The organism is Ruegeria sp. BHSA163 (genome assembly GCF_059613365.1).
This window is the reverse complement of sequence record NZ_JBXWSJ010000008.1, coordinates 1-111,845: the sequence shown is the minus strand read 5'-3', so window position 1 is coordinate 111,845 and position 111,845 is coordinate 1. Positions and strand designations below refer to the sequence as shown.

General features: G+C 53.5%; 102 protein-coding genes, 1 tRNA gene and 2 pseudogenes. 69 read left to right on the top strand and 36 right to left on the bottom strand.

The window, feature by feature from the left end; translation table 11 throughout:
• Both AC2FNV_RS06260 and secA read right to left on the bottom strand, forming a co-directional pair.
• Positions 1-331, bottom strand: a pseudogene (locus AC2FNV_RS06260) (hypothetical protein); the annotation flags it as partial.
• 100 nt (positions 332-431) lie between these two features.
• Entirely contained in the window at positions 432-3,149 is a 2,718-nt protein-coding gene (gene secA / locus AC2FNV_RS06255) for a preprotein translocase subunit SecA (protein ID WP_170606429.1), read from the bottom strand.
• Between the two features lie 176 nt (positions 3,150-3,325).
• Between secA and AC2FNV_RS06250 the strand changes: the two genes are divergently transcribed.
• The 13 genes from AC2FNV_RS06250 to AC2FNV_RS06190 all read left to right on the top strand — a co-directional run bounded on the left by AC2FNV_RS06250 (position 3,326) and on the right by AC2FNV_RS06190 (position 16,930).
• Positions 3,326-4,174, top strand: a complete 849-nt coding sequence (locus AC2FNV_RS06250; RefSeq protein WP_170606427.1) for a peptidylprolyl isomerase — start codon at positions 3,326-3,328, stop codon at positions 4,172-4,174.
• Positions 4,175-4,181: 7 nt separating this feature from the next.
• The gene (gene argJ / locus AC2FNV_RS06245; RefSeq protein ID WP_170606425.1) at positions 4,182-5,408 is read left to right on the top strand and encodes a bifunctional glutamate N-acetyltransferase/amino-acid acetyltransferase ArgJ; all 1,227 of its coding nucleotides are present in this window, start codon (positions 4,182-4,184) and stop codon (positions 5,406-5,408) included.
• Positions 5,405-5,803 (top strand): 8-oxo-dGTP diphosphatase MutT, encoded by a 399-nt coding sequence (mutT, locus tag AC2FNV_RS06240; RefSeq protein WP_170480869.1) that lies wholly within the window; start codon positions 5,405-5,407, stop codon positions 5,801-5,803. Before argJ ends, mutT begins: the two co-directional genes overlap by 4 nt.
• Positions 5,804-6,037: 234 nt before the next feature.
• Positions 6,038-7,981: an AMP-binding protein gene (locus AC2FNV_RS06235; protein WP_170606622.1), complete on the top strand. Its 1,944-nt coding sequence runs from the start codon at positions 6,038-6,040 to the stop codon at positions 7,979-7,981.
• 60 nt (positions 7,982-8,041) lie between these two features.
• Positions 8,042-8,860: an ABC transporter ATP-binding protein gene (locus AC2FNV_RS06230; RefSeq protein ID WP_170606423.1), complete on the top strand. Its 819-nt coding sequence runs from the start codon at positions 8,042-8,044 to the stop codon at positions 8,858-8,860.
• A 29-nt stretch (positions 8,861-8,889) separates the two neighbouring features.
• A complete protein-coding gene (locus AC2FNV_RS06225) occupies positions 8,890-9,876 on the top strand; it encodes a branched-chain amino acid ABC transporter permease (RefSeq protein WP_170480863.1) in 987 nt (328 codons plus the stop codon).
• A 2-nt stretch (positions 9,877-9,878) separates the two neighbouring features.
• On the top strand, positions 9,879-10,136 hold the full coding sequence (locus AC2FNV_RS06220) for a hypothetical protein (protein ID WP_170606421.1): 258 nt from the start codon (positions 9,879-9,881) through the stop codon (positions 10,134-10,136).
• 3 nt (positions 10,137-10,139) lie between these two features.
• Entirely contained in the window at positions 10,140-11,216 is a 1,077-nt protein-coding gene (locus AC2FNV_RS06215; RefSeq protein ID WP_170480859.1) for a branched-chain amino acid ABC transporter permease, read from the top strand.
• A gap of 74 nt (positions 11,217-11,290) precedes the next feature.
• The gene (locus AC2FNV_RS06210) at positions 11,291-12,574 is read left to right on the top strand and encodes an ABC transporter substrate-binding protein (protein WP_170606419.1); all 1,284 of its coding nucleotides are present in this window, start codon (positions 11,291-11,293) and stop codon (positions 12,572-12,574) included.
• A gap of 81 nt (positions 12,575-12,655) precedes the next feature.
• On the top strand, positions 12,656-13,489 hold the full coding sequence (locus AC2FNV_RS06205; protein ID WP_170606620.1) for an ABC transporter ATP-binding protein: 834 nt from the start codon (positions 12,656-12,658) through the stop codon (positions 13,487-13,489).
• Positions 13,490-13,508: 19 nt separating this feature from the next.
• On the top strand, positions 13,509-14,729 hold the full coding sequence (locus tag AC2FNV_RS06200) for a phenylacetate--CoA ligase family protein (RefSeq protein WP_170606417.1): 1,221 nt from the start codon (positions 13,509-13,511) through the stop codon (positions 14,727-14,729).
• Between the two features lie 111 nt (positions 14,730-14,840).
• Positions 14,841-16,505: an ABC transporter permease gene (locus tag AC2FNV_RS06195; protein ID WP_170606415.1), complete on the top strand. Its 1,665-nt coding sequence runs from the start codon at positions 14,841-14,843 to the stop codon at positions 16,503-16,505.
• Positions 16,506-16,579: 74 nt separating this feature from the next.
• A complete protein-coding gene (locus AC2FNV_RS06190; RefSeq protein ID WP_170480851.1) occupies positions 16,580-16,930 on the top strand; it encodes a DUF2794 domain-containing protein in 351 nt (116 codons plus the stop codon).
• On the opposite strand, the gene AC2FNV_RS06185 is transcribed toward AC2FNV_RS06190, so the two are convergent.
• The 3 genes from AC2FNV_RS06185 to AC2FNV_RS06175 form a co-directional block, all read right to left on the bottom strand.
• Positions 16,927-17,664: an NlpC/P60 family protein gene (locus tag AC2FNV_RS06185; RefSeq protein ID WP_170606413.1), complete on the bottom strand. Its 738-nt coding sequence runs from the start codon at positions 17,662-17,664 to the stop codon at positions 16,927-16,929. The two genes, AC2FNV_RS06190 and AC2FNV_RS06185, sit on opposite strands and share 4 nt — an antisense overlap.
• Positions 17,661-19,043 carry a leucyl aminopeptidase family protein gene (locus AC2FNV_RS06180; RefSeq protein ID WP_170480847.1) on the bottom strand — a complete coding sequence of 461 codons (1,383 nt, stop codon included), beginning with the start codon at positions 19,041-19,043 and terminating at the stop codon, positions 17,661-17,663. The genes AC2FNV_RS06185 and AC2FNV_RS06180 overlap by 4 nt, the downstream gene beginning before the upstream one ends.
• 65 nt (positions 19,044-19,108) lie before the next feature.
• Positions 19,109-19,498 carry a hypothetical protein gene (locus AC2FNV_RS06175; protein ID WP_170481270.1) on the bottom strand — a complete coding sequence of 130 codons (390 nt, stop codon included), beginning with the start codon at positions 19,496-19,498 and terminating at the stop codon, positions 19,109-19,111.
• A 342-nt stretch (positions 19,499-19,840) separates the two neighbouring features.
• Between AC2FNV_RS06175 and AC2FNV_RS06170 the strand changes: the two genes are divergently transcribed.
• On the top strand, positions 19,841-20,377 hold the full coding sequence (locus AC2FNV_RS06170; RefSeq protein WP_170480845.1) for an SRPBCC family protein: 537 nt from the start codon (positions 19,841-19,843) through the stop codon (positions 20,375-20,377).
• A gap of 129 nt (positions 20,378-20,506) precedes the next feature.
• Entirely contained in the window at positions 20,507-20,980 is a 474-nt protein-coding gene (locus AC2FNV_RS06165) for a metal-independent carbonic anhydrase family protein (protein WP_496772722.1), read from the top strand.
• A 153-nt stretch (positions 20,981-21,133) separates the two neighbouring features.
• Here the strand turns inward: AC2FNV_RS06165 and AC2FNV_RS06160 are convergent, their stop codons facing one another.
• The 3 genes from AC2FNV_RS06160 to AC2FNV_RS06150 form a co-directional block, all read right to left on the bottom strand.
• On the bottom strand, positions 21,134-22,156 hold the full coding sequence (locus AC2FNV_RS06160) for an aspartate-semialdehyde dehydrogenase (RefSeq protein ID WP_170606408.1): 1,023 nt from the start codon (positions 22,154-22,156) through the stop codon (positions 21,134-21,136).
• Positions 22,157-22,267: 111 nt separating this feature from the next.
• Positions 22,268-23,305, bottom strand: a complete 1,038-nt coding sequence (locus AC2FNV_RS06155) for a glycosyltransferase family 4 protein (RefSeq protein WP_170606406.1) — start codon at positions 23,303-23,305, stop codon at positions 22,268-22,270.
• A gap of 17 nt (positions 23,306-23,322) precedes the next feature.
• Positions 23,323-24,495: an MFS transporter gene (locus AC2FNV_RS06150; protein ID WP_170606404.1), complete on the bottom strand. Its 1,173-nt coding sequence runs from the start codon at positions 24,493-24,495 to the stop codon at positions 23,323-23,325.
• Positions 24,496-24,621: 126 nt separating this feature from the next.
• Between AC2FNV_RS06150 and AC2FNV_RS06145 the strand changes: the two genes are divergently transcribed.
• The 3 genes from AC2FNV_RS06145 (at position 24,622) to AC2FNV_RS06135 (ending at position 27,387) form a co-directional block, all read left to right on the top strand.
• Positions 24,622-25,770 (top strand): DUF3095 domain-containing protein, encoded by a 1,149-nt coding sequence (locus AC2FNV_RS06145; protein WP_170606402.1) that lies wholly within the window; start codon positions 24,622-24,624, stop codon positions 25,768-25,770.
• A gap of 168 nt (positions 25,771-25,938) precedes the next feature.
• Positions 25,939-26,373: a homoprotocatechuate degradation operon regulator HpaR gene (gene hpaR, locus AC2FNV_RS06140; RefSeq protein ID WP_170480826.1), complete on the top strand. Its 435-nt coding sequence runs from the start codon at positions 25,939-25,941 to the stop codon at positions 26,371-26,373.
• Between the two features lie 96 nt (positions 26,374-26,469).
• Positions 26,470-27,387 carry a helix-turn-helix transcriptional regulator gene (locus AC2FNV_RS06135; RefSeq protein ID WP_496772719.1) on the top strand — a complete coding sequence of 306 codons (918 nt, stop codon included), beginning with the start codon at positions 26,470-26,472 and terminating at the stop codon, positions 27,385-27,387.
• 10 nt (positions 27,388-27,397) lie between these two features.
• Here the strand turns inward: AC2FNV_RS06135 and AC2FNV_RS06130 are convergent, their stop codons facing one another.
• Positions 27,398-28,609, bottom strand: coding sequence for a winged helix-turn-helix domain-containing protein (locus AC2FNV_RS06130; protein WP_170606398.1), 1,212 nt, complete (start codon positions 28,607-28,609; stop codon positions 27,398-27,400).
• A gap of 10 nt (positions 28,610-28,619) precedes the next feature.
• Complete coding sequence (locus tag AC2FNV_RS06125) at positions 28,620-29,645, bottom strand: LacI family DNA-binding transcriptional regulator (protein ID WP_170480820.1); 1,026 nt, start codon at positions 29,643-29,645, stop codon at positions 28,620-28,622.
• A 116-nt stretch (positions 29,646-29,761) separates the two neighbouring features.
• Here AC2FNV_RS06125 and AC2FNV_RS06120 point away from each other — a divergent pair.
• From AC2FNV_RS06120 to AC2FNV_RS06105, 4 genes are all read left to right on the top strand, one after another.
• Positions 29,762-29,838: transfer RNA gene (locus AC2FNV_RS06120), tRNA-Arg, on the top strand.
• 155 nt (positions 29,839-29,993) lie between these two features.
• On the top strand, positions 29,994-30,851 hold the full coding sequence (locus tag AC2FNV_RS06115) for a hypothetical protein (protein WP_496772716.1): 858 nt from the start codon (positions 29,994-29,996) through the stop codon (positions 30,849-30,851).
• Complete coding sequence (locus tag AC2FNV_RS06110) at positions 30,848-31,321, top strand: plasmid mobilization protein (RefSeq protein WP_496772714.1); 474 nt, start codon at positions 30,848-30,850, stop codon at positions 31,319-31,321. Before AC2FNV_RS06115 ends, AC2FNV_RS06110 begins: the two co-directional genes overlap by 4 nt.
• Positions 31,318-32,874, top strand: a complete 1,557-nt coding sequence (locus tag AC2FNV_RS06105) for a relaxase family protein (protein WP_496772712.1) — start codon at positions 31,318-31,320, stop codon at positions 32,872-32,874. Before AC2FNV_RS06110 ends, AC2FNV_RS06105 begins: the two co-directional genes overlap by 4 nt.
• Positions 32,875-33,131: 257 nt before the next feature.
• Here the strand turns inward: AC2FNV_RS06105 and AC2FNV_RS06100 are convergent, their stop codons facing one another.
• Positions 33,132-35,000 (bottom strand): sigma-54-dependent Fis family transcriptional regulator, encoded by a 1,869-nt coding sequence (locus tag AC2FNV_RS06100; RefSeq protein ID WP_496772710.1) that lies wholly within the window; start codon positions 34,998-35,000, stop codon positions 33,132-33,134.
• A 279-nt stretch (positions 35,001-35,279) separates the two neighbouring features.
• On the opposite strand from AC2FNV_RS06100, the gene AC2FNV_RS06095 reads away from it, so the two are divergent.
• The 8 genes from AC2FNV_RS06095 to AC2FNV_RS06060 all read left to right on the top strand — a co-directional run bounded on the left by AC2FNV_RS06095 (position 35,280) and on the right by AC2FNV_RS06060 (position 43,341).
• Entirely contained in the window at positions 35,280-36,032 is a 753-nt protein-coding gene (locus tag AC2FNV_RS06095) for an SDR family NAD(P)-dependent oxidoreductase (protein ID WP_496772708.1), read from the top strand.
• 32 nt (positions 36,033-36,064) lie between these two features.
• On the top strand, positions 36,065-37,117 hold the full coding sequence (locus AC2FNV_RS06090) for an NAD(P)-dependent alcohol dehydrogenase (RefSeq protein WP_496772706.1): 1,053 nt from the start codon (positions 36,065-36,067) through the stop codon (positions 37,115-37,117).
• Between the two features lie 85 nt (positions 37,118-37,202).
• Positions 37,203-38,735 (top strand): extracellular solute-binding protein, encoded by a 1,533-nt coding sequence (locus AC2FNV_RS06085; protein WP_496772704.1) that lies wholly within the window; start codon positions 37,203-37,205, stop codon positions 38,733-38,735.
• A 117-nt stretch (positions 38,736-38,852) separates the two neighbouring features.
• Positions 38,853-39,719 carry a carbohydrate ABC transporter permease gene (locus AC2FNV_RS06080; RefSeq protein WP_496772702.1) on the top strand — a complete coding sequence of 289 codons (867 nt, stop codon included), beginning with the start codon at positions 38,853-38,855 and terminating at the stop codon, positions 39,717-39,719.
• 1 nt (position 39,720) lies between these two features.
• A complete protein-coding gene (locus tag AC2FNV_RS06075; protein WP_496772700.1) occupies positions 39,721-40,566 on the top strand; it encodes a carbohydrate ABC transporter permease in 846 nt (281 codons plus the stop codon).
• 4 nt (positions 40,567-40,570) lie between these two features.
• On the top strand, positions 40,571-41,623 hold the full coding sequence (locus tag AC2FNV_RS06070; RefSeq protein WP_496772698.1) for an ABC transporter ATP-binding protein: 1,053 nt from the start codon (positions 40,571-40,573) through the stop codon (positions 41,621-41,623).
• Positions 41,623-42,714 carry an ABC transporter ATP-binding protein gene (locus tag AC2FNV_RS06065; protein WP_496772696.1) on the top strand — a complete coding sequence of 364 codons (1,092 nt, stop codon included), beginning with the start codon at positions 41,623-41,625 and terminating at the stop codon, positions 42,712-42,714. Before AC2FNV_RS06070 ends, AC2FNV_RS06065 begins: the two co-directional genes overlap by 1 nt.
• Before the next feature lie 468 nt (positions 42,715-43,182).
• A complete protein-coding gene (locus AC2FNV_RS06060; protein ID WP_496772694.1) occupies positions 43,183-43,341 on the top strand; it encodes a hypothetical protein in 159 nt (52 codons plus the stop codon).
• 32 nt (positions 43,342-43,373) lie between these two features.
• Here the strand turns inward: AC2FNV_RS06060 and AC2FNV_RS06055 are convergent, their stop codons facing one another.
• Genes AC2FNV_RS06055 through AC2FNV_RS06045 form a run of 3 tightly spaced genes read right to left on the bottom strand, consistent with a single transcriptional unit; the run spans position 43,374 to position 45,115 of the window.
• Positions 43,374-44,273, bottom strand: a complete 900-nt coding sequence (locus tag AC2FNV_RS06055) for an HNH endonuclease (RefSeq protein WP_496772692.1) — start codon at positions 44,271-44,273, stop codon at positions 43,374-43,376.
• A gap of 4 nt (positions 44,274-44,277) precedes the next feature.
• On the bottom strand, positions 44,278-44,574 hold the full coding sequence (locus tag AC2FNV_RS06050) for a hypothetical protein (protein WP_496772690.1): 297 nt from the start codon (positions 44,572-44,574) through the stop codon (positions 44,278-44,280).
• Between the two features lie 4 nt (positions 44,575-44,578).
• The gene (locus AC2FNV_RS06045; RefSeq protein ID WP_496772688.1) at positions 44,579-45,115 is read right to left on the bottom strand and encodes a helix-turn-helix domain-containing protein; all 537 of its coding nucleotides are present in this window, start codon (positions 45,113-45,115) and stop codon (positions 44,579-44,581) included.
• A gap of 253 nt (positions 45,116-45,368) precedes the next feature.
• On the opposite strand from AC2FNV_RS06045, the gene AC2FNV_RS06040 reads away from it, so the two are divergent.
• Positions 45,369-46,463, top strand: a complete 1,095-nt coding sequence (locus AC2FNV_RS06040; RefSeq protein ID WP_496772686.1) for a tyrosine-type recombinase/integrase — start codon at positions 45,369-45,371, stop codon at positions 46,461-46,463.
• A gap of 143 nt (positions 46,464-46,606) precedes the next feature.
• On the opposite strand, the gene AC2FNV_RS06035 is transcribed toward AC2FNV_RS06040, so the two are convergent.
• Genes AC2FNV_RS06035 through AC2FNV_RS06025 form a run of 3 tightly spaced genes read right to left on the bottom strand, consistent with a single transcriptional unit; the run spans position 46,607 to position 48,229 of the window.
• A complete protein-coding gene (locus AC2FNV_RS06035; RefSeq protein WP_170606395.1) occupies positions 46,607-47,611 on the bottom strand; it encodes a tyrosine-type recombinase/integrase in 1,005 nt (334 codons plus the stop codon).
• Positions 47,608-47,799 (bottom strand): hypothetical protein, encoded by a 192-nt coding sequence (locus tag AC2FNV_RS06030; RefSeq protein WP_170610786.1) that lies wholly within the window; start codon positions 47,797-47,799, stop codon positions 47,608-47,610. Before AC2FNV_RS06030 ends, AC2FNV_RS06035 begins: the two co-directional genes overlap by 4 nt.
• The gene (locus AC2FNV_RS06025) at positions 47,792-48,229 is read right to left on the bottom strand and encodes a hypothetical protein (protein WP_170606391.1); all 438 of its coding nucleotides are present in this window, start codon (positions 48,227-48,229) and stop codon (positions 47,792-47,794) included. The genes AC2FNV_RS06030 and AC2FNV_RS06025 overlap by 8 nt, the downstream gene beginning before the upstream one ends.
• 222 nt (positions 48,230-48,451) lie before the next feature.
• Here AC2FNV_RS06025 and AC2FNV_RS06020 point away from each other — a divergent pair, with 222 nt between their 5' ends.
• Both AC2FNV_RS06020 and AC2FNV_RS06015 read left to right on the top strand, forming a co-directional pair.
• The gene (locus AC2FNV_RS06020) at positions 48,452-48,817 is read left to right on the top strand and encodes a restriction endonuclease (RefSeq protein ID WP_170606389.1); all 366 of its coding nucleotides are present in this window, start codon (positions 48,452-48,454) and stop codon (positions 48,815-48,817) included.
• A gap of 721 nt (positions 48,818-49,538) precedes the next feature.
• A complete protein-coding gene (locus AC2FNV_RS06015; protein WP_170606618.1) occupies positions 49,539-50,099 on the top strand; it encodes a cysteine dioxygenase family protein in 561 nt (186 codons plus the stop codon).
• A gap of 744 nt (positions 50,100-50,843) precedes the next feature.
• On the opposite strand, the gene AC2FNV_RS06010 is transcribed toward AC2FNV_RS06015, so the two are convergent.
• The 3 genes from AC2FNV_RS06010 to AC2FNV_RS06000 form a co-directional block, all read right to left on the bottom strand.
• The gene (locus AC2FNV_RS06010; protein ID WP_170606387.1) at positions 50,844-52,076 is read right to left on the bottom strand and encodes a flavin-containing monooxygenase; all 1,233 of its coding nucleotides are present in this window, start codon (positions 52,074-52,076) and stop codon (positions 50,844-50,846) included.
• Between the two features lie 128 nt (positions 52,077-52,204).
• Positions 52,205-52,600, bottom strand: coding sequence for a rhodanese-like domain-containing protein (locus AC2FNV_RS06005; protein WP_170606385.1), 396 nt, complete (start codon positions 52,598-52,600; stop codon positions 52,205-52,207).
• Positions 52,601-53,056: 456 nt separating this feature from the next.
• On the bottom strand, positions 53,057-53,311 hold the full coding sequence (locus tag AC2FNV_RS06000) for a hypothetical protein (RefSeq protein ID WP_170606383.1): 255 nt from the start codon (positions 53,309-53,311) through the stop codon (positions 53,057-53,059).
• Between the two features lie 177 nt (positions 53,312-53,488).
• On the opposite strand from AC2FNV_RS06000, the gene AC2FNV_RS05995 reads away from it, so the two are divergent.
• On the top strand, positions 53,489-55,078 hold the full coding sequence (locus AC2FNV_RS05995) for a winged helix-turn-helix domain-containing tetratricopeptide repeat protein (RefSeq protein ID WP_170606381.1): 1,590 nt from the start codon (positions 53,489-53,491) through the stop codon (positions 55,076-55,078).
• 122 nt (positions 55,079-55,200) lie between these two features.
• Here the strand turns inward: AC2FNV_RS05995 and AC2FNV_RS05990 are convergent, their stop codons facing one another.
• Positions 55,201-55,356: a hypothetical protein gene (locus AC2FNV_RS05990; RefSeq protein ID WP_170606379.1), complete on the bottom strand. Its 156-nt coding sequence runs from the start codon at positions 55,354-55,356 to the stop codon at positions 55,201-55,203.
• 448 nt (positions 55,357-55,804) lie between these two features.
• Here AC2FNV_RS05990 and AC2FNV_RS05985 point away from each other — a divergent pair, with 448 nt between their 5' ends.
• Positions 55,805-56,107: a hypothetical protein gene (locus AC2FNV_RS05985; protein ID WP_170606377.1), complete on the top strand. Its 303-nt coding sequence runs from the start codon at positions 55,805-55,807 to the stop codon at positions 56,105-56,107.
• Positions 56,104-56,322, top strand: a pseudogene (locus AC2FNV_RS05980) (transposase); the annotation flags it as partial. The gene AC2FNV_RS05985 and the pseudogene AC2FNV_RS05980, both read left to right, overlap by 4 nt.
• Positions 56,323-56,692: 370 nt before the next feature.
• Here the strand turns inward: AC2FNV_RS05980 and AC2FNV_RS05975 are convergent.
• Complete coding sequence (locus tag AC2FNV_RS05975; RefSeq protein WP_170606375.1) at positions 56,693-56,995, bottom strand: hypothetical protein; 303 nt, start codon at positions 56,993-56,995, stop codon at positions 56,693-56,695.
• Positions 56,996-57,013: 18 nt separating this feature from the next.
• Between AC2FNV_RS05975 and AC2FNV_RS05970 the strand changes: the two genes are divergently transcribed.
• From AC2FNV_RS05970 to AC2FNV_RS05950, 5 genes are all read left to right on the top strand, one after another.
• Entirely contained in the window at positions 57,014-57,253 is a 240-nt protein-coding gene (locus AC2FNV_RS05970) for a hypothetical protein (RefSeq protein ID WP_170606373.1), read from the top strand.
• 253 nt (positions 57,254-57,506) lie between these two features.
• Entirely contained in the window at positions 57,507-59,945 is a 2,439-nt protein-coding gene (locus AC2FNV_RS05965) for a Lon protease family protein (RefSeq protein WP_170606369.1), read from the top strand.
• The gene (locus AC2FNV_RS05960) at positions 59,945-60,670 is read left to right on the top strand and encodes a hypothetical protein (RefSeq protein ID WP_170606367.1); all 726 of its coding nucleotides are present in this window, start codon (positions 59,945-59,947) and stop codon (positions 60,668-60,670) included. Before AC2FNV_RS05965 ends, AC2FNV_RS05960 begins: the two co-directional genes overlap by 1 nt.
• Before the next feature lie 4 nt (positions 60,671-60,674).
• Entirely contained in the window at positions 60,675-61,049 is a 375-nt protein-coding gene (locus AC2FNV_RS05955; RefSeq protein ID WP_170610783.1) for a hypothetical protein, read from the top strand.
• A 292-nt stretch (positions 61,050-61,341) separates the two neighbouring features.
• A complete protein-coding gene (locus AC2FNV_RS05950) occupies positions 61,342-62,091 on the top strand; it encodes a winged helix-turn-helix transcriptional regulator (RefSeq protein ID WP_170606363.1) in 750 nt (249 codons plus the stop codon).
• A 231-nt stretch (positions 62,092-62,322) separates the two neighbouring features.
• On the opposite strand, the gene AC2FNV_RS05945 is transcribed toward AC2FNV_RS05950, so the two are convergent.
• Positions 62,323-63,252 (bottom strand): LysR family transcriptional regulator, encoded by a 930-nt coding sequence (locus AC2FNV_RS05945; RefSeq protein ID WP_170606361.1) that lies wholly within the window; start codon positions 63,250-63,252, stop codon positions 62,323-62,325.
• Between the two features lie 111 nt (positions 63,253-63,363).
• On the opposite strand from AC2FNV_RS05945, the gene AC2FNV_RS05940 reads away from it, so the two are divergent.
• The 9 genes from AC2FNV_RS05940 (at position 63,364) to AC2FNV_RS05900 (ending at position 73,528) form a co-directional block, all read left to right on the top strand.
• Positions 63,364-63,807: a cupin domain-containing protein gene (locus AC2FNV_RS05940; protein WP_170606359.1), complete on the top strand. Its 444-nt coding sequence runs from the start codon at positions 63,364-63,366 to the stop codon at positions 63,805-63,807.
• Between the two features lie 5 nt (positions 63,808-63,812).
• Positions 63,813-64,670, top strand: a complete 858-nt coding sequence (locus AC2FNV_RS05935) for a glutathione S-transferase family protein (protein ID WP_170606357.1) — start codon at positions 63,813-63,815, stop codon at positions 64,668-64,670.
• A 358-nt stretch (positions 64,671-65,028) separates the two neighbouring features.
• The gene (locus tag AC2FNV_RS05930) at positions 65,029-66,333 is read left to right on the top strand and encodes an amidohydrolase family protein (protein WP_170606355.1); all 1,305 of its coding nucleotides are present in this window, start codon (positions 65,029-65,031) and stop codon (positions 66,331-66,333) included.
• A gap of 36 nt (positions 66,334-66,369) precedes the next feature.
• A complete protein-coding gene (locus AC2FNV_RS05925) occupies positions 66,370-67,353 on the top strand; it encodes a BMP family protein (protein ID WP_170606353.1) in 984 nt (327 codons plus the stop codon).
• Positions 67,334-68,728, top strand: coding sequence for an amidase (locus AC2FNV_RS05920; RefSeq protein ID WP_170610781.1), 1,395 nt, complete (start codon positions 67,334-67,336; stop codon positions 68,726-68,728). The genes AC2FNV_RS05925 and AC2FNV_RS05920 overlap by 20 nt, the downstream gene beginning before the upstream one ends.
• A complete protein-coding gene (locus AC2FNV_RS05915) occupies positions 68,725-70,245 on the top strand; it encodes an ABC transporter ATP-binding protein (protein WP_170606349.1) in 1,521 nt (506 codons plus the stop codon). The genes AC2FNV_RS05920 and AC2FNV_RS05915 overlap by 4 nt, the downstream gene beginning before the upstream one ends.
• Positions 70,235-71,278, top strand: a complete 1,044-nt coding sequence (locus AC2FNV_RS05910; RefSeq protein WP_170606347.1) for an ABC transporter permease — start codon at positions 70,235-70,237, stop codon at positions 71,276-71,278. Before AC2FNV_RS05915 ends, AC2FNV_RS05910 begins: the two co-directional genes overlap by 11 nt.
• The gene (locus AC2FNV_RS05905; protein ID WP_170606345.1) at positions 71,275-72,216 is read left to right on the top strand and encodes an ABC transporter permease; all 942 of its coding nucleotides are present in this window, start codon (positions 71,275-71,277) and stop codon (positions 72,214-72,216) included. Before AC2FNV_RS05910 ends, AC2FNV_RS05905 begins: the two co-directional genes overlap by 4 nt.
• A gap of 493 nt (positions 72,217-72,709) precedes the next feature.
• Positions 72,710-73,528 carry a DUF6635 family protein gene (locus AC2FNV_RS05900; protein ID WP_367648303.1) on the top strand — a complete coding sequence of 273 codons (819 nt, stop codon included), beginning with the start codon at positions 72,710-72,712 and terminating at the stop codon, positions 73,526-73,528.
• A gap of 136 nt (positions 73,529-73,664) precedes the next feature.
• Here the strand turns inward: AC2FNV_RS05900 and AC2FNV_RS05895 are convergent, their stop codons facing one another.
• From AC2FNV_RS05895 to AC2FNV_RS05885, 3 genes are all read right to left on the bottom strand, one after another.
• Entirely contained in the window at positions 73,665-74,555 is an 891-nt protein-coding gene (locus AC2FNV_RS05895; protein ID WP_170606342.1) for an alpha/beta fold hydrolase, read from the bottom strand.
• A complete protein-coding gene (locus AC2FNV_RS05890; RefSeq protein ID WP_170606340.1) occupies positions 74,556-75,635 on the bottom strand; it encodes a tartrate dehydrogenase in 1,080 nt (359 codons plus the stop codon).
• 452 nt (positions 75,636-76,087) lie between these two features.
• Positions 76,088-76,759, bottom strand: coding sequence for a deiodinase-like protein (locus AC2FNV_RS05885; protein WP_170606338.1), 672 nt, complete (start codon positions 76,757-76,759; stop codon positions 76,088-76,090).
• A 246-nt stretch (positions 76,760-77,005) separates the two neighbouring features.
• On the opposite strand from AC2FNV_RS05885, the gene AC2FNV_RS05880 reads away from it, so the two are divergent.
• Entirely contained in the window at positions 77,006-78,475 is a 1,470-nt protein-coding gene (locus AC2FNV_RS05880) for a tetratricopeptide repeat protein (protein ID WP_170606337.1), read from the top strand.
• 139 nt (positions 78,476-78,614) lie between these two features.
• Here AC2FNV_RS05880 and AC2FNV_RS05875 read toward each other — a convergent pair whose 3' ends face one another.
• The gene (locus AC2FNV_RS05875) at positions 78,615-79,247 is read right to left on the bottom strand and encodes a tyrosine-type recombinase/integrase (protein WP_170606335.1); all 633 of its coding nucleotides are present in this window, start codon (positions 79,245-79,247) and stop codon (positions 78,615-78,617) included.
• 411 nt (positions 79,248-79,658) lie between these two features.
• On the opposite strand from AC2FNV_RS05875, the gene AC2FNV_RS05870 reads away from it, so the two are divergent.
• Complete coding sequence (locus AC2FNV_RS05870) at positions 79,659-81,218, top strand: acetolactate synthase large subunit (protein ID WP_170606334.1); 1,560 nt, start codon at positions 79,659-79,661, stop codon at positions 81,216-81,218.
• Positions 81,219-81,254: 36 nt separating this feature from the next.
• Positions 81,255-81,896, top strand: coding sequence for an alpha/beta family hydrolase (locus AC2FNV_RS05865; RefSeq protein WP_170606332.1), 642 nt, complete (start codon positions 81,255-81,257; stop codon positions 81,894-81,896).
• A 242-nt stretch (positions 81,897-82,138) separates the two neighbouring features.
• On the opposite strand, the gene AC2FNV_RS05860 is transcribed toward AC2FNV_RS05865, so the two are convergent.
• The gene (locus tag AC2FNV_RS05860; protein WP_170606330.1) at positions 82,139-82,441 is read right to left on the bottom strand and encodes a bifunctional DNA primase/polymerase; all 303 of its coding nucleotides are present in this window, start codon (positions 82,439-82,441) and stop codon (positions 82,139-82,141) included.
• A gap of 519 nt (positions 82,442-82,960) precedes the next feature.
• On the opposite strand from AC2FNV_RS05860, the gene AC2FNV_RS05855 reads away from it, so the two are divergent.
• Positions 82,961-83,932 carry an NAD-dependent epimerase/dehydratase family protein gene (locus AC2FNV_RS05855; protein ID WP_170480818.1) on the top strand — a complete coding sequence of 324 codons (972 nt, stop codon included), beginning with the start codon at positions 82,961-82,963 and terminating at the stop codon, positions 83,930-83,932.
• 248 nt (positions 83,933-84,180) lie between these two features.
• Here AC2FNV_RS05855 and AC2FNV_RS05850 read toward each other — a convergent pair whose 3' ends face one another.
• Positions 84,181-85,233, bottom strand: coding sequence for a LacI family transcriptional regulator (locus AC2FNV_RS05850; RefSeq protein ID WP_170480816.1), 1,053 nt, complete (start codon positions 85,231-85,233; stop codon positions 84,181-84,183).
• Positions 85,234-85,394: 161 nt separating this feature from the next.
• Here AC2FNV_RS05850 and AC2FNV_RS05845 point away from each other — a divergent pair, with 161 nt between their 5' ends.
• From AC2FNV_RS05845 to AC2FNV_RS05805, 9 genes are all read left to right on the top strand, one after another.
• On the top strand, positions 85,395-86,621 hold the full coding sequence (locus AC2FNV_RS05845) for an ABC transporter substrate-binding protein (protein ID WP_170480813.1): 1,227 nt from the start codon (positions 85,395-85,397) through the stop codon (positions 86,619-86,621).
• A 76-nt stretch (positions 86,622-86,697) separates the two neighbouring features.
• Positions 86,698-87,591, top strand: a complete 894-nt coding sequence (locus tag AC2FNV_RS05840) for a carbohydrate ABC transporter permease (RefSeq protein WP_170480811.1) — start codon at positions 86,698-86,700, stop codon at positions 87,589-87,591.
• Positions 87,584-88,489, top strand: a complete 906-nt coding sequence (locus tag AC2FNV_RS05835) for a carbohydrate ABC transporter permease (protein WP_496772670.1) — start codon at positions 87,584-87,586, stop codon at positions 88,487-88,489. The genes AC2FNV_RS05840 and AC2FNV_RS05835 overlap by 8 nt, the downstream gene beginning before the upstream one ends.
• 6 nt (positions 88,490-88,495) lie before the next feature.
• Positions 88,496-89,575: an ABC transporter ATP-binding protein gene (locus tag AC2FNV_RS05830; protein WP_170606328.1), complete on the top strand. Its 1,080-nt coding sequence runs from the start codon at positions 88,496-88,498 to the stop codon at positions 89,573-89,575.
• Between the two features lie 43 nt (positions 89,576-89,618).
• Positions 89,619-90,359 (top strand): sugar phosphate isomerase/epimerase family protein, encoded by a 741-nt coding sequence (locus tag AC2FNV_RS05825; RefSeq protein WP_496772668.1) that lies wholly within the window; start codon positions 89,619-89,621, stop codon positions 90,357-90,359.
• 11 nt (positions 90,360-90,370) lie between these two features.
• The gene (locus tag AC2FNV_RS05820; RefSeq protein ID WP_170606324.1) at positions 90,371-91,504 is read left to right on the top strand and encodes a Gfo/Idh/MocA family protein; all 1,134 of its coding nucleotides are present in this window, start codon (positions 90,371-90,373) and stop codon (positions 91,502-91,504) included.
• Between the two features lie 244 nt (positions 91,505-91,748).
• Entirely contained in the window at positions 91,749-92,870 is a 1,122-nt protein-coding gene (locus AC2FNV_RS05815) for an adenylate/guanylate cyclase domain-containing protein (protein WP_170606322.1), read from the top strand.
• Between the two features lie 25 nt (positions 92,871-92,895).
• Entirely contained in the window at positions 92,896-94,485 is a 1,590-nt protein-coding gene (locus AC2FNV_RS05810) for a GH3 family acyl-acid amido synthetase (protein WP_170606320.1), read from the top strand.
• A complete protein-coding gene (locus AC2FNV_RS05805; protein WP_170606318.1) occupies positions 94,475-95,533 on the top strand; it encodes a hypothetical protein in 1,059 nt (352 codons plus the stop codon). The genes AC2FNV_RS05810 and AC2FNV_RS05805 overlap by 11 nt, the downstream gene beginning before the upstream one ends.
• Before the next feature lie 4 nt (positions 95,534-95,537).
• On the opposite strand, the gene AC2FNV_RS05800 is transcribed toward AC2FNV_RS05805, so the two are convergent.
• Complete coding sequence (locus AC2FNV_RS05800) at positions 95,538-96,323, bottom strand: SDR family NAD(P)-dependent oxidoreductase (RefSeq protein WP_170606317.1); 786 nt, start codon at positions 96,321-96,323, stop codon at positions 95,538-95,540.
• Positions 96,324-96,333: 10 nt separating this feature from the next.
• Entirely contained in the window at positions 96,334-97,599 is a 1,266-nt protein-coding gene (locus AC2FNV_RS05795; RefSeq protein ID WP_170606315.1) for an aminotransferase class I/II-fold pyridoxal phosphate-dependent enzyme, read from the bottom strand.
• Positions 97,600-97,730: 131 nt separating this feature from the next.
• Here AC2FNV_RS05795 and AC2FNV_RS05790 point away from each other — a divergent pair, with 131 nt between their 5' ends.
• On the top strand, positions 97,731-99,500 hold the full coding sequence (locus AC2FNV_RS05790; protein WP_170610775.1) for an AMP-dependent synthetase/ligase: 1,770 nt from the start codon (positions 97,731-97,733) through the stop codon (positions 99,498-99,500).
• Between the two features lie 81 nt (positions 99,501-99,581).
• Here the strand turns inward: AC2FNV_RS05790 and AC2FNV_RS05785 are convergent, their stop codons facing one another.
• Positions 99,582-100,925 (bottom strand): adenylate/guanylate cyclase domain-containing protein, encoded by a 1,344-nt coding sequence (locus AC2FNV_RS05785; protein ID WP_170606311.1) that lies wholly within the window; start codon positions 100,923-100,925, stop codon positions 99,582-99,584.
• A gap of 320 nt (positions 100,926-101,245) precedes the next feature.
• On the opposite strand from AC2FNV_RS05785, the gene AC2FNV_RS05780 reads away from it, so the two are divergent.
• Positions 101,246-102,136 (top strand): YegS/Rv2252/BmrU family lipid kinase, encoded by an 891-nt coding sequence (locus AC2FNV_RS05780; RefSeq protein ID WP_496772663.1) that lies wholly within the window; start codon positions 101,246-101,248, stop codon positions 102,134-102,136.
• Between the two features lie 198 nt (positions 102,137-102,334).
• Here the strand turns inward: AC2FNV_RS05780 and AC2FNV_RS05775 are convergent, their stop codons facing one another.
• Entirely contained in the window at positions 102,335-103,429 is a 1,095-nt protein-coding gene (locus AC2FNV_RS05775; protein WP_170606307.1) for an AI-2E family transporter, read from the bottom strand.
• Between the two features lie 385 nt (positions 103,430-103,814).
• On the opposite strand from AC2FNV_RS05775, the gene AC2FNV_RS05770 reads away from it, so the two are divergent.
• From AC2FNV_RS05770 to AC2FNV_RS05755, 4 genes are all read left to right on the top strand, one after another.
• A complete protein-coding gene (locus AC2FNV_RS05770) occupies positions 103,815-104,522 on the top strand; it encodes an ABC transporter ATP-binding protein (RefSeq protein ID WP_170606305.1) in 708 nt (235 codons plus the stop codon).
• Between the two features lie 7 nt (positions 104,523-104,529).
• Positions 104,530-106,893, top strand: a complete 2,364-nt coding sequence (locus AC2FNV_RS05765) for an ABC transporter permease (protein ID WP_170606303.1) — start codon at positions 104,530-104,532, stop codon at positions 106,891-106,893.
• Positions 106,894-106,898: 5 nt separating this feature from the next.
• Positions 106,899-108,140 (top strand): efflux RND transporter periplasmic adaptor subunit, encoded by a 1,242-nt coding sequence (locus tag AC2FNV_RS05760; protein WP_367648150.1) that lies wholly within the window; start codon positions 106,899-106,901, stop codon positions 108,138-108,140.
• 169 nt (positions 108,141-108,309) lie between these two features.
• The gene (locus tag AC2FNV_RS05755; protein ID WP_170606301.1) at positions 108,310-109,290 is read left to right on the top strand and encodes an adenylate/guanylate cyclase domain-containing protein; all 981 of its coding nucleotides are present in this window, start codon (positions 108,310-108,312) and stop codon (positions 109,288-109,290) included.
• 270 nt (positions 109,291-109,560) lie between these two features.
• On the opposite strand, the gene AC2FNV_RS05750 is transcribed toward AC2FNV_RS05755, so the two are convergent.
• From AC2FNV_RS05750 to AC2FNV_RS05740, 3 genes are all read right to left on the bottom strand, one after another.
• The gene (locus AC2FNV_RS05750) at positions 109,561-110,271 is read right to left on the bottom strand and encodes a phosphoribosyltransferase (RefSeq protein WP_217371825.1); all 711 of its coding nucleotides are present in this window, start codon (positions 110,269-110,271) and stop codon (positions 109,561-109,563) included.
• 167 nt (positions 110,272-110,438) lie between these two features.
• Positions 110,439-110,885 (bottom strand): universal stress protein, encoded by a 447-nt coding sequence (locus AC2FNV_RS05745; protein ID WP_170480779.1) that lies wholly within the window; start codon positions 110,883-110,885, stop codon positions 110,439-110,441.
• 155 nt (positions 110,886-111,040) lie between these two features.
• On the bottom strand, positions 111,041-111,845 hold an 805-nt coding region (locus tag AC2FNV_RS05740; protein ID WP_496772658.1), incomplete at its 5' end, for an ATP-dependent metallopeptidase FtsH/Yme1/Tma family protein.

Here is a 111,845-nt window from a genome sequence, read left to right as displayed (position 1 = left end):
ACGGAGCTTTTAACGTCAAACGTGCTGAGGCGTCAGGTGCTGCCGTCGCTCGAGCATTCAGGGAACAATTCGTTTGTGGGACAGGTTGCGCACGCTGCAAGCCCCTTTGAGGCCCGAACGCCAAAGTTGGACTATGAGACGGCGTCGGAGAAGACGTTAAAGTAATTCTTTCAAGTCCGGCCAGCACCGAAGCTTGATCAGATTCCGTTAGTTCACCAACAGCTTCGACTTGGTCGGCCCGTCCTGCAGAACCATTCTGCATCAGATAACCAATCGCCAGGGCGCATGCCACAGTGCCACCCATGGTCACGTAGTTTCTTACAACAAACAATTCACCATCCCCAATAACCGGAGCGACTCTGACTCTCTTTAACAATCACGGCTTATATGTGGCCGCGCGGCGGAGTCATTGTGTCCGGAATTGGGCCGGTTTAAGTCAGGCGACCATGGCAGTGCTTAAACTTTTTTCCAGATCCGCAGGGGCATTTGTCGTTACGCGACGGATTGCCCCAAGTTGATGGATCGTCTTCAACAAATCCCGGCAAAGCATCACCCGAAGCTTCGGCCTCTGCTACTGCTTCGGCTCGATTTGTCGCCTGATCCACCGCCTGTTGTGCCTGAGCCTGTTGCGCTGCCATCTGCGCTAGCATTTCCTTCTGTTCTTCTTCGGTCAGAGGGCGAACACGCGACAATTGCTGTGTGACGGTTTCGCGCAGGCCGTCAAGCATGCCCTCGAAAAGCTGGAAGCTCTCATTCTTGTACTCATTCAGCGGATCACGCTGGGCGTAGCCGCGGAACGCAACAACCGAACGCAGGTGCTCCAACGTCAGCAGATGCTCTCGCCATTTGGTGTCAATTGTCTGCAACAGAACCTGCTTTTCGATGTTTCGCATGTTTTCCGGACCAAAGGCGACTGCCTTCTGAGCCATCATTTCGTCGGCTGCCTTGACCAAACGCTCGCGTATTTCTTCGTCGTCCACGCCTTCTTCGGCTGCCCAGTCCTGAACCGGAGCATCGATGGTCAGCTTTTCTTTAACGGCTTCGTACAGACCGTCTACATCCCATTGGTCAGCATATGTTTTTGGCGGCATAAATTCGTCGATCAGGTCTTCGATCACCTGCTCGCGCATGTCCGAAACAATATCTGACAGGTCGTCCGAGGACATAATCTCGCGCCTTTGGCTAAATATTACCTTGCGCTGATCGTTCATGACATCGTCGAACTTGAGGACGTTTTTGCGCATGTCGAAGTTTCGCCCTTCGACCTTGGACTGAGCGCGTTCCAGTGACTTGTTTACCCACGGGTGGATAATCGCCTCACCTTCTTTCATTCCCAACGTGGTCAACACCTTGTCCAGTCTTTCCGAGCCAAAGATGCGCATCAGATCGTCTTCGAGGCTCAGGTAGAAAACAGTGCGACCCGGATCGCCCTGCCGGCCGGACCGGCCACGCAGCTGGTTGTCGATGCGGCGACTTTCATGACGCTCTGAGGCCATGACGTACAGACCCCCGGCCTCCAGTACTTTTTCTTTTTCTTCAGCATGCCGCGCTTCTTCGGCAGCGCGCAGCTCGGCCGGATCAGCTTCGGGATTTTCAGCCAAGGCCTGCAAAACCTTCAACTCGACATTTCCGCCTAGTTGAATATCTGTACCTCGACCGGCCATATTCGTGGCGATGGTAACCGCACCCAAACGGCCAGCGTCTGCCACGATTTGCGCTTCTTTCTCGTGTTGACGAGCATTCAGGACGTTGTGCTCGATACCTTCTTTGGTCAACAGCTGGCTGAGCAGTTCTGACTTTTCGATGGATGTCGTACCCAATAGAACCGGTTGGCCTTTGTCGGCGGCCTTTTTGGTTTGCTGGATCATAGCGTCGTATTTTTCCGCAGCGGTGCGATAGACTTGGTCGTCGCGATCCTCGCGTGCGATTGGCTTATTCGTGGGTACTTCAACGACGCCAAGACCGTAAATCTCGGCAAACTCTTCAGCTTCGGTCAAAGCGGTCCCGGTCATGCCGCTTAGTTTTTCATAAAGGCGGAAGTAATTTTGGAACGTCACGCTTGCAAGGGTCACGTTTTCAGGTTGAATTTGAACACCTTCCTTGGCTTCGATGGCTTGGTGCAAACCTTCCGACAGACGTCGCCCTGGCATCATGCGCCCAGTGAACTCATCAATCAAAACGACATTACCATCCCGAACGATGTAGTCCTTATCTCGCACGAACAGTTTGTGCGCACGCAGTCCCTGATTGACATGGTGCACTACAGTCGTGCTTTCTGGATCGTAGAGCGAGTGACCTTCGGGAAGCAGACCTGCAGCAATCAGCTGTTGCTCGAGAAATTCGTTGCCTTCGTCCGTGAACGTCACGTTTCTGGTCTTTTCGTCCAGTGTAAAGTGTTCTTCGTTCAGGGTCGGGATCACGGCATCGATTGCAGTGTACAAGTCCGAGCGATCCTGTGAGGGGCCTGAGATAATAAGAGGTGTTCGCGCCTCGTCGATCAGGATCGAATCAACTTCGTCCACGATCGCGAAGTTGTGGTGCTTTTGGTAAACTTGGTTCAGGTCCGCCTTCATATTGTCGCGAAGGTAGTCAAATCCCAGTTCGTTGTTGGTGGCATAGGTGACGTCGCAATTATAAGCAGCCATCTTCTCGTCGTCGGGTTGGCCGGACCAAATTACACCAGTTGTCATGCCCACGGCATTGAATACGTTGCCCATCCACTCGGCATCTCGTTTGGCCAAGTATTCGTTTACCGTAACAACGTGAACACCTTTACCCGTCAACGCGTTCAGATAAGCAGGGAAAGTAGCGACCAAAGTCTTGCCTTCACCTGTTTTCATCTCGGATATGTTGCCTTGGTGCAGAAAGGCGCCGCCCATCAACTGCACATCAAATGCACGCAGGCCCAAAGCTCGCTTCGCACCCTCCCGCACATTTGCGAACGCCTCTGGCATCAGGTCATCCAGGCTTTCGCCGCCCAGCGCGCGCTTACGCAATTCTTCGGTTTTTTCCTTCAGGCCTTCATCCGACAGTTTTTCAAACTCTGGCTCCATCGCGTTGATCTTTTCGATCAGGGGGCGGGTCGCCTTGATCTTGCGGTCGTTCGGTGTTCCGAACACCTTTTTGGCGAGCGTTCCGAGTCCCAGCATGTTCACTCCAGCGGATCAAATCTTGTCTTGGTTGCGACAGGCTTGCCCACCTTGCGCGCAACCCATAGATACGGGGGGTGAAAGGCGGCCCTGTCCAAGGCTTCAAAGCGATGTAAGCGGCAGGTTCCAGAGTGTCAACGCCGCGCCCTGTCGTGGCAAGAAAATAGGATGATTCCATGCCCAAAGGCCTCACTTTTTTGCCATCGTTGGCATTTGCTGCCGTGATGGCGCTGCCGCTTGTCGCTGAAACCAAGCCAGATGCGAAAACAGTTGTGGCCCGCGTCAATGGTGACGAGATCACATTGGGTCACGTCATTGCAACGACTGCAAACCTGCCGCAGCAGTACCAGCAGTTGGAGGATGAGGTTTTATACGACTTTATTCTCGAGCAGTTGGTTCAGCAGCAACTTCTAAGCCAGCAGCAAGAGAACCTGACCCAAAGAAATGCCCTGACGTTGGAAAACGAGTCGCGATCACTGCTTGCTGTGCAAACCGTGAATGCCATCACCGAAACAGAAGTCACCGAAGAGGCAATTCAGGCCGCTTATGATGCGCGGTTCGCAGATTTTGAAGGCGACGACGAGTTTGACGCAAGCCATATCCTTGTAGAAACCGAAGATGAGGCCAAGGCAATAAAGGCTCAGCTCGAAGATGGAGCAGACTTTGCGGAAATGGCAAAAGAGAAGTCCACGGGCCCCTCTGGTCCGAATGGCGGTGCACTTGGTTGGTTCGGCAAAGGACAGATGGTTCCTGAGTTTGAATCTGCGGTCGTCGAACTGGAAAAGGGTCAAGTTTCGGAACCGGTGCAAACCCAATTTGGCTGGCACCTTGTGATTCTGAATGACCGGCGCAAATCAAAGGCACCGGAATTCGACGCTATTCGTGAAGAATTGGCTCAAACCATTCGGCAGGACGCTATCCAGGCTCGGTTGGACGAATTGACCGAACAGTCCAAAATTGAACGCCCTGAAATTGAGGGCGCCGGTCCGGAAATTATCCGTCAGTTGGACCTAATTCAGGAGTAGACCAAACGTGGCCGCGATCACCAAAGTTTCCCCGCTGGCTCCAGCGGGCTTTCCAGAATTGCCATCGATCGATGGCGTGCGATTTGCCACGGTTGAGGCTGGAGTACGCTACCGGGGTCGCACAGACGTCATGTTGGCAGTTTTGGACCCCGGCACTTCGATTGCCGGAGTTTTTACGCGTTCAGCAACCCGTGCAGCACCAGTTCTCGACTGTCAGGAAAAAATTGGCGGCGCCAACGATAAGCCGGCAGCAATTCTTGTGAACTCAGGCAACGCAAACGCGTTTACGGGTCAATACGGTCAGACTTCGGTGACGGAGTTGACACAGGCCGTCGCCAAAGCCACCGGCGTGCCAATTGAAAGGGTATTCACATCGTCGACAGGCGTCATTGGCGAGCCATTACCCCACGATAGAATTGTCTCACAGCTTGAAGCGCTTAAATCTCGGCTCAGTCGCCACGCGATTGAAGATGCCGCCCGGGCAATTATGACCACCGACACATTTCCCAAGGGGGCCAGTACAAAGGTCGAAATCGGTGGAAAAACAGTCTCTATTGCAGGGATAGCCAAGGGGTCGGGAATGATCGCGCCAGATATGGCGACGATGCTGGTATACATATTCACGGATGCGGTGGTGAAACAATCAGAGTTGCAAAGCCTGTTGAGCACTCAAACAGATCGAACTTTTAACTGTATAACCGTCGATAGTGACACGTCGACATCTGACACGTTACTGCTGTGTGCAACCGGCGCTTCCGGCGTGGACGTAACCGGGAGCGCGGAATTTGCCCAAGCGCTGGAAACCGTAATGCTGGACTTGGCTCAGCAAGTCGTCCGCGACGGAGAAGGTGCAACGAAGTTCGTGGAGGTCCGCGTTACAGGAGCCGTTTCGGACGGCGATGCCAAGGTCCACGGATCGGCAATTGCCAACTCACCGCTTGTGAAAACTGCAATAGCAGGCGAAGACCCGAATTGGGGCCGTGTTGTAATGGCGATCGGAAAATCAGGAGCGGCAGCAGACCGCGACAAGTTGAGTATTTCCTTTGGTGATATTCTGGTGGCTGAAAACGGCTGGGTCAGCCCGGGTTACCGTGAGGAAGACGCCGCAGATTATATGAAAGGTCAGGACCTGGTTATTGCCGTCGATCTTGGGCTAGGCGATGGAGCATCCACTGTTTGGACCTGTGACCTGACCCACGGCTACATCGAGATAAACGCGGATTATCGCTCGTGAAGACCATATTAGTCTCTGCAGTTGCCCTGATTGATATCGAAGGAAGGGTGTTGTTGGCGCAGCGCCCCGAAGGTAAATCCATGGCTGGCTTGTGGGAATTTCCCGGAGGCAAGATCGAACATGGCGAAACGCCGGAATCCGCGCTGATCCGCGAATTGCACGAGGAACTTGGCATCGATACTTGGGCCTCGTGCCTGGCGCCGCTCACTTTTGCCAGCCACAGTTATGATGACTTCCATCTGCTGATGCCACTCTTTGCCTGCCGCAAATGGGAAGGTATACCGCAGTCCAAGGAAGGTCAGGCACTGAAATGGGTCCGTGCGCAAGATTTACGCAATTATCCGATGCCTGCAGCAGACGTGCCATTGATTCCGATTTTGCGGGATTGGTTGTAAATTCGGGGCAACTTAGAGTCGGCTTCAGTTCGGCGCATAACAACACAACGGGCACCCTGTTACAATTCGTAAGAATTGAGAAAACATCAGGAAAAAGTTGACGCTGATCGTTCTTGTGTTCCTAATCGGGACGCAGGTGGCCGGGGTATGGTCCGGACCCGCCATTTCCGACCCTGGGAGGGGTTGGACAGGGAGGAAAAAAGATTGGCTCAGACGCTGTCGGGCGCCGAAGGGATGTATTCTCTTCCGGCGCTGCTTCATCGCAATGCGACTCAATTTGGCGATGCCCCGGCCTATCGGGAAAAAGAGTTTGGAATCTGGCAATGCTGGTCCTGGGCTGAAACAGCCAAAGAGGTTCGGTCGATTGCATTGGGTTTTCTTGAAATTGGCGTCGAAAAAGGGGACCACATTGCCGTGATCGGACGCAACCGTCCGGCACATTATTGGTCTATGGTAGCGGCGCAAATGGTGGGCGCCGTGCCAGTGCCGCTTTATCAGGAATCCGTCGCTGAAGAGATGGCTTATGTGATGGAGCACTGCGGCGCAAAGTACGTAGTATGTGGCGATCAGGAGCAGGTCGACAAAGTTATCGAGATCCAGCAAAACCTGCATCAGGTCAAACATATCCTCTACACCGACAAGCGGGGGATGCGGAAATACGACCACAGCCAGATGAATGCTTTGTCCGACATCATGGCCGAGGGAAGCGCCGGGCACGCGAGATTTGATGCCGAACTGGACAAACGTATCTCTGAAATCACTTACGACGACACTTGTGTAATGCTTTATACGTCGGGCACCACGGGCAAGCCCAAGGGCGTAGTATTGTCGAACCGGAACGTTATCGAAAGCGCTAAGAATTCGTCGGACTTTGATCACCTGAACCAGAAAGAGGATATACTTTCCTATTTACCAATGGCTTGGGTCGGGGATTTCATTTTTTCGATCGGACAGGCCTATTGGTGCGGGTTCTGCGTAAATTGCCCCGAAAGTGCCGATACGATGATGACCGATCTGCGTGAGATCGGGCCGACATATTTCTTTGCTCCGCCGCGTGTATTCGAAACTCAGCTAACAAACGTCATGATTAGGATGGAGGATGCGAGCAATCTGAAGCAGCGGATGTTCCGTTATTTTATGGCGCACGCGAAGAAAGTGGGTGGCCGTCTGCTTGACGGTGGTCAAGTAGGACTTGCCGATCGCATGAAATATGCATTGGGCAATTTGCTGGTATACGGACCGCTGAAAGACACCTTGGGATACGGTCGATTCAGGGTCGGCTATACGGCAGGCGAAGCGATCGGGCCTGAAATTTTCGACTTTTATCGCTCACTGGGAATAAATCTAAAACAGCTATACGGCCAGACCGAAGCAACTGTATTTATTACTATTCAGCCGGACGGCGAGGTCCGAGCTGACACTGTGGGTGTGCCAGCGCCGGACGTCGAACTGAAAATCGACGATACAGGTGAGATTCACTATCGCTCGCCCGGGGTGTTTGTCGAATATTTCAAGAACCCCGAGTCTACTGCATCAACAAAGGATGCTGAAGGATGGGTTGCCACAGGCGATGCCGGATTTATCGAAGAAGAATCCGGCCATCTGCGTATTATCGACCGCGCTAAAGATGTCGGCAAAATGGCTGACGGATCGATGTTTGCCCCCAAGTATGTTGAAAACAAACTAAAGTTTTATCCTGACATCCTTGAGGTCGTTCTGTTCGGCAATGGAAAAGACCGTTGCGTAGCTTTTGTCAATATTGACCTGACGGCCGTGAGCAATTGGGCGGAACGGAACAACGTAGCTTATGCCTCCTATCAGGAATTAACCGGCCACCCCCGAGTATTAGAGACCATACGCAGCCATGTTAAAGAAGTGAACAAGTCAGTTGCAGCAGACGAGATGCTATCGGGCTGTCAGGTGCACCGCTTTGTGGTTCTGCACAAAGAACTGGATGCCGATGATGGCGAAATGACCAGAACCCGAAAAGTGCGCCGCCGCTTTGTCGAAGAAAAGTTTCAGGACATCATAGATGCGCTCTATGACGGTTCAAAAACCGTATCTACGACCACTGAAGTCACATACGAAGACGGTCGCAAGGGTTCGATCAGTGCAACCTTAGAAATTGTCGATGCGCCAGTTGTAAAGTCTACTGAACACAGGGTGGCCGCAGAATGATTGCCCACAGTGCGCCGCCTCATTCGGTTTCCCGTTTTTGCGTAAGTCAAGGAGCCACGGATGCTGGATAACTCCGAAGGATATATCACCGAAGATGGCCGAAAGATCGGTGGCGTGGTGATGGAGATGAAAAACATCACCCTGCGTTTTGGTGGAGTGGTGGCGATCAAGGATATTTCGTTTGATATCCGCGAAGGCGAAATCCGCGCCATCATTGGCCCCAACGGAGCCGGCAAGTCTTCGATGTTGAACGTGATCTCGGGGTTTTACTTACCGCAAGAAGGTGAGGTTTGGTTTCATGGCGCAAAGCGCCCCCAGATGCGCCCTTACGAGGTTGCGCGGCAAGGCATCGCTCGAACGTTCCAGAACATTGCATTGTTCGAAGGAATGAGCGTGTTGGATAATGTGATGACGGGACGCCTTAACTACATGAAAACAAATATCTTCCAGCAGGCATTGTGGAAGGGAAAGGCCGAGGCAGAAGAAGTCGAAAATCGTGAAGCGGTCGAAAAAATTATCGACTTTCTCGAAATTCAGCACATTCGCAAAACGCCAGTTTCGCGGCTGCCTTATGGCTTGAAAAAGCGTGTGGAACTGGCCCGTGCTTTGGCGGCCGAGCCAAAGCTGTTGTTATTGGACGAGCCGATGGCTGGAATGAATGTTGAAGAGAAAGAGGACATGAGCCGTTTTGTCCTCGATGTGAATGATGAATTCGGCACCACCATTGCTTTGATCGAACATGACATGGGCGTTGTGATGGACCTGAGCGACCGTGTGGTCGTGATGGATTACGGGCGCAAAATTGGTGACGGCACACCTGATGAGGTGCGCAACAACCAAGAAGTTATCGACGCCTATTTGGGAGTCAGCCATGACTAATTTCCGGTCTGACATTTGGGGGGGTAATAATGCCTGAGCAACTGGTATTTGCGATGGAGGTCATCCTCAACGGTTTGATGGCCGGTGTACTGTATGCGCTGGTCGCGCTAGGCTTTGTTCTGATCTACAAAGCGTCAGGAATTTTCAATTATGCGCAAGGTGTTATGGCCTTGTTTGCAGCTATGACACTGGTGGGCATAATGAACGGTCAGGTGCCGTTTGCACATCTGATCAACGCCGTTTTTGGAACACATATTCATAAGTTTGGCTGGAATATACCGGCGTTCGTGGCCATCCTTTTGACTATGGCCGTCATGGTCTTTCTGGCATGGGCGGTGCAAAGGTTCGTAATGCGGCATCTGGTCGGCCAGGAACCTATTATCCTGTTTATGGCCACGATAGGATTGGCCTACTTCCTGGAGGGTGTTGCGGATCTGATGTGGGGGTCCGAGATCAAGACACTGGATGTTGGTTTGCCGCAAGGCATCAACCTGTGGATTGACGAGGCAACGTTCAACATATTCGGGTACGGCTTCTTCATCGATAATCTGGATATTGTGGCCACGGTCATCGCAGCTTTGTTGGTGGCAGCTCTGGTTGCATTCAGCCAGTATACCAAACAGGGCCGGGCGATGCGTGCGGTTGCGGACGATCACCAAGCTGCGTTGTCAGTCGGAATTTCGCTGAATTTCATATGGGTGATGGTGTGGTCAGTCGCCGGTTTTGTCGCGCTGGTCGCGGGCATAATGTGGGGAACCAAGTCCGGAGTGCAGTTTTCATTATCGCTGATCGCTCTTAAGGCATTGCCAGTCCTCATGCTGGGTGGGTTCACATCGATCCCGGGCGCGATTGTGGGCGGGTTGATCATTGGGGTCGGCGAGAAGCTGTTCGAGTTTACCATAGGTCCCATGGTTGGCGGTGCCACGGAGAATTGGTTTGCCTACGTCTTGGCCCTGATCTTTCTTGTGTTCCGGCCACAAGGTCTGTTCGGCGAGAAAATCATCGAGAGGGTGTAGCGATGCAAAAGCTGATCGCCATCGTCAATGTCATTGCTTGGGCTGGCTTCTGGGCATTTGGTTATATCGCTGTCACCTCTGACAGTCTTAGTCAAAGCCAGATGGTTGTCGCCGCCTTGCTCGCATTTGCCGGGCTGGTCACAGGAGTTCTGGCTTACATGAAACTAGTGCGCGCCTCAGAATCGAGCGGATATGCAAAAAGGTCCAATCAATTGGACGCCGCCACTCGAAACCGGGCACAAGAAGAATGGGGAAAGTAAGACATGTTCTATCGTGAAGCAGGGGACTTCAAAGTCTCCTACGTTGATGACAGCCAGACTTTCCCAATCAAGTTTGACAGATATCGGTATTACTTTGTTTTAGCGGTGGCGTTCGGCATTATTCCATTTGTCATCAATGATTATTGGGCAAACGCCCTTCTGCTGCCATTCCTGATCTATGCGATCGCCGCAATTGGGTTGAATATTCTGGTTGGATATTGCGGGCAAGTCAGCCTTGGTACAGGCGGATTTATGGCGGTCGGTGCATACGCCTGTTACAAACTGATGACTGCCTTTCCCGATGTCAGCATGTTCATTCACGTTTTGCTAGCGGGCGGCATCACAGCTCTTGTCGGCGTGTTATTCGGGTTGCCTTCGCTGCGAATAAAAGGTTTTTACTTGGCCGTTGCCACGCTTGCAGCCCAGTTTTTTCTGGTCTGGCTTTTTAACCGAGTGCCGTGGTTCTACAACTACTCTGCATCAGGCCAGATCAACGCACCTGAACGCGATGTATTCGGCATTATCATCACGGGGCCAAACGCTCCGGCGTGGGCGACGTATCTGTTCTGCCTGATCTTCCTGACTGTTTGCGCCATTATTGCTCGCAACCTTACACGCGGCACAACCGGGCGCACGTGGATGGCAATCCGCGATATGGATATCGCCGCCGAGATAATCGGAGTTAACCCTCTAAAAGCGAAACTTACCGCGTTTGCAGTCAGCTCGTTCTTTGTAGGAGTATCCGGTGCACTGTTTTTTGCGGTATATCTCGGCGCTGTCGAAGTTGGCGAAGTGTTCGGCATTCAGAAATCATTTCTGGTGTTGTTCATGGTCATTATCGGCGGGTTAGGCTCGATTTTCGGATCCTTTGCGGGCGCTGCATTCCTAGTGCTGTTACCGGTGGTTCTAAAAGTTGTCGGAGCCGATTGGTTGGGTTGGCCGACAGATATCGTTGCCCACCTGCAATTGGTGATCGTAGGTGCGTTGATCATCATTTTCCTGATCCTTGAGCCACACGGCTTGGCGCAGCTTTGGCGCGTCGCGAAAGAGAAACTCAGACTATGGCCGTTCCCGCACTGAGCGGGGCTGGCCCAAAGAAAAGACGGGCATTAAGCCCGGACCAACATCGGATCAAAAAAGGGAGGAAACACCCGATGAAAAAGAAACTGGCAACCATTGCGCTGGGCGCACTGATGGCCGCGGGCCCGGCTATGGCCGATCTTGTGTTCCCATCGCTTAGCTATAGGACCGGACCGTACGCAGCGGGCGGCATTCCATTTGCCGATGGCTATGCTGACTATTTCACGCTGTTGAACGAACGTGACGGCGGAATTGGCGGTATTCCAGCCAAGGTGATTGAATGTGAAACAGGCTACAACACCGAGAAAGGTGTTGAATGCTATGAATCGACCAAGGGCGAAGGCGCGCTTGTGTACCAGCCGTTGTCGACCGGGATTACTTATCAGCTGATCCCGAAAACAATGGCAGACGGAATTCCGATGCACACGATGGGGTACGGCAGAACGTCGGCAAAGAACGGCGACGTGTTCAGCCATACGTTTAACTATCCGGCTAACTATTGGGATGGTGCCTCGGGCGCGATAAATTACCTGCTGGATGAAAACGGCGGCGACCTGAATGGCAAGAAGATTGCTTTGGTCTATCACAACTCGGCATACGGAAAAGAACCAATCCGTACCCTCGAGGAGCTATCGAAAAAGCATGGCTTTGAATTGGTAGCATTGCCGGTCGACCACCCAGGTCAGGAACAGAAGTCGCAGTGGCTTCAGATTCGTCGGGATCGTCCCGATTATGTCCTGATGTGGGGTTGGGGCGTCATGAACCAGGTTGCCGTACAGGAAGCCGCCAACATCCGGTTCCCAATGGAGAACTTCATTGGCATCTGGTGGTCAGGCTCTGAGAACGACGTACTGCCTGCAGGTGAGGCAGCAAATGGCTACAAGGCGCTTACATTCCACAACGTTGGTGCGGACTATCCGCTTTATGACGACTTGAAAAAGTACGTCGTTGATGCGGGCAAAGCGGCTGGCGCTGGCGATCAAGTCGGAACCGTTCTCTATAACCGTGGTCTCTATGCGGCGATGTTGGCAGCCGAAGCCGCCAAAAAGGCGCAAGAGATTTCTGGTAATGCAGACATCACCCCTGCCGACATGCGCGATGGCATGGAGGCATTGGAAATGACCGAAGCGAAGATGGCGGAACTTGGCATGCCGAATTTTGGCCCGACCTTTGCGGTGTCATGTGACAACCATGGTGGTGACGCCCTGGTGGGTGTGACCCAATGGGATGCGGCCAACAAAACATGGTCTCTGATTTCCGAATTCAAGGCAACGGACGGCGATGTAATTGGCCCGCTGATTGATGCGGACTCTGGCGCCTATGCCTCGGAAAACAACATCGCATCGCGCTGCAACTAAAGTGAAAAGCGAACCGGGACGGCAGATTGCTGCCGTCCTGAACACCCACGTCCACTAGTGGACAGGCATGAGGACACGCTGATGCTGGATGCGGCACAAAGCAATGACGTTCAGACGGAAACCCTGCTTGAGGTCAACAACATCGAGGTGATCTACAATCACGTTATCCTTGTGCTGAAGGGCGTGAGCCTGACTGTGCCGAAAGGTGGGATCACCGCTTTGTTGGGTGGCAACGGTGCTGGCAAGACAACAACCCTAAAAGCGGTTTCGAATTTGCTGCATTCAGAGCGAGGCGAAGTTACAAAGGGCACAATCGAGTATCGCGGCCAGAGCATTCACGAAAGCGACCCGGCTGATCTGGTTGAGAAAGGCGTTATTCAGGTTATGGAGGGTCGCCACTGCTTCGAGCACCTGACCGTCGAAGAAAATCTGCTAACCGGGGCCTACACGCGGAAGGATGGCAATACGGCTATTCAGCAAGACCTTGAATTAGTTTACAAATATTTCCCCAGGTTGCAGGAGCGCCGCCGTTCTCAGGCTGGTTATACGTCAGGTGGCGAGCAACAGATGCTCGCGATGGGACGCGCGCTGATGTCCCGTCCGGAAACGATTTTGTTGGACGAGCCTTCTATGGGACTGGCGCCGCAGTTGGTCGAAGAGATTTTCGGTATTGTGAAGGATTTGAACGAACAAGAAGGCGTTTCATTCCTACTGGCCGAGCAAAATACCAATGTCGCCCTGCGGTTTGCGCACTATGGGTACATTCTGGAGTCTGGCCGCGTCGTGATGGATGGTCCTGCGGCTGAACTGCGTGAGAACCCGGACGTAAAAGAATTCTATCTCGGCATGTCCGAAGAAGGCCGCAAAAGTTTTCGTGACGTGCGCTCATACCGCCGCCGCAAGAGGTGGTTGTAAGCGGATGGAGGAGTAGGTGATGACGAAGTTTTACGATGCCCTCGAAACCCGCTCGGCAGATCAGCGTGCTGCCGAACAAACGCGAGCATTGCGTGCTCAGATTGAAAAGGCCAAAACTGCGTCAGGGTATGCTGCGTATCTGGCAGATGTGGAACCGGAATCCATTTCTTCGATGGATTATTTGGTGAATATTCCCGTTCTTAGAAAGTCTGACTTAGTACGCGCTCAGGCGGATCATCCACCATTTGGCGGATTCACGTTAAAGCCGGCGGCACGATTCCATCACATCTTTCAGTCGCCGGGTCCGATCTATGAACCCGGAAGTACGGATCACGATTGGTGGCGGATGGGGCGGTTTGTCCATGCTGCCGGAGTCGGGCCCGAAGATATTGTTCAAAATTGCTTTGGTTATCACTTGACCCCCGCAGGAATGATTTTTGAAAACGGCGCCCGTGCGGTAGGGGCGGCAGTGCTTCCGGCCGGAACAGGGCAGACCGAATTGCAGGTCACTGCGGCACGTGATGTGGGATGCACAGCTTATGCCGGCACTCCGGATTATCTTAAAGTAATCTTGGACAAGGCCGAAGAAATGGGCGTTTTGCTAAATTTCAAGAAAGCCGTTGTTGGAGGCGGGGCTCTGTTCCCTTCTTTGCGGCAGGAATATGCGGATCGCGGGATCGCCTGTCTTCAATGTTATGCAACTGCGGATCTTGGCAACATCGCGTATGAAAGTCCCGCGATGGAGGGGATGATCATTGATGAACATGTGATCGTCGAGATCGTGACCCCGGGAACGGGAACTCCGGTGGAGCATGGGGATGTGGGCGAAGTGGTCGTCACCTCGTTGAACCCTGATTATCCACTCATACGTTTTGCGACAGGAGATTTGTCTGCAGTACTGCCAGGCGTGTCACCGTGTGGGCGAACCAACATGCGTATTAAGGGTTGGATGGGCCGCGCAGACCAAACCACAAAGATTAAGGGTATGTTTGTGCGCCCCGAACAGGTGGCCGCATTGGTCGATAAACATTCGGAAATCGTCAAGGCGCGCGTCATCGCGGCTCGTCACGGAGAGATGGATACTTTGACCGTGCAGATCGAAAGCCCCGGTGGCGACGACTCGGCCTACGCAAAAACCGTTGTTGAGGTACTAAAACTAAAGGGAGCCATAGAAGTTGTCGCGCCAGGCTCGCTGCCTAAGGATGGGTTGGTAATCGAAGATCAGCGGGTCTACGAATAACTGGGTGAACAACAAAAGCGTCAAAGAAACTTTGACGCGCCTACTGGTGTTTCCGAGCGTTTTAGTCGATTAAAGACAAATCGTTGGGATTGTCGATCAAAAGCCTGGTAAATGGCCAAAATCGAATTTGCAGAACACGGAACCCGCAATCGCGGAGCGCTGGGCACACGATTTGTCGGGTGCATTGCTTACACCGTGGCGGCAGCCTGTCTTTTACCAATGTTGGCTGTTGTCGTGGCGGCGGTCACTGGCGGCACGGATACAATCGCACATTTGCTGTCAACAGTTCTGCCGGAATACGTCCTGACCACTGCGATTTTGGTTTTATTGGTGTCGGCAGGCACGTTTTCCGTTGGGGTTGGTGCTGCCTGGTTGGTGACCATGACGCGTTTTCCGGGGGTTAGATTTTTGGAAATAGCGCTGGTCCTTCCGCTTGCATTTCCAGCTTACGTATTAGCCTACGCCTACACGTTTATTCTGGATCATCCCGGCATTGTACAGTCCACCTTGCGGCAAGTAATGGACTGGGGTCCCCGGGATTACTGGTTTCCTGAAATTCGATCCATTGAAGGTGCAGCAGTAATGCTGATCCTTGTGTTGTATCCTTATGTCTACCTTTTGGCTCGAGCGGCTTTTCTTCAACAAAGCGCTACCGCATTTTTAGCCGCGAGAGCACTGGGAAACAGCGCATGGGCGGCTTTTTGGCGTGTATCATTGCCCATGGCGCGTCCAGCTATAGCAGGCGGTGTGCTTTTGGCGGTGATGGAGACAATCGCAGATTTCGGCACTGTTGCGTATTTTGGCGTTCAGACCTTTGCGACGGGTATTTACACAAGCTGGTTCTCGATGGCTGATCGTGCAGCGGCGGCTCAACTGGCGTCTTGCCTCCTGGTTTTTGCCTTGGTAATGGCAGTGGCCGAACGGACTCAACGTGGCAAGGCAAAATACTATCAAACCGGCAAGCGTCACGCGGGAATGGGTGCGGCACAGCTGAATGGCTGGCAATCAGTCGCCGCGTTCACGTTGTGCAGCATACCAGTGTTGTTGGGGTTTTTGTTGCCCGTTTTCATTCTGGTGCAAATGGGTATGGATTCCGAGCAGGATTTGTTTTCCCGGCGCTATCTGGGTTTTATCCGTAACTCGCTGTTGTTGGCGGGAACAGCGGCGCTGGTCACGGTTTGCGCCGCAATCGGCGTTGGTTTCTTTCAACGCCTTAGACCGGGGCGCGGGTCGAATATGGCGGCTTATATGGCCAGATTGGGCTACGCAGTGCCCGGAGGCGTTATCGCCGTAGGGCTGATGGTGCCTTTCGCCATGTTCGACAATACTTTGGACGCTTGGATGCGCCAAAATTTCGGAATATCGACAGGATTGTTGGTCACAGGATCAATTTGGCTGTTGATAGCGGCATACATGGTTCGATTTCTCGCTGCGGCCCTCAGCGCGTATGAAGGCGGGTTAAGCACTGTTCACAGCAACATGGATGCGGCGGCTCGGTCATTGGGGCAAACGCCTCTGGGCACATTGCGCCGGGTTCATCTGCCAATTCTGACACCATCGCTGCTGACTGCGTTATTGATTGTTTTCGTTGATGTAATGAAAGAACTGCCAGCGACACTGATCATGCGACCGTTCAACTTTGACACACTTGCGGTTCAGGCCTATCGGCTGGCTTCGGACGAACGGTTGGAGGGCGCAGCGGTTCCGTCACTGGTCATATTGGCAGTAGGGTTGTTACCAGTAATTCTGATCTGTCGTCAGGTTGGCCGACGGTAACAGGTGGAAATGAAAATGCGCAATCTAAGAGCGGTAGGCTTGATTCTATTTGGATTTCCGGCGAGGCTTGGGTCATGAACATGCAGCCTCCCAGCCGGTTTCCCTCACGTCCGGCGCAGATGCCGGTTTCCTTTGACCGGCGTGAGATGTCTCAGATTCTGTCCGTATATGGCCGGATGGTCGCCGCCGGGGAATGGCGCGACTATGGAATATCCAACCTGCGCGATGTGGCGATATTCTCCATATTCCGAAGAACAGCAGAACACCCGATCTACCGTGTGGAAAAGCACCCGGGATTGCGTTTGCGTCAAGGGATGTATTCCGTGGTCGGAATGGATGGTCGTATCCTGAAACGAGGGCAAGATCTGCGAACAGTTCTTAGGGTTCTGGAGCGAAAATTAATCCGGGCTGTAGACCCTGATTAAAGCCTAATGTGCGACGTAATGGCTCCGTCTCCCTGTTTCTCGATACGATAGATCGCTTTGTCCATCGGCTCATATGCCACAGCCATGTGGTAGGCGTTTGCGTGTAGCAGCAAATTCTCGCCCGCGACCCAGGCAACGTGACCTTTCCAGAACAACAAGTCGCCGCGTTCGGCCAGTGTGCCCCTAGGCAAGGTTTTGCCCAGCTGACGTTCTTGATCGCTGCTATCGCCGGGGCAAGCTGTTCCGCAAGCCAGTAGCCCGGCTTGTACCAGACCTGAGCAATCCAGACCGAACCGGCTGTTGCCGCCCCAAAGATAAGGTGTGCCAAGAAACTGCTCAGACACTGCGACAGGATCGGTCAAACGGGAAAAAGTTGGAATGGCATGCACCTGGGGTACATACCCCAACTCGGTTTCCAGAAAGCCATGTTGTTCAGACAATGCTCTTATCCTGCTGCCATGACTCAACGACAGAATATCGGCGCTTTTCATGTCTGGTTGGGTATACACATGAGTTGCCGGAGCAAGTATCCAATGTGTCTCGGGGCTAAGTTCTCCCAGTTGACCAGAGGCAACCCACCCGCGGTAGCCATCCTTGTCCGAGATCACCAAACTCCACTCGTCAGCGACATCGGACACTGTGACGGTGTCGCCAAATAACAGTTGCCGGTCCCGCTGACCCTTGGGCTCCCGAAGAAGATCAACTACAGGGTTTACTACGCGTCGTTGGCTCATAAACCCAAAACCTCCGGCAGCGCGGCGAGTATTGCGCGAGGCCCCTGCCCCAATCCACCTTTGCTGCGACCCGGTTCCTTCGTGCGTTGCCAGGAATAGATGTCAAAATGAAGGTAACGGCATTCGTCGACAAATCGACGAAGGAACAAAGCTGCGGTTATCGAACCTGCAAAACCGCCCGATGGTGCATTATCCAAATCCGCGATCCCAGGTTCGATCATGGCCTCATATGGAGTGTGAAGCGGAAGCCTCCAGACTGGATCAGCGGTGGCTTGTCCTTTCTGCTGCACTATTTCCGCAACTTTATCGTCGTTGGAATAGAAAGGGGCGATATCTGGTCCGACGGCAACGCGAGCGGCCCCGGTCAAAGTGGCCATCGAGATAACAAGGTCAGGGTGTTCCTCAGCAGCAAAAGCAAGAGAGTCGGCCAGCACCAGCCGACCTTCGGCGTCAGTATTGTTAATCTCAACTGTCAAACCGTTTCTTGCCGTCAGAATATCCCCGGGTCTGAAGGCGTTGCCGGCCACAGCATTCTCAACCGCAGGAATCAGAACGCGTAGTTGTAGGGGCAGTTCCAAAGCCATGATCATGCGCGCCAAGCCCAACACGTTTGCGGCCCCACCCATATCTTTTTTCATTAACCCCATGGCAGAAGCTGGTTTTAAGTCCAGTCCACCGGTATCAAAACAGACGCCTTTGCCAACCAAAGTCAGTTTGGGCCCTTTGTGTCCCCAGTTCACCTCAATCAATCGCGGAGCTTGTTCTGCGGCACGGCCAACGGCGTGAATCATTGGAAAGTTGTCCCTTAACAGGGCTTCTCCGAGGACCACTTTGCACGAGGAGTCAAATTCTTGCGCCAATGCCTCGGCCGCAGACTGCAGCTGTTCGGGGCCCATGTCGGATGCAGGTGTGTTGACCAGATCGCGGGTCAAAGCCTCGGAATTGGCCAATGTTTCAATCCGAGTAACATCCACGCCTTCGGGTGCAGTCAGCCTTGCTTTGCTTGACGATTGGTCAGCGTACTTGTCAAAGCTGTAGGCTGTCATCAGCCAGCCCAAACATTCGTTTTCCAGAATGGCATCCGGCAGCTCTGATGAGATTCGGTACGAGCCTTTTGGCAAAGCTTCAGCTGCGGCAGCCAACGGAAATCGTTTACGTGCACGTTTTTCTGCGCTACCGAATCCTGCAACGGCTTTGGCCGGTGAACCGTCCGGCTCCGGCAACAAAATGACTTGCCCTAAAGCACCGGTGAATCCGTTTGCCGTGACCCATGCGGCAACCTGAGTTGGCTGTTCCTGCAACCATGCTTCAAGATCAGGTTGTGCCACGACTTCAAGAGCAATGGTGGACTCGTCGGGTGCTGCAAAGGACAAAGGCATAGGCTTCTCGGGGCTGTTGTGTTCGCGCCAAGATTATCCGCCAAAGTCCTGCCTGCAACCCCCGGTCAGACTGTCAGGTCCTTTTGGTCCCAAACGGCAGTCAAGGAGCGTTCACCTACCCTAATCAATCGTCTCAGTGTCGCTCCCGTAGCGACGGCGTCACCAGCATCTATTGTGTGGGACACGTCTTCTGCCACGCGGGCAAGTGCTGTCATCCCAACCTGATCCGAAATACCGACAAGCGACCGAACGCATTTGCGCAGATTGGCCCAATTCCGCTGACGCCAGTGTTGTTCGCAATTGGAAATGCGTAAGGCCAGTTCCTCGATCGTGCGACTCAGCACGTCTGTAGCATTCGCATCACCCAATTGCCGGTACAGAACGTTCAAGCGGTCCGGATCCAGGCGCACGGATTCCTTTTGTTCTAGTGTGATAATATTGTTCACCACATTCACCCCAATTGTTGCGCCCCCACGGCGCCGGTCAAAAATTGCGTCCAATCCTTGCTAAATCGTTGCACTGCAGGAAGATTATGTTTCGAATTTTTTGAGAATTTGTACGAGCTGCTTTCTTTACCTGGGAGAGTTCAAAGGTGGATTGCGCACAGCCTTTGCTGGAAACGCTTGAATTTCTACCAGGGTCGCCAAGGTCATTTCTGCCCATTTGTGTCGGGTTAGAGCCTTTTTTCTTCTTCATGCAATAGTTGGAAATCTTGTATTGAGCTGTGCGTATCTGATGTCTGATATCGCGAGTTGTCTGTATAACGTCCCCAACCAATTTCTATTAAGGAGCGTGACATGCGATTCATAAAACGTATTCTCTTAACTTTGCTTGTCCTCATTTTGGCTCTTGTTGGCGTCTCTTATTTGTTGCCGAGTAAGGCGGAAGTTTCCCGCAGTATCACTATCAACGCTCCCGCCAGTGCAATCTTTCCTTATGTAAATTCCATGCAACAGACCGAAAAATGGTCGCCATGGTTGTCCCGCGACCCGCAGACCGAGTTGTCATACAGCGGTCCCGAGGCTGGGGTGGGCAATACTTTGTTATGGAGCTCTGACCATCCGCAAGTTGGCAGTGGATCGCAGGAGATCATCGAGAGCATCCCAGATCAATCCGTTAAGACGGCTTTGAATTTTGGGCCGATGGGGACTGCTTCGGCCTCGTTTCAATTGAAACCTGAGGGAAATCAAACGCAAGTAACTTGGGGATTCGAATCTGAATTGGGATTGAACCCTATGTCGCGTTGGATGGGGCTGATGATGGATAATTGGGTTGGTGGCGATTATGAAAGGGGTCTAGTGAATTTGAAAACTCTGGTTGAACAGCAGGCCTGAAAATCGACGGTGTCCAAGTATTTGATGGTCTGAAAACAAGGTCGACTGAGCAGACCAAATGATCTAACACCTTTCAGATAATGGCGAAAACTCAGGGCATTTTGCCCGAATGGCAGGGGAAGTAATCTGATGGCAATCACCGAGAGCGAGATAGCTGAGGCTCGGGTAGCTTGGGGCAAAGCACTAGTGGCAATCGCCAAGGCTTACAAGGTCGAGGGTATAGATGGCGCGCGGTTGATTGCGGAAAAGACACTGGATTCTGCTTATGGCTATAACCTTGGACCGGTTCTGTTCAAACCGACTATGGCAAGCGGCAAGCAAACATTTCGCCCAACCAGAAAGGGCGCGTTGTCTTATTTCGTTGGTCATGATGCAGAATACCCTTTGGACAGTGGCTTTGGCTTAAAAGGTTGGCGAACGGTTACATCAGAGACATCTGCAACTTTCATCGAAGGCGATGTTGCGATGTGGATGGGTTGGGTATTGATGACGGACAAAGATGGCAATGAAACCAAGGTGGATAAAAGTTGGGGTTACAAAAAAGATGCCAACGGAACGCTGCGCATCATATTGCATCATTCGTCTTTGCCATACCAACCATGATGGTCATCAAAGTGGGATCGCTTGAGGCCCTTAGGTAATATTCAATTTTTGCACACGGCCTTTCGTGAACCCGCTCATCGTCAAGTGACACAAAAAACCCCGCCATGTGCTGGCGGGGTTCTTTATCAGTCAACGCATGAATGGATGTTCAAATCAGCCTTTTTTCAGAACCTCACGACCCAACAACTCAGCGATCTGAACTGCGTTCAATGCGGCGCCTTTGCGCAGGTTGTCAGAAACACACCATAAATTCAGGCCATTCTCCACAGTCGAATCCTGCCGAATACGACTGATGAAAGTCGCAAAATCTCCTGCGCACTCTACCGGTGACACGTATCCACCGGCTTCGCGCTTGTCGATTACCATGATTCCCGGAGCTTCGCGTAAGATGTCGCGTGCTTCATCTTCGTCCAGAAATTCTTCGAACTCGATATTTACTGCCTCGGAGTGGCCAACAAAGACCGGTACACGCACACAGGTCGCGGTGACTTTGATCGAAGGGTCGACGATCTTCTTTGTTTCAACGACCATCTTCCACTCTTCCTTGGTCGAGCCGTCTTCCATGAAGACGTCGATTTGCGGAATGACGTTAAACGCGATCTGTTTCTGAAACTTTTTAGGTTCAACTTCGGTTGTAGGGTTATAGATGGCCTTGGTCTGATCCCACAGTTCATCCATCCCTTCTTTGCCAGCGCCAGATACAGACTGGTAGGTTGAAACAACAACGCGCTTGATCTTGGCGCGGTCGTGCAATGGCTTAAGCGCCACAACCATCTGTGCGGTCGAGCAATTGGGGTTAGCGATTATATTCTTGTTCTTGTAATCGTGGATCGCTTGCGGGTTGCACTCTGGCACAATCAACGGGATATCCGGATCGTACCGGTAAAGCGAAGAGTTATCTATAACCACGCAGCCTGCATCGGCCGCTTTGGGGGCATAAATCTTGGTCGCCTCAGATCCCACAGCGAATAAAGCAATATCCCAACCTGCAAAGTCGAACGTATCCAGGTCCTTGGTCGTGAGCGTTTTGTCGCCAAAGCTGACCTCAGTACCCAAGGAACGACGGCTAGCCAGTGCGGCAATTTCATCGATGGGGAACTGGCGTTCATCCAGTATGTTCAGCATTTCGCGGCCCACGTTACCCGTGGCGCCGACGACAACGACGCGATAGCCCATTTCATGTCTCCAAAGTTAAGGACGCGCGTTCATAGCTGCGTTGCAGAAAAGAAAAAAGGCCAATTGCACAGGAATTCCGCGCAAATCACCGATTTGACGTGATTGTGGCCGTTACGGTGCGTCCAGCAGAGCGCGATAGACCCGGACGATTGCTTGCGCCTCGTCCTCGATTCGAAAGTATTGTTCGACATGGGCGCGGGCAGCGTTTCCTGTTTCGGATAGTTTTTCAGGATCGCTGAGCATGTCATGCAGGGCGTCGGCCAACGCCCGTACGTTGTCTTTTTCCACCAGCCGACCAGTCACCCCATTTTTAATCTGAGCACTAAAGGCGCCTACACCGTCGCTAGCTATTACCGGCACGCCCGAAGCCATCGCCTCCAATGGTGTCAGACCAAACCCTTCGTGGCGCGCTGGGGCGACAAACAAGTCAAGAGCGCGGTACATTTCAACGATTTCTTCCCACGGACGCTCTCCAAGAAAATGCAGCCGGTCGGACAACCCGGCTGCGGCAACTTTTTCTTCTAGTTCCTTTTGGAAACCTTCAAATTCTTTGGTTGCACGTCCGGTGAACACGATCTGGGCGTCGGGATGCCTGGGAAGAACCTCGATTGCGGCATCTACCAGCAGATCGACGCCTTTCTGCGGCCGAATTCGGCCAAAGCATCCAATGAGAGTGCCATTAGGTAACCCAACCGAAGCACGAAGTAACTGTTTGTCACTTGTTGGATGGAATAATTCAGTGTTCACGCCGTGCATTATCACGGTAGCAGGGTATTTCAGAAAGGATGCCGCCTGAGGTGTCGTTGCAATCAGCCCATCCATCCTGGAAATCAGCCACTTGGTAAACCGGGAATGGTCGCGTTGTGCGGCTGAAGTGAACAAAAGCCTAAAGTTACACCGCAAGATCGACTTTAACACTAGCCCCATCAGCATCTCGGTGTTTCGTCGCGCATGCCAAACCCGACGGATTTTTCGCGAAAGAAATGGTAATTTCCAGAGCCTAATATGGGGAATATCAGACGGAAGCCCGGGTCCGGTCGCGCGAATTCCAATCATTTTTTGCTGAATCGGAAGCAGTCGAACAACGGTTGTGGTTACGCCAGAAAGACTGTGTTTCAGATTGGGGGCTATTACTTCGATTTCCTGCACGGGCTGTCTCCGATCCGTCAGTCCACGCTGTCCCGGCTGAATAGGTAGATCAGACAGCCAAAAACAAGGGCAACTGCAAAAAACGCAAAGATCGCAGTGTATGGTGCCGTTGGACTAATATTGACATTGGCCGCGTGAATGCGCCCGGTCGCAAATTGCGCTAACCCAACTCCGCCAATGCCAAACAGGTTTAGCAGTGTCACACCGCGGCCAACTAGATGCGCCGGAATGAATGCACGCCCATGTGCCATGATGACCGGAAAACTGGCCCCCAGAAATCCTATGACGGCCAATAACAGAGCCGAGAACCACACGGAATCTTCGATCCAAAGGCACAAAAACGCCAGAGCACCCGCGCCCAGGGCGTTTCCACCAAAGATTACCCATTTGCGGGTTTTCAAGATTCGATCCAAGGGACCGTAAGCGAAGGTTCCCGCGATCATCGCGGCACCCATGATCAATGTAACTTGACCGATTTGTGTGGTACTTAGCCCAAAAACATCCCGCAGGTAAGGCCCAGCCCAAAGTCCGCGTAAGGCGGCAGATGGCGCATAGGCTACAAGCATCAGTGGCAGGATCGTCCATAAAGCAGGGTTTTTCAAAAGGCTTAGCACAGTACCTTTATGTTCTGTCTCTACCCTCTTGGGGTCGGTTACAGAGACCCAGATTCCCATCGCCACAACGGTGGAGACGAATGCCAAACCGCCCAGAGTAGCGCGCCAGCCCATTAGCTCAACAGCCAGCGCTGTTGGATAGGACGCGACCAGATTTCCGATCGAGCCAACACCCAACATAACTGCGGCGAGGGTCGCAAACTTTGCAGGCGGAAACTCTCGGGCGAATATGAAATAAGAAGCCATCAGCACCGGTGAACATCCAACGCCGATCAGTCCCATCGCCACAGACACATGCATTGGCGTTGTGGCGACCGCAAACAATGCTGCTCCGCCTCCACCGCCAAGCAACAACAAGATCGATGCGGTTTTGCGGGGTCCGATACGGTCCAGTGCCCAACCAACCGGGATTTGCATGGCGGCAAATATCAAAAACCAAAGACCCGAGGCAAACGCCAAGTCCTCTGGCGACGCACCAATATCGCGTCCCAAGTCGGTGGTCAGAACCGCCAGAAATGCCCTGAAGAACTGGCTGAGGACGTAAGCCAGACACAAAATGATCAAACCTGCCTGCATCCAGTCCTCCTTATCCGAATGCTTGGCATGTCACGCTGCCGTGCACAAGCTCATGCGATATGATTCAGGTTTGGGAAACCGATAAGGATCACGCTATCTTCAACGAGAATTACTTTTTGCGGATCAATGATGACTGACAGAGATTCTCAATTTTATGCGACGGTTCCGATTTCTGACGACTTCCTCAGCCTAAGCGAGCCCGATCAGTTCCGGGCTCTACCCGACAGCTGGTATGTCGGGGTGGCCGATATCGTTGACTCGACCGGAGAAATTGCGCGAGGTCGGTACAAAACCGTCAATATGGTTGGCGCGGCGGTGATATCGGGTATGATTAACGCTTTGGATGGTCGCGTCTTTCCCTACGTGTTTGGAGGGGATGGCGCAGCATTTGCGGTGCCGTCTGAGGATGCTGAAATTGCGCATCGAACTCTGGCCATTTTGCGTAGTTGGGCCAAAGCTGAGTTTGATATCGCCTTGCGTGCGGCTCTGATACCAGTCAAAGCCATTAGGCAGGCAGGTCGCGACATCAGAGTGGCCCGATATGCGCCTTCATCAGGTGTAGACTATGCTATGTTATCTGGCGGCGGTTTGGCCTGGACTGAAGGGCAAATGAAAGCTGGAAATTTTGCTGTGCCACCCGACGATAGCGACACGCAGCCCGATTTGACCGGGCTTTCTTGTCGCTGGTCCAACAGTGCAGCTCGCCATGGTCAAATCGTTTCACTCGTTATTCAGCCCGATTCCGAGTCTAACGAAAGCGATTTTGCGGAAATTGCAAAATTGGTATTGTCCACGGCACAGTCCTTAGACAGGGCTGGGCACCCGGTTCCCGAACACGGACCTCCAATAAAATGGCCTCCGCCAGGTGTTGATTTGGATGCGCATGTCTCACGTCAGGGACGAAACTTGTTTCTGCACAAGCTCAGACTGCTTGCCGAAAACCTATTCCTAGGACTTTTGTTCAAGTCGGGCATGCGATTGGGAAACTTTGAACCAGTGCATTATCAGCGAATGGTCAGCAGTAACTCAGATTTCCGCAAATTTGACGACGGCTTGAAAATGACGCTGGATTGCGACCCTGCCACGCTGTCCCGGATCGTCCAAATTTTAGACGACGCACAGAAAATCGGTAAAATCCGTTATGGCTTGCACGCCCAACAGGAGGCGATGATGACCTGCTTTGTCCCTTCAGCGATGCGCGATGACCACGTGCATTTTGTTGATGGTGCATCCGGCGGCTATGCGCAGGCCGCGGCGATGATGCGCGCACAGTAAGATAATGTTTTAATAAGAGATTGCGCTTTCACCTGAAAAACATGGTATTCGCATGTGATCTGAGCAAGCCTACGATGTTCCAGTTTTTTATTGATCTGGCAAATAAACTCGAAAAGTTCTTATTTTACGATGAGTTGCACTTAGGTGGGATTTAAGCAAGAATTGACCATGTCTGATGAACTGCCACTGATGTCCCGGTCTCTTCCAATCGCTTTACTGAGAGCTCGGGAAAAGGTTATGGGACCGATCCGCGCCATTTTGGCTGATGCTGGTGTGACCGAACAGCAATGGCGTGTATTGCGGGTTCTGAAAGAGCAGGGGCCGCAGGAACCAACACAGATAGCGGCCAGCGCCTGCTTGCTTTTGCCGAGTTTGACGCGGATCCTCAAGAAACTGGAAGATAAGAACCTGATTTTTCGCCATATTTCTCCAAACGACCGGCGTCGCCAGATCGTGGAAATCAGCGAAGGCGGTGAACAGATTATTCAGGCAAACATCGCCAGAAGCTTGGGTCAGGCTGAACAAATTCGCAATCTTCTGGGTCCGGATCGACATGACTTGCTTCTGGATATTTTGGGAGAATTGGATGATCTGGAAACTTGATCACAATGGATCAGCCACGCAGTCTTCTCACGGAATTGAGAAATAGATGATTTCGGCATAATTTTTGCACCGTAATACACGATTGGGTTGGATTCGATGGCAGGACAGAACCGACCGACATTACCGGAAAACTCAAAAGACGCAGCCGGCAGATCTGTTTCGACATTTGTGGACCTGGTTTCTCACTTGGGTGCTCGCGTTCGTAAGGCCCGGCAGATCAAGCGAATGTCACGTCGAGAGCTGTCTGAAAAGTCAGGAATTTCAACGCGGTATTTGGCCCAGCTTGAGGCGGGAGAGGGCAATATTTCCATCGGGTTATTGCAGCGCGTTGCGCAGGCTTTGGATTACAGGATTGAATGGCTTATTGCCGAAAATGAGCCTTGGGATTCGGAAACCCTGCGTGTGGTTGAGTTGTTTCAGAGGGCAGATCGCAGTGTCAAGGACACCGTGTTGCGAAAACTGAGTTCCGAACCCTTGGATTCCCATCGTGCGCACCGGATTTGCTTCATCGGTTTGCGAGGTGCCGGAAAGTCGACTCTGGGCGCGTTGGCGGCAGACACATTGCGATTACCTTTTGTAGAGCTGACGCGTGTGATCGAGGACATGGCTGGGATGCCACTACAGGACATCATGGCGTTCTTCGGGCACGAAGGTTACCGCAAGCTGGAATCGCAGGCTCTTGACCGAACTATCGAGTCTAACGAACGAATGGTGCTTGCCGTCGCTGGGGGAATTGTGGCGGAACCAGCCACATATTCAAAGTTGCTAGACCGTTTTCACACAATTTGGTTGCGTGCGTCGCCTCAAGAACACATGGATCGTGTCCGTGCGCAAGGGGATGAACGACCTATGGCCGGAAACCCGGCCGCGATGGATCAATTGAAATCGATCCTTGCCAACCGCGAGGCGTTGTATGCTCAGGCCTCTGCTCTGCTGGACACATCGGGTCGTTCAGTCGATTCCTCGTTGCAAGAGGTTCAGGCGGTAATCAAGGAAATGAAGTTTCTGGATTGACATTGTGAGTCTATTTTGGGTCTTTCAACCAGTTTTCTGCAAAATCAAACCGATCAAGTTTGGCGAGCCGGCACACTCTGTCCAGCTCTGATTCCAGTCGTTTTGTTCTCGCTTGTGACCATCGCACCGATCTTTCGGGCCAAACCGCTTTCACCTTTAGAACGCTTTCGTCTCGATGCGCCTTCATGTCCATTCTTCCGATAAGGCGGTCGCCTTCAAGCATTGGAAAGACGTAGTAGCCATAGATGCGTTTGGGCCCGGGCACGAAAACCTCGATCCGGTAATGAAATCCGAAAAGGCGTTCAGCGCGATTGCGGTCGCGCAGCATCGGGTCAAATGGGCTGAGTATTCGGATCCGCCTTGGGGTCGGTGGTAATGACAAGGCCACATCATTAGTTCCGGGGCGCGCCACCCCTTTGCGGATGCGTCCGTCCGCGCATGAAACATTGACCTCCTCTAATTCTCCCCGTAATAGAGCCTGATCTGTCCAAGTTTTTGCCTCGGCCGGGCTAACGGTGTCCCAAAAGGCCGCCAGTTCGCCCGATGAGGCGAATCCTAGTCGGTCAAGCGCGGCGTTGCACAGCCAATCGATGGTATCCGCCGAACTGAATTCCTGGTAACCGGGGCATAAATGCTCCTCGATCACACGTTCAGTTAGATCATATCGTTTTTGGAATCCCTCGCGCCCAATGACCGTCAGGGCACCAGAACGCCATAGGTAATCCAGCGCGGTTTTGGAAGGATGCCAATCCCACCAGCCGCCTGGCGTTCCCTTTTTTTCGCCTTTCCCCAAATCAGAAGAGCTAACCGGCCCATGATCACGAACATGGCGCAAGACTGCGCCGAATTGTTCTTCCATTGTCACGCGCCGGGAATTACTCCATCTCGCCTTCATCGTTTTTGCATCGCGCTGAAAACGTAGGTGCCAATGAGGATAGTATTCCATTGGAATCACTGAAGCGTCATGCGTCCAATGTTCGAACAACGCTCTATCCGCCTCATATAGGCGTTTCAAGTTGTTGGTCCGATAGGATGGCCTGCGTGAAAACAGGATCATGTCATGTGCGCGGGCGACAGTGTTGATGCTGTCGAGTTGCACGAAGCCCAACCGCTGAATCAAGTTCAACAAGTCGGCACCTTTGGCCGAACCGGATGGTTGCTCTAGCAGAGCATGGCGATCCATGAACAGGGCACGGGCCGCCTTATTATCTAGTTTTTGCATTTAGTTTCCGTCAGCGCCGCTTGAGCGTATCACCAAAGCTGATCTTGGGGGTCAGGGTTATGCGGGATTCTATCTCTACTTCCGGGTCTTTCAGTTGGGTCGAGATTATTTCGGCCGCTTTGCGGCCAATTTCCAGACGACAGGCATCCATGGTCGCCAGTTTGCGCGGCAAACCCTGCAGTAACTCAACATTGTTGAACCCGGCCAAGCCAATTTGACCAGGTATTTCAATTCCCTTTTCAAGTAAATACAGCAACCCGCCCGCGCCGATCATATCATTGGAGTAATACAGAAAGTCCAAGTCAGGTGACCGTTCGAGCATCGCTTGCGTCATCTCGCGCCCTTTAGCCAGCGCCGACCCGCCCGAGTAAAATTCGCGATCTTCAATCTCGATCCCATGTTTGCCCAGCACTTCGGTAAATCCCTCGAACCGTTTACGGGCCCGATGATCCAAAGGCATCTTAGTGCCCATGAAGCCGATATGCTGGTACCCCGCCTTAAGGATCGCTTGTGCCATCTCGCGCCCCGCGCGGCGATGAGAGATTCCGACCATCGCATCGACCGGTTTTCCATCCGTATCCATGATCTCAACAACTGGGATACCTGCCGAATCCAGCATGGCGCGCGCTGCATCTGTGTGTTCCAGTCCAGCGATAATTACGCCCGACGGCCGCCATGACAACATTTCGTACAGGACCTTCTCTTCCTTTTCGGGCAAGTAATCCGTTACGCCAACGACCGGTTGAAGTTCGGTATCTTCCAATACTTGATTAATGCCCGTCAGAACCTCAGGAAAAACCATATTTGACAGTGATGGAATAATGACTGCAACAAGATTGACCCTACTGGACGCAAGCGCGCCAGCGATCTTGTTTGGCACGTAACCCAGCTCTTTCGCGGCGGCCAAAACCCGGGTTCGCGTGGCGTCGGAAACATCGCCCCGGTTGCGCAGGACCCGACTTACTGTCATCTCGGACACTCCGGATGCTTCAGATACATCTCGAAGAGTAAGCGGGCGTTTGTTTTCTGTTGTCACGAGAGGGCACCTGCGTTGTTGTTTTGCCGGATGGTAGCGTGAACAAGACGTATTTTACAACTGCTACGCAAAGGTCATGACATCCCCAGAAAACCAAGCTACAGAGAACCTTGCGAGGCCCCGTGGCTCAACTGGATAGAGCAGCCCCCTCCTAAGGGGCAGGTTGCAGGTTCGAATCCTGCCGGGGTCGCCAAAACCACCTGAAAAATATGGCTTATATACAGGGCTTTGTGCGAAAGCGTGCAGAAAGTCCCTTCGGCCTTCGCGGCGAAATCGGCTGAAACGGCTGATTTCTCGTACAAAACCTGTACAAAAATCGCACGTTTGTGCGCATTTCTGGGGTCAATCATGAGCCGCCATAGCTTTGATCCCGAAATCGCCGGACGGGTTGGCCTGAACGCGGCAGTGATTTTCCAGAACATCACCTTCTGGATCGAGAAGAACCAAGCCAATTGTCGTAACCTTCGCGACGGGCGGTATTGGACCTACAATTCGATCTCGGCCTTTGGTGAACTGTTCCCCTATCTGAGCGAAAAGCAGATCCGTACAGCGCTCGAAAAGCTGGTCAGCGCAGAGCTGATCATCAAGGGCAATTTCAGCGATGATCGGTATGATCGGACCTGTTGGTATGCCCTGGGCAACTCCATTTGCCCAAATGGGCAAATCGATCCGACCGAAAGGGAAAATGATGCATTTGCCCCTGAGGGCAAGCCATCTGCCCCAGAGGGCAAATCCTATAAGAACAGATATAAACCATATCAAAAACCAAATCCTTCGCACGCGAAGGCGGCGGTGGAGGATGAAGTTTCTGAAAAGATTATGTCCGCCTATCCGGAGGATCGCATTCGCGGCAACGCGGTTTGCCTCTCACAAATCCGCCAAGCTCTGGCCGACGGTGTGAACGCTAAAGACCTTGAGGACGCCGTGCGGGCCTATGCGGCCGAGAGCGAAGGCTTCACCCGATCCAAGGTGTGCTTTTCCGACAACTGGTTCAGCTCTGGCCGTTGGCTGAAATACCTTCACGACGTTGAGGAGGCGCGAGAAGCTGGCAAAGCCAAAGAGGCCGAATTGCTGAAAGGTTTGGCCGATTGGGTCACAGACCGTCATCCCCTGTGCCGCCACATCACACCCGGCCAAGTGACAGCTTTGCTGGCCGCAAACCTGGTCAGCACTGCTGAAATCGAGGCGGCGGGGCTCAGAGCATGAGTGCGGCAGATCCCCACAAAGAGCAGAGAGCAAGGTTACCCACCGATTACATCGGCGGGACTTGTGAGGGGCGGCAAGCCTCCCCTTCAAACCCCAACCAGACGCGCGCAAGCGGCGTCAAAGAGGGCCTTTCCGAGAGTGTGATCTTTCGATGCACACCGTCAGAAAAGGCAGCGCTTGTGGCCAAGGCGCGCGCCGCTGGCCTGCCCAGTGCCACGCTGATGCGCGAGGCCTTGGGGCTGACCGAGGCTCGTCGGCGCAAGCCCATCCCTCGTGTTGACCCGAGGCTGACCTTTGCGATTGCCCGCGTCGGCGGCAACCTCAATCAACTGTCACGCTGGATCAACGGCGCGGTCAAATCTGGTCGCGCGAGCCAGATCGACACGCTTAAGGTCGCGACGCAGCTGGTGGCCATCGAACGGCAGTTGGCGCAGATCGTGGCGGCACACACAGGCGGTAACTGCGTATGATCATCTCGTTCTTCTCTACCGGCACAGGCGGCGGTGCGGCCCCCGTAGACTACCTGACAGCGCGTGAAGTTCTGGCCTATGACGAGAACCGCAATCTGATCCGCGACGACAACGGCCAGCCGCAAACCAAGCTCCGCGACCCGCTGCCCGAGGTGCTGCACGGCAACCCCGACCAAACCCGCGACCTGATCGACGCGAGCCCCAACAGGTGGAGCTACACGGCAGGCGTGATCAGCTTTGCCGATAGCGATGATCCCAGTCCCGACGCCCAGCAAGAGGCCATTGAGCTATTTGAGGCTCTGGCCTTTGCTGGACTGGACAGGGATCATTACGATTGCCTTTGGATGCGCCACTCGCATGAAGGCAACATCGAGCTGCACTTCTGCACGCCACGCCTTGAGCTCAGCACCGGCAAGGCACTGAACATCGCGCCGCCAGGGCATGAGAACGCATTTTCCAGCCTGCGCGATCTTTTGAACAAGAGGCACGGTTGGGCAGACCCTTTGGACCCAGAACGCGCCCGCGAAGTGAGGGCAACGAGTGAAGCACCGACGCGCGCGCAGGGTCGCGAAGCGCTGCACGATTGGATCCTCGATCAGATCAGCGTCGGCATAATCACGGATCGCGCCAGCATGATCGATGCTTTGGCCGATGCGGGCTTCGAGATCCCCCGCACCAGCAAAAACTACATCACCGCCAAAGACCCCGACACCGGTGAGCGCTGGCGTTTGAAAGGAGAGATTTTCCATGACGACTGGCAAGCCGAATCGCCTCGCCGAGAAATTGAACGCGGACCTGGAGACGATCCGGCGCGACCACGCCGCCTTGATGGAGTCTCAGCTGGAGAGCTTCAGGAGCGATTTCAGCAGCATTGCGACCAGCGCGCTGCATACAATCGACACCGATATCAGGTTCTTTCTCAGCGACAGCAAGAGCGAGTTGGAGAGGCGGAGCGAGACGATCCGCCGCTGGTTGACGATCTCCCCCTGGGTGATCGTGGCGATGGCCTCAGTCTGGATCGTGACGGTACTGATCACGAGTTGGTTTTGGACGGGTTTGATCTCGCATTCGGAGATGACGGAACTTGGCCTGACACGGATCGAGCAGGCCGGGCAGACATGGGTGGCGCTGGACCAGAGCCGGACCGATTTAAAAACCTGCACGATCGCGGGGACGCCGATCACCTGCATCAAGATCAAGGAACCTTAGATGACAAAGACCCTGACAGCATTGGAAAAGGAATTGCTCACATCCGTCGAACGGTTGGTGACGGCCTGCGAGAGCTCAGCCAAGGAATTGCACGCCTTGGAGAAACGCTCGACCAGCAGGATCGAAAGCAAGGTGAATGGATTGGCGCATTGCGTGGCGCTATTGATGAAATCACATCTCACGTCCGTCACCACATTGGCCGACTTGCTGCGCGAGGAGCAGAATTACGACACGCTTCAGGTGGGATTACAGACCAGCTGGAAACTAGCGAAAGACGCCGAGAAGCGGCTGAACGAGAGCTAGATGCGAGAGATAGTCTCCGCAGCTCCAGGATCTCGCTTTGAACGAGCTGACGGCGCAGCGTTCGCCGTAAGCGCGCGATAGTCGAGCTGTCTATCTGCCTTGTTATTTCGGTCTTCGGTTCGGCGTCGCGCTTTAAAAACCGAGTGATTGAGGCAGGAAGTGCGAAACACCAAACTTGCCTGCCATTGGCGCGCTTCGTCCTTCTTGGAACAAGGGGCTATTCAGTAGGCTGCTTGTGTGTCGATGCAAATTTGGCAAATTATTTAGCACCTAATGAAAGCTTTGAGTTGTTTCGCGTTTATGGGGCTGTTCCGGGTGATTTGATGTGCGTGTAGACGGTGTTGCGGGACACGCCCAATTTGCGGGCCGCTAGAGCGACATTGCCGTTGCATTGGCGAAAAACACGGTTGATTTCGAGACATTTCAATTCCCGCACCGTGTGGCCGGCACAGCGCGGGCAAGCCTGATCGCCAAGCTCAAGTTGACCGTCGTGCAGCCCGTCTCCCAGATGACGTTCAACGGCTTCCTCACGGATGACGCCAAGCGGGCATTGCACCGCTAGAACGCGCAATTGAATGGCCAGATCGTTGAGGTTTTGCGGCCTGTCGATGGCGCGCAGAACTTCGACCGCGCTGTTCGACAGCTGATGCCCGTGGGAGATTTCCGACAGGATGAAGCCTGCGACCTGAGCGAAATCCGTGCGCTCCGCGAGGGGCGGAAGGTGGAGTTTCATGCGTGTGAGCTGTGAAAACGCCATCTTGATATGTTGCGGCCAATCCACCTTGTCCAAGGCGTGTTCTTCGCTGCCTGTGGTGACGATGACCCATTTGGGACCACTTTTGAGCTGTGACAAACGGTTGGTGACTTGGGCCAATTTTTCGGCCGCGCCACCGTGTATGAGCGCGAGATTTTCGAGCACCAGCGTCCCACCCGAGCGCACATTGAAATCCTGCGTGTTGGGATCGCCCAGAATGTCGGCCATGAGCCGTTCGGCCTCGCCCAGCGCATTTGCCGTGCGGCAATCAACAACGATGAGGGGGCTTTCTTTGTGCAGCTCTTCGTGAACCGTGCGCGCCAATGTGGTGCGGCCTGATCCGGAAGGGCCGAGGATGGTGAATGGCGCGCCGACACGGGCTGAGCGCAAGGCCAATCGCAGACTATTGCGCAGCTGCTCGTCGCGATAAACAGGCGCGTCGGCGACCGTCGGCAGGTTGAAAACGGCAGGCACGGAAAGCGCAATCGAACGCTTTGCGCCCGTGGAACCGTCATGCTTTCGCGTGATGCGGATGCGGGCGAAATAGGCGGCGTTGAGCCAGTCGATGAGCCGGATCACCTCGCCGCCTTCGAGCGGTTTCATGGCCGCCCCGAAACCGCCCTGAAACAGATCGGCGAAGCTGCGCGCAGCACCAAGGTCCATGCCCTTGAGCAGGTCGCTGGCGTGGCGGTTCACGCCCGTGATCGCACCCTCGCCATCGGTTGAAATCATGCCAACGCTTTGGGTCGTGAGATACTCACGACGCGGGTGGAATTGGATAATGTTGTCGGCACGATGCTCGTCGATAAACAGGCGATTTTCGATGTTCGAGGCGGCGAGCGCGACAAGGGCTTGGGTGTGGAACTGACGCGCGGCCACTTCCGAGGAGGCGTCGAGCAGGCCCACGATTTGCCCCTTGCTGTCGAAGATCGGGGTGGAGACGCAGGAGACATTTCCGTGTTTGGAAAAGAAATGCTCCCCGCCCGTGACCATGCTGGTGGCGCCTGTATGCAGCGCGAGGCCGAGCGCGTTGGTGCCGCGCATGTCCTCGCTCCAGATCGAGCCCGAACGGATGGACCGCGCGCAGTCCGAGGCGCTAAATTCGCTGTCCATAATCGCGTCGAGCACCACGCCGGTATCATCGGCAAAAGCCGTCATATAGTTGGTGCCCGCAATCTGGTTCGAGAGCAGTTCCAACTCAGGCCGCACGATGGCGATCAAGCGTTCGTTCTTCTCTTTGCGCTCGCGCAACTCCTGAAACGACAACACGGCGTCAATCGGCTCGCCCATCGGGTCGAGGCCGTTTTGAAGGCAGCGATGCCAACTGTCGGCGATGGCTTCGGGCACGGCACCCGCGGCGAAGCGTCCCTTGGTCTCAAGCGAACTGCGCGCTTTCATGAAAATGGATTGCACAACGTCCTCCCAGCGTTGATCGCCGCGCTTTAACGATTCAACGTTATTGGCCGGCGTTAGCGGTGATAATTACTGGAAAAACCGAGAAAAAGAAGTGATTGAAGGCAATTTGTTCATAAATTGAACACCGTTTTTGGCGGCGAAATCAAATTCTGAACACTGCCACCGCCCCCAGAAAAATTCCGAACTGATTAGTTAGCTGCACGAAACGTCGAGCGCTCATGTCGAGCAAAGAAATGCGACGTGCGGCTGCCCTGTGGCGGCTCTGGGAGGAAAACTATGTCTCAAAAACTGATCGGTAAAACGGCACTTGTATCTGGTGGCTCGCGCGGAATTGGGCAAGGCATTGCGCTGTCTTTGGCGCATGAGGGTGCGGACATCGCTTTTTGCCACTTTGGCGACGATGAGAACGCCGCGAAAACCAAGCAACAGATCGAAGCGATGGGGCGCAAATGTGTTGCGGCCGAATGTGATGTCTCCGACGTCGCCGCCATTCAGAGCTTCTACGTCGCCGCGAAAGACACGCTGGGTGACATTGATATCCTCGTGAATAACGCCGGTCACAACATCACCGAAAACTTCGAAGAGATCAGCGAAGAGAGCTTTGATCGCATGTTGAACGTGCACGTCAAAGGCACGTTCTTCATGGCGCAGACCGCCTATCGCGACATGAAAGTGCGCGGCGAGGGCCGCATCATCAACATCACGTCGCAGCTGGCCTACAAAGGCGCGCCGACGCTGACGCATTACTGTGCGGCCAAAGGGGCGAACGCCACATTGACCCGTGCGCTGGCGCTGGAATCCGCGGACACAGGCGTATTGGTCAATGCCGTCGCGCCCGGTGTCACTAACACAGATTTGCTTACTCCGCTGTCGGATGAACTTCTCGACACGTTGAAAGACGCCATCCCGCTGGGCCGTTTCGCCGAAGTCAGCGAGATCGCGCCCTCGGTCGTGTTCCTCGCCTCCGAGGCGGGCAACTTCTTCCACGGCAGCTGCATTTCGCCCAACGGCGGCGAGGTCATGTTCTAGAGCGCGCGGGCTTTGGGACACGGGAGGATGCCATGAAAGCACAAGTGCTACACACCTATGATGACGATCTGACGGCCGAGAACTGGCTGTCCTATGAGGACGTGCCCGATCCGGTGATTTCCAAGGGCTCGGACGTGATCGTTCGGGTCGGCGGGGCAGGGGTCTGCCGCACCGATTTGCATGTGATCGAGGGCGTTTGGCGACCGCATATGGACCCCACGGGCGACGCTCTTTTGCCGCTCATTCTGGGCCATGAGAACGCAGGCTGGATCGAGGAGGTCGGCGCGGAGGTCGAGGGTCTCAAAAAGGGCGATCCGGTCATCGTGCACCCGAAAATCTCCAACGGGACCTGTATTGCGTGCAGGCGCGGCGAGGATATGCACGGCGAGGGCAGCTTCCCCGGTCTTGATAGCAATGGCGGTTATGCCGAGGCGCTTGTCACCTCCGCGCGCAACCTCATTGCGCTGCCAAAGATGCTCGAACCCAAGGAGGTCGCGCCCTATTCCGATGCGGGCCTGACGGCCTACCGTGCCGCGAAAAAGGCCACGCGTCACCTGATGCCCGGGCAATATGCGGTGGTCATCGGGGCAGGTGGCTTGGGCCATATCGCCATTCAGGTGCTGCGCGCCATGTGCGCCGCTGAGATCATCGTCGTCGACACGTCGGATGCCTCGCTGCAACTGGCGCAGGAATGCGGTGCCGATCACCTGATCCGCGCAGATGGCGGCGAGGTGGAGGCGGTTTTGTCGCTCACCAAAGGCCACGGAGCGGAGGCCGTTTTGGACTTCGTGGGCGAGAAAGGCACCACCGCCAAAGGCATCGCCATGACCCGCGCTGCGGGCAGCTACTACGTCGTCGGCTACGGCGAAGACGTGCAGGTGCCGACCGTGGATTTGGTCATCACCGAGAAAAACATCATCGGAAATCTGGTCGGCACTTGGGCCGAGCTGACCGAGCTTATGGAATTGGCGCACCGCGGATTGGTGAACCTTGAAACCCATGAGTTCAAACTCGAGGACGCCAACGATGCGCTTCGGGCCCTACACCACGGAAAGATCAAAGGACGCGCCGTTCTCGTCCCCTGAGGGGGCGGGCGCGGAGCATCTGCAAAACCGGCGTGTCAAGGACGCGATCACCACCGTGAACATTCAAACTTCTGGGAGGAAAACCATGAAACACTACCTAACGGGCTCTTTGTCCGCCGTTGCACTGACCGTCACGGGCGTGCTGAACGCCCCTATAGCGCATGCCGCCGATTACACGTCGTTTGGCATTGAAAAAGATCTGCCTGGCACCTGTAATTACGCCGCGATCGACGCCAAAGACTACTCGGGCCGCACGCTTGATGTCATCACCCACGCCATCCCCGTGATCGGCGAGCCAACAGCTCTTCACGCCGAGCAATTCGCCGCCCTCACAGGCGCCGAGGTCAACGTCGTCCACGTGCCTTTCGGCGATCTGTTCCAGCGCATCATGATCCCTTTCCAAAGCGGCCAGAACGCCTATGATGTGCTGTTCTACGCCTCGCTGTGGATCGGCGATTTCAACCGTTTCCTCGCCCCCGTGCCCGAAGCCTACACCGCATCGAGCGGCATGTCGGATGTCACCGACAGCTTCAAAGGCGTGGCGACGTGGAACGGAGAAATGGTGCAATATCCGATGGATGGCGACCGCCACTACCTGAAGTACCGCACCGACGTTTTCGAGAATGAGGAGCTGAAAGCGAAGTATCTCGCCGACACGGGCAAAGAGCTTGCGATCCCTGAGACATGGGAAGACTACAACGCGGTTGCGGCCTATTTCTCGGGTTTTGACTGGGACGGCGACGGTGAGGACAACTACGGCTCCGCCGAGGTCTCCAAACGCGACGACCTGATGTTCTCCGCCTTCATCTCGCGCGCCGCACCCTACGCCAAACACCCCGACGTGACGGGGGGCTTCTTCTTCGATCTCGAGACCATGGAGCCGCTGATCAACACTCCTGGCTTCGTGCGCGGCCTTGAGCTGTTCATCGACGCGCAGAAAGCCTTCCCGCCTGGTGGCACGAGCTATGGTTTGGGCGACGAGATCTTCTCCTTCGGGGGCGGTCAGACGCTGATGAGCTACTCGTGGGATGACGCCTTCATTCAGGCCCAGCAGGAAGAAAGCCGCATCCGCAACAAGGTTGCCGCAGCCCCACTGCCCGGTGCCAAAGAGGTCTGGAACCGTGACACAGGTGCGTGGGACAGCTTCGAGGAACCCAACCGCGCGCCCTACATGACTTGGGGGTGGTCCTCGGCCGTCTCCGAGATGTCGGATGACAAGGAAATGGCCTTCGACTTCCTGTGCTTCTTCTCCAACGAGGCCAACACCTTCCACGACCTGCAAATCGGCCGCTTCGGTGTGAACCCTTACCGCGACAGCCATTTCGACAGCAGCTTCTGGCAGGGTCTGGGCTGGGACGCCGATGTGGCCGACAGCTACGTCGACACGCTCTCGGGCATGGAAGAAAGCGCCAACCGCGTCTACGACCTGCGCGTGCCTGGTGTCGGTCAGTTCATGTCCTCGATGGCCAACGGTGTCGCCGAAGCCATGGCGGGCCAGAAGTCGGCACAAGAAGCCCTCGATGACGTGGCCAAGGAATGGGCCGACATCGTTGAGCGAATCGGCGAGGACCGCCTGCGCGAGGCCTACGCCAACGTTGTGCGCCTCGAAGACAACTAAGAAACGCCCACCACTCCACTGAACCAAAGTGCGTCGCGGCTCTCCCTGACCGCGGCGCGCGCACCCAAGTTTCCCAAGGGCTGCAAACGACAGTGCCCAAACGGCGGTGAAAGACCTATGCTCAAAGCCAAACATTTCTTCCTGCTCCCCGCGCTCCTGACGCTGGTGGCCATCATCTTCTTCCCTCTGATCTTCACGGTCCGCGTCAGCTTTTCGAGCTGGGACGTCTATCAGGCCGGCCTAGATTTCATCGGGCGCAAGAACTACCTGCGGGTCTTTGAGGATGCGCGGTTCTGGGAAAGCCTGTTACGCCTCTCGGCCCTCAGCCTCATCACCGTCACTTTACAATACGTCCTCGGTTTCGCCCTCGCCATGGCCGTGTGGAAAGAGGTCAAAGGCCAGCGGTTCTTCCGTGTGCTCTTCTTGATCCCGATGATGACGACCCCCGTGGTCATGTCGGTGATCTGGCGCACCATGCTGCACGAAAGCCTCGGGCCCACAAACGACATCCTATCGATGATGGGGATCGGTCCTGTACCGTGGCTGTCATCTGCTACGGGCGCCTTTGTCTCCGTGGTCATGGTCGAGGTCTGGCAATGGACGCCGTTTATGTTCCTGTTGATGCTGGCGGGTCTGGTCTCGCTGCCCAAGGAGCCCTATCTGGCCGCCGCCATCGACGGCGCGGGCCCGTGGCGGACCTTCTGGCAAGTGACCTTCCCACTCATGGCGCCGATCTCCATCGGGGCGGTCATCATCCGCCTGATCGAGGCCTCCAAGATCATGGATACCGTCTACGTTCTGACTTCTGGCGGGCCGGGAACCGCCACTGAAACCCCATCCTATTACATCTACATCCGTGGCCTGCGTGACTTTCAGGTCGGATATTCGGCGGCCCTGTCGCTGACCTATCTGGTGCTGATGATCATAACCCTGACGATCATCGCCAAACTCCTGATGCGCTTTCTCGTCGGAAAGGACGCCTGAGATGACCCGAACCTATCACACCGTCAAATACCTGTGCCTGTTGGGCTGGTCGATCTTCGTGGTCTTCCCCTTCTTGTGGGCGCTCTCCACCTCGTTCAAGGACGCCAATGCCGTCACCAGCGGGGCAACCTATATTCCATGGCTGGAGTTCGAGCCGTCGACCCAAGGCTGGGCATCGCTCTTTGCCTCGGGCAGCCGCGGCATCAATATCGTCACGCCGTTTCTTAACTCGGCCACGGTGACGGTGCTGGCCAGCATCATCTCCCTGATGCTCGGAACGCTTGCCGCCTACGGGTTGAGCCGCTACCAGTTCCGCGCGGGCTTTGTGAAGAACTCCGACATAACCTTCTTCTTCATCTCGCAACGCATCATGCCGCCCATCGTGCTGGCCATTCCCTTCTTCCTCATGCTCAAGGAAATCGGCGCGCTCGACACGATAGCGGGCCTCGTGATCGTCTATATCGCGCTGCTTTTGCCAATCGCTGTCTGGGTGATGATCGACTTCTTCGGCTCGATCCCGCCCGAGTTGGACGAGATGGCGATGATTGACGGCTGTACACCCATCGGCGCCTTCTTCCGCGTGATCCTGCCCAACTCGGTGGCCGGCATCGTTGTGGCGGGGTTGTTCTGCCTGATCTTCGGGTGGAACGACTTCTTCTTTGCCTTCATCCTGACCTTCACCAAAACCCAACTGCTGCCCGTGGCCATCGTGTCGCTCAACTCGTCGGTGACGCCGTGGTGGTCGCTCTCGGCCTTCGCGCTGATCTCGGTGACGCCACTGGCGCTGGTCGCCGTTGTCGTTGAACGCTTCATGTCGCGCGGCTCGCTCGCAGGCGCATTCAGGTAACCCCATGCTGACACTCGAAAACCTCTCCACCCCCGACGCCAAACTTCCGTTGAAATCGCTCACGGCCACTTTTGAAGCGGGCAAGATCTACACCATTTTGGGCCGCACAGGTGCGGGCAAAACCGAACTGCTGCGCACGTTGATTGGGCTTGATCCGATCAGTGAGGGCGCCATCCATCTGGACGGATCCGACCTTGTGTCCACGCCCATCCGTGCACGCGAAATGGCCATGGTCTACCAGCAGTTCATCAACTACCCGCACCTCGATGTACTCGACAATGTAGCCTTCCCACTGCGCCGCAAAAAGCTCGACAAAGCCTCCGCGCGCGCCAAAGCCCGCGACGCGCTCGCCATCGTGGGGCTTGCAGGGTTCGAGGCACGGATGCCCTCGGAATTGTCGGGCGGGCAGCAGCAACGTGTGGCGCTAGCGCGCGCCATCGTCAAACACGCGCGCATCCTTTTGATGGACGAACCCCTGGCCAATCTCGACTACAAATTGCGCGAGCAGCTGCGCGAGGAATTCCCGCGCCTGCTGCATGAAAACGCCGAAGGGATCATCCTCTACTCGACCACGGAACCGGCCGAAGCCATGCAGCTTGGCGACGAATTGATCGTCATGCATGAGGGGCGGATCGTGGCGCAAGGCGACCCCGCCGCGCTCTTTGATGCGCCGCCCAGTGTGGATGTGGCGCGCGTGATTTCCGACCCGCCAATCTCGATCTGCGCGGGCGAGATCCGCGACGGCGCGCTGCTGTTCTCGGACGGTTCCAGCGCCGGCACAACGGGTCTCACCTTGCCCAAGGATGGCCCCGTGCAAATCGCCATTCGCCCCGACGCGCTCACCATCGGCGGCGACATTTACGCGACGGTCAAACTTGCGGAGTTCTCTGGCTCCGACACCATCGTCCACCTGCAACTTCCCTTCGGCGGAGCGGTCATGCTGGTCGATGGCATCCACGAATTCCATGCGGGTACGCGTCTGTACGTCACGCTCGACCCGCAGGCGCTGCTGCTCTTCTCACAGGCGGGCGACAACATCACTGAAAGGGCTGACTGATGGCCAAAATCACGCTCAAAGGCCTTGGCCATTCCTATTTCATTACCCCGCGCGGCGACGATGATTATGCGCTCAAACCCGTCGATCTGGTCTGGGAAGACGGCAAAACATATGCGCTGCTCGGCCCGTCGGGCTGTGGCAAAACCACCATGCTCAACATCATTTCGGGCCTGTTGAAACCCTCCGACGGGCAGCTTTTGTTCGACGACAAAGACGTCACCGAGGCGGGCACCTCGGCGCGCAACATCGCGCAGGTCTTCCAGTTTCCCGTGATTTACACGACCAAAACCGTGCGCCAAAACCTCGCCTTCCCGCTGGAATGCCGCAACTGGGCATCCGAGAAAATCGCCGACCGCGTCGCACATATCGCCGCGCTTTTGGAGCTTGATGACATCCTCGACGCGCCCGCCCGCAAACTGAGCGCGGATCAAAAACAGCTGATCTCGCTGGGCCGTGGCCTCGTGCGCGACGATGTGAGCGCGGTGCTGCTCGACGAGCCGCTCACCGTCATCGATCCACAGATGAAATTCGGTCTGCGCCGAAAGCTGCGCGAGATCAACCGCGCCACCGGGATCACCATGATCCTCGTGACCCACGATCAGGCCGAGGCCATGTCGTTTGCTGATGTGGTTGTCGTGATGAAAGACGGGCGCGTGCAACAAGCAGGCCCGCCCGAGGAGCTATTCGCGCGGCCGCAAAACGAGTTCGTGGGCTATTTCATCGGCTCCCCGCCGCTCAATCTTTTTGCCACGCAGCCGAAAGATGCAGGGCTGTATTGTCCAGCGTTGGGCGTAAACATCTCGCCTCCTGCGCAGATCAAAGACGAGATACCAAAGGTTGGCGTGAGGCCTGAGCATATTCACCTCAACGAGGACGTTGGTGATTTGGCGCGCGCCACAATCGAGACGATTGAATACCTCGGGATCGACCGCGTGTTTAGCCTGAGAGCCGCAGGCGGAGAGCGGTTCAAAGTGAAATCGCGACGTCATAAACAGCTCATGCAGGGCGATGAGGTGGGACTGATCGTTTCGCCTGATGATGTGTTGTTGTTCGACGGGAGCCAACGTGTCGAATGTAGTCTATCGAATTGACCGTTTGGTAATCCATGGACTGGGGGCCCTGGCGCCCCAACTCATTCATAGATCACTTGCACGTGTGTAAGGCTGTGGGTTCAGATTTGGAAAACTTGACGTTATCAATTTGTCAGGGAGCCTCGCGTGAGCAATCGGCCAAAACCGGGTGTTGACCAATTCCCACGATGCCGCATCGCGGCTTTTTTAAAGCGGATAGAGGCAATAGATCGCAGCATTTTTTTTGATGAGCCGGTGACTGCTATGCGGGAAAAAGCGAACTTTCGCGCAGGCGCTCCAATTACAGCTCACTGACCGACCTCGGTCTTGCAGTTGTCCGGCCCGAAGAAAGATTTATTGATTGATAACCTAACTACATGTTCTTCTTAAAGAAATCTTGTATCGATGCCTGCCGTCAGCAGCCGTTGGACAGATTTGAGGATCTGAAAGGGAGGATTTCTGGTTCATTTTATCGATTAGGAGATCAAGATGACGAAGAAGCCAACTACGTCTAAAGGCGCCGCCGACAAAGTGGTTAAGAACATCTGCCACAAGACGCGCCAAACCTATTTATCAAAAGAGAAGATCCGTATTGTTCTGGCCGGTCATCGTGGGGAGGAATGCATTGCGGTTCTTTGCCGCCGTTAGCTGCGTTCTACTTCAGTGTTCGCACTGAGTATTTAATGCTTAAAACAATTTTCTCTGTGCCAAGTTACAAACTCAGTCCTTGGCTGGTTGGCGAGGCGGTCTGGCACCAAGATCTTGCCAGTCGAGTTGATCATCGACGTCACGGCTTCGATGTCGTTGCTCTGACGGGAAACCAGAATAGTCAGGTCGTCTGCTAACCCAACGAGGCCGCGATCAAACATCCAATGCGCCGTTCCGGACAGGGCGATCCCGTTGCTGACGATGTCGGGGCCGTCATGCTCTACAGGTCTGATATGGGCGGCTTCCACCTCGGCGCGGCCACCGCCATTGATTAGACGTAGACCGGTGATGGCGCAGCGCTCGCCGTAGGCGCGTAGGATGTTCTTTCTGAAATTGCGGTCGCGAACCGCGCGATTGGTCAGATGGTTGACGCGTTCCCGTGCGGGCATGTGTTGGAAAGGTGTTTGCGCGTCCTGAAAACCTGGCAGCTGCATCGAGTCACCAACGCGGGGCAGGATGTCCTCATCTCGCCCAAGTCCACAATCGACGATTCGAGCAAAGTCTTCAGCTGAAAGGGTTCTTACTGCAGCCTGCGCGCGTCCGGATATCTTGCCTTGATCGTTCAGCAATCCTCTTTCGATGATTGAATTCTCGTCTCGGAATGAAACAGGGTCGCCGAAATCAAGATACGTTCCTGGCTCGATCACCGCCAAGAACATGTCCTGGTTCCTAGGATCCGGAATGATCTCCTGGACCCTAGCGACAGCAAAGTACCCTTTGGTCTCTTTGACTTTGCTTGGCTCCAAGTAGACGATCCAATCCCCTTCGCAATGTTGGGCACGCGAGAGGTATTGCTTTGGAAACTGATACCGCTCCGAGGGAATGTCGTCGTAGATCGAGTCGCTGCGATGGATGAAGATACCGAAGGCCATCGGATCACCCGCGTTGGAGGCGTTCCAATTTTCGATCGGCCGCGTGTAGGGTCAACACTGCACCTGTCAAAAATGGAAGTGCTAAGCCTGCGGCGGCGATGGCGAAAATCATGATGGAGGCCGAAACTGAGTATTGGGCGGTCTGTTGTGCCAATAATAGTCGACCCAAGCCAATCAGGTAGAAGACGCTGGTTCCCAGGAAGATCAGGTAAAGCGGCCCAAAGGGTTCAATCACCTCACGGCGGGTGCGCTCCAAGACTGAGTGCCGCAACATGTTCCAGCGTTTACTTGCCTTGTTCACCAGATTACTCCCTTACCAACTCGATCCATGTGTGCACGTCATCATCCGTCACTTCACGGCCTTCGACATGCGATTGATACCAACGCGCGACGATGGCCCCGCGCTTCTCGCTTCTGATCTTTATGCCCTCGTCGGTGAGGTGCTTATCTAGTGAGCTTTCGATGTGTTTGAGGGCCTCGAAATCATGCCCAGCCCGAATGGATTTGGTGCCCAGTAGTAGCCACGGCACGTCCACCTCGAACCTTTCACCCATCGCGACCAGGGCTTCTACAGGCATACCGCGTTGGCCCTTTTCGTAGCTGTGATACGCGCGCGGTGAAACACCGATGGCTTCCGCCATGGCCGCTTGTGAAAAGCCGATTTCATTGCGGGCAATGGTGAGACGAGCACCCATTGCAGCAAAAAGATCAGCATGTTTCTGCGGCATCTGCATTTTCCAATTGACTGCTTCGCCGAAATTAGCGAACTTTGCAAAAAATGACGAACATTTACAGTTAATCACATCTGACCACGTCAGAAGGTGCAGAACAAGCGATTCCATGCGTGTCGCCGATTCAACTTAAGCGGACAAGGACGACTGAAATGGCAGAGACCAACTATTCAGACAGCTCTCAGATCCTGGGGCTTGGGAGAACACCCGCGCAGTGGGTCGAAGTTATGGCCGGGATGGGGATCGACATTTCAGAGCGCACCTTGCGCGAACGCGCCAATGAGACGGGCGCATTCTATCGCCTTGGGCGAACCATGCTGATCACGCCCGCGCAGATTGATACGATTTTTGAAGGAGGCCAGTCATGCCGCTCCAAATTTACAAGAGGGGCCGTGTCTACTGGGCCAAGGGGTGGATCGAATACAACGGCAGGCCAATCGCCGGCCCATACCGGCGAAGCACTAAGGCATCTACAGAAGAGGGCGCACGGGACTGGATAAACCATGAGACCGAACGTCAAATCCGTCGCTATGTTGTGGGAGACGAACCGAGCAAGACGTTCTCCGATGCCATTATGCTCTATAACGCGTCGCCCAAAGCGGCGAAGCAGTTGATCCCAATTGTCGAAGCAATCGGCGACCTGTCGCTAGGCGCGATTTCTGGTGCGCTATTGAAGAGCCTTGGACCAAAGCTGAAACCTAAAGCATCGACCGATACTTGGTGGCGCGAAATCGTGACGCCCGCGAGTGCGGTGATCAACAACGCGCACGAGCTGGAAGGCACGCCGCTCATCCGGGTAAAACCCTACGATAAGTTCGAGCGGATCGCTCAGGACAAGCGACGAGGAAAGCTGAGCCGCGTCGAGCGCACGCCAGCCGACAAGGAATGGATCGAAGCCTTTTGCCGTGTCGCTGATCCGTACAATGCTGCGCTGGTCCGCTTCATGTTTGAGACGGCGACACGGATCGATCAGGCCGTGTCACTGGAGCCCGATGACCTTCGACCGCACGAAAACAAAGTCCGAGTGAAGGCTCAGAAGGGACATCCGGAAAGTTGGATCACCGTCTCTCCTCAGATGATGGACGAGCTTCTCGCACTGCCGCCGAAGCGACCAAAGAACCGTAAGACTGGCAAACTGATGAAGGCGCGTGTTTTTGGTTATGGCAGCTCCACCGGTTACAACACGCGCTGGAAGACGATCTGCAAGCGCGCGGGCATCCCTTACCTTTCAGCCCACCCAGCAGGGCGGCACGGTTTCTTCACTGAGCTAGTCGTGCGCCAAGGTGTCGACCCGGTCACCGCAGCCAAGGCTGGTCGCTGGTCAGACCCCAATTTACCCATGCGCATCTATGCCCACGCAGAGACCGATGAGGCCGACATCAGAGCCCGTTTTCGTACAAACGACGTACAGGATGACGCTGTACAAACACCCAAGAGCAAGAAATCACAAAAGGAATAGCGCTATGAACGCATCCCTCCTAAGGGGCAGGTTGCAGGTTCGAATCCTGCCGGGGTCGCCATTTTGAAAACTGCATGATTTTTTCTCCTATCTTACAGTGTGTTATGTGGCTGTGTCCCATTTTAGAGTAGGTGTGTCCCATTTCAGGCTACCTCTACCAGTAATTTCACTAAGCGTTCACGATCCGCTGCCCGGGTATAGCGTTCGACTTCCGACAAGGTGTTGTGTCCAGCTAACGAAGCGATTTGACGTGACGAAATACCTTTCTCTGCCCAGTAAACGCATAACGCTTTGCGCAAGCCATGAAGGCGGGAAGTGATTCCAGCCGCGCGAGCGGCATCTCCAAACGCGTTTCCCAGACTGATGGCTTTGAAAGGTTTTCCCCGGTCAGTCAGAATGAATGTTGGCGCTATTTCAGGTGTCCTATCGATCACCGTCCGTAACTCAGCAGTTAGCGGAACTATGGCGGTGGTGCCGGTTTTCAGTCGCTTATAAACCAACAGATCACCCGAGATATTCTTGCGACCCAAATTAGCTAAATCAGACCGTGCCGCACCGGTGTAGAGCGCCAGATCGAATATGAGCCTTGCACGGGTGCCTATCGGCCAACGTGCCTGGAATGCGGCGATATCTTCGGCGTCGGCAACCTCAAACCCCTTGATTTTGGGTTTATCCAATTCGATCCCAACCATTGGGTTTTTTCGGACGAAGCCCAAGCGGCGTAGATGCTCGAAAACAGGTTTGAGGGCCTTGTATTCATTGACTGCGCCATGCCCCCCTTTGGCATAAAGTGCGCGCTCAATGTCCTTGGCTTTGATCGTGCTAATGGGGCGTGCGCCTTGAGCCTTTCGATAGCGTGCAAAAATAGCAGCGCGAGCCGCACGAGTACCCTCGGCGTAATTCGCCCAATCGGAATTTCCGGAAGTATAGAGGTCCAAGGCCCAAGCAACTGTACCCGCTTTTGGCGTTTCCGTGTCGGGTGGCATTTCTTGCCAGCGCGCATGTTCAGCAGCCCAGGCGGCCAATACCTTGGGGTCTAAAGGGTGAAGGCCGTGCACACCGAGAGAGTGTTCAATATTCCCGCGGCGGTAGGTGTGGAACCACCGGCCACGGCGCAATTTAGAGCGGAGATAGGGCAACTTCTTCATGGTGCATCACCCGAGAATGATTTGCCTTCCCATTCATCCTTTATGTGGTTGCTGTCTGGATAGTCGAAAACTACGCCGTCTGGACCCACTCCTTTGATCCGCGCACCAGGGCATAAATCACGGGTGACCTTGAGGGCCTCCTCAATCTGCCGTTTGGTGGGCATGGAGGGGGAGCGCGGGCTAGGCATTGTCACTCCGTCGTCCGAACTTTTCCTCCCATTCAAGCTGCTCGCCGACCTGCTCGCGCAGTTCAGATACATCGATCACAATTCGTACCGCGGATGACATTGTCATATGCGGCATTGGGCTGTCTTGCTCTACTGTCCATTCGCCAAATGCGTCGCGCCGACAAACAACACGATCCACGTTTTGCTGCCCTGCAAAGACCCGATATGCAGAACAAGCAATTTGCCCTGCCTGGTCAGGTGCGACGGACAGTGACAGCAAGTAGCCAAAAACAGTTAGAGCTACAGTTTGATCAAGGTCGAAGATGCGGGCGGACCCTGGGCGGGTTTCAGGGGCGCAAGGAAAATGTCCAACGTGGACCATTTCATTGAAACGTGCTGGATCGATTTCGGCGATTTCGCAGGCTTTCTTGGTTCGGACGCCCAGGCGCATAATAAAAACCTCTTGCTTTCACCAACAGCTTATCAAAACCTATTGCCTATAGCAATCAGTTTTTCGCAGTACTTTGAGTCCTACCCAGTCAATCATCTCCGCCTGGCTAATTGGCTGGTGGTCTTGCCAGCCCTATGCATTGGCAGGGCGCAACTGTTCGCGTCACATGCAAGAAGGGAACAGTCCATGTTGCTCTTACTCCGCTGGTAGTTATTGTTGTGTATGGCCACCTTTACCCAATTTGTTAAGAGCATCAGAGAAGTCGGAAATGACGGCAAAGTCTTTGAAGTTTTCTGCAGGTGGTTCCTCAAGAACGACCCAAAGTGGTCCACCCAGGTCCAGAAGGTTTGGCTCTGGGATGACTACCCAGACAAGTGGGGGCCGGACTGCGGGGTAGACCTCGTGTTTCAGCGCAAGGACGGGAGCCATTGGGCCGTTCAAGCCAAGTGCTACGATGCGAACTACTACGTGACCAAGGCTGACATCGACAAGTTCCTCAGCGAGACGAACCGCGCCGGAATACACGGGCGGCTGCTTATGGCCACCACAGACATGCTTGGTGGTAACGCTACACGGAATTGCTTGTGACAGTCGTAGCCTGGGTCTATCAACGTTCGTCTATGCCCCCCAGTGCAGTAGAGGCCGAATGGAAGGAAGCCTGCAAATTTAGATAGTCGGCCGATTAAGATCAAGCAGCTGTGATCCATGGCGACAAATGAGACCTGCACAAGTCTCGCAGATTAACGCCAGGGGCGCTTGAAACATAGTATTCAGCCGAGTTTAGCTAACTGATCCTTCGGTGAACTTAAGTGCACTGCAATCATGACGATTTCGCACTCACCTTCTCGATCAGGTCCTGCATGTTTAGAATTAGTGAAGGCCGCTGAGTGTTCGTAGAGCAATTTGTCATTGGTGGCCCGGCCGTCCATCCAATTCCGGTTCCGCTGGTAACGGATGTGCTGGCGCTTCCACTCCGTGCTTCTCTATCTTCAGCGCGTGAATTTGAGTTCACCTCACATAATTTCGGCGAGCACACATCGAATTCAGTGAGCTCGAGTGCAACTGTTGCATTATCAAACCTCAGCGATACGGTAGTTTGGCGATTGAATATCGCTTATCAATATCGAGTGAACGCAAGTTCACAAAATTTCTGACTGCCGGGGTTTAGTATAACCCTTTGACCAAAATCAGCCGGTAAACTTGAGTTCACTCAAGTTGTCTTATGAATGCGCTCGGCAAGAACGTCAGCTTTGGGTTTTCGGCGTTTCAGGTTACCCTCGAATTCAAACTTGCGACGGAGGGTTTTCTGATGAATGCGTATTCGATCCAAGAGTATGTCCGGAACATTCGGGCCGTGGTAGCGGAGGAAGCGGATGTCAATGTGATAACGGAGAGGATCAAGCCACTTGCGCTTAGGCTTGCTTCCGATCCGAGCTGGTTCGACGACAAGTACCGGTATACTGATCCACAGCAGGGCGTCGGGCTGCATCTATTGCACGAGGAGGAGAACCACGATCTGGCTGTCTTCGCGATAGCCTGGGCTCCAGGTAAAGGCGTTGCAGCACATAACCACAAGACGTGGGCTGTTGTTTCAGGGATCGAAGGTCAAGAACACGAAACGAATTACAAGCGGCTGGACGACGGGTCACAACCGGGGTTTGCAGATTTGGTAGCGACCAAAGAAGAGACGCTTTATCCGGGGACAGCGGTTTGTTGTTTGCCAGAAGATATTCATAGTGTGATCAACAACGGCGATAAAGTAGCCGTTTCGCTGCACACCTATGGGCGACATCTCAACCATACGGGACGTTCGACTTTCGACGTAACAGCAAAAACCGAAACGCCCTTGATACTAAAGATTGAAAAATAGGGCTCAAACAATCTCAACGCAGAACCGCAACAAGACAGACCTCCGCGAACGTCGGCTTTGACCGCAGAGCAGACCTAGGTGCTTCCTAAGGCTGTTTCCGCCATGCGCAAAAATAGTCCTAGAGACAGCTAACCGACTTTTAACGGAGATTGGTGCCATAATCAGACCGCATTCAAATCGTAGTTGAGTTGTCGAGTTTGGATTGAATGGGAAATTGCGACGTGGAGAGAAGTTATTGCCGCGTAAAGGAGAACGCTGATGAGTTTCACAGAAGCTGAAAGAAAGAAGTGGTTGGAGGAAAAGCGCGCCCGTGAAGGACGCTCTTCGTCGAGCTCCTCTGAACAACCGCAGACTACCGGAAACGTGACCGAATACGCGGTATGTTTACATTGCAATAATCCATTCCTTAGGTCTGAGGGGACAGTGACGCCAGACGCAGCGATTTGTGACGTTTGCAACTATTAAGTTCTGCTCCGTGACCGTCGCGTACAGTCGGCTACGCCTATCGTAGTCTTAGAATATAAGTATGTTTCTTTGTGGAACCCTGATGAAAATTTTAGAAGAGCTGTTGGACAGAATAAATGAACTTAAGTTCACCGACTGGACATTCTGGCAGAAGAAAGAAAGCGGACTTTCGTATCGCCTGGAATGAACGACTGCTATGCGGACAAACCAGTCGTTCGCGATGTGCACTTCCCAACAATGAAGTTTAGTTGTTTGCCGGAGACGCTATCGCGATTTGGGCTATTTGTCGGTAGCGGAAGTCAGATGATTAACTACGTACTCCGCGTCCTCGCCAACGCCATAAAAAAGGCCCGATCCTTGTGTGTGCATCCAATGTAGTCCGCAGAAGTACAGGCCGGCTATATTCGTAACGCCTCGCTCATGGAGCGGGTAACCGCTGCCATCGAAGATTGGCAAGTCGATCCATCCAAAATCTCGGTGAAACCCCGTAGCGTAAATGACTGTCGAGACATTCGCCGCGGCCAAGTCGAAGAACGGCGGTTCGGGGTTCGGCTGCCAATTAACCGGGACTACAACCTCGTCGGGGTCATACAGCCCATTCTCTGCAATGAATTTGTCGATGCTTTCCATCTCCGCATTGCATACCTCGTCTACCGCTTTGAGTGTCTCTTCAAGTCCGCCCGCCAGCATTAGGCACCCGTTTTGAACACCTTCAACCCTACTGTGCAACTTGACCCCGTCCAGAGCCATCTGACGCAGATCAATCGTACGTCCACCATCTCGTCCAGAGAGATGTGGATGAGCCTTAAACCGGATAGCCGTCCCTTTGGGATGCTCTTTCACCGCCATACTCATGTACCCAGTCGCCAAGTCCCATTCAAAAATGTCGCGACCTCTATAGCGGCGTGGGATGCGGCCAGCGCTTCCAACGGCAAGGTAGACGTCTCGACCTGATAAATGCAGGTCCTCGGCAACCTGACACCCTGATTGGCCACTGCCGACGATGAATACCGAACCATCCGCCAAGCTCGCAGAGTTGCGATAATCACTTGTATGTATGCCCCTAATTCCTCGAGGTAAATCGTGATGCCAACCTGGGATGTTCGGGTGTTGATGAGTGCCAACGGTGACAACTATGTTCTGCGCTCCGATTACGCCGTCCGACGTTGACAATTTGAACCGACTTGGCCCCGAGCCGGCTTCGACCCTAGTTACCTCAACGCCAGCTCTGTAGGGCGGATGAAAACTTCTCGCATATTCTTCGATGTAGTTCACGATCTCATCGCGGAGCATGAAACCATCAGGATCGTCGCCCTTGTAATGGAAACCCGGAAGTCGGCAGAGTTTGTTAGGCGACACAAGACAGAAGCTATCCCAGCGGTTACGCCAAGTATCGCCAATTTGCCCTCGGTCTAAAACAACGTGATCACGTCCAGCCTGCTTTAAATGCCAGCTGACGGAAAGACCGGCTTGCCCTCCGCCCACAACCACTGTGTCAATCAAGGTACGCATAACAGCTAACCTTTTTATAAATTTTATCTCTTACAGCTTGACGCTTCAACTTACTGATATCGGCATGGGGCTTGACGCGGTCACTCGGTGCAGGTCGCTTGAGCGGCAGCATTGCAGACGTAGAGACATCAAGGTTGTCGGGTTGCCGCCCCAGCATTGACTAAAGCAGCCATCCCCCCGTCGACAAATCGGACGTGTTTGAAACCCATTGAAGTTAAGACGTTCGCTGCAGCGGCACCTCGATAGCTTGGAGCCCCTCCGCACGTTGTAAAGATTGTCTTGGTCCGGTCCTGCAATTCCGGACTCCGATACTCGCTCTCCAGGTCTGCCATCCAGGCAATTGCGCGGCCGGGTGCGGCAATGGAATTTGGATAGACACCGGTGGATTCCATTTCCGCGGTATCCCTCACGTCTACCAAGAGTGCGTTTTGGTCACTCTTCAATGTTGCGAGTGCATCCTCCGCGGAAATGCCTTCTGCGGCCGAGATCTCCTTTTCTTCCATCTGCGCAAACGTGCGCGCCATATCGACCTCCCTTTGGCTGGGTGGGTGCAAGTTTCTAAACACTCACGGGTCTGATCAAAGTCGCCAGATATTCCCTTGTCTCACCATCCCATTGAGCGGGATTCTCGTCATGTGCAACTTGCGCATGAAGTTCCATGAGTTTCTAAACTTCGTCCTTGGTCTCGGCGACTACGCTTGCGGGACACGCCTCCATGCCCTCGCAATCCCTACAAGCATATGAAAATGCGTTCGCCATTACTTCCCTCCCCAAAGTTCTAACCGAGGATAGCAGATTTGGCGTAATTCACCGAATCCGACCTGGAGAGTGACTATTTGTAAACTTCGGTTTCCACTATGAAAGGCTGTTTTGGGCTCGTCGCGGTCATTCGGCAAAATTGCGTGAACGTCTGCCTTGCGGACAAAGCAGCCGTTGGCTGCTATGCGGTGCTGGTAGTCAGCAGATCAAAACACCCTGAGTCAACCTTGTGGCTCTGCACTGGCGTCATCTTGCTTGAGAACACCACAGTCAGCAGGAGCCCAAAAGGGTTTTGTCGCCTCGGCAAGGACTGCGCGAATGGCGGGCTCAAACCGATCCCCGTAAATTTCCAGTTCGACGACGCGTTCCGCTACATCAGGAGGAAGTAAGGAAAGATCGTAGAACTCGTCAGCCTGTGCACCTTCTTGAAAAGCTACTGTTGCGAGGATGGCGCAAAAAGTAATTGCCTTGGACATAGTATTCTCCTTAAAATTTTGTGTGGCCCGGTACCGTTTGCTAGGTCGCAGAGCGAATGCCGATAGGAAACCTGTCCCAGGTCACGAAAGTCACGAAAGCCGGCACGAAATTTGGCGAAAACTGAAAATATCCTTCTGTTAGGATCTATTAGATTCGACGTAGAAACCGGGGTCCTAATGTCCGACGGCGGTTTGAACGTGACACTCCGCCCCCAAACGGCACGTGTCCTGAAAAGATTAGCCGCCAATCCAGGTCAGCTCGTTACAAAAAACGATCTACTGAACTCAGTCTGGACAGACACCCACGTAACAGACGATAGCCTCGTGCAATGCATTTCGGAAATTCGTCGGGCGCTCGGCCCATCGAATAGCAAACTGTTGGTGACCGTCCCAAAACATGGCTACAAACTCATGGCTTCCCCGGGGCACAATTTCGAAGCGGAGGTAAAATCCGGGTTGTCTGCGAGGCAAAATCAAAAACGCCTGAGAAACGCTTTTTTTGTGGCGACTGCCGCGGTGGTTCTCTTGGTTGCAGGAACAATCTTGTACTTGCGACCTTTGGATACGACGCTGGACGGCCCAGTGACTTTAGCGGTACTCCCATTCGCCAATCTGAGCGAAAACACTGGACAAGAATATTTGTCCGTCGGTCTGGCTGAGGACTTGCTGACTGATCTTTCTCACAATAACGAACTGACAGTACTGTCTCGCAGCGCCACTTTCAGTTATCGACAATTCGATGACGCCGCGGAAAAGATACGTGAAGAGCTTGGTGCATCTCACATTATCGATGGAAGCGTCCAACGGGACCGCGAACGCATTAGAATAAGTGTACAGCTTGTCGACACCAGCACCGGTGCTACCGTTTGGGCAGAGCGTTTCGATCGAGAAATTGGCGAACTTTTTGACCTGCAAGATGACCTGAGGGAGCGAATTCTCGGCGAGCTGTTGGCCGAATTCGGCCTAAATGAAGCATACGCAGCCCGTCCCGCTGATGTTCGCGCGTATGAAATGCTCTTGCAGGGGCGTTATTTCGAGGCAAGTCTGACGCACTCAGGGGTTGTTGAGGCGATCGAGTTGTACAAACGCGCGATCGATATTGATCCATCCTATGGTGATGCGTACGCGCGTCTCGCCAACATGTATGATTTCATGTCACGGTATGGATGGAGTGCCTCTGCCGAAGGAGATCGAGCACTTGCTCTCGAAATGGCGGAGCGCGCCACGCGGCTTGATCCGGAAAACCCCTTTGCGCACTGGTCGCTTGCCCGAATTTTGTCCCGCGTAGATGGCAGCAACGAAAGTGCGGCACGCGCAATTAATCATCTTGAGCACGCGATCACACTCGAGCCGGATTACCCTGACGCTTATGCTTTCTTAGCACTTTTGAAAATTGGAAACGGTGAATACGACGCTTCGCGCAATTCGATCGAAAAAGCCTTCGGTTTGAACCAGAAGCCACCTTCCTGGTATATCCGCAACCGCGGAATCATTTCGTATTTTGAAGGAAATTACGATGCAGCAATTGTCGATTTTACAATGTCCGCCGAAATGAATCCGACTGCGCATTTTTCCAGAATTTGGCTGGCAGCTGCACTTGCTCGGGCCGGACAAACCGAGGACGCGGAATGGGAACTGGAGGAGGCTTTGGCCCTCGGTGCACCGGATACGGTAGATGCAATCTTGCGTTCAAACGAGTTGATCCGCGACCCCTCACTTCGCTCAGAATATTCCGAGGGTCTCCGAGCCGCCGGCGTGCCGGATTGACAAAATTTAAGTGTAAAGTTCTGGCGGAAAAGCTACCGCGGATGGCTCGGCTCCTGATCGAAATTTGGTCTGCGCCGCATTCTGCACGGCGTTTTTGCGTTTCGTACTCACTGCGGACGGCATCAATCCACTAGAACGTCGCCTTTGGCCTTAAAGCCGTCGTTAGCTGCAACGCCGCACAAAAATGTTGGATCAGCGCCTGCTTTGAGATCGCAGCGGACATTCGCTGCACCTTGCTTGAACTTCCACTTTGCGGACGGATCGGCCGTTTGCCGCATTTCATCTTCATCCCATCTTTCCGACCAAACATTGATAGGGGGCTGTATTCGATTAGATAAGCGGAAACCTAACCCCTGCTCTTGGGGAACCCCATTGCTCTACAAACGTCTTTGGCATGATGTTGAAAGTCAGCTTCAATCCCTTCTGAAGAAATTTTCTTAGCACAAAGGGCTATGTCTACACTCAATCCGTGCGCCATGGTTTATCCTCGAGCTAAGCGATTAGTAAATTGGCTTATTCGAAAATGGGCGCTGAACTTTCTGTTTGAGTTGGCTTCAGATTAACTTTTGTTAACCGTCGCAATTCAAAGTGCGCCGGGTATCCGATACCTCTCAACCAAAAGACCGGCTTTCGAAGATGAGCAAAAGACTTGTGATTTCGTGTCAACCGAAACGCCTTGAGAGCAAGTGACTTCTCTTGGTCATTCGTAGCTGGTAGCTTTCAGGCATGATTAAGAAATATAGCGGTTCCTTTGGACCCATTGGAAACGAAAACCCAGTGCGCGTCTCATTCAGTATTGAATGGCGTTGCCCAATTTGTGGTTCAGAGAACGTCGACATCTCGGGCCAGTCTTTCTCCAATGTCTGCGATGGCGGACCAAGTACGTTCGATGAGTTGTCCGATTGGCAATGCGGTGATTGCGGACACACTGCTAACGGGCTGGAAACGCTTGAAAACCCTTTCAATCATCGAGTTTTCGACTTTGAGGAACACGAGGAAACTGACTTCGACACAAGCCAGAGGAAATAGTTCAGAAGCTGCGGCAAGTTGATGTGCTTGTCGGCCAGGGAATGATGCGTGCAGATGCGATCCGCGAGGTTCGCATAACGGAACAAACCTATTACCGGTGGCGCAAGCAATATGGTGGGATGGGAACCGATCAACTAAAGGAACTCAAGCGTTTGCAGAAGGAGAATGAGCGTCTGCGGAAGGCCGTTTCTGACCTAACACTCGACAAGCTCATCCCGGCCTGTCCGCTAATGAGACCAAGGTGCACGCGTAACCCCAAAATGGCCACGGCCTGCGTACCGATCAAAAGATCGGATACGTATCAGCGACTTCCGAGAACACGCAAAATCTCACTTGTGAACAGCAGCCGGTTCATACATTTGAGCTCGACGCGGTCATTCACTCAATCGCGACGAATGACCATTGTGCGGACTTCGCTGTCACTCCAAGAATGTTTGCAGGCGGAAGCTTCGTCTTCGTGCATTTTGTCGAATCAGTTCTACTTACACCGGTCTCAAGTCCATTTTTTGTCACCCAGCATTGCGCAATGCGAGCTCTCTGCCGCGTTGAGCGAAGCCCTTTAAAACCAGGTTTTCTCCGATAGTTCTATGGAAGCACTTGCCGGGAGGTCGCGTTGAGGTCAGGTTTGCAAATGTCGTGATCGCACTCTGGGACACGGTAAACAGCCGGTAGATCAATGGCAAAAACATGATACGAATGATTGAAATCATTGACGAGGATCTCACGGGACACGTCGTCAACGTCCGGCACATTGTCGCCATCAGCGGTAATAATTCGGGAGTCCGGGTGATCCTTCTTTCCACGGGCCGAGAAATCCGGCTGCATGAAAGCGAGGATATCGAGACACTCCTGGAAAGAATACACGATACTGAAGTATACGGCACGCATGAATAGGACGTAGCTTCGGTGCAGTTGCGCTTTCGGAATAAAATCCTGCGCGAGGCGCGGCGCAACTATCCACTAAATTCGGAAGCGCAGAAGATTGAAATTTCAATTGTGGATGCGTCCGAGTGGCAGGCCGCGCTTGCAAAGGAACCGGCCGTGACGCTATCGAGTTATGGCGTGCCCAAGTTGATCTTTCAGTCTCCGCCACTAGAATTGAGTGCTGCCGAAACTCTGGCCAGGCGACAGGTGGAAACAAGTTGAGACCTTACCGTTTTTACCGGATCCGCGCATTTGCGGTTCCATGAGGCAGTTTTCGGCGGCATGTCGCGATAATGCCGACTATGTTGCACGCGTCGCTTTTCATATCGCACTGTTGGCTCGCGAACAGGACTGGAATGTTCTGACAAGCAAACCGCTCGTAATCAATGGAAACAAAGCCCTTGATGGAAATCAACGTCCGCCTGTTTACAAATGATAAGATAGATTCTGACTGAAAATTCTTAGGGGGACTGAGATGGTAACCCGAGCGCCAAGCGCATTACCGGCAGAGATGCTCCGCCAAAAATGTGATCCTGCAATTCTTCAAGTTGGCAGAACCGAGAGTGCTGGCGAAGAACGACTTGTCGGGCAGGAACGCGCACTTCGCGCCTTGCGGCTGGCAGTCGAGATTCGCCACGAGGACTTCAACCTCTTCGTGCTGGGGCCGAAAGGTACCGGGCGTCATACAGCGGTCGAACAAGCCCTGCGCGCTCATGCTGAAACCCGTACCCCCCCTTGTGATTGGGCATATGTCAACAATTTCGACACTCCGCACAAACCGAACGCGCTCAAACTACCGTTTGGCATGGCGAGTCGTCTGAAAATCGAGATGGAGAGCATAATCGACGATCTGGCCGCAGACGTGCCAGCCCTTTTCGAATCCGACGAGTACCAAACTCAGAGGCGGTCGATTGAAGAGGAGTATAGCGATCGTCACGAACAGTCGATGGCCGATCTCACCGAGCGCGCCCGCGCGGAGAATATCACATTGATCAGGACACCAATGGGTTTCATGGTCGCCGCCACTCGCGACGGGCAAGTCCTGAAAACCGAGGATTTCAAGAAGCTGGCCAAAGACGAGAAAGTTTACATTGAAGAAAAGGTGGAAAGCTACCAGGATGAACTTTCCGAGATCCTGAGAGATGCCTCAAAACTGGAACGTGAACACCGCGCGCGTGTCGTTGCCCTGAATGCCGAGATGGCGGAGCGCGCGGTTTCTGGCAGGATCAGCGAGGCGGAGGTGGCCCTAAATCAGATTGAAGGCGCTACGAAATATCTTGCCCGGGTTCGAAAAGACATGATCGAGAACCCCGAAATCTTTTTGCAGGCTGCGTCACGGAGGCAAGCCGGCCCCTTTCCTGAAGCAGTTGGAAAGTCGCATCTGGACCCGATCTTCCGCCGTTACGAGGTCAACGTTATCGTCTCCCACGACCCAGAGAAGGACTCTGCCGCGCCCGTAGTTGTAGAGGACCTTCCTACGCTGGAGCGGCTGGCCGGGCGGATTGAGCACTTATCCCAGATGGGCTCACTGGTTACGGATTTTTCGCTCATACGTCCCGGGGCGCTGCACCTCGCGAATGGGGGGTACCTCCTTGTCGACGCGCGACGACTTCTCGGCGAACCCTATGCTTGGGACGCGCTGAAGCGTTGCCTGAAGAAACGATCCATCTCAATTACCTCTCTTGCGGATCGGATGAGTCTTTTCTCAACGACGTCGCTGGAGCCAGAACCTATTCCTCTCGACGTGAGGGTGGTTCTTGTTGGCGACCGTATGTTGCACGCCCTGCTTGTCGCACTGGACTCGGAATTTTCCGAACTTTTCAAGGTGCAGGCGGATTTCGAAGGCGCCGTGGAACGTAGCGACGAAACCTTGGCCGGCATAGCATCAATCATTCGCGCCTTCGTCCGGCAGAACCACCTGCTTCCGATATCAGATGTTGGCACCGCCAGGCTTATGGACGAAGCCACGCGGATCGCCGACGATGCGAGGAAGCTGACGCTGCGATTAGGCTTGCTGACGGACCTCCTGCGCGAAGCGGAACACTACGCTCGCGCGGATGGAAATTCGACAATTAATGACGTCGACATTGAACGCGCCGTGCAGGAGCGCGAGCGGCGTGCCTCGCGCGTGCAGGAACGGTTTCAGGAAGCGATTTCACGGCGAACAATACTGATCGACTCCGATGGCAAAAGGATTGGTCAAATAAATGGGTTGTCCGTAATCGAGACGGGCACGCATAGGTTTGGCAGGCCGTCGCGGATCACAGCGCGGGTCCGGCTGGGAGCGGGAAAGCTGATCGACATTGAGAGAGAGGTCGAACTCGGCGGCGCTCTTCATTCCAAAGGTGTGATGATTCTGGCTGGGTATCTCACGTCAACCTTCGCGCTCGACGTGCCCTTTTCTTTGCAGGCCAGCCTTGTTTTTGAGCAGAGCTATGGCGGGGTCGATGGCGACAGTGCGTCCTGCGCGGAACTCATTGCCTTGCTTTCGGCGCTTTCAGGTAGGGCGCTCAGGCAAGACCACGCGATTACCGGATCAGTCAATCAGCTAGGCGAGGTGCAGGCAATTGGCGGCGTAAACGAGAAAATCGAAGGCTTCTTCGATGTCTGCGCCGAGCGTGGCCTGACGGGGAACCAAGGGGTCATTATCCCCGCGTCGAATATCGAGCATCTTATGTTGCGTGACCGTGTCGTCGATGCAGTTAACAATGGCACCTTCCGGATCATCCCGATCACGACCGTGGACGAAGGCGTCGAAATCCTGACCGGCTGCCTGGCAGGGGAAAGAGAAGATGGCGGCAATTTCCCAAACGGAAGCGTGAATGCCGAAGTCGAAGAACGGCTTCGCGGCTTCGCGAAGGATCGAAAGGCTTTCGCGTCGCGCAATGACTCGAGCGAGGCTGGGGATCGGTGATGAATGAAAACGCTTTGCCCGAGAGCCATCTTCTGGTCGCAGGCATCAGCCTTGCCGATGTGGAGGCGACAATGTCGTTCGCCCGATTGATACTGGAACGACTACAAGTTGTGCCGGCGGGACTTCTCGTCGAAATGAGGATTTCAAACTTTGCAACCGGTACGGGACACAGGATCGTCTCCAAAGGCGGTGCGCTTCAGGACATTCCTTCCGATGAGAAACTGCAACAAGTCTCAAAAAGCGAAGCGCGCGCACTAAGGACCCTAATGTCCCAGCTTGCTGCCGAGCGGTCCACTCGTTGGAGCTGCGAGGTCGCCGAAGGCGATCTTGTGGCCTGCGCCTGTGCCGCCACAGCGGGGGATGACGTCTTGCTGCTTTGTCAACGTCCGATGCTTGGGTTTAACGGCAAAGTTTTACTTCTGGGAGCGGCGAAAATACACTCGGCGACCGCTTTGAATTTAGCGCAGGCACTCGCCAAAGCGTCTGAGACTTCGGTCCTTGAGATCGAGGCGGGGGATGTGGACGCAGAAGAAATTTTTAGTCGAGTGGATCGAAGCCGTACCGCGGCGATTGTTGTCGATCTCAACGTGGGGCCACTCACGAGCGAAGAAGACCTCAGGCGACTGGTTTCTGCGGCACGCTGCCCCGTTGTCGTCATCGGGGCCAACCGGACAAGGCACCCTGCCCTGGTCGAAGATGCGGATGGTCAAGGATTGGGAGTTTGAGCGCATGGTTGAAGGCGGTCTGATTTTCGCACGGACCGTTCATACCTGGATGTCCACGTTCTACAAAATTTCAGTTCAAAGCGTACGTGTGCCAAGTGAGGACCTTTCGCTCTTTTTAGATGATGGCGCAGTTAGGACCAATGACTGGAACGGGCTCGGAGCAGACGTTCGGCAGAATTCAGTGAATGACTGCTCTGCGGACAAACCCGCCGCTCAGATGTACCCGCATTTTCGATTTGAGCCAAAGTTACCAATTTTTACTACGGTCAAGACGAGCGCGGCGCAAAGCAGAGGCAGCATCCGCTTCGAGCGGCATATGGTTTGCGGTGGAGATGTCATTCTCAATGAGGCCGATGTCGCGCAGGTCGCGTTCTTTTAGGCGGCTCAGAGAAGCAGCCTGCACCCGGCGTGCGCGGATTTCTACAACGTAGGACCAACCCCAGTGTGCGAACCGGCGTAGGGAGGAAGTGATTTGTGTGGTAGAAAAGGTTGTGTTGGTGTTGAAGGTTGTCATCTTTTCGATCCTCATTGGATGGTTTCGAGATGCCCTGAGCTTGCCGAACTTGTCCGGTTTGCGGCTAGTGCAGATCATGAACTGCCTCCAGTACAGATTGTGAACTGGATGGGTGCGCCTCAGATCGTGTAGTCTTGATCCAAAGGGAGATACGCGCATGAAAACACAGCCATATGGAATAGTCTGCTCGATCTCGCATGCCTGCGAAGTCCTCGAACCGCGTTGGACGATCCCGATACTTTCGGAAATGTGGGCTGGTTCCACCCGCTTCAACGACATCAAACGCGGTGTTGGCAACATCTCACCGGCACTATTGACCAAGCGCCTCAAGGAGCTTGAAAAACAGGGGTTGATCGAACGAATTGAAGATCCTGCAACTGGCCAGGTGGATTACCTTCGCACTCAGCGCGCAATTGATCTCGAACCCGCCCTGTTGGCGCTTGGAGAATGGGCGCAGTGTAACATTGAGGCGAGGCAAGCTCTACAGGACACGGACGTATCTACCTTGATGTGGCAAATGAGGGGGTTGATCTCCACAGATCAGTTGCCAAACCGCCAAGTAGTCATTCAGTTTAGGTTCAGTGACCCGAACCTGGAGTACGATACATACTGGGCGTTGATCAGGCCAAAGATGGATGTTGAAATATGCTCCAGCATTCCCGGATTTGACGTTGACCTTTACGTAGAGACCGATCGCATTTCACTCGCAGCCATCATCATGAATCGCACCACAATTTCACGTGAATTGGATGCTGGTCGGCTTTTCCTGAGCGGTGACGCGCTGTTGGCCCGCACGATGGATAAATGGCTTTACCACCGGACCAACCTTGAACCACACAAGGTTAAACTGCTTGATGAGGACTCAACGCCAATGGAGACCCACGACGCATTCAGAGCAAGAGCCTAACCTGCGAATAAATGCATTTGACGGCATATATGGGCTCGAGGCAGTCATCCGAGTCTTTCAGTCAGATGACGGCTTAGGAACGGATAGCGGTCATTGTTGGTGGTCATTCCGAGGATTTTCGCCTGAAGGTCTGCATTGAACGGCAGTGGACGTTCGCTGAAATCTGCTGAACAGCAGAGTTGCGGACGAAGCGGACGCTTCCCGTTCTTTCGAGAGGGTCCGCACCTGTAGCTAACTCTCTTCCAATGGCTTCATAAGTTGAAAGACCTGCTGGCGCATCCATTTTGCCATCGGATTTTCATCAGATCTTTTGTGCCAAATCGCGATGATCAAGGCAGGAGCGATTTCGAACGGTGGCGTGAAATGTTTAAGGTCAAATCCTATCGAGACCTTTTGGGCCAGTTGCGTCGGCACCAGCGCGATAAGATCGCTTTCGCTGACGGTTCTGCACACGCCCGAAAACACCGGCAAAGTCATGGCGACCTGACGTTTTCGTCCGACCTTTGCCAAGGCTGCATCCCCCATGGCCGACATTTTGCCCTCAGGAGAAAACAGGACATGGGACAAGTCGCAAAAAGTTTCCAAAGACATTTCACCGCCGCTAACAAAGCTTGAAAGCGCGGGATTTGTGGCTCTGCCAATGACGGAAAAAGACGAATGGAACAGAGGTTCGTGATTTATCCACTCTGGCAGTTCCGTATCCGGAATAAGGGCGACGTCGGCCTGATATCGGTCAAGGCTTTCGACGTAATTGTAGGGAACCAGATCGACCAACTGGGCGGTTATTCCCGGTGCATTATGACTGAGGTGGGCGCCAAGCGCTGGCATCAGGAGTTCTGCAAAGAAATCGCTTGCCGAGATTTTGAAGTTGCCCTGTGCCTGCAGAGGATCGAAATCGTCGGGTGGGGTTAGCAATCCTTCCAGCCGGTTGAGTTCTTCGCGCAAGCCATATTTGATCGAAGCGGCGAAATCGGTTGGGACCAACTTGTTCCCATGTCGGACAAACAGGGTGTCATCTAAGGAATGTCGCAGCCGGTTCAGGGCATTGGACACCGCAGATTGCGACAACCCCAGCCTTTCGCCGGCCTTAGTCGTCGACCCTTCGCGAAGAATAGCGTCCAGAATTCTGAGCAAATTAAGGTCAAGCGTTGCGAAATTCACGTTGGTGATACCCTGTATTTTGAACTTTCGTTGGAGTGATACCGAATAATCCCGGTAAAATGAAACCAACGAAAGCGCTTTCGTTTCATCTCAAGAACGGGGACTGAAACGATGAAAGATTTGATGACTGATGACGCCACTATCGAATGGCTTGGCGTCCGTTACAATACCATCCTGACGGTGGAAGAAACCGGTGGGGCCATGTCGATCGTCGACAGCCTGTCGCCCGTCGGCAGCGGACCGCCCCGCCACGTTCATCACAATGAAGACGAAACATTCGTAATGATCACGGGAACCTGCAAAATCTGGATCGAAGGGATCGAGACGATTGCGGGTCCGGGGGAAAGCGTCTTCATCCCGCGCGGAAAGGAACACACATTCAAGGTGATCGGCGACGAACCGTCTCGCCATCTCGTTATTCTGACCCCGGGCGGCTTTGAGGGGTTCTTTCAGGACATGGCGGATGGACAGTGCCAAATCCCCGAGGATATGCCGGTCATCGAAGCCTCTGCCACCAAACACAACATGACCTTCACCGGTCCGCCATTGGATTGAGCTCCATGAACAAGCACATTGTATATCACATTCCAGTTTGCCCATTCTCCCAACGGCTCGAAATCCTTTTGGAACTTCGCGGTTTGCAGAACGCGGTCGAGTTCAGAGTTGTCGACATCACCAAACCACGTGACCCCGAGCTCTTGCGAAAAACCCGTGGGACAACCGCCCTGCCGGTATTGGAAACGGAAGAAGGTCACATCATCAAGGAAAGCTTGGTGATCCTGCGTTATCTTGATGAAGTTCTGGAGGGGCCACGGCTTCGCCGCGCCGATCCTCGCGAACATGCGATCGAAAGCATGCTGATTGCCAAAGAAGGCCCCTTCACCATGGCGGGCTATATCTATGTCATGAACCAGGACCGGGCACAGAAAGAGGCCCACAATGACAAATTGCTCTCACTGTACCGGGACCTGAATGACTTTCTGATGGAACATAACCCGGATGGGACCTTCTTGTTTGAGGAGTTCGGTTTGGCCGAAGCCGTATTTGCGCCTGTCTTCAAACGCTTCTGGTTCCTGGATTACTACGAGGGTTTTGAGCTGCCTGTCGGGCCGGAATATGCACGTGTCAAAAAATGGCACGCCGCTTGCATGGCCCACGAGGCCACAGGCCAGGTCAACGAAGAAGAGATTGTCAAACTGTACTATGACTATGCATTGGGCGCGGGAAATGGTGCGCTGGTTGAAGGACGATCTGTGTCCAGCTTTGCCTTCCAACCTGAATGGCAATCGCGCCCTATGCCACCACGCGACAAATATGGAACGTCGGCCACCGACGTCGATTTGGGGCTTGTCGATATTGGCGCAATCCTCGCTGATGCCAATTCCGATCAAACTTACGCCCACCCGACATCTGGCTAACGAATGCCAATTCGGACATCTGTCTAGCTGTACCAGCCGGATAGGTGTCCGATTTGGGCTCGGTGCGGTCATTCGCAGAATTTTCGTGAGCGTCTGTTTTGCGGACAAAGCCGATCTTCGGTCCGATCCAAGAAACTGGAGGTTCTGGCCCATAGCCGCCATCCATCGATACGACGAATTGCTGCGTTTGCATTCCGCCTTGCAGGCATTCGCATTCGATCGACGCCTAACGGTCTCGCGTTCACAGGCATCCGAATTGCATCAGACTATCAGATGCGCTGGTTCCTGAAACAAAGTAAAAAAATATAGCATTTTTTCAGAATACTTTTACCATGTGGTCAAATTTGGGGGAGGATGAATGCTCGACATTATCATCAGACAAGCCCGCCTGCCAGATGGCCGAGGGCCGCTGGATATTGCGATCAAGGGTGGCCGCGTCGCAGAAATTGCCCCCAAGATCGAGGCTGAGGCGGGCGAAGAAATCGGTGCGGCTGGGCGCTTGGCTTCACCCCCCTTTACCGACCCACACTTCCATATGGATGCGACCCTGAGCCTAGGATCGCCTCGCATGAATGTCTCGGGGACACTATTGGAAGGCATTGCGCTTTGGGGTGAGCTGAAACCCCTGCTGACACCTGAAGCAGTGATTGACCGCGCCATGCGATATTGCGACCTTGCCGTATCGCAAGGGTTATTGGCTATCCGTTCGCATGTGGATGTTTCATCCGCACCTTTGGTTTGCGTTGAAGCGCTGTTGGAGGTCCGCAAGCAGGTCGCCCCCTATATTGATCTGCAGCTGGTAGCATTCCCGCAAGATGGTCTTTACCGCGCAGAAAACGCGGAAAAAAACCTGATCCAAGCCCTTGATTTGGGTGTCGATGTGGTGGGCGGCATCCCGCATTTCGAACGCACGATGTCGGAAGGTGCCCGGTCGGTCAGGAGACTTGCCGAGATAGCGGCGGACCGAGGTCTGATGCTGGATTTGCATTGCGATGAAAGCGACGATCCAATGTCGCGACACGTGGAAACATTGGCCTATGAGACCACGCGCCTTGGGCTTGGCGGGCGGGTAACGGCAAGTCATGTCACCGCGATGCACTCGTATGACAATTACTATGCATCGAAGCTAATTCCGCTGATCGCAGAAAGCGGCATGAACATAGTGCCCAATCCTCTCATCAATATCACGCTGCAAGGCCGCTCGGACACCTATCCACGCCGTCGGGGTCTGACCCGAATTCCAGAGCTGCGCGCGGTAGGTGTGAATGTCGCCTTCGGACAGGATTGCACGATGGACCCATGGTATCCGCTTGGCTCCGCCGACATGTTGGAAGTTGCTCATATGGGCGTGCACGCCGTGCCGATGACATCCCGCGAAGCGATGGAGTGGGCGTTTACTTCCGTTACTCAGAATGGCGCCAAAGCAATGGGCTTGCCCGACCCGACGATTCGCGAAGGCGGCCCTGCCAATATGGTTGTGCTGCAAGCGCAGGACCCGATTGAAGCTGTTCGTATGAAAGCCACCCGGCTTGCCGTTATCAAAAACGGAAAGGTGCTGGCCCGCACAGAACCACGAATGGCCGCGCTTTCTTTGCCCGGCCGTCCCACAACCCTGGATCCCGCAGATTACGCGCCCAGGCCCAATACTCAGGAAGCTCGATAACAAGAAGAATTGCCACCAACAGAAGAGGATCTACTAATGAAACTCACCACAACCCGCCGTCAACTGATGGTCGGCGCTGCGGCAACGCTGGCCCTGCCGGCTTATGTCCGTCGCGTGAATGCACAATCTGCGACCCGCGTCGCCGGAGTGCACATGTCTCCGGTCGAAAATGCGTGGAACAGTCGCATCCATGTGGCTATGCAGGAGGCCGCAGATGCTGGTCTGATTGAGTATGAGTTTTCAGAAGGTGTCGCTCCGACCGACTATCCCCGTGCGATGCGTGAATATGCCGAAGGTGGTGCGCAAATCATCTGGGGCGAATCTTACGCTGTGGAACGCGAAGCGCGCGAAGTGGCGGGTGATTACCCCAACACCGCATTTCTGATGGGGTCTTCCGGCGGGCCGGAAGGTGACAATTTTGGTGTCTTTGGCACCCGCAACCACGAGGCAGCCTATCTGGCCGGGATGCTCGCGGGCCAAATGTCAGAAAGCAATGTTTATGGTTCGGTCGGTGGCTATCCGATCCCCGAGGTGAACCTGTTGATCAATGCTTTCCGCATGGGCGTAAGCGAAGTGAACCCAGACGCCACCTTCGTCAACGGCTTTATCGGTGCATGGTTCGATCCGGCCCGCGCGCAGGAAGCTGCGATTGCCCAGATCGATGCGGGCGCGGACATTCTGTTTGGTGAGCGCATTGGCACTGCGGATGCGGCCCAAGCGCGAGGTGTGAAGGCCATCGGTTCACTCATCGATTATACGCCGCGATACCCGGGCACGGTCTTTGCCAATGCAATCTGGAATTACGGTCCGACCATCCAGGCCATCGTGGCGGATGTTCAGGCCGGTAATCCAACGGGGCGCAATTACACGGAATATTCCTTTATGGCGCATGGCGGCAATGAGCTGATCTATGTCGCCGATGAAGTACCCGCCGACGCCATTCCGGGGATGGAGGCCAAACAGGCCGCAATTCAATCCGGTGAATGGGACGTTCCGATTGATGAAAGCGAGCCCTCCTGATCCCGAGGGCTTTAACGTGACCGATGCCACAGCTCTTGCAGCTGCCATCACGGCAGGGCAGATCTCTGCCTGCGAACTGATGGAATCCAGCCTTGCCGCCTGCCACGCACGCGCGGATTTGGGGGCCGTGGTATATCTGGACGAAGATATGGCCCGCGATGGGGCAAAGGTTGCAGACACTTTGCCACCAGACCAGCGCGGGCCATTTCATGGGGTTCCGTTTTTGGTGAAAGACCTCGGCGGTTTCGCAAAAGGGCTGCCTGCGGCGGCAGGATCCGCGGCAATCCGTGCGCAATGTCGTAAGCCCGAAAGTGACAGCCACCTGCTGCGACGTCTTCGCCGAGCCGGCCTGATCCCTTTCGGCTTAACCTCAACACCCCCGTTTGGCCTTTCCCTGACATGCGAACCCGATGGCATGGCTGCGACCCGCAATCCATGGAACCCCGTGCTGACACCCGGTGGTTCATCCGGTGGCGCCGCAGCCGCGGTTGCTGCTGGTATTGTTTCAATTGCTCATGCCACGGATGCAGCCGGGTCCATCAGGGCTCCCGCTGCGTGTTGCGGCTTGACCGGGCTCAAGCCTTCTCGTGGCGCGGTGCCCGGAGGCCCTGATTTTGCCAATCACCTGATGGGCATTGCGTCTGAGCTGGTCCTTGCGCGGTCGGTCCGCGACGTAAAGACCGCCTTTGACGCGGTAGCCCAGCCCATGGCCCCGGTATATCTGCCAGAACGCCCCCGCGTCGCATTGGCATTGCCGGAGCGTTGCGGTGCTGACCAGCGCAAGGCTGCGAAAAGTGCTGCCGACGCGCTGCACGATGCAGGCTGTAAGGTGTGCGATATTCATGCCCCCGACCAATTGGGGGATGAGGCTCACGCAATCGCCCGGACCATACTAGCTGTTTCCTTGGCCGAGTGGCTGACTGCACTCAGGATCTCTGATGATAGGATTCCACCACTTGCCGCGACCATGGCCGCCGAGGGCCGTGCGACACCGGCCACAGCGCTTTTTGCGGCCTCACGACAGCTCGCACGTCTGACAAATCGATCTCGCAAGCTTTTCAAGTCTGCCGATGCTGTCCTGATGCCGATCCTCTCGTCTGCACCGCCCGTTGTAGGCACTTTGGATCTGTCCGGCTCCTCCCCAGACGATCACATGGCGCGGCTCGAGGCTTTTGCCCCGAACGCCGCACTTGCAAATGTAGCGGGCTTGCCAGCTTTGGCGCTGCCTTTTGGCATGGCAAATGGTCTTCCACTCGGCATTCAGCTGATTGGTTCCCCCGGCTCGGATTTTGCGCTCCTGAAACTTGGCGCACTTATCGAAGCCCGCGCGCCCGCAATCCATTTTCCGCACCCAATCGCAGGCCTGCCCGCATGACCAAGGTTCTGGAACTAAACGGCATTACCAAGCATTTCGGAACGCTTACCGCAAATGACGATGTGACCCTCACACTAGAAGAAGGGGAAATTCTTGCTCTGTTGGGCGAAAATGGTGCGGGTAAGACGACGCTGATGAATATCCTGTTCGGCCATTACGCAGCGGATAAAGGCTCTGTCAGGGTGTTTGGCAAAGAGCTGCCCCCGGGTCTGCCACGTGCAGCGATCGAGGTGGGTGTGGGAATGGTACACCAGCACTTCACGCTTGCGGGCAACCTCACGGTTCTTGAAAACGTAATGCTTGGTTCCGAACCGCTGACGCGCACCCGTTCTGCTCGTGGCGAGGCGCGCAAGAAATTGTTGCAGATCTCAGAGCGGTTCGGCCTGCCTGTAAATCCAGAGGCCAAGGTTCGGTCGCTTTCCGTTGGTGAACGTCAACGGGTCGAGATTCTGAAAGCGCTCTATCGCGACGCGCGTATTTTGATTTTGGATGAACCTACTGCCGTTCTAGCCCGGCCCGAGGCGATACGCCTGTTCGAAACGCTGCGCGATATGACGAAAGAGGGCCTCTCGCTTATCTTCATCAGCCACAAGCTGCATGAGGTCATGGCAGCCTCTGACCGTGTGGCGGTGCTTCGTGGCGGCAAGATAGTTGCAGAACGCAAAACACCTGAAACCACACCTGAAGAGTTGGCGGAACTGATGGTTGGCCGCAGGGTGGAGCGTCCCGTACGTCAAGACCATGAGATTGGAGCGCCAGTCCTGATCGCAAACGATGTGAGCGTGGAAGAAGACGGTGAGTTGCGGCTGGATGATGTGTCTTTCGCTGTCCATGCCGGTGAAATCCTTGGTATAGTTGGCGTTTCAGGCAATGGTCAGTCCTCCCTCGGAGGGCTGCTGTCAGGATTGGTACATCCAAGTGCGGGTCAGTTAACACTCTTGAACGAAGATATCGGCCATCTGGGTCCGCGCGGCATGATCCGCGCGGGCGCAGGCAGGGTGCCTGAAGACCGGCATGCAGAAGGCGTTGTGAGCGAATTGAGTTTGTGGGAAAACGCGGTGCTTGAGCGCTTGCGCACACCGGAATTTTCGCACCGCGGCTTTGTTCGACAACGCGCCGCCCGGGATTACACTGCGGGACTGATCGAACGTTTTGATATCCGCGGCGCCAGCCCCGACACGCGAACAAGGCTGCTGTCCGGCGGCAATATGCAAAAGCTGATCCTTGGCCGGGTCCTGACCAATGGGCCGCGTTTTGTGCTCGCAAACCAGCCGACGCGTGGTCTTGATGAAGGGGCAATTGCCTCGGTTCATGCCGAGCTTTTGGCAGCACGGGCCGAAGGTGCCGCGATCCTGCTCATCTCGGAAGAATTGGAAGAAGCTGTGGCCCTGTCAGACCGAATACAGGCCATCGTAAAAGCTCGCTTGTCAGAACCGATATCCGCTGATGAAGCCGACCCACAACGCCTTGGCCTGATGATGGCAGGTGTCTGGAAGGAAAATGATGATGCGGCTTGAACGACGCTCACATGTGCCGCTGCACCTTGCGATCATTGCGCCACTGGCCGCGATCTTTACTGCATTGCTTTTGGCCGCAGGTCTCATCGCTGCTGCTGACGTAAATCCGCTAACGGCTTATGGCGAAATGGTGAATGGCGCATTCGGCTCGCGCCTTTCCATCGCCGAGATGCTGACCCGCGCCACTCCGCTTATCTTTACTGGGCTTGCCGCAGCTGTCGCCTTCCGAGCGCGACTTTGGAACATCGGGGCCGAGGGACAGTTCTTTGTTGGGGCGCTGATCACCGCTTGGATCGGTCATTCACTTGGGGTTCCAGGGTGGATCGGTGTTCCGATCTTGATGTTGGCAGGCATGGCGGCGGGCGCGGCCCTGTTGGCAGGGCCTGCCTTTTTACGCTTGCGTTTCGGCGTAGATGAGGTGGTGACAACCCTGCTGCTCAATTTCATCGTGATCCTTTTCGTTGGCCTCATGATTGAGGGTCCTATGCGTGATCCGCTGGCATTTGGGTGGCCCTCTTCGGTGCCCGTAGACGGGGATTACCGCCTTCCGGATCTGATCCCCCGTACACGTCTTCACATCGGGCTGCTTGTTGCAATCGCTGCAGCAGGCGCTGTTTGGCTGATCCTTGCGCGTACTGTTTTTGGTGCTGAAACACGCGCCGCAGGCTTAAACGCCAGTGCCGCTGTCTTTGCCGGAATTTCCCTGCCCCAAACGATCATGGGTGTGGCCCTGCTTTCGGGCGCGCTGGCAGGGCTTGCGGGGTCTGTCGAAGTCATGGGGGTCACTGCGGGGGTCACCACCACCATGAGCCCCGGATTTGGTTATGCGGGCATTGTCGTCGCTATGCTCGCCGCTTTGCATCCGGCCGGAGTGGTCGCTGCCGCTGTTTTTGTCGCCACCGTCTTTGTCGGGGCCGATGCCATGAGCCGTGCGACAGGTGTTCCCAGTTTCATTGCCGATGTGATCGTGGCGCTGTGCCTGCTCACCATGATCGTGGCCCTTCTTTTCACAACCTACCGGGTGCGCCGATGAGTGATGCAATTGATCTGCTGATGAATACCAGTCTTTGGGCTTCCGTGCTGCGTATTGCGACACCGCTCATATTTGGTGTTCTTGGCGCGTTGCTTTGCGAACGTTCGGGCGTGCTCAATCTGGGAATCGAGGGGATCATGACCATGGGGGCGATGAGCGGTTGGCTTGTAGTCTACATGGGCGCACCATTGCTTGTAGGCCTCATTATTGCAGCGCTATGCGGCGCGGTGATGGGATTGCTTCATGCCATGCTGACAGTTCCACTTGGGCTTTCGCAACACGTCTCAGGGCTGGGCATAACGCTGTTTGCATCTGCTTTGGCCTATTACCTGTACAGATTGCTTGTTGAAGTGGGAGATCTGCCCCCGACGATCGAGGCCTTCCAGCCGCTCAATGTTCCAGGGCTGTCCGATCTACCCATTCTGGGTCCAATTTTGTTTTCCCAGGCTCTACCGACCTATCTGGCGCTCATTGCGGTGGCTGTGATGGCCTACGTTCTTGCCCGCACGCCGTTGGGGTTGGCCATTCGTATGACCGGTGAGAACCCTCATGCGGTTGAGGCGCAGGGGCTGAACCCGATCCGTATCCGTATCGGCGCGGTTGTTGTCGGGTCGGCTTTGATGGCGGTGGGCGGGGCCTTTCTGACCACAACGGCGTTCAACAGCTTTTTCCCGGGCATGGTGCAGGGGCGCGGTTGGATCTGCATTGCATTGGTTGTCTTCGCTGGCTGGCGGCCCGGTAAGGCTCTGATTGGCGCGATGTTGTTCGCTTTCTTCGATGCCTACCAACTGCGATTGCAGACAACGGTTGAGGGTGTGCCATATCAGTTGTTCCTTATGGCGCCGTATGTACTTTCGATCGTTGCGCTCGTCCTTGTCGCCCGCAGAGCCGAAGTACCCGCGGCGTTGATGGCACCCTACCGACGCGGTGAACGTTAGTGGCATATGTTCGAAAATATTGGCCAGGAAACGAAAAAATCATCAGAATAAACATCTACTCGACCAGACAATGAAGTGCTGGGCAAGAGACCTTAATCACAATCCGGAAAACTCTGCACAATATCTATTTTTTCAATCTCCGGCGTCATTCACTCGCGCAGATTAAAATCCGGTTTCAAGGTCACTTGAATGTCTGCTTCCGACTGTTCGAGCTTACAGGCTCATGCACGCAGCAAATGGTCGGTTTCCGCCCTAAAACGACAAATGCTGCGCTCATAACCTACGTCGCCTTTGGGCTCGGTACGGACTTTCGCTCGATCAAGGGGAACGTATACATTGCGGAGGAAGCTGCCATGCGCAGCGTTGCTGCATGTGAAGGGCAAACAGCTTATGCCATTTTGGCAAAGTGATGTCTGCTTCTTGGTTGTGTGACCAGCATCAACTACATGTAACTGGTAATAGCCTTTGAAGCGATCAGGAAGCCTGCACTGCGATGAACAGGACAAATACAGCGCATGCAAAGGATGCCGTTTTGACGCAAGCGTTCGTTGAGAGGCATTACGGTTTTCTTGGGTCGTTTAAACTACATTGTCACGCTCTTGGCTGGGATCTTGTTCGTTCTCCAACAAATGTTGCTTTGGCCCCCTTGTTTTTGCTGGTGCGTCTTGCCGCACTCATACTTCGCGGTGTTGGCTTTAGAAGGATGTCGAGTTGGCTCAGCAGCCGTCGCGTTTTTTTCCGCTCATCCGTCTCAAGGGCCGTGGAAGCTTCCATATGGGCTGAAGTGATGGAAGAAAGATGCGAACCCTTAAGCCAAACAACACCTCATCAAAAACGGCTTGTTGAGGAATACGCAGACGTTCGCAACGCCATCTCGGAAATATTCACCTCAGTAATGTTTCTATGTGTCGGGCTCATTGTCTTCGAAACAGCGACCCCTGGCGTGGTTTCGATGGCTCCGATCGTATCGGATGTCGCAAGGACAACGGCCGCAAGCGAGAGTTTTCTGTTCGGACAGCGTCTTGGAAGCGTTTGGTATGGCGTTTTTCCTCCGGAAGTACCGCTGTGGTTCGTCGTTTCCATTGGTTTTGCACTCGCAGCTGGCGCATCGATTGTGACCACGTTTGCCGGCGTTATCGCAGATCCGCTTCAAGCGGTTACAGGTGTTCATAAACGCCGCATTATGCGATTGATCCGAGCGCTTGATGAGAATTTTGACGATCCTCCCAAACTTGCGCGGGAACACATTCTTGCACGCTTTTCCGACCTCACCGACGCAGGCGTGAGTCTGGTGCGTACGTTACGACCCTAGCTAACAAACTCAAAGACTGCTTAGGGCTCAGAGCGGTCGTTCAGCAGAAACATCTTTAGCGACCGCTCTGCGGACGGAGCGGAACTTGCTGATTGCAACGACAATGGCGGTATACGGTGGAACAGGCGCCGTTGCTTTACCCCGCAAGGAACCTAAGAATATGCCGAGTTAATTCTGCTGGCGCTTCCTCGGGGATTGCATGTCCACATGGCAGGGCGGCACTCGAGACGTGGTTTGCTTTTTCCTGCCAGGTCGCCTCGACGTCATAAAGCTCTCCAACAACACTTTGCGCGCCCCATATGGCCAACAGCGGAGCGTTGACGCGACTGGCAATATCTTCCCGATCGTGCTCCAGATCAATGCTCGCCGCCGCGCGGTAGTCTTCGCAAATCGCATGAAGTGTCGCCGGATCCCTGTAGCTGCGCAGGTACTCGGCGATCGCAGCCTCGTCCACGGACCCGTCGATCTTGACCTGACTCGCGATATGTCTGCGCAAGAAATACTCAGGATCCGAGGCGATCATTTTTTCCGGCAATCCGTCCGGCTGGATCAGGAAAAACCACCAGAAATAGCGCGTCGCAAACTCCTGATTGGTTTGCGCGTACATCGTGAGTGTCGGGGCAATATCAAGAACGATCAGACGTTCAACGGCATCCGGAAAATCAAGCGCGAGGCGATGGGCCACCCGGCCTCCACGATCATGGCCAACGACGGAAAACGTGTCATGGCCCAAATGCGTCATCAAGGCGATCTGGTCGGCTGCCATGACCCGCTTGGAATATGGAAGGTGCGAGGGATCGCTTTCCGGCTTGTTGCTGTCGCCATAGCCCCTGAGATCAGGAGCGATCACCTGATAGCCGGCTTCCACAAGGCGCGGGGCAATCTTGCGCCAGACTATATGGGTTTGTGGATGGCCGTGCAGCAGCAAGATCGGCGATCCTGTCCCTGCACTGGCGTAGTTAATGGCAAGATCAGGTAACTCGACCCGTTGGACGTCAAAGCCTTTAAGGAAAGCGGACGCGACCACTTACGACCCTTCCAAAACGGCATCCGCTATTGCCGCGCCACATGTCTTGGTGTCGGCTGGCCCTCCAAGGTCGGGCGTGCGCAAAGCCTCCTCCGACAAGACCCGCTCAATAGCCGACACAATCGACGCGCCGGCCTCGGGCGCACCCAGATGTTCCAGCATCATGGCCGCCGCCCATATCTGACCGATCGGGTTGGCGATACCAAGTCCCGCGATGTCCGGCGCAGAGCCATGGACTGGTTCAAAGAGAGATGGGAACGTTCCTTCCGGGTTGATGTTTCCCGACGGCGCAATGCCGATTGTACCTGTGCAGGCCGGGCCCAGATCAGACAGGATGTCGCCAAACAGGTTGGACGCCACGACAACATCGAACCAGTCTGGGTGCAGGACAAATTGGGCGGTCAAAATGTCGATATGATATTTATCGACCTTAATGTCGGGATAGTGCGCCGCCATCTCTGCGACCCGCTCGTCCCAATACGGCATCGTAATCGAGATCCCGTTGGATTTAGTGGCAGATGTCAGGTGCTTGCCGCGTTTTGCCGCCAGATCAAATGCATATTTCAGGATGCGATCGACACCGACCCGGCTCATGACGGACTCTTGCAGAACAATCTCTCGATCCGTGCCGGGGAACATCTTACCACCGATCGACGAATATTCGCCTTCGGTGTTCTCGCGCACGATCATCATGTCAATGTCCCCGGGTCCGCGACCCGCCAATGGCAGCGGCACGCCAGGCATGGCGCGCGCGGGGCGCAGGCTGACATACTGATCGAACTCGCGCCGAAACTGGATGAGCGATCCCCAAAGCGAGACGTGATCGGGCACAACTTCAGGCCATCCGACTGCCCCAAAAAAGAGTGCATCACTTCCACCCAGATGATCCTTCCAATCGTCTGGAAGCATTTGCCCATGCTTGGTGTAATAGTCGGCGGAGGCAAAGCCGTGATCGTCAAGATCAAATCCCAGGTCAAACCGTTTCGCGGCGGCCTCCAGAACACGAATACCTTCCGGCGTCGTCTCTTTCCCGATCCCGTCGCCCGGGATGACTGCAATCTTCCAGCTGTTTTTTGGCATGTGCTTTGTCCTTATGGTCTCGCTCTGAGTAAGCCAGTCTTTGGGGTCAAGCAACAGAAGCGCGGCGCACAAGTCTTAGCCAGAGCACTTCCGCTCTGGGCTCAAAGCAGACATTTGCTGCAGCTTGCTTGAACGTCTACTTTGCGGACAAACCGGACATTCACTTCATAAGCCGCAGAAGTTTTTCTGGAAGGACTAGGCTGCTGCTACAGCGCGTTTAAGTTGATTCAGCGCGGTTCTTAGCCTTGATCTCGGACAAGCAATGTTCAGCCTGTCGAAACGTGAGCTTACCCCGTGCGATTTAGAATGGCTTCCACCGCTTTATCCTCCTCGCCAAGACTCTCCTGCAAAAATCTCCTTGAGGTCAATCACTGGGACGTGCGGGGCACCGCTGAGAACATCCGCTCCGGGCTCGAAGTTGTGGTTCCCCACAACCTAAGCCGCTGGATATGCTAAGGGCTTGTCGTGGCGTTTCTTAATGCCGCCGCCCAATCCTCAAGGTGGTTATCGTGATATGGGCCTTGTTCGGATTTAAAGGTCACGATCCCCTTGGCGTCGAGGACATACAAGCGCTCTGGTGCTCCAGCATAATCGTCATTTATCCGATTGTCTGGCCAATCCAGAACAATTTGGCTGTGAAAGCTGTAGGCTTTTCGCCAATCATGGGCCACCTTGGCACGCTCTTTCATATCTTTTGGTTGCGCGTACATTATTTCGTCGGCACGATTTGAGTTTGTATTCCATCCGTCTGTCGGATGCGCTTCCAGCGTGTAAACGAAGACGAACTGAACTGAATTTTCGAATTCGCCAATCAACTGCTTCATACGCTCGGATTGCTGACGAAATATGGGACATGTGTAGCTCCCGAAAATCAACGAGACAGGCGCATCACGAAGATCGGATAGTTTCAGTAAGTCGGATGAAACGTCACCATCCTCACTCAAAACGTGCGCCAAAAAGTCTGGAGCCGGTTCGCCCACGTTGGCTTGGCACCTCTCTTCACCTGCGGCTGCTTTATCGAGATAGTCATGAAAATCAGCTTTACTTAAGCTCATCGCTTCTTTGAATTCATCATCGGACATGCTGTCCATCTGATCACGCATACCGAATGCAATTTTGCTCATTGTTCGTCCTCCGCCACGCCAAATCTACCACGCGTGGCCAAGAAGTCTGTAGCGGTCGTTTGCCAAGTACTTCGGTCGCGCCTGCCAGGTGGACAAAGCGGTCGCGCGGCGTAAGCACATGTCCGATCGAAACAGAGCGCATCGCTGCCCAGATGGCAGTTCGGACATATCGCACAATTTTGTGTATTATGAAGCCGAGCCATACGCTCAAACAATTTCGAACAATAGCAATTTTGGAGACGATTTATGCAGCATTTGCATACCAAAGCCCGCAATACTCTTGTCGCCTGTATTAGCTCGTTCTTTGTTTTCGTACCCGCAGTCTCAGCAGAGGCTAATTTCCAGACGACATGCAACCAAAAAGCGGATCAGGCATTCAATGAAGGCCTGAACCTCATCCACAACATGATGTATATTCAAGCCGAAGAAGCGTTCAATATGGCAGCGGCGGCAGATCCAGCATGTGCTATGGCGCAATGGGGTATCGCGATGTCGAACTTTCATCCTCTTTGGCCCGGCACTCCAAGTGAAGCCGAAACAGAGAGAGGGTCTGCTGCAGCCGAAAAACTCGCGTCAATGTCCACCGAAAGCGCCCTTGAACAAGCGATGATGGATGCTGCTGCTGCTTTCTACGCCCCGAACCAAGAAGGCTACCGCGCTCAGCTTACTTCGTGGGCAGAGACACAAATCGCTGCGGCGGACCAACATTCCGACGACGTAGACGCTGCGGCTTTCGCATCGCTGGCGCGCCTTGCAACCGCGCCGCGGGGCTCCGACGGGATCAAAGTGAAGTCGCGGGTGGGAGACACGCTCGACGAACTTCACCAAAAGGTACCAGAACATCCCGGTGTCATACATTACGCCATCCATGCTTATGACAATCCGCCCCTAAAGGATCGAGGCAGGCCATATGCCAAGATTTATGACAAAACGGCTCCTAGCGCTCCACATGCGCTGCATATGCCCGCCCACATCTTTACACGGACAGGGGAATGGGAAAAATCAATCGATCTGAATGGCCGATCGGCCGAAGCTGCTCTTGAACAATCCAAAGACGTTGTGCAAAGCCATTATGCGCATGCCATCGACTATATGGTTTACGGCCATTTGCAACTTGGCGATGTGGACGAAGCCGAAAGGCTCGTCGGCGAAATGCTGGCAATCCAAAACCATCAGGTCAGTTTCGGCAGCGCTTATGCACTGGCGGCTGCGCCTGTTCGGCTGCCTCTGGAGCAAGAACAATGGGAGATCGCCGCAGCGTTGTCAGAGGAGATGCATCCGGTCATTCCATGGGAGAAATTCCCGCAAACCGTTGCTATGCGGGTGTTCGCCATCGGTATAGGCGCAGCCCGTAGTGGCGATGTTAACAACGCGCAGAGCGCGGTTGCTGAACTTAAGTCGCTGCACGCCACGATGGAAGACCGCGGACAGGGCTACTGGGCGCAATTGACCGAAGCGCAGATTTTGACGGTTGAAGCTTGGATTGAGTTGGCCAACGGTGACGCCGAAATTGCGGTAGCCAAGCAGACTGCCGCGGCCGATCTCGAGGATAAGATTGGCAAAAGTCCGGTTACGCCCGGCCACGTACTTCCGGCTCGAGAACTTCTGGGGGACATGTTGATGGTGCTAGGAAAGCCCGATGAAGCTGCGGTCGCTTATCAGGCGACGCTGGATCTTTCTCCAAACAGAGCACGAAGCCTCGCGGCACTTCAATAAGTGCACCCAATACACTCGGTCGGTGCTTAGTTTTTTTCAGCGGCATCGGCCGCTTTGGCCTCAACGCTGACATCCGACAGATTTGGTCAGATGACTGGTTTGAGGTTGCGAGCGGACATTTCGACCGCTCGCAGGGTGGTCAGATGTCGATCTGTTCAGCAATGCACAAAGCGTCGTCAAGTTCAACGCCAAGATACCGCACCGTGCTATCAACTTTGGCATGTCCGAGCAGCAACTGGACTGCGCGCAGGTTTCCGGTCTTTCGATAAATCAACGCCGCCTTTGTGCGTCTGAGCGAATGGGTGCCATAGTTTCGCGGATCAAGGCCGATCCCGGCCACCCAGTCTCGGACGATCCTTGCATATTGCCGTGTCGACAGGAATGGTCGATCGTGCAAACGACTTGGAAAAAGGTTCACACAGCCCTTCATATTGGAGCTGCACACCCAGTCCCGGATTGTCTGCCTTATGTTTTCCGATACCTCGAACTGCACTGGTTTTTGTGTTTTGCTTGCAATGACTGTGACGCGGTCGCGGACACAGTTTCCAACAAAAAGATCGACGACTTTCAATCGGAGCAGGTCGCAGCCGCGCAGTTTGCTGTCAATCGCAAGATTAAACAGGGCCAGGTCCCTGCGGTTTCCAGCGAGTTCGAGCCTTGTTCGGATCGCCCAGACCTGCTTGGGAAGCAAGGGGCGCTTTTGGCCAACGCTCCTGCCCTTGTTCCAGGGAGAACGGGTATTATGAACGACTGGGAGTTTGACATTGGACATTTTCGACTTCCTCTCTCCATCCCTCCCACTCCGGACATCAACACCCTGTTGACGGGCCAGGTTTATCAGAGCGCCCTTGGTGTATGCGAAATGCCATGCCTCATCGAAGTTGCACTCGGTAGTCTCACATAAGGTCAAACCCGTTTCGCGCCCTGCTCATTTAGTAGAAGCGTGCCCTCAAAAAACGGTTGAACGGGAGCGCTCCACCAGTTTGACGGTGACATAGCCGATCATGGGGTGGGGTCAGTCAGGCTTGCAGCGTTTGCCCATGGTTTCTTGCAGCCCGACTTCGACCGGACGGTCCATTGCGTGCCACAAGGTCGAGATTGAGAGGAAAATATGTTTAGAAAGAAAGCCTTTTCGTGCGAGCATTGTAATCAAATGACCGCTTGAAATCAGGCTAAGGAAAAAATGAACGGCGCTCAATCACTCGTAAAAACCCTGTTGAACAATGGCGTGGATACAGTTTTCGCAAATCCCGGCACCTCGGAAATGCACTTTGTCGCTGCCTTGGATGAACACCCGGAGATGAATTGCATTCTTTGCCTTTTCGAAGGAGGAACGACGGGCGCGGCGGATGGGTATTTTCGCATGAAACGTGATGTTGCGGGCACGCTGCTGCATCTTGCGCCCGGCTTTGGCAACGCATTTGCCAATTTGCACAACGCCCGAAAAGCAGGGTCCGGGATCTTGAACGTCGTGGGCGATCACGCGAAGCATCATCTGCGCTACGAAAGCCCTTTGAAGGGAGACATCCTCGGTATCAGCCAAGCGGTCAGTCATTGGACGCGAGTGTCATTCAATGCCACCGATGTAGCTACGGATGGAGCTGCAGGGGTTCAAGCAGCCCGCGCGCAAAACGGCCAGATCGCGACCCTTGTCCTGCCTGCCGACACAGCTTGGAACGAAGCGAACGCAGCGGCAAACCGTTGGGACAGCAAAGAAAGACTCCGTCGGCCGTCAATAGGCGAGATAGAGGCCGCGGCAACCCGTCTTGTGACGCCGAACGCCGTGCTGATGATTGGCGGATCAGCCCTGTTTGGACCGCAGCGCAAACTTGCTGGACAAATTGCAGCCGCGACGGGGTGCCGGTTGTTGGCCGATACTCTGATACCGCGCATTTCCAAAGGCGCAGGAACAGCAAAGCTAGACCAACTGGTCTACCCGATATCGCCCAAGATCGCTCAGCTCAAAGCAACAGCTTCGGTTACCCTGCTTGGCGCAAATAGGCCAGTCGCCTTTTTTGCCTATCCCGGGAAACCGAGCGTGCCCGAACCTCCGAATTGCCCCATTACCGACTTGTGTACGCCCACAGATGATATCGAGTGGACGCTGCAAGCGCTCGCCGACGCGGTCGGGGTCACATGCATAACGGTAGCAGAAACCCATTCGCTCGATCTGCCGGACATTCCCAGCGGGCAGTTGACCCTCGAAAAAGTTGGTTTGGCGTTGGCTGCGCTGATCCCGGAAAACGCCATCATCTGCAATGAGTCTGTTACCTCCGGGTTTCATGTCATTCCACCGACAGCCACCGCTCGTCCGCATGATCTGCTCGCTGGCACCGGCGGCGCGATTGGGCTGTGTTTGCCTTGCGCAACGGGTGCGGCCACCGCCTGCCCGGACCGAAAAGTCGTAGCCCTGACTGGGGATGGGTCGGCCATGTATACGCTACAATCACTGTGGACCATGGCGCGGGAAAATCTCGACGTCACGGTGATTGTTTTTGCAAACCGCGGTTATCAAATTCTGCGCGATGAACTCACAAACGTCGGCGTGGCGAACTATGGTCAGAATGCTCAGGCTATGTTTGACGTGGAGAACCCGGCACTGGACTGGGTATCTCTGGCGAAAGGCCACGGTATTCCTGGGACACGCGCAGATGACATGGACAGCTTTGCAAAGGCGCTCTCCACCGGTCTCTTCAGCGACGGGCCATCTCTGATCGAAGTTGTGTGTCCCTCGCCGGCATGAGTATTCTGAGGCGGAACCTGAAGAGCAGACGAGACTATGCCCACCGACTTCGTTGAACTCGGCCCCAAGGCAGCAAGTGCAACTATTCTGCTTGCCCATGGCGCAGGCGCCCCGATGGATGCCCCTGGCATAACAGCAATTGCAGAAGCACTTGCAGCGCAAAACCTCAGGATCGTTCGATTTGAATTCGCCTACATGGTGCAGCGCCGAACCGAAGGCAGTCGCAAACCCCCTCCCCGCGCAGACAAACTGAACTCTGAGTATCTCTCTGCAATCGAAGAGCTCAAAGTTGATGGCCCGCTGATCATTGGTGGAAAGTCCATGGGTGGGCGCGTGGCCAGTATGATTGCGGATGAGCTATTTGAAGCGGAACGCGTCGTTGGTTTGCTCTGTGTGGGCTATCCGTTCCACCCGATCGGCAAACCCGAGAAGCTACGTACCGAGCATCTACAATGTCTGCGAACGCCAACGCTGATCTGTCAGGGAACACGGGACCAGTTTGGCACGAAGGATGAAGTCAGTAGGTACTATCTTTCATCAGCAATACAAATGAGTTGGTTTGAAGACGGAGATCACGATCTGAAGCCACGCAAACGGGTTTCAGGTTTTACCCACGCTGACCACATGAACGCGATGGGCGCAACAGTTTCGGCTTGGATAGACGGGATAAACATATAGGGCTGCTGTTTGGCGCCACCTGCTGCGGGATTGCCGTGTTTACAGGGTTTGAAACGGCCCTGCAGGCAGCAACGCGAATTTAAGATAAGGGCGTCTAAACGATAAAATGATTTCGCCTGGAAGCCTACTGTCAGGCATGTTCGCTTTCTGGAATCAAACTCTTGCTCTCCTCAGGTCTGGGTTGTTCTGATCCAAACTCTTCGGAACTTCCTAATTGTTCGAGCAGCTATTCACCGCGTTGTTCACTTCCATTCACCATTGCTCCGTTCCCCGCTACGTACGTAGCGGGCTTGCCCTTTGTGCTCGCCGGAAGTCATCCGCCCATGGGTCGCGCATTCCCAAGCGGGAACGCCCTTTTTACTCGTGACCATCGCTTCAATGACGTCCGGATCATTGCTTGCGCCATCACCCCACTTGATCAGCGGGGATTTATTGGACTTACCGTTTGGCAACGGTGTCACTTTGACCGGAAACACGTACCATCCGTGGGTGTCTGCGAGCCGCAGTGCGCTATCCAGTGGGCTTTCGGTGAAAGATCCGTCCATCACAACGCCCCCCTATGGATTGCCCAAATGGGGAAAGATGAAGTATAATCAGGGAGAAACCGACCAGTTTCAAACAAACTCCGAACCCCGGTTGCGATTGCCGTCGCGCCGGGGTTTTTCATTGCATCGTCGTCAAATTTGTGTCCCAGCGGGGTTTGTAACCCATTGTTCCGATTAGGACCGAAAACACCGGTTGTGTCCCAGTCCATTGTTTGATTTCCTTGAGGAAATTGTGACCTTGGGCAGTTCTGCCGGGGTCGCCATTTTTTGACAGAGTAATTTTTTCCAACAATGTTTTATGTACTATTGCATCGGCTGTGGACGTTGGAGTCTTTTACCTGGTTGCTTTGACTAGGAATATCTCTTGCGCTCATGATCGGTTTGGTGGGCGTGCATATTCCGCCGTTGAAGGGCCTACATGATCGGCGCTTGTCGCCCAAAACGATCTGATTTCTTGTGGGTCGACTAACGTAATTAACACTTCCATATTAGATTTGGAAACTTCGGGAGTTGTGAAAATTGGATTCTCTGACCGAACCATTCTTGATCGAACCATCTCGGGTAACTGGAACCATACTGGTTACCGGTGCAGGAGGGTGTATTGGGTCGTGGGTTGTTGCGATCCTTGCAAACTCTGGCGCCAAGGTCGTGGCCTTCGATCTTCGCGAAGATCGAAGGCGATTGTCACTTCTGATTGATGACGAGGCTGCAAGTTGCGTAACCTGGGAAGTCGGCGATATATCAAATCAGGATCAGCTCTACGAAATTTGCGGTAGGCACAATGTTACCGCCGTGATTCACCTTGCTGGATTGATGATCCCTTTTTGCAAAGCTGACCCGGCGTTGGGCGCTCGTGTGAATGTAGAAGGAACAATAAATGTTCTTGAAGTCGCGCGCCGACATGGGTTGAAAAGGCTTGCTTACGCAAGCTCGTCTGCTGTCCACGGAATGCCGCCGGGCGGACCGACAATTGCCACGCTTTATGGCGCATACAAACTTGCGAATGAATACACTGCAGAAGTTTATTCGCTTGATTGGGGGGTGCCGTCGGTGGGAATTCGTCCAAACGTTGTTTACGGGGTAGGGCGCGACCAAGGGATGACGTCAGAGTTCAGCGTGGGCTTGGCGCATTCTGTCATCGGTAAACCATTTCGAATTTCTTACGGAGGACCATTGAGTTGGCTTTACGCAGGTGAAGCTGCATCAGCTTTCATAGCATCCGTGAGCAAAGATGGTGAAAGAGCCGTTGTTTTTGACCTAAATGGAACCTGCATGACTGTCGAAGAAGGGCTGGAGATACTTTCCAGCCTTGATCCAGCACACGAGATCACCACGACCGGTGATATGTTGCCGGTACCAGCTGACCTGAGTGACCAGCCAATCAGAGATTATCTTGGGGACTATCCTTCGGTAAAACCTGCAGAAGGAATCCGTTGGACGTTGGAAGCGTTTCGCAGACTGCATTCAGAAGGGAAGTTGGCGTTCAACTAGTAGCCAGGGGCAACATCTTGGAGCGAATATTGATGTGCGCCATGACTCAAATGAAAAGACTTCGTATGGTCGCGCAAGTAACTTGAGGAATGCCGTTTTGCGCATCACTTCAGAGCTCCGTTCGTCCATGGCTCAAAGTTTCGTCCTTCAAATGTTTTAGGTACGCCGCCCCAAAGGACCAAGCGTTGGTCTTGCGACTTACCGAAACGAAACTTCATCTCTTCGGCATTATGTAATTCACACCGGTACTAGTCGTCTGCTGGAACCTCGAGCTTCTGCATGAGCGGTTGGCTTGGCTGTAGTAGTTGCCTCATAACTGCTTTCGCAAGAAAGCTACCCGCGGTTCCAACGTCTTCAAATTCGACAAGGATATCTTCGCGAAACAGCTTTAATATTGGGACAACCTCCTTTGAGAATACATCAATGTCCTGCCCTAAACGTCTGCCCCTTTGCTCAACTGCAACAATAGCGGCCATCGCTGCCTTTGACGATGAGCAGATGATGGCATCGATATCAGGTGAAATTGACAATCTGCGCTTGATCCAATGACGGATGTCGTCGGAAGATTGATCACTGTCCACGTTCTGCGCCACTCGAAAAGTAAGGCCCAGATTCGGAGCCGCCTGTTCCAATCCGCGCAACATATCTTGCGAGTAGTTTTGACTTGAGGGAGGCAACATTGCGTATACATTTTTGCGGCCGCGCGCAGCAAGCCGCTTAAGGGCGACGTGCATAAAAGCTGTGTTGTCGTAATCATAGTATGCGTGTCGGTCGCACCAAATAGTGCGTCCGTGGGTCGCGAAAGGGAAATTTCGCTTCAAAAGATAGTCGACTCGGGGGTCCTCGGGCTCAGTCATATTGAAGATCACGGCATCTGCCGAGCGGGTTTCGACGATATATTTGATGGGGCGAAGTGAGTCTTCGTCTGGAAACCACGGCAGCACGTTTAGATGAAATTGAGTGCCCCGAAGTTCCAGAGCAATTGAATTCGTCAATTTCGAAGCGTTGTTTATGACTTCGCCTTCTGCAGGAACGACCAATGTTATGACGTTCGTTCTGCCTGTGCGCAGTCGGACGCCGGCCCGGTTGGGGACGTATCCGATGGCTTGAGCTATGGTTCGAACAAGCTCTTTGGTGTCGCTGCTGATGTCCGGTGCATCGCCCAACGCACGTGACACGGTCGCGACGGCCAAGCCGCTGATTCTTGCAATTGTTTTCAAAGTCGGACGTTCGCCGGGACGGACGAGTGCCTTGAGCTCGTCGGAACTCAAATTGCAAAGATCTGCTGTCGTTCGTCGCATTCCGATCAACTCCGTGAAGGCAATAATTGAGGCTCGGTATTCAAGTTCCGTCGTTCCTCCGCAAGAGCGCGGTCCATATATAGCCGTCTAAAAAAAGCCTTTGCAAGCATTAACTATAACGTTATAGATCGGCCTATAACGTTATAGATTGGGAGGAAGACATGAATCGGGTCAAAGGGCTGTTATCAGCAACAGCGATTGTCGCGGCGTCCAGCGCTGCTGCTACCGAGCTGGAAGTCATGCATTGGTGGACTTCTGGTGGCGAAGCTGCGGCGGTGAAGGAATTCGCAGACGCATTCAATGCATCGGGAAACACTTGGGTTGACGCGGCAATCGCTGGCGGAGAGGCGGCGAGGGCAGTAATGGTCAGTCGATTGACCGGCGGAGATCCGATGGGCGCCTTCCAGTTCAACCATGGGCGTCAGGCCGAAGAATTGATTGAAGCAGGTCTTTTACGCGACATCACGGATATTGCCGAGGCAGAGGGTTGGAAGGATATCGTAAACCCTTCGACATTGCTTGACGCATGCACCGTAGACGGGCGCATTTATTGCGCGCCTGTGAATATTCACTCTTGGCAGTGGATATGGTTGTCGCACAAAGCCTACGAAGATGCAGGACTGCCGGTTCCCACCAATTGGGAAGAATTCGTAGCATCCGCGCCAAAACTTCAGGAGGCTGGAAAGCTCCCTCTGGCGCTGGGACAACAAGGTTGGCAACAGCGCGGGCTGTTTAATGTTCTTTTTGCCGCTTTGGTATCAAATGACGTGTTTATGTCTGTGTACGGCGACAAAAATGTTGAGATCGCCGGGGGCGAGGATGTGGCAGCAGTTTTCAAAGCGGCTGAAACAGCGCGCGCCATGGCCGCAGAATCAACGGTACAAAACTGGAATGACGCAACTAATCTCGTAATCACCGGGCAGGCCGGAGGTCAGGTCATGGGTGACTGGGCGCAAGGTGAATTTGCCATGGCTGAACAAGTCGCCGGTGAAGATTATAGTTGCTTGCCCGGTTTGGGCATGACCGAGCTGCTGAGCACCGGCGGTGATGCCTTCTATTTCCCGGTGTTGGAAGATGAAGCGCAAGTCGCAGCGCAGACTGAATTGGCAAAACTGATGCTGAAACCTGAAACGCAAGTGGCGTTCAATTTAAAAAAAGGTTCGCTGCCTGTTCGCGGTGATATTGATTTGTCGACTGCAAACGACTGCATGCAGAAGGGCCTGAAACTTCTGAGTGAAGGCGCCCTGCTGCCTGACACAGCGATGCTGAACACGCCTGACACGGCCGACCAGATCAGCACGCTCTTCGTCGAATTCTTCGCTGATCCTTCGATAACGGCTGAGGACGCTCAGGCGCAATTCGTGACGATTATCGAAAACGCCGAATAAACAGAAGCGCGGTCGATCAACCAAAAAGGTGGGTCGACCGCAAACTACCGTTCAATATTTGAGTTGGGGAAAGCGCATGAGCAACGGGCGCCCGAGCCAATTGTTTCGCAACAAGTCAGCAAAAATAGCGGCGATCCCGATGATCGTAACAGCGCTTTTTGTATTTGTTGGCGGCACGGCCTGGACTGTTGTCTACAGCTTCACGAAATCTGGCCTGTTACCTCGGCTCAAATGGGTTGGGTTAGATCAGTACGAAAGGCTGTGGTCGACCAACAGATGGCTTGTTTCGATCGAGAACTTGATCATCTATGGCCTGTGTATGCTGGTGCTGGTTTTTGTCATCGGCTTCATTCTAGCCGCATTGATTGATCAAAAAATCCGGTTTGAGAACACCGTTCGCACCATCATTCTCTATCCCTACGCACTTAGCTTTGTTGTTACTGGTCTGGTTTGGCAATGGATCCTAAACCCCGATTTTGGAATCCAGAGCATTGTTCAAGGACTGGGTTGGGAAAGCTTTGCGTTCGATCCTCTCTACAACGCAGACATCGCAATATTCGGGGTCTTGATCGCTGGGCTTTGGCAAGGCAGCGGTCTTGTTATGGTGCTGATGCTCGCCGGGTTACGTGGTGTAGATCAGGAGGTCTGGAAAGCAGCGCGTATCGACGGAATCCCTGCTTGGAAAACCTACATATTTATCGTCATCCCAATGATGAGACCGGTTTTTATCACGACATTGGTTTTGGTCGTCACAGGTATTGTGAAAATTTATGACCTCATCGTCGCCCAGACAGGCGGCGGCCCGGGTGTCTCGACAGAAGTCCCAGCGAAATATGTCTACGACATGATGTTCCGAGCAAACAATCTGGGTCAGGGTTTTGCCGCGTCGACGATGATGCTGTTGACTGTGGCTTTGGTTGTAATTCCCTGGGCAATTCTCGAATTCGGAGGCTCGAAAAACCGTGGTTGATGTATCGCCTTCGACATTGTCGGGACCGCAAGGTCCAAAGCCGAGGAAAGTCATCTCGCGTAGAAACATTTTTCTCTACGGCACACTCTTTGTTGTTGCGATCTACTATGCGTTGCCTCTTTACGTAATGATCATAACCTCACTTAAAGGTATGCCCGAGATCAGGTTGGGGAACGTCTTTTCCCCGCCTGTAGAGGTGACATTTGCTCCTTGGGTGAAAGCATGGTCCGAGGCCTGCACCGGCCTGACTTGCGACGGACTCAGCACCGGATTTTGGAATTCGGTCAAGATTACGGTTCCGTCTGTATTTATGTCGATCGCGATAGCCTCGGTTAATGGCTACGCTCTAGCCAACTGGAAATTCAAAGGTGCTGATGTTTTCTTTACTATCCTCATCTTTGGCGCGTTCATCCCTTATCAAGTGATGCTTTATCCGATCGTCATAATGCTACGCGAGATGGGTATCTATGGCTCGCTGGGCGGTCTGGTGATTGTGCACACCATTTTTGGAATGCCCATCCTGACCCTGCTTTTCCGGAATTACTTTACCTCGCTGCCAGAAGAGCTGTTCAAGGCCGCCCGCGTCGATGGGGCTGGATTTTGGGGCATCTATTTTCGCATTATGTTGCCGATGTCGGTACCGATTTTTACAGTTGCCGTGATCCTGCAAGTCACTGGTATTTGGAACGATTTTCTCTTCGGGGTTGTGTACGCACGACCTGAAACCTATCCGATGACCGTGGCGCTCAATAACATCGTTAATTCCACGCAAGGGGTTAAGGAATATAACGTCAACATGGCCGCAACGATCATTACAGGCCTTATCCCTCTCACTATTTACTTCGTTTCCGGGAAACTCTTCGTTCGCGGTATCGCCGCTGGCGCAGTCAAAGGGTGAATTCGTATGAACAATTCGGTTGAAATCAAAAGCCTCGACCTGGAATTCGGCTCAGTCAAAGTTCTTCAAAACCTTAATCTGGAAATCGGAAAAGGTGAGTTTCTGGTTTTGCTCGGATCATCAGGCTGCGGAAAATCTACCCTGCTGAATTGTATCGCGGGGCTGCTTGATGTGACTGCGGGACAAATCCACATCAATGGCAACAACGTTACCTGGTCCGAGCCTTCGGAACGCGGAATAGGAATGGTGTTCCAGTCTTATGCGCTTTACCCACAGATGACGGTCGAAGGGAATCTTTCCTTTGGTTTAAAAAACGCCAAGTTACCGAAGACCGAGATCGCCCAGCGCATCAAACGGGCGTCCGAAGTGTTGCAGATCGAGCCGCTTCTGAAGCGCAAACCCGCTGCTCTTTCCGGCGGGCAACGTCAGCGCGTCGCGATTGGGCGGGCTTTGGTACGTGATGTGGACGTATTTCTGTTTGATGAACCACTTTCCAATCTTGATGCCAAATTACGTGCGGATCTTAGGGTCGAAATTAAGCGCCTGCACCAAAACCTAGAAAATACAATGATCTATGTAACGCATGACCAGATCGAGGCAATGACTCTTGCCGATCGAATTGCAATTATGCGCGGTGGTCAAATCATGCAACTTGGCACACCAGACGAAATCTACGGGCAACCAATCAATAAATACGTCGCGGGGTTCATCGGGTCACCTTCTATGAATTTTCTGGATGGTCGAATTAAAGGGCGAGAGTTTGAATTTGGTGATCTTTCCATTCCGATGACCGGATACAATTTTGTCCACGGTAGCCCGACAGACAGTGAAACCACTCTTGGCATCCGGCCAGAACACGTGGTGACTGGTGAACTGGTTGGCAATGCGCCATTTCAGACGGATGTAACTGTCGGCCTTATTGAGCCCACAGGTTCTGATACTCTGGTTGACTGTGAACTGGCTGGGACACCTTTTCGGGTGCGGATGGATGGGCAGGCTAAGGTTTCAGTCGGTGAAACCCTTCGTATTGGTCTCAATCCGTCGCGGGCATCGCTTTTTGATAAACAAACTGAGTTGCGGCTCTGACCGCCACTCACGCAATTCCAACACCGTTTCGGAAGGACATTCTATGCCATCCATTTCTTACCAGCTTTATTCTTCGCGTGATTGGGACGCTGAGGAGACTTTTTCGATGCTCGCTGAACTCGGTATAACGGAAGTTGAAGGGTTCGGACCGTATTTTGAGGACCCGTCCAGAACTGCGGCGATGCTTGAGGCCAACAACCTCAAGATGCCGACGGCTCATTTCTCTTTGGATTTTGTTGAGAATAACCCTGAACGAGCCGTCGAGACGGCAAAGGCGCTGGGCATTCAAGTTGTTGTCATTCCTTTCCTGGCGTCATCAGACCGGCCTACAACTGCAGCAGGGTGGAAATCATTTAGTGAGAGGCTGGCGAAGGCCAGTGAGCCTATAGTTGCGGCAGGATTACAGTTTGCGTGGCACAACCACGAATTCGAACTGAGTCCAGTCGAAGGTGTCATGCCTTTGGATCTGATCGCTGCCGCCTCGGAAGATATCGGAATTGAGCTTGATCTTGCTTGGGTCAAGGTCGCGGGTCAGGATCCTGTCCAATGGCTGGAAAGGTTGTCCGGCAAAATAGTTGCCGTTCATGTAAAGGACGTCGCTCCGCAGGGCGAGAACAAGGACGAAGACGGTTGGTCCGACGTAGGTCACGGTATCTTGGATTGGGCTGCCATCAAGCGGGCAATGGATACAGCAGGCGTTGAACGCTACATCATCGAACACGATAAACCGAGTGATCATAAACGCATGGCAACCCGTTCGCTTGCCAGTGTTCGGGCGTTCTGAGGGGCTTTGTCATGAGGAACCTTGGAATTGGTATCATCGGATGTGGAAATATCTCGGCCGCCTACCTGGAGTTGGCGCCCTTGTTCAATTTCCTCGAAGTCCGGGCAGTAGCTGATCTGGACATGCAAGCTGCCGAAGCCCGAGCTCAAGAATTTGGCGTGAGAGCCGTTGCGATTGACGACCTGCTTGCTGCGGACGACATCGAAATTATCGTCAACCTGACCGTCCCTGCCGCTCATTTTGAAGTAACGAAACGAATATTGGAGAACGGCAAACACGCTTATTCTGAGAAGCCCTTTGTTCTAACCCTGAAGGAAGGCGAAGAGCTTCGCCAACTTGCGCAAAGCAAGGGGCTTAGGGTCGGGTCGGCGCCGGATACGTTCCTTGGTGGCGCACATCAGCTTGCCCGGGCAGCGATAGACGAAGGTCAGGTTGGTAAGATCATAGGCGGAACTTGCCATGTGATGTCGCACGGAATGGAAGCCTGGCATCCCAACCCTGATTTTTTCTTCCAACCCGGTGGCGGCCCCATTCTTGATCTAGGACCCTACTACTTGACCAACCTTGTGCAGTTGATCGGACCCGTAAAGTCGGTAACAGCTATGGCATCGACCGGTTTCAGGACACGTACAATCGGCAACGGCCCACGAGAAGGCGAAGAAGTCGGGGTCGAAACTCCAACGAATATTCATGCAATCCTCGAGTTCGTTAGTGGCGCACTGGTGACCCTAGGGGCGAGCTGGGACGTTTGGGATCATCGTCACGCAAACATGGAGCTTTACGGCACCACCGGATCACTTTTTGTACCTGATCCAAATTTCTTCGGCGGTGAAGTTTGTATGACGGATGCAACTGGAGAAACTGCCGAAATTACGGAACGAGCTCATCCCTTTTCAGTGATCAATACAAAAGACGGGAGCGGACTCAGCCGCGCCAACTATCGTTGCGCTGGGCTTGCAGATATGGCTTCGGCCATTATCCAAAATGTGCCGCACCGCTGCAGTCTCGAACTGGCGACCCACGTTGTAGAAGTCATGACAGCGATTTTGAATGCGGCGGAACAGCGCCGTTGGATCGAGGTTACGACGACATGTGATCGGCCTGATATACTCACGCCGAAACAAGCTGAAAGTCTTCTCCGTTAATCTTTTCTTCTGCTGGCGACACATTCTGCAAGCATTTCTTCGCCAGACCTCGGAAAACCTGGGCATCGAACCCGGATATGAAACTGTTTTGTCTTTCGCGCGCTACACCGTGGCAAGTGACGCTCTAGATCTCAAAATCTTCGTATGGTCGAACGACGGGGTACAATGTGACAGTAACCAGCCTTTACTGTGCTAGGATACCGGTACGTTTCAATTGTTTTGAAGCTGTTGTGGGGTGTGAACAATGGCAGCCAAGTCGTCAATAACTCGGATCAAAGAGCTCAATATAGATCAAGAAGAGGCACTTTTACTTTGTGGCCTTGTAGATGACGTGCAAGATCCTTTGGCGCTGGAGCCACGTCCGTACAGGTATGCCGAGGGAGAAAGCATATGTCGCCCGGGTGATCCGGCCGAATGCCTTTGGATTATTGTAACAGGTTCCGTTGCAGTCAGACTGAACGATCAAACTTTGTTTGTGAGACGCCGAAATGAGGTCATTGGGGAACAGCATCTGGTAGGTAATGGATATCGTCGTATTTACGAGTTGGTCGCTGACGAAAGCAACGTTGAAGTTTTGATCATCGACAAAACGAAAATAGAAGCGCACCCGGAATCTGGCGTTCTATGGCGTAACATAGCAAAAATTATATCAATCAAACTTCAAAACGCGACCAGAAAAACCGCGTCTTTGGGTCGCCAGCTGGCTGACGATACGCGCATTCTTCATGCATACACCAACCAATACGCGTTAAGCCGCCGAATGCAATCTGGTGGTGAACACCAAGCAGATTATGTCGTAGAGCGCGCGGTTATCTGGTTCTCGGATGTTGTCAACTTTAGCAGGTTCACCCTGAAGACTTCGCCGGAACGAATTGCGGATGTTGTCCAACGTTTTTTTAACGCTCAGACGACGCCTGTTTTGGATTGCGGCGGGCATATCGACAAGTTCATAGGTGACGGCTTGATGGCGTTTTGGGTGATGAAGGACAAAAGAGAAAGTGCTGCAGCGATTTGTGCTGAAGCGGTTAACGCTGCGGAGCAAGCGGCTAAGAATGTTTCGGAAATAAAAATAGGAAATGAACCGCTGTCCTTAAGGATTGGTCTGCACCTTGGTCTGGTCGTAAGTGGAGACTTTGGCTCAGCGACACGACACCAATTCACCATGATAGGCCCTGAGGTAAACAAGGCGGCCAGATTGGAGCAGATCCATTCTGACGATATAGAGCAAGGTGAGGGTGCGTTGGGTGGTATTAGGCTAAGTCAAGAGTTCTGGAACGAACTAAGTGAATTCCACAAAGGGAAGTTCAGCCATCAATTCCTGGTTAAAGCCAAAAATATTGGAGAGCTTGACGTTTTCACAAACTGATTTGGTGGGATAGGCGGCGGAGCCAATGAAAAAACCACTTCCAACACGAGCAAACGGAAAGTCCGCCCGCATGATAGACTTCAGTCCAATAGCTCGGCGGTATGCAAACGCGCGGGTATGGAGTTTGAACAGGCAAAGCCCCAATATCATTCAGTCGCGATTATTGATCCGGCTCGTAAGACGGGCGGCTAAAACAAAGTTCGGGAAAACCCATAGCTTCGACCAAATCACCCAGATTGAAGAATTCCAGAAAAGAGTGCCTGTTCGTCATTACGACGAGTTCTGGCAAGACTGGTGGAAGGGTGGTTATCCGGATCTAATCAACGAGACTTGGCCGGGGCGGATCCCCTTTTTCACGATGACTTCCGGGACAACGACTGGTCGTTCCAAATTCATTCCCTATACGACCGAGATGCGGCGCTCCGCAGCGCGAGGTTTTTTGGATCTGTTATGCCACCACTTTGTTCACAGACCTGACAGCCGGTTGTTGGGCGGTTCTGCGCTGGGGCTGACAGGGCCAGCTCAACTGCAGCACGCGATGCCGGGTGTAGACGTAGGTTCTGTCAGCGCGATTACAGCTGGCGCTTTACCAAGTTGGTTTGCTGATCGTGTGCTACCGCCCCCAGACATTGCCGGTATCGCAGACTGGGAGGAAAAGATCCGCCGGCTGGCCCCTTTGTCTTTGCAGCAAGACGTTCGTTTCTTAGGTGGATCACCCAACTGGTTATTAATCTTCATGGAAGAATTGGCCCAAACCCAGCAGAGGCTGAATGGCAGACTTGTCGATTGGTATCCCAACCTGGAACTAATCGTTCATGGGGGCGTAAACTTTGCTCCTTACCGGCATCGGTTTTCAGACTTGATGCAGGGAGGTCATGCAGAGACACGCGAGATGTACTCGGCAAGTGAAGGCGTATTTGCCTATGCCGACCGTGGCGACGGTGAGGGCATGCGCTTGCATCTGAACGGGCAGGTTTTCTTTGAATTCATACCTGCGGAACAGGTTCATTCGGAAAACCCTGATCGGCATTGGGTGGGAAATATTGAAACTGAAGTAGATTATGCTTTGATAGTTTCAACAGCTGCTGGACTCTGGTCGTATCTGGTGGGTGACATTGTTCGCTTTGTAGACACTTCGCCGCCTCGTTTGTTTGTTGTTGGACGAGTTGAGAATGGACTGTCAGCCTTTGGGGAACATCTGATCGAGGCGGAAATCGCAGACGCTGTGGCTTTCGCAGCATCGCAAGCAGGTCTCTCAGTTCTCGATTATTGTGTGGGGCCCATTCGCGAAATCAGAGGCAATCGCCACCTCTTCCTCATTGAGGTTGAAGGCGCGCCAGAACCGGAAACTGCAAAGAATTTCGCCGATATCATCGACCGCGTTCTATCTGAGCGAAACGAAGACTATTCGGAACTTCGCGGCAGCGGCCTCGCTATTTCAGCGCCTGAAGTAAAATTTGTCCCTTCCGGGGGTTTTCTTAGGTGGATGAAAGCCCGCCGCAACTTGGGAGGCCAGTACAAGGTTCCTCGGATAATAATAGATGGCAGCCTGTTCGAAGATTTACTTGCGACCGTTCTAGGCAGTGCTGCCAAAGGCCAAAATCATGACAGTTGAATTGGTCTGGAAAGACATCAATTCCCAAAAAATGATCACACGATCGGACAAACCGTCTGACGCGACTGTCGAAATGCTCGGTCAGACAATTTGGGGAAGCCGATCGACCAAGTACCGCATTATGAATATTTCTGAAAAACTCGCCCGATTGCGCAATCCCAGCTATTTCGTTTTATCCGAAGCCGGTCAGGAACTGTGCGTTTTCGTTCTTGATAAATGTTCCAAGTTTTTAGCGGGGCGCCAGTGCAATGGGTTTCACTTTGTAATGGCCTCAACACGGCCTGATCGACAAAATCAGGGCCTGGCTGGACAGTTGATCGAGCACGTTGGAGAATACTGTAAGTCAGAAGTTGGATCGCCAGGCTTCGGTTTTGCCTACGTCGAAGAAACGACTGAGTATTCGCTGCACCTATCAGATCAAATTGGCCATACGGTTGAGGCAGACATTCCCTTAACGCTGTTTACAAGGTTTTTCCCGCGTCGCGATCCATCTGCAGGTTTGATCCGACCGGATGAAGTTCAACCGGTTATGGCAAGGTTAGAAGAAAGTTATAAAGACCATGAATTGACCGATTTCCCCTCGTCTTTCAAATCCGAAGAGTGCTTTGTTTCGCGTGAAGGATCGGAGATTGTCGCGGTGGCTCAGGCCGAGTTGTTGCGATGGGCCGTTGTCTCGATGCCCGGCATTCAAGGTGTTTTTTTATTGAATATTCTGAAACGGTTGCCCGGGTTTAACCGCCTTCTGAACCTTCAGGATCTAAGAATCGTTCGGATTGGGAATCTGATTTTGAATAAAGGACATGAGGCCGCATTTTTTAGTTTGTTAGAGACCTGTTTGCATTACCATCAAGCAAAAATTAGCCTCATTATGTTGGATGCGCGCAGCCCATCGTTTCGAGCTATTCGAGAGTACGGCAAAATGGGATTGCTGGCCCATTCCATATCAGGGTCAGCAAAACTGAGAATCGATGTTGTTGGTATGAATGAGACGATGCTTGCGCAATTACGAAATGGGCCTTTGATGGTAAGTGCCGGCGACGTACTCTGATTGGTCAACCACCGACTATCATTCTCCCTATCGAAGCAGGCATGAGTTTGAAAAAAAGAGCAACAGTCTTGTTGAAAAGGCCCGGGATGCAGATCGGTTGGTTCTTCCTGACTGCACGTATAGCGGCGACTGCCACGTCATTAGGCTGGCTCCACATCCAAGTTGGGATCGTCACAGATTCCACGGTGCCACCTGCCGCAGTTTGAAACCCAGTGCGTGTGAAACCCGGGCAAACAGCGCAGACATTCACGCCAGTTGCTTTCAATTCTGCCCGCAATGCTAGCGAGAATTGTGCCAAGTAAGACTTCAAGGGATAGTACAAAGTTCCCCCAGCGTGCGGTGGTAGCAGTGCAGCCAACGACGATACATTAATGATCTGGCCTGATCTTCTTTCCCGCATCGCTGGCGCAAAAAGATAGCACAGTTGAACCGGGGCTGCGGCCATCACTTCGATGGTGTCACGATGCCTGCTCCATTCCACTTCGCACAAATTTCCCGGAACCCCAAATCCAGCATTGTTGACGAGGATATCCACTGGGATTTGTCTTTCGGACAGAAAATTGAACAAGCGATGCGGTGTCTCAGGGTCAGCAAGATCACCCGCCCAAACTTGCACTTTAATGCCATGCTTTGAACGAAGCTGAGACGCCAATTGCTGCAGCGGGTCATTGCGGCGAGCGACAATTACCAAATTGACGCCTTCGCGTGCATATTCCTCAGCAAACGCAAGGCCGATTCCAGAAGACGCCCCTGTGATCAGAGCTGTTCTGCGATTAGAAGGCACTATCATCTAAGGAACCTTAAAGTTTCAATGTCTCACGCATTTCCGCGAGACATCCCAACAAGAAATCGATCTGTTCGCGCTCGTGTTGGCACGTCATCACAAACCGAATTCGGGCTTGTCCCAGCGCAACAGCAGGATACCGAGCATGCGGCGCAATTATACCGCGATGTCGCAGAAGACGGGTCACCTCAGCCGCTTTTAGTTCGTCACCTATCAGGGTCGGGACGATATGCGCTTCGCTGCCAAGCGTTTTGTAACCTTGCGACTCGACTTCGCGGCGGAAATAAAACGCGTTCTCCAGCGCCTTTTCACGCCGCCAAGGTTCACGTTCGGCAATGTCTATAGCCTCAGTCACACCTGCTGCGATTGAAGGCGGCAAAGGCGCTGAAAAAATGTAGGTGCGTGCCGAGATTCTTAAGAAGTCGATCACCTCTTGATCACCCGCGACGTACCCCCCAACACCACCGAATGCCTTTGTAAATGTTCCCATTTGCAGGTCTACGTCTGATGAAGAAACTCCGTGGTGTTCCAAGCTGCCACGTCCGTTTTCCCCAAGCATCCCAACCCCGTGCGCGTCATCGATCATCAGCATAGCGTTGTTTTTGCGGGCCAGCTCGGCCATCGCTGGAACTGGGGCAATGTCTCCGTCCATACTGAACACACCGTCGCTTAGAATAAGTTTTGACGGCATGGTTGATTGACTAATTGTTTCCGCCAGTCGTTCCATATTCTTGTGCGGGAACCGACTGACCTTGGCCTTGGCAAGACGGATGCCATCCACGACACTGGCATGGTTCAGTTCTTCGCTGAAAACTTCCCAGCCGAACGTTTCATCTTCTCTGACGCTGGTGGCATCTTGGTGGCCAAGGTGAGTCTGAGCCAGAGATTGAAGAAAGTCGACTTTCATAAGGGCCGGAATGACCCCAACATTGGCCATGTAACCCGCGGCAAAACAGATAGCGTCTTCTTGGCCCACAAACTCCGCGATGCGGCATTCAAGTGCTCTGTGAACATCTATGTTTGCCGCCATCTGCCGAGATCCGCCCGATCCGAGCCCATAGCGTTCCAGCGCTTTTTGCGCCGTCGCCTTGACGTCGGGATGGTTGGAAAGACCAAGTAGATTGTTCGAGCAGAATAACAGATGGTCCCGGCCATCGACCCAAATTACAGGCTCTGTCGTTGCACTATTCACGATGGGATTGTTTGGATAGAGACCCGAGTTCTGCACAAGTCGCGTTAGTGATTTTATCCGTTCAGAGGGTGAAGAAGCAGTTCCAGCCATTAGTTGAACCTTTCTTTCCAAGTCTCAAATTTCAAAACAACTCAAGACGCGCAAAAAGGTTAGCCCGCCCGGAAGTGGTTTTAATTGATTTGAATCATGGAGCCTGCGATCCCCGCATGAGAGGATCGGCTATGCTTGAGAGGTCGTTAGACAGCAGGGCAGATGTTTCGCTGTGCCAAACTATTCCCGAGGCGTTTGAAGCAAGGGTTAGCGATACGCCAGACTGCCCGGCTTATCTACAGTTCGTTGACGGTGAATGGCGGACTTTGACATGGCGCATGGTGCATGAACGTGTCGCCAAACGTCGTGCCGCGTTTGCGCAATCCGGGTTGCGCCCAGGTGACAGAGTTGGAATTTTCTTACCCAACGGGGTAGATTGGGTTGTCACCGATCTGGCGGCCATGAGCGAAAGGCTTGTCACCGTTCCGGTCTACACCCGGGACAGCGCCGCCAATATTTGCCACGTTTTACGCGACAGCGGCGCGGTACTGTGTGTAACCGACGGAATTGAACGCTGGAAAGCTTTGGGGCCGCAGCGCAAAACCCTATCCGAACTTAGAGATGTCTGGCTGGTCAAAGATAAACAAGCCTCAGGTGGGCGCGCGATTTCTTGTCCGGAACCATTGAGCTGTAGTACGCAGAAAGTCGGTGGCGATTTTGGTTCGCAAGACGACTTGGCAACACTGATCTACACGTCCGGAACCACTGGCCCGCCCAAGGGTGTGATGCTTGCACACAAGGCGTTGCTTTGGAATGCGGGGACTGTCGGAAAGATAAACCCGATTTCCGAAAAAGATTTGTTCCTATCCATTCTTCCATTGGCCCACGCATTTGAGAGAACTTTGGGTTATCTCTGTCCCATGCTCGCCAATAGTCCGGTGGCATTTACGCGGTCGGTTCAAGACTTGGCGGAAGATATGCAAGAGTTGCGTCCTACCGTAATGTTGGCGGTTCCGAGACTTTTTGAACGGATCCGTGAAAGGGTAATCTCCAAGGCAGACACGTCAGTTATTTCACGCAAAATTCTGGCTTGGACTGAGGTAACAGGTTGGCGTCGGCGACAGTCTATTGAAAAAAACCTTCCGACCGTGCCCGCCATTGCCCAGCTCTATTGGGCGTTGGTTGGTCAACGTGTAGCAAGGCGAGTGCGAGAGGCATTTGGCGGCCGAATACGAATGCTGGTTTGTGGAGGAGCGCACCTGTCCGCAGAAACATCGCGATTCTTTGCGGCGATGGAATTGCCGGTACTGCAAGGTTATGGACTCACAGAAGCGGGACCTGCAGTTACCGGGTCGAAAATAGATGACCGTCGCTGTGACAGCGTTGGGTTTGCGCTTCCGGGCAGCGAATTGAAAATCGGCGACAGACAAGAACTGTTAATTCGCACTCCAAGCGCTATGATCGGGTATTGGAAAAATCCAGATGCGACAAGCGAAGCCTTTGATGAGGGTGGCTGGCTCCGTACTGGGGATGCCGCCGAAATCGTCGACAGTAGAGTTTACATAAAGGGTCGGATAAAGGATATCCTCGTCCTCTCGACTGGGGAAAACGTGAATCCCACACCGATCGAGACAGCATTGGTTGCAGATCCGCTGATCGATCAGGCATGTGTTTTGGGTGATGGCAAGCCATGGTGTTCAGCTGTTGTTGTCGTGAACGTCCCGAAATTCCAAGTGTGGGCTCGTGAAATCGAACCTTCTTCAGAACAAATCCGGAAAAAGTTAGTAAAGCGTATTTCCCTCGGTTTATACGATGTTCCACCCTATGCCCGCGTTCGGGATGTGGTCATCGAGGTCGAACCCTGGGATCTTGAAAGTGGCTTAATCACACCAACACTAAAGCCTAAGCGAGCCCGAATTGCAGAACGGTATGCAAATGCAATAAACAACCTCTACGTTTAAGTCTGGATATTTCGGTAAGCCTCAATTTTTGTGGGAACTTGGAGTGAATTAGGTGGACGGACGTGCTGTTCCATTTTGTTGTTACGCGGTAGAATATTTCCAAACTTTTAAACCAGACGCTCTCCCTCGAACTTCTTGGTAACCTGCTAGGGTCAGCCGGTTGAGGCTCGGCGCTTTGCCATTTTTTTGGATAGCGCGCACCAACTCGTCGCTGACAATAAGTTGGGCATCAAGTTCGCGTGTGAGATGCTCGATCCTGCTGGCTATATTCACGGTGTCACCGATTACACCGTATTCAAGCCTACGCTCGTTGCCCATGTCTCCGGCCACTACTGGACCCCAATGCAATCCGATTCCCACGTTTATAGGCTCAAGACCTGACAAATGTCTTTCCTTGTTCCAATTGTTCAAAGCTTGGATCATCTCGAAGGCGCAATTCAAAGCGTTTGCCGGATCATTCGGACTTGGGTCGGGCGTGCCGAAAGTGGCCATAAGTCCGTCGCCAATGTACTTGTCCAAAGTACCTTGATTTTCGAATACGGCCTTCCCCAAACGCTCATGATATCCTCGTAGCAGGTCCATGATCTCTTCAGCGCTGGAATTTTCGCAGAGCTTTGTGAAACCCATGATGTCCGCGAAAAGAACTGCCACGTCTTGCTGTTTTGCGGCAGCGATCGAAGCATTCGAGTTGCTCAACTGATTTACGACATTCGGCGAAAAGTAACGGGCCAAACTCGCGCGTTTTCGTTCTGTTGAAAGTAAGTTCAGTACAAGGCGTCGGGAACGCGCGACCACGATGGCAAGGCCTGCGGAGACTATCGATACGACCAGAAGTTCTGTTGCCGCGTATCCGAGGAACAGAAAGTTGAGGTCCGAACCGGCTTGAAGCCATGCATCTACTGTTTGCTCCTGAAGATCTAGATTTGTGTAAACGTTTGGTTTGTTCAAAAACCATAACCACATTCCAAAGCGGGCTAGAATTATGCTCATCCCGCACCAGACGACCAAAGAAGGTCGAAAGCTGAACGATGCCTGCATCAGAAACAGAAAGAAATAGAGGAACCGTGTAGTATCCATCGCAATGGCAGGTGGAAGGGGATCGTTATTGTAAGGTGAGCCCAGGGAAAAAACCGCCGCCAACAGAACGCAATCGACGGAAACAAAAAAGTATTGGAGTGTTCGTCCAGTGTGGTGCTTGCGGGCGACCCAGTATTGGAATCCGCCAAGTATGACGAAAACGAAGATCTCTAAAAGGTTGAAGAAATACGTTGGCCCTGTTTCCGGACTGTCTATGGCCTGCCACAAAAGAACAAAAACCAAGGCAACGGTACGAACCTTAGCAGCCAGCATTGTGCCGCGGCGTTCCTCCTCGGTAAAGGCAGCCTCGTTGCGGGCTTGCAACCTGTTTTGAACCTCGTCCGACATCTGCATGGTATCTTAAACGGCTCGTGCAAAAACGCTAAGCCAAACTCTCTGTATGGAACCTGGCACAGAAAGCTAAGCCGAGATTTTGGTTCCCAAGGACAAAGCGCAAATCGTAAAAATACGTCCAACGGAACTAAGGTATAAAAATTGGTAATAAACGACCGCCCATTGATGGCTGTAAAGTCGCTAAAAATTTCTTGGATATTCGCTTAGGTTTCTTTGATTTAGACCCTTCGATTTATGATCAGGGTGACACCCCAAGGCACCTGCAAAAAGTTCAAAAGGCTTGCGCAAGAACATCTCGTCTTTATTCTGGAAAAATGGCCAAACATACTTTGCTTATTCTCAACAGGAAATCTGCAGCAAGACCCGATCTGCGTGCAGCAGTTCGACCGATTGAAAAAGAGCTTGGCATAAAAGTGATCATACCCTGGTCCGGAAAAGACCTTCGGAAATCTGTTCGAGAAGCCATCAACGATGGTGTGACACGGATTGTCGCTGGCGGAGGGGACGGAACCTTGAACTCCGTCGCAGCCGCGGTTTTGCGGTTGCGGAAAAAGGCGCCCGTTTCATTGGGGCTGGTACCTTTGGGAACAGCTAACGACTTCGCGCGGGTATTTGGCGACAAGGGCTCAGATTTGTCTGCATCAGTTCGGATTGCCGCCACGAAAGCAGCCGAACCAATTGATGTCGGCTACATCAACGGCAAACCGTTTGTGAATGTGGCCAGCGGTGGCTTTGGCGCGATGATCACTGCAACTACGCCCAAGGAAATGAAAAAAAGGCTGGGCGGACTTGCATATACGTTGTTTGGGCTTGCTAAGCTTTCAGATGCGAAATCTGTGCCAGCGCAAATTTCGATTGATGGCGGAGCACCTTACAAGGTTTCAATTTCTGCCCTTGCAATTGCGAACAGTCGTTATGCAGGAGGTGGTTTCGACGTAGCGCCGGAAGCTGAAATTTCAGATGGTTTACTCGATTTAAGCGTCTTATCCACTGATCGGCTTATGCCGGAAAACCTGCCCTTCGGGAGATTGCCTGATATCTCTGACCCCAAAGAGGGCGTTGTTCAGCGATCGCGATTGAAAAGCATGGTTCTGGAGACATCCCAGCCTTTTCATATGAACCTTGATGGCGAACCAATGGTCGATCAACGCTTCGAGGTATCGATCAAGCCAAAGGCGCTGAACTTCGTTTTTCCTGGTGCTTGACATTGTAGTCGTGATGATTGGTCGACTTTTTGCGGCCGACTAAATGTTTCTGACGCGATGCCGACCCAACTAGAAGAGCTATGAAAGATGAAAAGCTGATTTTTACATGAGAAAATCATGTGACGGGAGGCGTTTTTCTAACATATGCCAAACTCAGTTAGAGCGTTCCGTCACAGAATAATTCGAAAAGCAAAGCGATCAGCTGTTTGCTTCTTTTACATTGCCGATCTTTCCGTCACCGGACATCAATATTGCAATTGGCTGCGTAGGCGGAATGTTGGAAAGAACAATCATTATACAAACAGTGATCGGTACACTCATCAAAGCGCCAGCGATCCCCCAAACTGCCGTCCAGAATGTGAGCGCCAGAATAACCATAAATGGTGACAAGTTCAGACTTTTGCCAAGAAGCATTGGCTCCAGAATATTTCCGACAGAGAACTGAACAGCACCACAGCCAATCAGAACGATCAGGAACGGTACAGTTTCTTCAAACTGTACTAGCGCTACAACAGAAGGAAGTGCCACGCCAATTATGGAACCCACTGTAGGGATAAAATTCAGTAAAAATGCAAGCACGGCCCAAGTTTCTGAGAAATCCAGCCCCACAGACGCCATTACCGCGTAACTGCCCAAGCCGGTAATCGCGCTCACAAGTGTTTTAATTCCAACGTATCGTTGGATGCTGTCAGAAGTACTCTTAAGAACTTGCCGAACTTTGTCAGCGGTTTCCGCATCTGGAATCGCTAGTTTTACTTTGGCCTGCATTTGAACTCGTTCGGCTAGCATGAAAGGCACATAAAGAAGCACAAGAAAAAAAGCGCTTAGAAATGCTCCGGCGGAACCGATGACCCCACTGGCAAATCCGGCGAGGTTAATTTGTTTAAACGCCTTCATTGCAGCCGCGTAATTGTCTTGCCCGACAATCGAAACCACCTGAGCAAGAATACTCGACAGCCGCTCTTCATACCGCGGAAAAGCTTCTGAAACTTCGCCGGCCTGACTTGAAAGAATAGAAACGACAATCAAAAGCCCAATTACCACTACGGAAAGGGCTGAAAAATGCGCCAACCACTTTGGGATGTTCCTTCCCATCAGTTTTAGCCTGCTAATTCGATCTGAAGTCGCGGTGAGAAGAACAAATAGCAGGGCTGCAAAAGAGAGTGGAACCAATACCGAAGAAGCGAATACCAAAGAGGCAACGGACAAGAAAAGGAAAACAACCAACTGATACCAAAATGTAAGACCGATAAATTGCGGAGCAGGTTTATCAGGCTGAGAGGTCTTTTTCATGCAACGGCTCCATCATCAGACCTTTACGGCTCAGAGATCATTCATTTCCTTAGATGTATTAGGGCTGCTCCGATTGTTTTTGGCAAGTGTGACCAAGTTGTTGGACGCTTGGCGCACTTTCGTAATTCAGAAGCACGAATGATTTTGGTTTATAAAGATCGCAGCAAGACAACTTCGAACGGTTTTCGAATGCGTCAAAAATGTCGTGGTCACCAAGCTAATCTTCCGCATTTGAAGCGGCCAAGAAGTCCGAACGTACATCTTCGCAGCAAAGTGGATGATTTCGGATTCCGTCGTGAGATAACTGTTGGGCAAGATGATCATGTTAATTTGACAGCCTTGCATGGACGTATACCCACGCAACTATTCACGCTAATATAACCCCGTGAAACGGAACGCGTTTACCATAACTAATCTGAAGAAAATTTACGGTGAGGGCCCTGCAGCCGTTCACGCATTGCGCGGTGTAAATTTGGAGATACCCGAGCACGAAGTTGTCGTACTACTCGGAGCTTCAGGTAGTGGAAAGTCGACTTTGTTGAACATCGCAGGTGGGCTGGATCGCAGCTCGGAGGGTAATGTTTACTTTCGCGACCAGAATTTGACGTCAATGTCGGATACTGAACTTACCCGCTATCGGCGAGATCACGTTGGGTTTGTATTTCAGTTTTATAACCTCATGCCCAGTCTTACGGCTCGTGAGAACGTGGAACTTGTCACAGAGATCGCGCGAAATCCAATGGACCCAGACGAAGCGCTTTCCCTTGTTGGCCTTACGAACAGAACCGATCACTTTCCGGCACAACTCTCAGGGGGTGAGCAGCAACGCGTCGCCATCGCTCGGGCGGTTGCCAAACAGCCAGATGTGCTGTTTTGCGACGAACCGACAGGTGCATTGGATAGTATAACAGGAAGGACGGTTCTGAAGGTTCTGAAAGACGTGAATGAAAGGCTGGGTGCAACTGTCTTAATTGTTACCCACGCTGCGTCTCAGGCGGCTATGGCTGACAGGGTTATCCGTTTTGGCGATGGCGCGGTCATCGAGGTCACAAAAAACGCCGCCAAATCGGCACCTGAAGATATTGAATGGTAGCCGCAAGATGTCCGCCCTAACAACAAAACTTGTTCGAGATCTTTGGCGCATCAGGGGCCAGGCCGTCGCGATAGGTTTGGTCATTGCGCTTGGTGTTTTGATGCAGGTTATGCAGTCAGGCCTCGTCGTCAGTTTGGATGAAACGCGACGCGCATACTATGAACGCTACAGACTCGCTGATATATTTGCGCCTGTCACCCGAGCTCCTGAACACACCGCTCAAGAACTAAGAAATCTGCCTGGGGTTTCCGCGGTCGAAACCCGCGTAGTGGGACAAGCTTTGGTGGATTTGCCTGAACTGGACATCCCCATTCGCGCTCAAGCTATTTCGCTTCCGGATATCAAAAAAGCCAGATTGAACCTGATCTATTTGACGGACGGCCGGAGTTTCGCGACCAACCGGCAGGATGAGATTATCGTTTTGCAAAGCTTTGCGCAGGCTCACGGATTGCAACCCGGGGACCGGATTTCCGCGACCATGAACGGGGCGCGGCGAGATTTCGATATTGTCGGACTTGCGATGTCACCCGAGTTTCTTTTTGCCGCGCCACCAGGCGAAATGATACCTGACGACAGTCGCTTTGCTGTACTTTGGCTTAGTAGACCGGCAATGGAGGCTGCATACAATTTAAATGGGGCATTCAACGAAGCACTAATTTCGCTGAGTCGCGAGGCTGATACACCGGCAATATTGCGGGCAGCCGATCAATTGTTGAACAAATTCGGAGGGCTTGGCGCATTTCCTCTCGAAGACCTTGCTTCGGACAAGTTTGTTTCGGAAGAGATCGACGGGTTGCGCCGAACGTCGGCTACGGTTCCTCCGATATTCTTGGCTGTCGCAGCTTTTCTTCTTTACATTGTAATTTCCCGATTGCTGGATTCCGAAAGGGAAGAGATCGGGTTGATGAAAGCATTTGGCTACACCGATTGGGAGGTTGGCAGCCACTATCTGAAAATGATCCTCACAATCGCAGGTGGCGGTGCATTTTTAGGAGGGATTCTGGGTATTATTGCCGGGCGCGCGTTAATAGATGTTTACCTCATATACTACAAATTCCCTTTCTTAGTGTTTCGGTTAGAGCCTCTGAGCTTTGTAGTTGGATTTGGGGCCAGCATTCTCGCATCCTCGGTCGGGGGACTAGTCGTATTGCTCCGGGTCTTCGCTTTGACACCTGCCGTCGCGATGCGTGCGGCACCGCCACCTGACTACAGCCGAAGTGGCCAAATCGGTAAGTCACTGGCCGCTTATCTGGATCAACCAACCCGGATGGTGTTGCGTCGACTTACCCGACAGCCAATTCGCATGATCGGCGCGATCGCTGGCGTAAGCGCTGGTATCGCTCTCTCTGCGTCGATGGCCTCTATCCTTGCGAGTTTCGACAAGATGACTGATCTGACGTTCGATATTCTGGATCGCAGCGATGTTTCCGTAAGTTTCATCAACCCAATTTCGAGCCAAAGCCTGTTCGATATTCAATCTATCGATGGGGTTATAGAGACAGAACCTGTGCGCATCGTGCCTGTAATCTTTCGAAACGGCCGTTTGTCATACCGCGGTGCAGTAAACGGTTTGACGGAGTTTCCAAGACTGAACCGCGCTGTCGACGCTGCCGAACGCATGATACCAATGCGAAAGGACGGGGTTATCTTGTCATCTGGCCTGGCCAAAATTCTGGACTTACACCCAGGCGAATTATTGACAGTCGATGTTCGAGAAGGTCGGCGCCCAATATTGCAACTCCCGGTAGTAGCTGTTTCCGAAAGCCTTATGGGGTCGCCGGCCTACATGGAATTGGCCGCACTGAATCGAGTGTTGGGGGAACCGGGTCGAGTATCCGGAGCATTTTTACGTACGGACGAAAAATTGCAGGGATGGACATACAAGCAGCTTAAGGAAATGCCGATGGTTGCTGGTGTGTCACTGAAGTCCGAAAGCCGAGGCGCGTTTCAGAAGGTGGTGGATCAAGGCGCGGGCGCAATGAGGTATATCATGGCCTTGATTGCCGGTGTCATTACATTTGGCGTGATCTACAACGCTGCTCGCGTGGCGCAAGCGGAACGCACCCGCGATTTGGCGGCATTGCGGGTTCTTGGTTTCACTAGGGCAGAGGTAGCTTTTGTTCTGTTGGGGGAATTGGTTGTGGTTACACTGCTGGCGCTACCTTTAGGCGCCTTGGCAGGCTATGGTCTGACTTTTGCAGTATCTCAGGGGTTCAGCACGGATCTATATCAAATTCCATCCCACTTTAATGTGCGAAGTTTTGGGCAGGCGACGGTAGTCGTTATTGTTGCAGCATTACTTTCAGGATGGTTGGTGAAACGTAATGTTGATCGGTTGGATCTGGTCCTGGCGCTAAAGTCGAGGGAGTGACATTCGTGAGCAGACAAAAACGATATTCTCGGTCGGTTCTTACGAGTGTCGCGATTCTTCTGGTGGCGGTCATTCTTCTTGCGGCTTTTTGGCCGCGCCCCATGCTTGTCGATACGGCAATGGTACAGCGTGGCAAGATGCTTGTTACCATCAACGAGGAAGGCAGAACGCGGGTCAAAGAACCCTACGTTGTTTCTTCACCCGTTGCAGGAGAATTGCAGCGTGTAACGGTCCTGCCTGGCGACCGGGTTGTTGGTGGTGAAACGATTGTAGCCCGGATGACCCCCGCAAACCCATCTGCGCTGGATGTACGAACACGAGAGCAGGCCATTGCCGCAGTCAGTGCCGCCGAAGCTGCGCTCAGGGTCGCGCGTGCAGATTTAAACGCGGCACTAGCTACAGATGATTTTGCCCAAAGCGAGTTGGAGCGTACTCAAAAACTAGTCACCAAGGGTATAACAAGTAAAGTGGCAATGGAACGGGCTGAGCAGGCAGCCAGAATCGCCAAGGCAAATCTCGATACAGTCCAGGCCGCAATCGCCATGCGCGAAGCCGAGCTCGCCAACGCACGTGCGCGATTGATAGGATTTGACGACGCAGGTTTGGCCGAAGCGCTAGAAGATAGTGAGACACCTTCCTACAGCATCCCATTGCGGGCACCCATCGACGGAACTATTTTGCAGGTCATCAAAAAGAGCGAAACAACCCTTCCCGCCGGCGAACCAATACTGGAGATAGGAGACATCGAAGGCGATTTGGAGGTCGTGGCTGAGCTTCTGTCGTCAGAAGCGGTTCAAGTTAGTGAGGGGGATCGCGTGATCATAACCAATTGGGGCGGGCTCGGCGATCTGAGTGGTTCGGTTAGCCGGATCGACCCATATGGATACACAAAGTATTCGGCATTGGGTGTTGAAGAACAACGAGTGGAAACCACAATCCAGTTCGATGGGCTCAGCGAGGTTCGGGGAACATTAGGTCACGGCTATCGTATCGAAGTTCGAATTGTTGTCTGGGAGGATGACGACGTCATCATCGTTCCTGCCGCTGCGCTATTTCGACAGGGACAAAACTGGGCTGTTTTTGTCGATATTTCTGGCCGCGCCGAGTTACGGGTTGTTGACATTGGCCACAACAACGGTCTGGAGGCGCAAGTTGAGAATGGATTGGAGCCCGGAGACAAAGTGGTTCTTTTTCCATCAGTTAATGTGACTGACGGTGCCCGCATAGCCGAAAGGCAAGTCAAGTAACCAACCCATTCCGAACCCGGCTGCGGAAGCGTCAAACGCCTGATGCCTCACAAATCTCTTGATCGTAACAAGACGCATCGGCAGCATTGGTCCATCATGTTTGATAATGGAGATACCGTTTGGAAAATCTTCGCAGAATTGATCTGTCCTCGGTCCCGGGCAAGATCGGATGATACGTTCCTCACCCGAATTGCTGGCAGTTTCCAGGCGTTGGTATGAGATACTCAGGACCAAAACGAACACAGAGGAATTGCGAGACTTTCTAACAACCTCCGATGAACTTAGGTTCATTGGAACAGGTGAGGGTGAGTTTTGGAGTGGTTCTGCAGTGCGTGACGGCGTCGGCGGCTTTTTTGCCGCGATTCCAGCGCCGGTAGTGTTTGAAGAACTTGAGGCGGAAGCCTTCGAAAACGGAGAAACTGGATGGTCATCTTTTGTCCACCGGATTCAATTTGTCGGCTTTGACGAAGCGGTCATCTATCGCACCGTCCTGATTTTCGTTTTGGAAGGCGCATCGTGGAAGATTGTAAACCGCCATGCATCTGTACCGACCCCCAATATCGAACTTGTCGGTGTCGAACAGTTGGCCATCCAGCAACTGATCGATGCTGCAAGAGAGGAGGGGCCTGAACTTATTCAATCCGAAGGCTTGGCTTCGGTCCTTTTCACAGATGTAGAGGGTAGTACTGCATTGGCAGAAGCGCTGGGCGATCAAAGCTGGTCATCTGCAATCGAAAGCCATTTCCAAGTTTTGGCGGAAATTATTCAGAAACATCGCGGTCAATTTGTGAAATCTCTGGGAGATGGAACTTTGTCGATTTTTCCTTCTGCGAAAGAAGCACTGGCTGCTGCGGTGGATATGCAAACAGCCGTTACATCCGTGTCCGAAGAACCGCACCTGGGTTTGCGGATTGGAATTCACACCGGCGATGTTGTGCAATCTCGCGGTGATTTCTTTGGCACCGTAGTCAACAAGGCATCGCGTATAACGACTGCAGGCGTCGCGGGCGAAATTTTGATTTCGGATGCGACCCGAGCAATGGTTGGAGGAAGAACCTCATTTTGTTTTTCGGACACCGAGCCAAGGCAACTCAAAGGTCTGAGCGGGCGGCATACTCTATATCGGCTTGAGTGGAAAAGCACCTATTAGACCGGCAAAAGGTAACAACACAATCTGCCGATGAACCAAATTGGCCCGCGGTAGAGCCTGACTGTGGGTCACTTGTTGCGGGCCGCGTGACGAATAATACGTCTGGCGCTTGTCTTGCCCAATATCTTTCGCACTCAACGGTAGGTCTGTAACTGTAGCAGTCGAATTTTCGGGTAAGACAACTTGGCGGCGGACTCCTTACGCCGCCTTTGACGAATGTGTGTAATATGTGCTTGAGCGGGATAAAGGCCGGAAAGCGGCAATGATTTCTCACCGCCCTGCCTGCAGTAGACCTATAGTCTCTTCATCGCTGAGTTGATGGAAGTCGTCGTAAAACGCGCCAACACCAAAAAAAAGCTGTGCTGGGTTCAGACACACAACTTCGTCGGCCAGACTTTCGAATTCTTTTGCGACCTCAGCCGGTGCAACCGGGACCGCAATACAAACCTTCTTGGGGCATTGTTGCGTCATAGAGATAAGCGCCGCCTTCATCGTTGCCCCAGTCGCCAGCCCGTCATCGACAATGACAGCGGTTTTGTCCTTCGCAGAAATTTGCGCGCGGTCGCCGAGGTATCGCGATCGACGTCTTTCTAATTCGTGTAATTCCCTGGCGCGTGCCTTCTCGAGATAATTGGCGTCAGCGTGTGATCGTCTTTGGACCTCTTTGTTTATGACTGTTTGAGGGTTTTTGCCGTCGACGATCGCTCCAAGCGCTACTTCTCGCGATCCGGGCGCACCGATCTTGCGGACAAAAATTAGATCAAGCGGAGCCTTGATTGCATGTGCAACTTCGACTGCGACGGGTACCCCGCCGCGCGGCAAAGCATAAACAACAGGGTCATCCAACTCCATGGTTTGCAAGCGCTTGCCTAAACGACGTCCGGCTTCGGCGCGATCCGGGAATCTGATAGCAAGTTGGTCCATGTTACGTGCCTCCCAACCCTCTGACCGAACCAAGGAACCGTCCCCAGGGTCGGACATGGGAATTCTTCATGTGGAGTCTGGCACAGAGCGTCCAATTCGACTTTGACATCGGTCATATTGCAATGCTTGTGCCCGGGTTTCTCGTTATGGACTCTATTGGTGGAACATCCCGCTTCATTTGAGGATTGTCGAAACGAAGTGAAAGCTCAGGCATGAGGACCAATTTATCTCACGACGAGGACAGGCCGCTTGCTTAATGCGATGACTTCAGAAGTCTGGCTACCTACCAACATTTTTTGTAGCCCACGGCGACCATGAGAAGCCATCACTATAAGTTCGCAATCGTACAGTTCAGCGGTATCCAGAATTCCTTCTGCCGGCCTACGATCCGCTATGTGACGAGTTTCAGAGGCAATCCCGGCAGATGCTGCTAGTTCATTGGCTTGCTTCAGAATTTCCTTTGCGGATTGGGCGGCTGCATCTTCATAGCCTCGAACTGCGTCTTGGCTTCCAAGCTCGGCCGCGCCAGCCATTTCAAGGGGCGACCACAGCTCGGTAACCGTTACGAACATCACACTGGCATTCAGGGATTTGGCAAGGCTTATACCTTGTTCGACAGCTCGCTGCGCCAGTTCGGATCCGTCGGTGGCAATTAATATTTTCTTGTACATGGGCCCTCCAAAACTCAGGTCGAAAAATTCCTAAATGTCCGCCGCCAACAAATGTTCTTGTTGTCCAGTTTTATCAGTGAGACTGGGTTCTCTTGATTGAGAAGGATCCTGCCATATTTTGCGACCAAAAACAGCGGCGCACACTGTCGAGAATGTCAACTATGCGGAACAACAGGTATTTTGGTCACTGAGTCAGGTGTATGACGAGGTTGCTCAATTTTCTTCTCAGGATCCAGGCATAACTGAATAGCAACGAAGTCCAGTGTTTCATTTTCTTCAAGCGCTGCAATTAGCTTTTCGGTCTCTGGTTTATGTTTTTTTATTATCGAAGTTGCCCGCGCTTCTGCGTCGACAAGCATCTTGATAATCGCTTGGTCCACTTGCGCCGCCGTAGTGTCGGAAACACTCGTGGGCTGCGCGATGGACCGCCCCAGAAATGGGTGGTCCTCGCTTTGCCGTAGGTCGATCGGACCGAGCTCATCCGTCATTCCCCACCGCGTCACCATTCGTCTGGCAATTTCGGTGGCCCTTCGGATGTCGTCATCAGCGCCGGAACTGACGGTTCCCAGGAACAATTGTTCTGCCGCTCGCCCTGCGAGCAATGTAACGATCTGGTCTTTGAGGAATGTTTCATTGAGAGTGTGACGTTCTCCCTCCGGTAAAGAATGTGTTCCGCCAAGGGCATGACCGCGTGGAATGATCGTGACTTTGTACAAAGGGTCAGCTTCGGGAGTGAAGTAAGAAACTGCGGTATGACCGGCTTCATGGACAGCTAACCGGTGCCGTTCGTCAGGTCGGATGGCGAGTGTGCGTACTGTCCCCATCATCACTTTGTCCCGTGCTTCATCAAGGTCACTGCGGGTGATCAGACCTGCGTTCCGGCGCGCTGCCGTGATTGCAGCTTCGTTGAGTAGATTCTTTAGATCAGCCCCTGAAAAGCCCGGTGTTCCAGCCGCAATC

Coding starts and splice junctions, on each gene's coding strand:
- AC2FNV_RS06030 (WP_170610786.1), bottom strand. CDS start 47,799: ATGCCTAGCCCGCGCTCCCCCTCCATGCCCACCAAACGGCAGATTGAG.
- AC2FNV_RS05890 (WP_170606340.1), bottom strand. CDS start 75,635: ATGCCAAAAAACAGCTGGAAGATTGCAGTCATCCCGGGCGACGGGATC.
- AC2FNV_RS05830 (WP_170606328.1), top strand. CDS start 88,496: ATGAACAATTCGGTTGAAATCAAAAGCCTCGACCTGGAATTCGGCTCA.
- AC2FNV_RS05975 (WP_170606375.1), bottom strand. CDS start 56,995: ATGCGTGCCGTATACTTCAGTATCGTGTATTCTTTCCAGGAGTGTCTC.
- AC2FNV_RS05905 (WP_170606345.1), top strand. CDS start 71,275: ATGAGTGATGCAATTGATCTGCTGATGAATACCAGTCTTTGGGCTTCC.
- AC2FNV_RS06130 (WP_170606398.1), bottom strand. CDS start 28,609: ATGCAAAAACTAGATAATAAGGCGGCCCGTGCCCTGTTCATGGATCGC.
- AC2FNV_RS05885 (WP_170606338.1), bottom strand. CDS start 76,759: ATGAGCAAAATTGCATTCGGTATGCGTGATCAGATGGACAGCATGTCC.
- AC2FNV_RS05785 (WP_170606311.1), bottom strand. CDS start 100,925: ATGTCGGACGAGGTTCAAAACAGGTTGCAAGCCCGCAACGAGGCTGCC.
- AC2FNV_RS06150 (WP_170606404.1), bottom strand. CDS start 24,495: ATGCAGGCAGGTTTGATCATTTTGTGTCTGGCTTACGTCCTCAGCCAG.
- AC2FNV_RS06165 (WP_496772722.1), top strand. CDS start 20,507: ATGGCAATCACCGAGAGCGAGATAGCTGAGGCTCGGGTAGCTTGGGGC.
- AC2FNV_RS06025 (WP_170606391.1), bottom strand. CDS start 48,229: ATGCGCCTGGGCGTCCGAACCAAGAAAGCCTGCGAAATCGCCGAAATC.
- AC2FNV_RS06215 (WP_170480859.1), top strand. CDS start 10,140: ATGTTCTATCGTGAAGCAGGGGACTTCAAAGTCTCCTACGTTGATGAC.
- AC2FNV_RS05755 (WP_170606301.1), top strand. CDS start 108,310: ATGATACGTTCCTCACCCGAATTGCTGGCAGTTTCCAGGCGTTGGTAT.
- AC2FNV_RS06015 (WP_170606618.1), top strand. CDS start 49,539: ATGAATGCGTATTCGATCCAAGAGTATGTCCGGAACATTCGGGCCGTG.
- AC2FNV_RS06170 (WP_170480845.1), top strand. CDS start 19,841: ATGCGATTCATAAAACGTATTCTCTTAACTTTGCTTGTCCTCATTTTG.
- AC2FNV_RS05750 (WP_217371825.1), bottom strand. CDS start 110,271: ATGTCCGACCCTGGGGACGGTTCCTTGGTTCGGTCAGAGGGTTGGGAG.
- AC2FNV_RS06115 (WP_496772716.1), top strand. CDS start 29,994: ATGAGCCGCCATAGCTTTGATCCCGAAATCGCCGGACGGGTTGGCCTG.
- AC2FNV_RS05965 (WP_170606369.1), top strand. CDS start 57,507: ATGGTAACCCGAGCGCCAAGCGCATTACCGGCAGAGATGCTCCGCCAA.
- AC2FNV_RS05930 (WP_170606355.1), top strand. CDS start 65,029: ATGCTCGACATTATCATCAGACAAGCCCGCCTGCCAGATGGCCGAGGG.
- AC2FNV_RS06000 (WP_170606383.1), bottom strand. CDS start 53,311: ATGTCCAAGGCAATTACTTTTTGCGCCATCCTCGCAACAGTAGCTTTT.
- AC2FNV_RS05815 (WP_170606322.1), top strand. CDS start 91,749: ATGGCAGCCAAGTCGTCAATAACTCGGATCAAAGAGCTCAATATAGAT.
- AC2FNV_RS06040 (WP_496772686.1), top strand. CDS start 45,369: ATGCCGCTCCAAATTTACAAGAGGGGCCGTGTCTACTGGGCCAAGGGG.
- AC2FNV_RS05915 (WP_170606349.1), top strand. CDS start 68,725: ATGACCAAGGTTCTGGAACTAAACGGCATTACCAAGCATTTCGGAACG.
- AC2FNV_RS05950 (WP_170606363.1), top strand. CDS start 61,342: ATGAAAACACAGCCATATGGAATAGTCTGCTCGATCTCGCATGCCTGC.
- AC2FNV_RS06235 (WP_170606622.1), top strand. CDS start 6,038: ATGTATTCTCTTCCGGCGCTGCTTCATCGCAATGCGACTCAATTTGGC.
- AC2FNV_RS05795 (WP_170606315.1), bottom strand. CDS start 97,599: ATGGCTGGAACTGCTTCTTCACCCTCTGAACGGATAAAATCACTAACG.
- AC2FNV_RS05765 (WP_170606303.1), top strand. CDS start 104,530: ATGTCCGCCCTAACAACAAAACTTGTTCGAGATCTTTGGCGCATCAGG.
- AC2FNV_RS05920 (WP_170610781.1), top strand. CDS start 67,334: ATGAAAGCGAGCCCTCCTGATCCCGAGGGCTTTAACGTGACCGATGCC.
- AC2FNV_RS06185 (WP_170606413.1), bottom strand. CDS start 17,664: ATGAGCCAACGACGCGTAGTAAACCCTGTAGTTGATCTTCTTCGGGAG.
- AC2FNV_RS06090 (WP_496772706.1), top strand. CDS start 36,065: ATGAAAGCACAAGTGCTACACACCTATGATGACGATCTGACGGCCGAG.
- AC2FNV_RS06085 (WP_496772704.1), top strand. CDS start 37,203: ATGAAACACTACCTAACGGGCTCTTTGTCCGCCGTTGCACTGACCGTC.
- AC2FNV_RS06110 (WP_496772714.1), top strand. CDS start 30,848: ATGAGTGCGGCAGATCCCCACAAAGAGCAGAGAGCAAGGTTACCCACC.
- AC2FNV_RS05875 (WP_170606335.1), bottom strand. CDS start 79,247: ATGTCCAATGTCAAACTCCCAGTCGTTCATAATACCCGTTCTCCCTGG.
- AC2FNV_RS06195 (WP_170606415.1), top strand. CDS start 14,841: ATGGCCAAAATCGAATTTGCAGAACACGGAACCCGCAATCGCGGAGCG.
- AC2FNV_RS05845 (WP_170480813.1), top strand. CDS start 85,395: ATGAATCGGGTCAAAGGGCTGTTATCAGCAACAGCGATTGTCGCGGCG.
- AC2FNV_RS05820 (WP_170606324.1), top strand. CDS start 90,371: ATGAGGAACCTTGGAATTGGTATCATCGGATGTGGAAATATCTCGGCC.
- AC2FNV_RS06080 (WP_496772702.1), top strand. CDS start 38,853: ATGCTCAAAGCCAAACATTTCTTCCTGCTCCCCGCGCTCCTGACGCTG.
- AC2FNV_RS05775 (WP_170606307.1), bottom strand. CDS start 103,429: ATGAAAAAGACCTCTCAGCCTGATAAACCTGCTCCGCAATTTATCGGT.
- AC2FNV_RS06070 (WP_496772698.1), top strand. CDS start 40,571: ATGCTGACACTCGAAAACCTCTCCACCCCCGACGCCAAACTTCCGTTG.
- AC2FNV_RS05960 (WP_170606367.1), top strand. CDS start 59,945: ATGAATGAAAACGCTTTGCCCGAGAGCCATCTTCTGGTCGCAGGCATC.
- AC2FNV_RS06220 (WP_170606421.1), top strand. CDS start 9,879: ATGCAAAAGCTGATCGCCATCGTCAATGTCATTGCTTGGGCTGGCTTC.
- AC2FNV_RS06135 (WP_496772719.1), top strand. CDS start 26,470: ATGGCAGGACAGAACCGACCGACATTACCGGAAAACTCAAAAGACGCA.
- AC2FNV_RS05990 (WP_170606379.1), bottom strand. CDS start 55,356: ATGCGGCAAACGGCCGATCCGTCCGCAAAGTGGAAGTTCAAGCAAGGT.
- AC2FNV_RS06060 (WP_496772694.1), top strand. CDS start 43,183: ATGACGAAGAAGCCAACTACGTCTAAAGGCGCCGCCGACAAAGTGGTT.
- AC2FNV_RS06160 (WP_170606408.1), bottom strand. CDS start 22,156: ATGGGCTATCGCGTCGTTGTCGTCGGCGCCACGGGTAACGTGGGCCGC.
- AC2FNV_RS05810 (WP_170606320.1), top strand. CDS start 92,896: ATGAAAAAACCACTTCCAACACGAGCAAACGGAAAGTCCGCCCGCATG.
- AC2FNV_RS06075 (WP_496772700.1), top strand. CDS start 39,721: ATGACCCGAACCTATCACACCGTCAAATACCTGTGCCTGTTGGGCTGG.
- secA (WP_170606429.1), bottom strand. CDS start 3,149: ATGCTGGGACTCGGAACGCTCGCCAAAAAGGTGTTCGGAACACCGAAC.
- AC2FNV_RS05880 (WP_170606337.1), top strand. CDS start 77,006: ATGCAGCATTTGCATACCAAAGCCCGCAATACTCTTGTCGCCTGTATT.
- AC2FNV_RS06180 (WP_170480847.1), bottom strand. CDS start 19,043: ATGCCTTTGTCCTTTGCAGCACCCGACGAGTCCACCATTGCTCTTGAA.
- AC2FNV_RS06055 (WP_496772692.1), bottom strand. CDS start 44,273: ATGGCCTTCGGTATCTTCATCCATCGCAGCGACTCGATCTACGACGAC.
- AC2FNV_RS06005 (WP_170606385.1), bottom strand. CDS start 52,600: ATGGCGCGCACGTTTGCGCAGATGGAAGAAAAGGAGATCTCGGCCGCA.
- AC2FNV_RS05900 (WP_367648303.1), top strand. CDS start 72,710: ATGAACAGGACAAATACAGCGCATGCAAAGGATGCCGTTTTGACGCAA.
- AC2FNV_RS05865 (WP_170606332.1), top strand. CDS start 81,255: ATGCCCACCGACTTCGTTGAACTCGGCCCCAAGGCAGCAAGTGCAACT.
- AC2FNV_RS06045 (WP_496772688.1), bottom strand. CDS start 45,115: ATGGAATCGCTTGTTCTGCACCTTCTGACGTGGTCAGATGTGATTAAC.
- AC2FNV_RS05825 (WP_496772668.1), top strand. CDS start 89,619: ATGCCATCCATTTCTTACCAGCTTTATTCTTCGCGTGATTGGGACGCT.
- AC2FNV_RS06105 (WP_496772712.1), top strand. CDS start 31,318: ATGATCATCTCGTTCTTCTCTACCGGCACAGGCGGCGGTGCGGCCCCC.
- AC2FNV_RS05985 (WP_170606377.1), top strand. CDS start 55,805: ATGATTAAGAAATATAGCGGTTCCTTTGGACCCATTGGAAACGAAAAC.
- AC2FNV_RS06020 (WP_170606389.1), top strand. CDS start 48,452: ATGGCCACCTTTACCCAATTTGTTAAGAGCATCAGAGAAGTCGGAAAT.
- AC2FNV_RS06065 (WP_496772696.1), top strand. CDS start 41,623: ATGGCCAAAATCACGCTCAAAGGCCTTGGCCATTCCTATTTCATTACC.
- AC2FNV_RS06250 (WP_170606427.1), top strand. CDS start 3,326: ATGCCCAAAGGCCTCACTTTTTTGCCATCGTTGGCATTTGCTGCCGTG.
- AC2FNV_RS06225 (WP_170480863.1), top strand. CDS start 8,890: ATGCCTGAGCAACTGGTATTTGCGATGGAGGTCATCCTCAACGGTTTG.
- AC2FNV_RS05790 (WP_170610775.1), top strand. CDS start 97,731: ATGCTTGAGAGGTCGTTAGACAGCAGGGCAGATGTTTCGCTGTGCCAA.
- AC2FNV_RS06010 (WP_170606387.1), bottom strand. CDS start 52,076: ATGCGTACCTTGATTGACACAGTGGTTGTGGGCGGAGGGCAAGCCGGT.
- hpaR (WP_170480826.1), top strand. CDS start 25,939: ATGTCTGATGAACTGCCACTGATGTCCCGGTCTCTTCCAATCGCTTTA.
- AC2FNV_RS05955 (WP_170610783.1), top strand. CDS start 60,675: ATGGTTGAAGGCGGTCTGATTTTCGCACGGACCGTTCATACCTGGATG.
- AC2FNV_RS05995 (WP_170606381.1), top strand. CDS start 53,489: ATGTCCGACGGCGGTTTGAACGTGACACTCCGCCCCCAAACGGCACGT.
- AC2FNV_RS05910 (WP_170606347.1), top strand. CDS start 70,235: ATGCGGCTTGAACGACGCTCACATGTGCCGCTGCACCTTGCGATCATT.
- AC2FNV_RS06205 (WP_170606620.1), top strand. CDS start 12,656: ATGCTGGATGCGGCACAAAGCAATGACGTTCAGACGGAAACCCTGCTT.
- AC2FNV_RS06095 (WP_496772708.1), top strand. CDS start 35,280: ATGTCTCAAAAACTGATCGGTAAAACGGCACTTGTATCTGGTGGCTCG.
- AC2FNV_RS05935 (WP_170606357.1), top strand. CDS start 63,813: ATGAACAAGCACATTGTATATCACATTCCAGTTTGCCCATTCTCCCAA.
- AC2FNV_RS05840 (WP_170480811.1), top strand. CDS start 86,698: ATGAGCAACGGGCGCCCGAGCCAATTGTTTCGCAACAAGTCAGCAAAA.
- AC2FNV_RS06230 (WP_170606423.1), top strand. CDS start 8,042: ATGCTGGATAACTCCGAAGGATATATCACCGAAGATGGCCGAAAGATC.
- AC2FNV_RS06145 (WP_170606402.1), top strand. CDS start 24,622: ATGATGACTGACAGAGATTCTCAATTTTATGCGACGGTTCCGATTTCT.
- AC2FNV_RS05870 (WP_170606334.1), top strand. CDS start 79,659: ATGAACGGCGCTCAATCACTCGTAAAAACCCTGTTGAACAATGGCGTG.
- AC2FNV_RS05850 (WP_170480816.1), bottom strand. CDS start 85,233: ATGCGACGAACGACAGCAGATCTTTGCAATTTGAGTTCCGACGAGCTC.
- AC2FNV_RS06200 (WP_170606417.1), top strand. CDS start 13,509: ATGACGAAGTTTTACGATGCCCTCGAAACCCGCTCGGCAGATCAGCGT.
- AC2FNV_RS05860 (WP_170606330.1), bottom strand. CDS start 82,441: ATGGACGGATCTTTCACCGAAAGCCCACTGGATAGCGCACTGCGGCTC.
- AC2FNV_RS05925 (WP_170606353.1), top strand. CDS start 66,370: ATGAAACTCACCACAACCCGCCGTCAACTGATGGTCGGCGCTGCGGCA.
- AC2FNV_RS05780 (WP_496772663.1), top strand. CDS start 101,246: ATGGCCAAACATACTTTGCTTATTCTCAACAGGAAATCTGCAGCAAGA.
- AC2FNV_RS05800 (WP_170606317.1), bottom strand. CDS start 96,323: ATGATAGTGCCTTCTAATCGCAGAACAGCTCTGATCACAGGGGCGTCT.
- AC2FNV_RS05805 (WP_170606318.1), top strand. CDS start 94,475: ATGACAGTTGAATTGGTCTGGAAAGACATCAATTCCCAAAAAATGATC.
- AC2FNV_RS05940 (WP_170606359.1), top strand. CDS start 63,364: ATGAAAGATTTGATGACTGATGACGCCACTATCGAATGGCTTGGCGTC.
- AC2FNV_RS06190 (WP_170480851.1), top strand. CDS start 16,580: ATGAACATGCAGCCTCCCAGCCGGTTTCCCTCACGTCCGGCGCAGATG.
- AC2FNV_RS06210 (WP_170606419.1), top strand. CDS start 11,291: ATGAAAAAGAAACTGGCAACCATTGCGCTGGGCGCACTGATGGCCGCG.
- AC2FNV_RS06035 (WP_170606395.1), bottom strand. CDS start 47,611: ATGAAGAAGTTGCCCTATCTCCGCTCTAAATTGCGCCGTGGCCGGTGG.
- AC2FNV_RS05745 (WP_170480779.1), bottom strand. CDS start 110,885: ATGTACAAGAAAATATTAATTGCCACCGACGGATCCGAACTGGCGCAG.